We start from the raw sequence: 112,350 nt of genomic DNA, 5'->3' as shown, positions 1-112,350 counted from the left end.
GCGCCGGCACAAACGCAGGCGCTCCACTGGATGGTTTTCTCACCGCCGTGCACACGCTGGCCCGCATCCGCTCGCTGGCCATCCCGCCGGCCTATCAGGACGTCCGCATCGCCGCCGACCCGCGCGCCCATCTCCAGGCGATCGGCTATGACGAGGCCGGCCGCACCCAGCATCGCTACCATCCGGATTGGGAGAAGGTGCGCGAGCGCCGCAAGCTGAAGCGGCTTGCGCGCCTGATCGAGGCCCTACCGAAGCTGCGCGCCCGCATCGCGACGGATGCCAGGGCGCGGGTGCTGTCGCGCGACAAGGCGCTGGCCTGCGCCGCGGCGATCATCGATCGCTGCCATCTGCGCGTCGGCAACGAAACTTACGCCAAGGCAAACGGCAGTCACGGCACCTCGACGCTGCTCAAGCGCCACGTCACCCTGACGGGCACGCGGGTCGCGCTGCATTTCCGCGGCAAGAGCGGCAAGGACATATCCTGCGCCATCGACGATGCGCCGCTCGCCCGCGCGATCGCGCGGATCGTCACCCTGCCCGGCCGGCGTCTGCTACAATATCGGAACGAAGACGGCGCGGTCTCGCCGATCCACGCAGCCGATATCAATGCCTATCTCAAGCGCGCCTGCGGTCTGCCCGTCAGTAGCAAGGATCTGCGCATGCTCGCCGCTAACGCCGCCGCCGCCGAGCTTCTGCTCGCCGGCGAGGCGGTTGCGAGCGAAGCGGGGCGCAAGCGCCAGCTCGCCGATATCATGCGCTCGATCTCGGAGAAGCTGGTCAACACGCCTGCCGTCGTCCGCAAGAGCTATGTCCATGCGATCGTCATCGATGCCTATGCCAGCGGCCGCCTGCAGAAGAGCTATGCGAAGGCGCGCGCCAAGACCGGCTGCTCACGCATCGAGCGCGCGCTGGGGCTGCTGGCAGCCTGATGAAAAAATAAGGAACCGCCAACGGAACCGCGAGGCTCGATTCGACGTTCCGTCGCCGCTGAGTCTTCGCGGCGGAGGCGGACATGGACGAAGAGCGGATCACGCGGATCGCGCGGGCGATGTGCCGGGCGGCACGTCTCGACCCCGACAAGCCGGCCGGCAATGCCGGCCCCTACACGATGTCGATGCGGGAACCGGGTCACGCGACGCCGCAGCCCGCCTGGATGCTGTTCCGCCGGGAAGCGGCGCTGTTCGCGTCGCGGCATCGCGACGTCGCCGTCCGGCTCTGAGACATTTCGGAAGCGGCCACTCGCCTGCATGCGACGGTGGCTATCACGAGGCCCGGTACTCCCCGCGGAGGCCGGGCCTCTTATCGTCCGTGACGCGTCAGATCGACTTGAAGCTCGGATAATGGCCGCGATAGCTCTTTTCGAGGATCGCGACGCCGCCCCGTTCCTTAAGAACCCGCGCGACCGCAAGACCGAGCTCGCGCGCCTGCTCCGGCGCCGCGCTCTCGTCGGCCACGACGCGTTCCGTGCCTTCGATCGAGGTCACCTGCGCGTGCAGCGTCAAGCGGCCGTCCTGCCATGTGGCGCAGGCACCGACCGGCAGGCTGCATCCTGCCCCCAGCGCATGCATCATCTCGCGCTCGGCCTCGGCCTCGGCGCGGGCCTTGGGACATTCGATCGCCTTCAGCACCTCGATCACGGCGCTATCCTCGGCGCGGGCCTCAAGCCCCAGCGCACCCTGCCCGACCGCATAGGGGAACAGCGACGGGGCGAGCACCTCCGAAGAGGCCTCGTCCATACCGAGGCGGCGCAGGCCGGCATGGGCGAGGATGACGGCATCGAGCGCATCCTCCCCGCCGATCTTGGCGAGGCGCGGGCCGACATTGCCGCGAATCGGGACCACGGTGACATCCGGGCGCAGGTTCAGGATCTGCGCTCGGCGGCGGAGCGAACCCGTGCCGACGCGCGCACCCTGGCGCAGCGAGGCCATGGTCGCGCCGCAGAGCGCATCGCGCGGGTCCTCGCGCGGCGGCACCGAGGCCAGCACGAGCCCTTCATGCAAGGTGGTCGGCAGGTCCTTCAGCGAATGAACGACGAAATCGACCTCGCGCTTCACCAGTTGCTGCTCGTGCTCGATGGCGAAGACGCCGACCATGCCGAACTGATGGAACTCGGAGACGCGGTCGCGATCGGCAATCGTGGCGATCTGGCAGAGGGTGAATTCCGCCTGCGGGAATTTCTCCCGGATCAGGCCCATGACGTGGTTGGTCTGGGCCATCGCGAGCGGGCTGCGGCGCGTGCCGATCCTCAGATGCATGATCTCAAAACTTTCGGGTCCTGTCCGGCCGGGCCGGTTATTGCCGCGGTCTATAGCAAGGGCATGCCGGGCTGACGAGTGCGGCGCGAGCCCAAGCTGCGCTGGATCAATCGCGGGCGGCTGTCCGTCCGCCCTGCTGCCGTATCGTCGCCATCGCTTGCCCGAGCACCTCGAATACATGCGGGTCGCGCGACTGGGCGACGTTGAAGCGTATGAAATGACCGGCCGTCTGGGCGACGCTGAAGACATTGCCCGGCGCCAGCACCACGCCCTGCATGACCGCCAGGCGGGCGAGCTCCGCGGAATCGATTCCCTCAGGTAGTTGGCACCAGAGATAGAAGCCTCCGCGCGGCATCAGCCAGGGACGAATTCCCAGCATCTCAAGTCTTGCGGCGACCTCACGCCGCGCCTGGGCAAGGCGCCGATGCACCTCCTCCATATGCTTGCGGTAGCTGCCACCGGCGAGAACGCCCGCCAGCAATTCGGTCGAGACCGGGCTGGGACCGCCGAAATTGGTCGCGACCTGGAGGTCGACCAGCCCATCGACCCAATCCGCCCGCGCCGCGATGTAGCCGCAGCGCACGGCGGCCGAGAGCGTCTTCGAGAAGCTGCCGATCCGGATGACGCGCTCCAGCCCGTCGAGCGCCGCCAGCCGCGATGACGGCTCGGGCTCGAAATCGGCAAAGATGTCGTCCTCGACGATGGTCATATCGTTGGCCGCGGCCGTGCTGAGGACACGATAGGCGGCCTGCGGCGACAGGCCGGCGCCGGTCGGATTGTGCAATCCGGAATTGGTGAGGTAGAGGCGCGGGCGCTCGGCTGAGACGACCGCCTCGAAGGCCGCGATATCCGGTCCGGAGGGCGTATAGGGCACGCTCAGGACGCGCACCTGATGTGCCCTCAGCAGCGCCTGGAAATTGAAATAGCAGGGATCGTCGACGAGGACGGCATCGCCCGGCCGCAACAGGAAGCGACAAATCAGATCGAGCGCTTGCGTGCCCGAGCCGGTCAGCATGAGCTGCTCCGGCGAAACCGCGAGTCCGGCTTCGGCGAAGCGCCCGAGCAGAAGCCGCCGCAGGACCGAGGCCCCGCGCGTGCCGCCGTAATCGGTGAGGATCGCGCCCTCGGCGCGGGCCAGCGCGCGGAAACCGCGGCGGAGCGCCTCCTCCGGCATCCAGTCGGCCGGGAGCCAGCCGCAGCCCGGCTTCAGTGCGCCCGGCTCGGCATCGAGCGACTGGCGCGAGACCCAGAAGGGATCGACCACGAGCTCATGCGGGGAAGCGGCTTGCGTCAATGCCAAGGGCGGCAAGCCGCCGCCGGTCACATAGAAGCCCGAGCCTTGCCGCGCGCGGATCAAGCCTTCTGCCGCCAGCCGGTCATAGGCCTCGACGACGGTGGAGGGCGAGACCTTCATCGTCGCGGCGAAACGACGGATCGAGGGCAAGCGGTCGCCCGGCGCCAGCGTCCGCGCCGCTAATCTGCCGCGTATCGTCGCCATCACGGCTTCCGTGCGCGTCGGGACGGCTCCGCATTCATTAGGTGTATGGTCATCCATAGCCATACAGTTTGCCATGAATGTATCGGTCTGTCGCTGGCTTCGTCGAACGCCGCCGCCTAGAGCACGGCTTCCACGAAGGAGCAGGACGAATCGTATGTTCGGGAATTGGGGTGGCAAGGGCTGGGGCAGCGGGCTCATCGGCGTGCTGATCTTCAGCGGCTCCCTGCCGGCGACGCGCGTGGCCGTGGCCGGTTTCTCGCCGCTATTCCTGACCGGCGCGCGCGCCGCGATCGCGGCCCTGCTCGGCGCGGCCTGCCTCGTGCTGCTGCGCCAGCAATGGCCCAGCCGTTCGGACATCCGCCCCCTCGCGATCGTCGCCATTGGCGTCGTGCTCGGCTTTCCGCTGCTGACGGCGCTCGCGCTCCAGCATATCCCCTCCGCGCGTTCGATCGTCTTCATCGGCCTGTTGCCGCTCGCGACAGCGCTGTTCGGCGTATTGCGCGGCGGCGAGCGACCAAAGCTGGTGTTCTGGCTGTTCTCGGGCATCGGCAGCGCCACGGTCGCAGGCTTCGCGCTCGCCAACAGCGACAGCGGCTCGCTGACCGGCGACCTGCTGATGGTAGCCGCCGTCCTGCTCTGCGGCCTCGGCTATGCCGAGGGCGCAACGCTTTCGCGCCGGCTCGGCGGCTGGCAGGTCATCTCCTGGGCGCTCCTGCTGTCTCTGCCGGCGATGGCCGTGATCGCCCTGCTGTTCTCGCCCACGTCCTGGCAGGGCATCGGCGCGCCGGCCTGGGTCGGGCTTGCTTACGTCTCGGTCTTCAGCATGCTGGTCGGCTTCGTGTTCTGGTATCGCGGTCTCGCGCTCGGCGGCATCGCCAGCGTCGGCCAGCTCCAGCTCCTGCAACCGTTCTTTGGCCTGATTCTGGCGGGCTGGCTGCTGGGCGAGCCGATCGCCTGGCCGATGATCGCGGCGACCGCCGTGGTCGTGCTCTGCCTGGCCGGGGCGAAGCGCTTCGCCTGACCGCAGCCGATCCGCGCCTCAGGCCAAAGCTCTTGGATTCCGGATTGCCGAAGGCCATCTTATGGCTATCGGAGGTTGCGCCATGGCAAGCGGATGGGCTCCGGACGGAGCGGTTCAAGACCAGATCGACGGCTCGATCTCGGACGCGGTTCGGCTGGCGCGCTCGCGGCTGCCGAGCGGCCCCGGCGAGATTCATTGCCAGGACTGCGGGGACGAAATCCCTGAAGCTCGGCGGCTCGCCATGCCGGGCGCCCGTCTCTGCGTCGCCTGCCAATCCGGCCATGACCGCTCGGCGGCGCATTCCGGCTACAATCGCCGCGGCAGCAAGGACAGCCAGCTAAAGTAAGCGCGGCTGACGAAAACCAAGCCCCCTAACAGGGACGCTTTCAACGCACTGAAGCTGTGCCGATCTGGAGAAGGCGATCAATCTCAGGATCGTTGGCCGTCAGATAATCGATCAGCACGCCAGCATGCGGGACCCGCTGCCCTGCAGCCGCATAAGGAACCGCCTTCCGCACGAACGCATGCACCTGCCCGGTCCCTGCCCCCAGCGGGCTGGATTTCCGCATGTCCACGGCTTGGGCAGCCACCATCAGCTCCATGCCGAAGATCGAGCGACACAGCGTCGCTAGATCCGCCGTGCGGCGGGCCGCGAGGCCGGCCATGCTGGCGCGATCGAGATTGCCGTTGGAGTGACTGGAGCTCGCGAGCTCGCTGACGACCGGGGCGCCAAGCAGCCGCGCTTCAGAGGTGATCGACTTGTGGAACTGCGCGAGGCCGTTGAAGCCCGGCAGGCCGACGCCATCCTCCTCGATCAGGCCGACGCTCAAGCCCGACCAGAATGAATCGGCTTGCTTGGCCAGCCGCTCCGTGGAGCTCGTCACGACCGGCACCATGGCGAGCCGGGCGATATCGAGCGCCGTCGCCAACGCGACCATGTCGAAATTGGCGACGGAGACCAGTTGGCGCTGCTCGACCGCCACGATCGGGTTGTTCTGGCTCGCACTCAGCTCGATGGCGAGCTGCCTGCCCGCAAAGGCCAGGCTGTCGGCGGCGTTGCCGTGGATCAGCGGCAGCGAGCGGAAGCTCAGCGGGTCCTGGAGATGGCGCGGGCCGCCGGGCTGCATCAGGTAGCTGCCGGTGAGATAGGTCCGGATCGCACGGCCATGGCGCAGCACACCATCGAACGGGCGAGAATTGAGCGCGGCCTCCGAGACGATCGACGGATTGGCCGCGAAGCCCTCCATGCTGAACGCGCCGGCGAGCGTCGCGAAATCGAGCATGCGCGCAAGATCGTGGAAGGCGAGCGCCGCGGTGCCGATCGACAATGCGCTGGAGTTCAAGAGGGCCAGCGCCTCGCCGGCCGCGAAATCATGATCCTTGTAGAGCTCCAGCGCGAGATCGGCGATGGGCGACATGTCACTCTGGCCCATCGAGCCCCAGAGATGGACATCGATCCGGCGGTCCGTGTTCAGGGCCTCGACGAGCATTTCCGCCATAACCGGCCTGACGCCGAGATAGCCGGTCGCCATGCTGTTCAGCAGCACGACCATCATCGCCCGCACCGTCTCGTGGGAGGCGAGCGGGCCGTGCCCCATGTTATGGGTCAGCAGCAGGCGGCGGTTGAACTCGGGAATCCGATCTGGAGCGAGCATCGTGCCGGTCTTGGCCCCGACGCTGCTCGTGACGCCGTAGATCTTCTCGCCCTTGCGGACGACCTCGTCGACGACCTCGCGGGCGCGGCCGATGCACTCCATCGCCTCACGCGCCAGGGCAACCCTGACCCTGAACCGGGAGACCCGGACGATCCCTGCGGGGTCCAGGTTCCGGCCGGTGATCTCGACGATGTCCTGCATGATGGTCCATCCGGCAGCTTGGCGACAATCGGCGATCCGGAGCTTTAAGCATCGCGTCGCCGTGTCGACTTAAAAGGACAATAAGCTAGTTCATTGGATTAATATCGCATCTCCCGCTCGTCAATTGCCGGTTGTTGCGGTAGCCTGCTGCTTGCCGCAAATCGCATTGGGAGCCGCATGATCGTCCGCAGCGTTTCTTCGAAGCCGCTGGATTTCAAACGAACCGGCATTTCCCGCTATCACCAGCTCGCGACGCTGTTCCGCCGCCGGATCGAGGCGGGGCAATGGCAGGTCGGCGCTCAAATTCCGACCGTCGACGAGTTGGCCGTCGAATGCGGGGTGGCGCGGGCGACCATCCGCCAGGCGCTCGACCTGCTCGAAGATGAGCAGTTGATCGAGCGCTATCGTGCGCGCGGCACGTTCGTACGCCGCCGGCCGGCGGAGAATCTGTGGTGCGCAGTCGGCACCGACTGGTCTGGTCTGCTGCGCCCGAACTACGACGCGACGATCGAGATCCTTCATGACGAGCCGGATGTCGTACTTCACGCCTTCGAGGAGCAGATCGGCACGCTGGCCCCGGCCTACCGACATGTCCGGCGGCGTCACTGGCGGCATGGACAGCCCTTCCTCCTAGCCGATCTCCATATCGACGAGCGGCTGCGCGATCGCATCACCCAGCGCGACCTCGAATCGAAGACCGCCCTGCGCCTGATCTCGGAGGTCGAAGGCGTCGAGATCATCGATGCGCGCCAGACGCTGACGATCGGCACCGCGGATATCGAGACCAGCGAGGCGCTCGCGATTTCGCTGGATTCGCCGGTCGCCTTCGTCCACCGGCAGGCACTGGACCAGGACGGCACGCTGGTGCTCGACGCCAAGGGCATCTATCGCGGGGATGTCGTCAAATTCGACGTGAAGCTGCGATAGCGATCAGCTTCCCTTGAACTGCGGCGAACGCTTCTCCAGAAAGGCACGCATTCCCTCTTTTTGGTCCTGCGTGTCGAAAAGCTGGACGAAGGCCTTGCGCTCCAGCGCGAGCGCCGTCTCCAGCGGCACGTCCTGCCCGAGTTGCACGACCTCCTTGATCGCCTGGACGGCGAGCGGCGGCATCGCGGCCACGGTCCGGGCGATGGCCAGAGCGCGGTCGAGGGCGCTGCCATCAGGCACGATCTCCGAGAGCAAGCCGGCCTGGAAGACTTCGCTCGCGGTGAGCGGCTCGCCCGTCAGGGCCAACTTCATGGTGCGGTACTTGCCGATGGCCCGCAGCAGGCGCTGGGTGCCGCCGGCACCGGGCATAATGCCGACGCGGATTTCCGGCTGACCGAAGCGGGCGCCCTCGCCGGCGACGATCATGTCGCAGCACAGAGCCGTCTCGCAGCCACCGCCCAATGCATAGCCCTCGACCGCCGCGATCAGAATCTTCTGGCAGCGCCGCAGCACCGTGAACATCCGGTCGGTCGCGAGCGCCTGATGCTGGGCCGGGCTCATCAATTCCATCTCGGCGATATCCGTGCCGGCGATGAAATAGCCGCCCGCGCCGGTGAGGACGATGACGCGCACGTTGATGTCGGCCTCGAGCGCCAGGACCGCATCGGCGATGCGCGCCTTGATGTCGAGATTGAGCGCGTTGCGACGCTCCGGGCGGTTCAGCGTGATGACTGCGACACCATCGGAAGCGCGGTGGATTGCGACGGTGTCGGCCGTGCCCATCTAGCGGCCTCCGAAGACGGGCTTGCGCTTCTCGGCGAAGGCGCGCTGCGCCTCCCTGGTATCCTCGGAGGATGCCAGCGCCACGGTCTGCGACTGCTCGAAGCGATAGCCGTCGCGCAGTTCGAGACCCTCGGTGACGTTGAAGGAGCGCTTGGCGGCCTGGACGGCCGATGGGCTTTTCGCGGCAATCTCGCGCGCGATCTCCTGCGCCAGCACGAGCAGGCGCTCAGCCGGCACGCAATCCGAGGCGACGCCCATCCGGTAAAGCTCGGCGCCGCGCACCCGGCGCGCCGTATAGATCAGCATCCGCGCATCGGATTCCCGGAAGAAGCGCCTGACATGGCTGACGCCGCCGGCCAGCCCGACATCGACCTCGGTCATCGCGAAGAAGGCCTCCTCCGCCACGAGGATGATGTCGCAGCATAAGGCCAGCACGCAGCCGGCGCCGATCGCCGCACCATTGACTGCGGCGATGACCGGCTTGGAACATTCCATCACAGTGTCGAAGGAGGCGCGCACCAGGCGGTTATGGCGGGGATAGGCGCCCGGCTCCTGCGCCAGGCCGGGCCGCTCCTTCAGATCGGCGCCGGCCGAAAAGGTCTTTCCGGCGCCGGTCAGCACGATTGCCCGCACGTCGGCGCGGTCGCTCAGCATATCGAAGACGGTGACGATCTCCTCGCGGAACAGGCGGTTCTGCGCGTTGACCGGGGGGCGGTCGATCGTCACCGTCGCGACGAAATCGCTGACCTCGACCGTCAGGCATTCAAGAGCGTTGGCCATCTGAAACTCCGTATCGAACGCGGCTTCCGGCCGGCATCAGAGCCCGTAGAGCTTACGGGGATTGTCGACGAGAATCTGGCGCCGCAGCGTCTCATTCGGAACCCATTCGGCGAAGAGATCGAGCAGATGCCCGATATCGGGCACCCGCTCGGCGAGGCGCAGATGCGGCCAGTCCGAGCCCCAGATCACCCGTTCGGGGTTGGCGGCAATGAGCGCATCATGGAATGGCCGGGCATCGGCATAATCCGGAAAATCCTGCGAGCAGCGGCACAGGACAAGCTTGATCCAGAGCCAGCCCTCCCGGAGCGCATCGAGGATCGCCTTGAACGAGGGGTCGTCCAGTCCGCGCGCGATTTGCAAGCCGGCCATATGATCCAGCACGATCGGGGGGCCGCTGGCGCGATAGAGTGGCAGGTTCGCGACATGCCGGTCGATTCCGGCCCAGATTTCCGCGTGCCAGCCCCTCGCCCGCATGCCGGGAGCCATCGCCGCGAGATTGTCCGTGCCGACCGAACCGGGAAACGGGCCGATGCCGCCGGGCACCGTCATGTCATTGAAACGCAGGCCGCGAATGCCTGCCGCGTGCCAGGTGTCGAGATCGGCCTGCGGGACCTGTTCGCTCGCCGCGGCGATGCCACGCAAGCGCCCACCAGCTTGCGCCAAAGCATCGAGGATCGGCGATGGGTCCTCGCCATAGGCGCCGGGTTGAACGAGGACACCATGGGTCAGGCCGATCCGCTCCAGCATGTCGCGATGCGCCATGGCCGGAGCCAGCGGCGCGACGTAATGCATCGGATGCGAGACCGGGAAGCAATCGTAGGGGCCGAAGACATGGGCGTGGCAGTCGCAGGCGCCGGCCGGCAACGTCCAACGAGGGGCCCGATGCGATCTCGGGTCAACCGTCTCAGTCACGGCGCGTTTCCTCGGCGGCCGGCAAACGCGTCGGCCCGTCCTGCAACTTGGGGAGAGGCGGCGCCGCTCCATCCGGAAGCGGAATTCCGTGCGCGTTCAGCGTCATCGACACCATCGTGTAATAGCCGATCACGCCGGTCAGCTCGACGGCGCCGCGCGGCCCCCAGCGCTCGACGATCGCTTCATGCACGTCGTCGGGCACGGTTCCCGTCTGCACGAGCAGGCGGGCATATTCATAGATCTCCCGCTCCTCATCCGCGGCGAAGACCGGCGCCTGGCCCAGGCGGATAGCCTCGATGCAGTCCGCAGCAAGGCCAGCGACCTTCGCCGCTTCCGCATGGATGTGGAATTCCAACTGGCTGTTCCAGTGGCGGCCGACGACGATGATGGCGAGTTCGTTGAGCCTGGCCGGCAACAGCGTCGAATAGCGCAGGAACTCGCCGAGCCGAGACCAGCGCGTGGCGAGCTCCGGGCTGTGGATCACGGCGCGCAGCGGCCCAACCAATCGCCCGCGCGGGCCGGAGACGACCTCGTCATAGACCTTGCGCTGATCGGCGGTCATTTCATCGACGGCCGGAAGGTGGAGGCGCCCCATTCTCTGTTCCATCAGGCTTGCTCGGCCAGGCCGATATCGCGGAGGATCTCGTCGGTATGCTGCCCGAGTAAGGGCGGCGGACGATCGAACGAGAGCGGCTCGTTCTCGAAATTCAAGGGGCTCACGACCTGCGGAACCGTCCCGGCGAGCGGATGCGGCAAGTTGCGCAGCATGCCGCGATGCCTGACCTGCGGATCGTCGAACACTTCCGGCACCGTGTTGATCGGTGCGCAGGGCACGCCGACGCCATCGAGCGTGGCAATGAGCGCAGCGCGATCGAAGCGACCGAAGGCGGCGCGCAACAACGGATCGAGCAGGCCATGATTGGTCACCCGCGCTGGATTGGTGGCGAAGCGCGGATCGCGCGCCCATTGCGGCTCGCCCAGGGCCTCGCAGAGCTTGGCGAACTGGCCGTCATTGCCGACCGCCAGCACGATGAAGCCGTCTGCACAGGGGAAGACGTCCTGCGGCTGGATGTTGGGATGGCGGTTGCCGCCGCGCACCGGCGCGCGCCCGGAAACCAGCCAGTTCATCGCCTGGTTGGCCAGGAAGCCGGTCTGAACGTCCAGCATGGCGAGGTCGATATTGTCGCCCCGCCCGGTCTCGTTGCGCCGGACCAGCGCGGCGAGCACGCCGACCGCCGTGTACATGCCGGTCATGATATCGACGATGGGAACGCCGACCTTTTGCGGGCCGGCGCCCGGCATGCCCTCGCGCTCCCCGGTCACGCTCATCAGCCCGCCCATGGCCTGGATCGCGAAATCATAGGCCGCGGCCGATTTCCGCGGGCCGCTCTGGCCAAAGCCGGTCACCGAGGCGAAGATCAGCCGCGGATTGATCGCCTTCAGCGCCTCGTAGTCTAGCCCGTAGCGCTTGAGCGTGCCGACCTTGTAGTTCTCGACGACGATATCGCTCTTGGCCGCCAGCTTGCGGATGATATCCTGCCCTCTCGCGCTGGTGATATCGACGGTGATCGAGCGCTTGCCGCGGTTGACCGAGAGATAGTAGCCGGCTTCGCTGGTCGGATTGCTGGCCTCGTCCTTGAGGTAGGGCGGCCCCCAGGCGCGGGTGTCGTCACCGGCCTCCGGGCGCTCGACCTTGATCACATCGGCGCCGAGATCGGCCAGGATCTGGGTTGCCCATGGACCGGCCATGATCCGGCTGAGATCGAGGACACGGACATGGCTCAAGGGGCCCTGGCGCCGGATTTCAGCCATCGTCCCTGACCTCCGTGGCGATCGCCGACGGGCGCTGGCGGAAGGCATCATGCCATTGCGCAAGCCGCGGCTGGCTGGCCCGCCAATCGAGATCGGTGAAGCGGAAATCGAGATAGGACAGGCAGCAGCCGAGTGCGATCCCCGAAAGCTGCAACGGCCCCGGCGCGATCGGCCCGGCCTCGTTCTCGAAACGCGCCAGTGCGGCGGCGGCCTTGGTGGCGAAGCTCGACAGCCATTCAGCCGTCTGCTTCTCGGCCGGCTTGTTGCGCTCGTTACGCCAGAGGATCAGCACGTCGAGAAGTCCGGTCGCGAGCGCGTGCCTGCTGAGCTCGTTCCAGCGCCCAGGCCCCGATGCGGGAATGATGATCCCGCCGCCGGCGAGTGAATCGAGATATTCGCAGATCAGGCCGGAATCGATCAGCACCGATCCATCGGCCAGGATCAAGGTCGGGATCTTGCTCAGCGGATTGTCGGGCAGCAGGTCCGGGTTCGGTTTCGTCATCTGGACGACCGTGCGCCGCAGCGTCAATCGATCGGTGAGGCCCAGTTCATGGGCGGCGACCATCACCTTCCGCACGAAGGGGGACCGTGGCGACCAGTGAAGCGTCATATCGCCCATTTCAGTTTCTCCCGCACGACCGGCACAAATCTATTAGTTCAGTTTTATGGCCTATAACAACCTGCCGCGGACGTGTCGAGCGCCACGGCGTATTAGGTCGACGATGATCAGCACAGGTCCGCTGCTTCAAATCCTATCGCTGACGCGGCGACAGGCTTTCGAAGCCGAATGAAGGCCGGCTGTTGACGACCACATCAAACATCAATAGGCTAGTCTTATGTCCTTTTAAAAAAATCAACGGGAGGAAACGATGAAGGCATTCCATGCTGCTTTCGCAGTAGCGGCGATCGTGGCGTCGGCCGTGTCTGCACAGGCCGGCACGCTGGAAAAGGTCAAGGAACGCGGCGAGTTGATCTGCGGGACGAGCCCCGGCGTTCCCGGTTTCTCGCTGCCGAATGCGCAGGGACAATGGGGCGGGCTCGATGTCGATCTCTGCCGCGCCGTCGCCGCAACGGTCCTGGGCGATGCCACGAAGGTCAAATACATCTCGCTCAACCCGAAGGATCGCTTTGCGGTCGTGCAATCGGGCGAGGTCGACGTGCTTTCGCGCCAGACCACCTGGTCGCTCTCGCGCGACACGACGCTCGGCCTGTCCTTCTCGGCGATCACCTATTTCGACGGGCAGGCGCTGATGGTCAAAAAGTCGCTCGGGATCAAATCCGCGAAGGATCTGGGCGGCGCGACGGTCTGCGTGCAGGGCGGCACGACGACCGAACTGAACATCGCCGATTTCTTCCAGAAGAACGGGCTGAAATACGAGCCGGTGAGCTTCGCCTCGGGCGACGAGGCGATCAAGGCCTTCGAGACCGGCCGCTGCGACGTCTTCACCACCGATGCATCGGCGCTCTACGCCTATCGCCTGAAGGTCGCCAACGGACAGGATTTCGTGATCCTGCCGGAGCTCATCTCTAAGGAGCCACTCGGACCGGCGGTGCGCCGTGGCGACGAAGCCTGGGCCAATATCGTCCGCTGGACGCATTACGCGATGGTCAATGCCGAGGAGCTCGGCCTCACCTCGGCCAATGTCGACGAGCAAGCGAAATCGGCCAATCCCGAGATCAAGCGTTTCCTCGGCGTCGAGGGCAATCTCGGCGAGGGCCTCGGGCTGACCAAGGACTGGGCCTATCGGATCGTCAAGCAGGTCGGCAATTACGGCGAGAGCTACGAGAAATATCTCGGGCCGTCCTCCCCGCTGGGCATCCCGCGTGGCGCCAATAATCTATGGTCCAAGGGCGGCCTGCAATACGCCCCGCCAGTTCGGTAAGCGCTTCGACTGCCGGCTTCATCCAAGCCAGCGTTCCTGTCGGCCCAGAGATATATCGGCCGACAGCGATGCCCGGCGCCTCGGCGGCCTCGCCGTGAGAAGCCGGCAGACCGCAATGCTCGGCCTCAAAGACCTGCGGGGCCGCCGCGCGCTGCCTGCCCGCTCTTTGGTCCCGTCCGGCTCATGGCCTCATCGATTTCCGATTGAGTGATCTTGTCGATCTCGGCGATGAAGACGATGCGCGTGCCGGCCTGCGCCGGATCGTTTCGATCAAACGGCACCAATGTGGCCTTGCCGCCCGCGAGCTGGAAGAGATAGCGGCAACCCGGCTTCTCGATCGTCTCAAGAAGTCCTTTCGCACGAACGAGGCGCGACGAGAGCCGGCCGATCGCCTGCTGGAAGCCGGCGAGCGAGATCGGCTCCTCGGACGTCCAGTTGAAGCTCTCGAAACGATCGATGCTCGGCCTCTTCGGGCGGGCCGTCCGCTCGCGATACATCCCGACCTCGGGAAAGACGAGGTCGAGCGGGATAGCGCCACCCGTCGCCTCGATGAGGGCGGCCCTGCGATTGATCTGCGACAGGGCGCTGCGGCGCGCCTCGAAGGTCGGCTCATCGACGAGATCGCCCTTGCTGAGAGCGACGAGATCGGCAGCCCGCAACTGGCTCAGCAGCAGGGGATCGCCGAGTTCCGCCTCCGGCGATGCGGCATCGGCGACGCACAGCACCGTCTCCAATGGGGCCTCGCGCAAGATCACCGGATCCATCAGGTTGCGGATGATGTCCTCGGGATCGGCGACGCCGCTGGTCTCGATCACGATGGCTTCCGGCCGCGGCGTCCGCCTCAGGAGATTGGCGAGAGTCCGCAGCAGGTCGCCTTCCAGCGAGCAGCAGATGCAGCCATTGGCGAGGCTGACGACGCCATCCTCCGCGCCGGCGATCAGCTCCGCATCGATATTGATGGCGCCGAAATCATTGACGACGGCCGCGATGCGGCGGCCGTCTGCCTGCTGCAGGATATGATTGACCAGCGTCGTCTTGCCGGCCCCGAGAAAGCCCGTGACCAGCAGGATCGGAACCGGCATGGCCTCAAGCCGCCGCGCCGAACGGGCGGCGCACCGGCCGGCCCGGCCTGGCCGCGACATTCATGAGCCCATCGGTAATGACCGGCTCGCCGCTGACGACAAGGTGCTTCACGCCTTCTGCCGGACGGTTCATCGCCGAGAACTCGGCGCGATCGGTCAGCCTGTCCAGGTCGAAGATGACGACATCTGCATCTGCCCCCGCCTTGAGCCGGCCCTTCTCGCGCATCGCCGGGGTGCTCGCGGCCAGGATCTCGGCCGGGATCAGCGTGCATTTCGCGATGCCCTCGCGGAGCCCGATCGCCTGCCGCTCGCGCACCCAATGGCGCAGGAAGCGCGTGAAGGTGCCCGACGAGCGCGGATGCGAGGTCGCCTCGTCCGGCAGGGGCCAGGCATCTCCGGTATAAGTCGATCCGTCCGGCATCGACCAAGGCATGGCATCCGATGCGATCGCGCCGCCGGGATACATCACGGAGAGGTCGAGCATGTCGCGGTGACGGGCGTTGTTCTCGGTATCGAGCACATGCCAGAGAACGAGCTGCGAAGGATCCTCCGATTGCGCCGACAGCAGGTCCTCGCGGTCCTGGATCCGGCGCCCGCTCGTGACGAGCTGGATCTGCTGATAGCGCGTATCGTTGCGGCTTTCGAACTCCGGATCGCTGAAGAACGCGGCGGCGATCACGGTCGAGCCGGTGCCATAGGGATAGGCCTCGACGGTGATCGGCAGGCCCTGTTCCTGCGCCTTCTTGATCAGCCGGGCACAACGCTCGACATCGGTCTTGCTGGAGCTGTTGAAGTGGCAGATGTGCATATGCGCGCCGGTTGCGCCGGCATAGCCGATGAGGCGGATATAGGCCTCCGCGGCGCTCTTCGGATCGGTGTTCGCCATGTAGGCGATATGGGTGAAGGTCGGCACGCCGCGCTCGGCCGCGAGCTGGCACAATGCCGTCAGCTCCTGCACGCCCGCGCCAGGTGCATAGGCGTTCAGGATGCCGATGCCGATGCCGCCCTCGTCGAGCCCGGCCGCGATGCGGTCCAGGATGTTCTGCTGCTCGGCGGGCGAAGAGATGTTGTCCATCCAGCGTGGATCGCGCATGGCGCGCCCGAACGCTTCGAGCGACGATTCCTCGTTGATCCCGATCATCGCGCCGATCCGCGCGAAAGCCCAATTCGTCGCGGCGCCGTAATTCAGGATGCGGCCCTGCTCCGCCTGCCGGCGATACCAGGACGCGACGGGGAGCACCCCGGCTTCCAGGTCGAGCGTGGTGGTCACGCCGTCGAAAGCCTGCATCCGGTCGGCGGGAATCGACTGGCCATGGGCATGCAGGTCGATGAAGCCAGGCGCGACAATCAGCCCCCGCGCATCGATGACGCGCTCGGCTTGGCCGAGATCGGAGCCTATCGCGACGATCTTCCCGTCAACGATGGCGACATCGGCGATGCCGTCATGGCCGCTTTCAGGATCGACGACACGGCCGCCTATGATCAAGAGTCCGCCCATCTGCCCTCGCCTCTCGTTCCCGGGATCGTTTGCTCGGGCCGCAGCCATCGCTGCCCGATGTTGGCCGATCCGGAATTGCCGAAGCAAGAGCGCCGCCCGGCGATCCGCTTTGATCGATCATGCGGGCCAAGCATGCGCCAAACCTGTACGATGGAGTGGACAGCGCTGGCGCGCCGGGCGGCCTCGGCTCCAAACCGGGTACCCGCAAAGGACCGCTGGCTTGGCGGCCGGGAATCGCGTCTGCTGTCGACCTCGAGGACCGGAACCGCCGATCGATGACGCTCGCCTTGCTCAGACGCGCGCTTGAACCAAGGACGATCACGGTCCTTGCGGGCTCTCCCGAAACGGATGTGCTGGCGGCGCAGATCCGCGCGGGGTCCTATCGCGGCGAGCTCAATGTGCTTTCCGATGAGACGGCGTTTCGATCCCTGCCGCCCTGCGATCTCCTGATCGCGCCGTCTGCAGCCGCCAAGCAGGTCCTGGCGGCAGCCGGAAGCGGCAGCGCCGGGCTTCTCGTGCCAGACGGTTCCGCCGCCGATGCCGAGCGCCTGCGGATTGCAGCACGGACCGCCGGCATCCGATTGATCGGCCCATCATCGCTCGGCCTTGCTGCGCCGCGTCTCGGCCTGAACGCTACCGCCGTTCCGGTGCATCTGGCTGCGGGCTCGCTCGCCCTCGTTGCGCAATCCAATTCGGTCGCAGCCGGCATCCTGGCCTGGGCCGCGAGGCGCGGGATCGGATTTTCGGGCGCCCTCGTCCTCGGAGAAGGCACCGATGTCGATATCGCCGACTGCCTCGATCATTTCGGCGCCGATCCCGCGACGCGCGCCATTCTGCTTGCGATCGACGACGTCACTGACGCCTCGCGCTTTCTCTCGTCGGCGCGCGCTGCCGCAAGGCTCAAGCCGGTGCTGGTGCTGCGGCCGCCGCGCCTGGAACCGCCCTGGCCGGCCCTGACGCATTCCGCCCTGATCGTGACCAGCGACGCCGCGCATGACGCTGCCTTCCATCGTGCGGGCCTGTTGCGCGTGAGCGACCTCGACGAGCTCTTTGCAGCTGCCGAGACGTTGGGACGCGCCCGCGCCGCGGATGCCGGCCGGTTTGCCATCCTCAGCAATGGCGAGGGGCTGGCGGCGTTGGCCGCGGCGCGATTGCGCCAGGTTGGCGGCGCGGACCGGCAGTTCCATGAGCCGACGATCGTTCGGACGGCACAGGATTATCGTGAAGCTTCGGCTCGCCTGCTCGCCGAGCGCGATGTCGACGCCGTCCTGGCACTCAACGCACCGCTGGCGCCGGACGACCCCGCGGATTGCGCGCACGCTCTGGCCGAGGCACGCTCCGTATCTGCGGCGAACAAGCCGGTGCTGGCGGTCTGGGTCGGCGGCGGCGAGGAAACAGCGGCGATTTTCGCGGCAGCCGGCATCCCCTCTTTCGCAACCGAACGAGATGCGATCCTCGGCTTCCAGCACCTGACGCGCCATGCGCGATTGCTCAAGGAACTGATGGCGACGCCACCCGCGCTCGATGACAGCGCTCAGCCGGACATCGTGGCCGCCACGGCGCTCGTCGACCGGGCGATCGCTCAAGGTCGCAGTTGGCTGGAACCGGACGAGGTCGCGGAGCTGCTGGCCCTGTTTCGCATTCCAACGCTCGGCCTCGTCATCGCCGCCGATGCCGAGGCGGCTGTCGAAGCCGCCAAGGCGCAGTTCGCGGCCGGGCGCACCGTGGCCCTCAAGATCGTCTCCCCAGATGTCGCGCACAAGTCGGATGTCGGCGGCGTCGAGCTCGACCTCGCCAACGAACAGGCCGTCCGCAATGCCGCCGGTCGCATGGCCGAACGTCTGCGACAGGAACGACCCCAGGCACGGTTGACGGGTTTCATGGTGCAGCCGATGGCGCATCGCAACAAGGCGCGCGAGCTGATCGCCGGCTTCTCCGTCGATCCCTGCTTCGGTCCTGTCGTCGTTTTCGGCCGCGGCGGCACGGCGGCCGAGCTCATCGCCGACACGCATGTCGCCTTGCCGCCGCTCGATCTCGCCTCGGCCGAGAACCTGATCGCCCGGACGCGCGTCTCACGCATCCTCGCCGCCTATCGCGATGTTCCTGCGGCCGACCGACGCGCGATCGCAGCCGTCCTGGTGGCGCTCGGCAACATCGCTTCGGCGCTTCCGCAGATCCGCGCGATGGACCTCAATCCGATCCTCGCCGATGCGAGCGGCACTGTCGCCGTCGATGCCCGTGTCGTGCTGGAGCCGGACCCAGTGCGCCGCCGTCGTCCTGCGATCCGCCCCTATCCCGGCAATTGGACGTCACAGCTTGCGCTCGGCGAGCGGCACTTCCTCATACGTCCGATGAAACCGGAGGACGAGCTCCTGGTCGGCGCGATGCTCGGGCGGGTCACCGCCGAAGATCTGCGACTGCGGTTCTTCGCGCCGCTGAAATCGTTCAGCCACGCCTTTCTCGCCCGCCTGACCCAGCTCGACTACGCGCGGGAAATGGCCTTCATCGCCATCGAGGAGGGCAGCGGGGAAGCGGCCGGCGCCGTCCGCCTCCATGCCGACCCCGGCCATGTCGAGGCTGAATACGCGATCCTGCTGCGCTCCGACCTGAAGGGCATCGGCCTCGGCCGGGCGCTGATGGAGTTGATCATCGACTGGGCCAAGGCCGAAAATCTGCAGCGCGTCCATAGCCAGGTCCTGGCGGAGAACGCGCCGATGCTCGCGCTCTGTCGCGACCTGGGTTTCGAGATCCGGACCGATCCCGACGACATTTCCGTCAAATCCGTCGCGCTGGACCTGGGAGCCCTCGCAGGCAAGGCACGCGCTGGAGCTCGCCGCGCGCCACGAAGCCTCCGGCCGCGCCGAAGCAGCTGAACAGCCCGGTTTTGCGAAGAACCGCAGCCAACTCAATCTTGAGGGGAAATGGTGCCGCAAGAGGGATTCGAACCCCCGACCCCCTCATTACGAATGAGGTGCTCTACCAGCTGAGCTATTGCGGCAACGGGTGGCGCTGTACCAGCCGCCGTCGGGCTTGGCAAGCCAATCTCGACACCATGCACAATGCCTCCACACGGCATCGTGCGGCAGACATCAATCCTTGCGCAGCTTCTCCGTCTCGGGCTTCTCCTGACCGAGCGCGACGATGCCGCGGCGGATGGCGCGCGTGCGGGTGAAGTGCTTGTGCAAGGTCTCGCCGTCGCCATAGCGAATGGCGCGGGTGAGCAGGGCGAGGTCCTCGTTGAAGCGGCCGAGCATCTCCAGCACCGCCTCCTTGTTGTGCAGGAAGACGTCGCGCCACATCGTCGGGTCGGAAGCCGCGATGCGGGTGAAGTCGCGGAAGCCGCCGGCCGAGAACTTGATCACCTCGGACTGCGTCACCGCCTCCAGATCCTCGGCCGTGCCGACGATGTTGTAGGCGATGAGATGCGGCAGGTGGCTGGTGACGGCGAGCACGAGGTCATGATGCTGCGCGCTCATCACCTCGACCAGCGCACCCATCCCCTCCCAGAACTGGCGGGTTTTCGCGATGGCCGCAGCGTCCGTGCCTTCCGGCGGCGTCAGGATGCACCAGCGATTGAGGAAGAGGCTCGGAAAGCCGGCATCCGGGCCGGAATTCTCGGTACCCGCGACCGGGTGGGCCGGCACGAAGGCGACGCCCTCCGGCAGATGCGGCGAGACGGCCTCGACGACCGAGCCCTTGACCGAGCCGACATCGGAGACGATCGCACCGGGCTTCAACACGGACGCGATTTCGGCCGCGACCTCCCCGCAGGCGCCGACCGGCACGCAAAGGACGATGTGATCGGCATCGCGGGCCGCTTCCGCCGCCGTCTCAGTGACCGTATGACCGAGGCCGAGCTCGCGCGCCCGCTTGCGGACGGCTTCGTCGCGATCGGCCAGCACAATCGTGCCGGCGAGGTTCAGCTCCTTCGCCGCGCGCGCGATCGAAGAGCCGATCAGCCCGATGCCGATGATGGCGAGCCGGGCGAAGACCGGCTCGGAGCGGCGCGGTGCGAAGCTTTCCGCCATTTCACTCACGCCTTGAGGAAGTCGGCGAGCGCAGCGACAACGAGGCGGTTCGCCTCCTCGGAGCCGATCGTCATCCGCAGCGCATCCGGCAGGCCGTAGCCGCCGACGGCGCGCAGGATGAGGCCGCGCTGGGTCAGGAAGGCGTCGGCCTCCTTGGCGGTCTTGCCGGCCGTCTTCGTGAAATGGATCAGCACGAAATTGCCAACCGAGGGCGTGACGGTGAGCCCGAGCTTCTCCAGCTCGGCCGTCGTCCAGCCCAGCCACTTTTCGTTGTGCTCGAGGGCCGCGGCGACATGGGCCTCGTCGGCGACGGCGGCAGCACCAGCCTCGATCGCGGCGCCGTTGACGTTGAACGGGCCGCGGATGCGCTCGAGCGCATCGATGATATGGGCCGGCGCATACATCCAGCCGATGCGGAGATTGGCGAGGCCGTAGATCTTCGAGAAGGTCCGGGTCATCACGACATTCTCGCTCTCGGCGACGAGTTCGATGCCGGAAGCGTAGTCGTTGCGGCGGACATACTCGGCATAGGCGGCGTCGAGCACGAGCAGGACATGCGGCGGCAGGCCGGCCTGCAGGCGCTTGACCTCGTCGAAGGGCAGATAGGTGCCGGTCGGGTTGTTGGGATTGGCGAGGAAGACGATCTTCGTCTTCGGCGTCACCGCCGCGAGGATGCCGTCGACATCGGCCGTATAGTTCTTCTCGGGCACGACGACAGGTTTGCCACCCATGGCGAGAATGGCGATGCGGTAAACCAGGAAGCCGTACTCGCTGTAGATGCCCTCGTCGCCGGCGCCGAGATAGGCCTTGGTGACGAGCTCCAGCAGTTCATCCGAGCCGTTGCCGCAGATGATCCGCGCCGGATCGAGGCCATAGCGAGCAGCGATCGCCTGCTTGAGCTTGGTCGACGTGCCGTCGGGATAGAGCTCCAGCTTGGCGGCGAGACCTTCGAAAGCGGCGATCGCCTTCGGGCTCGGGCCGAGTGGGGTCTCGTTGGAGGAGAGCTTGTGCAGCTTCACGCCGGCAGGCGCGGCGGATTTGCCGGGGACGTAAGCCTCGATATCGAGGACGCCGGGGCGCGGGGTGGGGCGGATCGCCATGACGATTGACCTTGCAGCAGGGAGCGGGGCGAGCCCGTTCAGCGGGCGGATTTGACGGAGAAGCGGGCGGCGTGGCTGCCGATCTCGGCGAAGTCGCTGAGACCGGCCGGCACGAGGGCCTGCCGGATCGCGGCCTGATCGACCTCGCCGGAGGCCGCGACCAGCAGCGAGAGATGCGAGCCGTCGGCAGCCGAGGCCGAGACCTCGGCCAGATGCTCGGCAAGGCCGTGGCGCAAGCTTTCAGACCAGCGCTCGACGCGGGCGGCATAGAGCACGATCTCGCGCACGGCGGCGTCCGCCAGCGGCTTGGCGATGCAATAGACCGGCGTCCCCGCGGGGTGGTTCGGCCGCTCGACGAAGGGCAGCCGCGCGATGATCTTGGGCGCATCGGCCCCGATCAGGTCGCGCCACCAGATGCCGGCGCTGGCGCCCTGATCCATGCGGAAGATGCCGAGATCGCCCGCCGACTCGGCGACCGCGCGAATGACCGAGCGCGCATCCTCATGCGGGACATAAGGGACGGTGAAGCCGAAATGGAAACGGGCGGAATCGCGCATCGCCGCGTCGCCGCCGGAGATATCGGCATGGACCGAGTAGTTCGCCTGCACATAGGTGAAGGTCGCGATGATGATGCGCCAGACGCTCTCGACCGTGTCGAGCGGCAGCAGGCCCTTATGGCTGAGGGCAAGGCGCTTCATGATGTCGGCCTCGCGGCCGGGGCGGAAGGCGGAGCCGGAGGCCTGCGTCTTCTTGATCGAGATCAGCGTCTCGATGACCTGGGAGCGCTCCATCAGCAGCGCATGCATCGCACTGTCGATGCGGTCGATTTCACCGCGCAGATCGGCAAGGGAGGTGGGAGCGGCTTCGGTCATGGCAACGCGCTTTCCGGCAAGGCCACGCTCCTTAGCGCTCCCGCAACGCCTTGGCAAAGCCGGCTGCGCAGTCCCGCGTTGACAGGAACGCTTCGGCAGGTCATCGCTAGAGTTCGATTTTCCGAACGCCTGGACCGGCAAGACAAATCCTACTGCCGAAGCGGACGACATGAGCGATCTCTCCCCCAGCCTGGCCGATCCGCAGAAGGAGGCGAACGAGCCCTCCAGCCCGGCCGCGCGCTTCGGGCCCGATACGCCCTTGCTGATGGATTGCGGCGTCGTGCTGGACCATTGGCAGATCGCCTACCAGACCTACGGCGAACTCAATGCCGCCAAGTCCAACGCCATCCTCGTCTGCCATGCCCTGACCGGCGACCAATATGTGGCGAGCCGCAACCCGATCACCGGCAAGGGTGGCTGGTGGACGGCAATGATCGGGCCGGGCAAGCCGATCGACACCAACCGCTTCTTCGTGATCTGCGCCAATGTCATCGGCGGCTGCACCGGCACGACCGGGCCGGCCTCGACCAACCCGGCCACGGGCAAACCCTGGGGCCTGTCCTTCCCGGTCGTGACCATCCGCGACATGGTGCGGGCGCAGGCCGCGCTCGTCGACTCCTTGGGCATCGAGACGCTGTTCTGCGTCGCCGGCGGCTCGATGGGCGGCATGCAGGTGCTGCAATGGGCGGCGAGCTATCCGGCCCGCGTCTTCTCGGCGCTGCCGCTGGCGACCGGCGCCAAGCATTCCGCCCAGAACATCGCCTTCCACGAGGTCGGCCGGCAGGCGGTGATGGCCGATCCGGAATGGCGGCAGGGGCGCTATCTCGAAGAGGGCACGCGCCCGGCCAAGGGGCTGTCGGTCGCGCGGATGGGCGCGCATATCACCTATCTCTCGGAGCAGGCGCTGCACCGCAAGTTCGGCCGCAAGCTGCAGGATCGGGAAGCGCCGACCTTCTCCTTCGACGCGGATTTCCAGGTCGAGAGCTATCTGCGCCACCAGGGGCTGAGCTTCGTCGAGCGCTTCGACGCCAATTCCTATCTCTACGTCACCCGCGCGATGGATTATTTCGACCTCGCCGCCGATCATGACGGCGTGCTGGCGCGGGCCTTCACCGGCACGAAGACACGTTTCTGCGTGGCCTCCTTCACTTCTGACTGGCTGTTCCCGACGGCGGATTCGCGCGCCATCGTCCATGCGCTCAACGCAGCCGGTGCCTCGGTCTCCTTCGTCGAGCTGGAGAGCGACAAGGGCCACGACGCCTTCCTGCTGGAAGAGCCCAATCTTTTCGCCACCACGCGCGGCTTCATCTGCGCGGCGGCGCGGGCACGCGGACTTTAAACGATGGCCTTTAGCGACAACCAGACCAACCGCATCGACCTCATGCTCGTCGCCGAGATGGTGCAGCCGGGCACACGCGTGCTCGATGTCGGCTGCGGCGACGGCGCCCTGCTGGCGCTATTGGCCGAAAGCCGGCAAGTCGATGCGCGCGGGATCGAACTGTCGCGCGAGGGCGTGGCGGATTGCGTGGCCCGCGGGCTCTCCGTGATCCAGGGCGACGCCGATACCGACCTCGCCGACTACCCGGACGACTCGTTCGACTACGTCATCCTCTCCCAGACGATCCAGGCGACGCGCAACCCGCGCCTCGTGCTGGAACAGATGCTGCGCATCGGCCGGCACGCCATCGTCTCCTTCCCGAATTTCGGGCATTGGCGGATGCGAAGCCAAGTCTTCTTTCAGGGGCGGATGCCGGTCACGGACTCCCTGCCCTACGCCTGGTGGGATACTCCCAATATCCATTTCTGCACGATCCGCGATTTCGTCGCGCTCTGCGACCAGATCGGCGCCCGCAAGGAGCGTGCGGTCGCGCTCGACGCAGCCGGTGGCCGGGTCGGCGTCAATGCGCCCTGGTGGTTCTGGAACCTGTTCGGCGCGCAGGCGGTGTTCCTGCTGAAGCGCGGTTAGGGCACACCCAGCTCCAAAAACAAGAAAGGGCCGCTTGCGCGGCCCTTTCCTCATTTGTGTGTTCGACGAGCGTCAGTTCAGCGCGACGCCGGCCGGCCGCTTCTCCTTCACCGCCGGAACGGACCCCAGCATCAGCGAGCCCGGGCCTACGGTGATCGGCACGGTCTCGCCATCGACGATCTCGCCACCGAGGATCGCTTCCGCGAGGGGATCCTGCACCGACTTCTGGATCACGCGCTTCAGCGGGCGCGCGCCGTAAGCCGGGTCATAGCCCTTGTCGGCCAGCCACTCGCGCGCCTCCTTGGAGAGCTCGAGCGTGATCTTGCGATCGGTCAGCAGCTTCTGGAGCCGCGCCATCTGGATATCTACGATCGCGTCCATATCCTTCCGCCGCAGGCGATGGAACAGGATGATGTCGTCGATCCGGTTCAGGAACTCCGGCCGGAAAGCGTGGCGGACCACGCCCATGACCTCGTCGCGAACCGCGTCGCTGTCCTGCCCCTCGGGCTGGTTCACCAGGAACTCCGAACCAAGATTCGAGGTCATGATGATCAGCACGTTGCGGAAATCGACGGTGCGGCCCTGGCCATCTGTCAGGCGGCCGTCGTCGAGTACCTGCAACAGGACGTTGAACACGTCCGGATGCGCCTTCTCGACCTCGTCGAAGAGCACGACCTGATAGGGCCGGCGCCGCACCGCTTCCGTCAGCGCCCCGCCCTCCTCATAGCCGACATAGCCGGGAGGCGCGCCGATCAGCCGGGCAACCGAGTGCTTCTCCATGTATTCGGACATGTCGATGCGCACGAGCGCCGTGTCGTCGTCGAACAGGAACGAGGCCAGCGCCTTGGTCAATTCGGTCTTGCCGACGCCGGTGGGGCCCAGGAACATGAACGAGCCGATCGGACGGTTCGGGTCCTGCAGGCCGGCGCGGGCGCGACGGACCGCGGTCGAGACCGCCTCAACCGCTTCCTTCTGCCCGACGACGCGGGAGCCGAGAACCTCCTCCATGCGGAGCAGCTTCTCCTTCTCGCCTTCGAGCATCCGGTCGACCGGCACGCCGGTCCAGCGCGAGACGACGGCGGCGACGTGATCGGGCGTCACCGCCTCCTCGACCATGCCGGCGCTCTCGCCCTTCTCCTCGATCTCGGCCAGCTTCTTCTCAAGCTGCGGGATCTCGCCATAGGCGAGCTCGCCCGCCCGCTGGTACTCGCCCTTGCGCTGCGCCTGGGCGAGCTCGTTGCGGGCGTTGTCGAGCTTGGTCTTGATCTCCGCGGCCGCGCCCAGCTTGTCCTTCTCGGCCTTCCACTTGGCCGTGATCGTGTCGGAGCGCGACTCCAGATCAGCCAGTTCGGATTCGAGCCGCTTCAACCGCTCCTTCGAGCCCGCATCACTCTCCTTCTTGAGCGCCTCCTGCTCGATCTTCAGGCGGACGATCTCGCGGTCGATCGAATCCAGCTCCTCGGGCTTGGAATCGACCTGCATGCGCAGGCGCGCCGAGGCTTCGTCGACAAGGTCGATCGCCTTGTCGGGCAGGAAGCGGTCTGTGATGTAGCGGTTCGACAGGGTCGCGGCCGAGACCAGCGCCGAATCCGTGATGCGGACACGGTGATGCTGCTCGTATTTCTCCTTCAGGCCACGCAGAATCGAGATGGTGTCCTCGACCGTGGGCTCCTCGACGAAGACCGGCTGAAAGCGCCGCGCCAGCGCCGCGTCCTTCTCGACGTACTTGCGGTACTCGTCGAGCGTGGTCGCGCCGACGCAGTGCAATTCGCCGCGCGCCAGAGCAGGCTTCAGCAGGTTCGACGCATCCATCGCGCCGTCGGTCTTGCCGGCTCCGACGAGCGTGTGCATCTCGTCGATGAACAGGATGACGCCGCCATCCGAGGCCGAAACCTCGGTCAGCACGGCTTTCAGCCGCTCCTCGAACTCGCCGCGATATTTCGCGCCGGCGATGAGCGAGCCCATGTCGAGCGCGAGCAATTCCTTGTCCTTCAGGCTCTCGGGCACGTCGCCATTGACGATGCGCAGCGCCAAGCCCTCGGCGATGGCGGTCTTGCCGACGCCGGGCTCGCCGATCAGGACAGGATTGTTCTTGGTCCGGCGCGACAGCACCTGGATGGTGCGGCGGATCTCCTCGTCGCGACCGATGACGGGGTCGAGCTTGCCCTCGCGCGCCGCAGCGGTGAGGTCGCGGGCATATTTCTTCAGCGCGTCATAGGCCTGCTCGGCCGAAGCGGAATCGGCGGTGCGGCCCTTGCGGATCGCCTCGATCGCCGCGTTCAGCGCCTGCGGCGTCACGCCGGCCTTCGACAGCGCCTTGCCGGCCTCGGTGTCCTTCTCGACGGCGAGCGCGAGCAGCAGCCGCTCGACCGTGACGAACGAGTCGCCGGCCTTCTCGGCCGCCTTCTCGGCGGTGTCGAAGACGCGCGCCAGACCGGGGGTCAGGTTGAGTCCGCCCGAGCCGCCGGAGACCTTCGGGAGCTTCGCCAAGGCCTGGTCGACCAGTTGCAACGCAACGCGCGATTGGCCGCCGGCCCGGTCGATCAGACCGGCCGCCATGCCCTCGTTGTCGTCGAGCAGGGCCTTCAGAAGATGCTCGGGGGTGAACTGCTGGTTCCCCTCCCGCAAGGCGATCGTCTGCGCCGCCTGGAGGAAGCCCTTCGCCCGATCCGTATATTTCTCGATATTCATTCAGATATCTCCGCCCGCAAGCCGCGCCCCGTAGCGACGCAAACCTGCTGCCCTTTCATCAGGATGGGGCGCCGCGATGGGCCGCCCCTCGCCCACCAAGATAGTGTTGCTTTCACGCAACGGAAGGGGTCCATCGCAGAATTGACCTGACGCAAGCGGAAGGTGCAGATCGGACATGGCCGGGACCAAGCGACAGCAGGCGATTCGTCGGGCGTTGAGAGCGCTGGCACCGGGCATTCCGCTCTCCGACGCCGAGGCCGTGGTCACGCTGGCAGAGCGGCGCCACATGAAGGACCTGCCGCCGCCCACTGCGCTCTGGCTCGCACTCGGCAGCCATGTCCGCCACGTCCATACCGATTACGAACGCCTGCTGGGCGAGGGCTACGACCGCGATGCTGCCCGCTTCTTCGTCGCCGAGGAGACCGATGCCGTGCTCGCCGGCTGGGGCTGCCAGCGCTCGGTCAGCGATGGCGAAGATGCCGAGGAATGATCGAAACGGAGACAGAATTTGATCTGTCAGAACATCCGAAGGCGGATATGGTCCCCACCAACCTGAATGCATTATTCCTCCAGCCCTCATCCTGAGGAGCCGCGAAGGCGGCGTCTGAAGGATGTTCCAGGAGGTTCCGGAGACATCTGGAGCATCCTTCGAGACGCAGGCCGAGGCCTGCTCCTCAGGATGAGGGCTGGGGCCGCTGAAGATCTCGAACTGCCGGACCCGACCATGCGCATCGAAACGCTCTACCGCTATCCCGTGAAGGGGCTCTCGCCGGAACGGCTGAAGCTCGCAGCGCTCCCGGCCGGCGGCTATTTTCCGGGCGACCGGCTCTTCGCCATCGAGAACGGCCCCTCCGGCTTCGATACGGCCGAGCCCGTGCACCAGCCCAAGATCAAGTACCTGATGCTGATGCGCAACGAGTCGCTAGCCAGGCTCAAGACGCGCTACGACGATGCCAGCGGCGATCTCGTCATCCACGAGGGCGGGCGGGAGGTACTGCGCGCGCCGACAACCAACGACGAGGGCCACGCCGCGATCTCGCGCTTCTTCACGGGCTTCATGCCCGAGGAACTGCGCGGCGAGCCGAAGCTGCTGACGGCACCGCCGACCTATCGCTTCACCGATTCGCGCTCGGGTTTCGTCTCGATCATCAACCTGGCCAGCGTCGCCGATCTCGAAGAGCGGCTCGGGCGGCCGGTCGATCCCTTGCGCTTCCGCGGCAATCTGATGGTCAGCGGCCTCGCGCCCTGGGCGGAGAACGAGTTCGTCGACCGCGAGCTCACCGGCCCCGGTGGCCTGCGCCTGCAGGTGATCAAGCGGATCGAGCGCTGCGCCGCGACCAATGTCGATCCCGAGACAGGCGCGCGCGACATGCAGATCCCGAAGGCGCTGATGAAGAATTACGGCCATGTCGATTGCGGCATCTATTGCCGCGTCCTCGCCGAAGGTGTGCTGGTCGAAGGCGACAGCCTGGCGGTCGCGGAAGCGCCGGCCGAACTCGGCATCGCCTGAGCGATAGAGCCACAGAAAAAGGGCCCGAAAGGGCCCTTTTCCATATCAGATCGTCAATCCGGGAACGGCTTACTCGGCCGAACCATCGGTCTCCGAGCCCAGCGCATCCATCACCTCGCGCGGCGAACGGCGGCGGCGAGCGCGCTTGGGCGCCGCTTCAGCAGACTCCTCGGAGGGCGCGGCGGCCGCAGCCGGCTCGGCCGCGGGAGCCTCGACCGGCTCCGGCGCAGCGACGCGCACCGGGTTGGTCAGGAAGGACGGCAGCGCGGAGGCGACGTCATCGCCCGCATCGGACTCGACCTCGCGCTCACGGCGCGGGCGACGCTCGCGCTGGGGACGCTCGCTCCGCTCCGGACGCTCGAAACGGCGCTGTTCGCCCTGGGCCTGCTCGGGAGCGGCCTCGACGGCCCCACCCTCGCTGACCGGGATGTCGGAACGCGGAGCATCCGGGCGTGGCGCATAACCGCCGGGAGCGCCCTGGCCGCCTTCGGCATTGCGGTCGAAACGACGCTCGCCACGATCCTGACGATCGAAGCGGCGTTCGCCATTATTGTTGTTGCGGTCGTTGTTGAAACGCTCGCGGCGGTTGTTGCGGTCGAAACGCTGGCCGCCCTGCTGCTGGCCCTCGCCGCCCTCGCCCTCGGCACGCTGGCCGCCATGACCGTTATAGCCAATAGGGTTGCCGTAGCCGTTGGAACGCATATCCGGCTGGGGGCCGGTGCCGGGCTGGAAGGTCTGGCCCTCCTCGTCGCCCTCGTCCTCACCCTCGTCCGCGTCTTCGACGAAAGCGCGATTCGGCGGGAAGGAATGGCCGAACTGCTGAGCCATCTGCTCCTGCGCTGCGAGCAGGATGCGATAGTAGTGCTCGGCGTATTGGAAATAGCTCTCGGCAGCAACGGTGTCGCCCGAAGACTGGGCATCGCGCGCCAGCTGCAGATATTTCTCCGCGACATGCTGCGCCGTGCCGCGAACCTTTACGTCCGGCCCGTTGGATTCGTAGCTACGCTGCAACGGATTGGGAGATTTGCGGTTACCGTTATTGTTGCCGCCGCCGTTATTGTTGCGGCCGCGCATACGCCGGTTCTGACCTGGTCTCATTCGCGTCTGTCTCGCGCTTCTGTGTTCAAAGCAACCGTGGTGCCGTCATGCGCGTCGCGAAGCACAGCGGGTTGCGACGCTGTGTCGGGCTAAGGTGACCTGAAGGGGCGATACGCCGTTCCTGGTCTTCACGCGCTCTTTTCCAAAAAGGGGTTTCAACCCCATGAGCCGATCGGCGCCACGCGCCTTCGGGGCTCCATCCGGCTTATCAGTTGCATCGCCTCGGGAACACGCCCGCAAACGATGCCGAACTCGAGCAAATCCTGTAAGATCGGGAACTGCCCAGAGGCCCGGCTCTGACGCCACCAGCTTCGGCTGGATGCTGCATAGCTGCTTTTGGCTGCTTCTCCAAGCGAAATCGACCAAAAGCCTGTGCATTCTCAAGCGAGCGTGAAGATCAACGCTCGCTCATGCCCTCCAAGATCGTGACGACTACCCCGGAATTCAAGCCCTCCCGCCTGCATCAGCGCGGCCACGTCCGGCCCTTGCCCCGCCCCGATCTCCAGGACGATCACCCCGCCGGGCGCCAGCAGAGATGGCAGCGACGACGCGAATAGGCGGTAGGGACCAAGCCCGTCGGCGCCTCCGTCGAGCGCGAGCATCGGATCGTGCTCGCGGACCTCGACTGAGAGCGTCGCGATCTCGGCGGAGGGGATATAGGGAGGGTTGGAGACGATGAGGTCGAAACGGCTCGTGAGGCCCTCGGTCCAGCTACCCTGCCGGAATGTGGCGCGCTCCTCCAGGCCATTGAGCACGGCATTACCGGCCGCGGTCCGGCATGCCTCTTCCGACAGATCGATGCCAAGGCCCTGCGCTCTCGGCAATTCGCTGAGCAGTGCGAGCAGCAGGCAGCCAGTGCCGGTGCCGAGGTCGAGCAGGGCCAGCTCGTCCTCGCGACGGCCGGCGAATTGAGCGAGCGCGGCCTCGACGATCGTCTCGCTATCGGGACGAGGCTCAAGCGTCGCGGGGGACAGGCGGAAGGTCAGCCCCCAGAACTCGCGCTCGCCGAGAATGCGCCAGACAGGTTCTCCGGCACGCCGCCGGTGCAGAAAGCCCTCAAAGGTCGCGACCGTGGCCGCATCGAGTTCATGCTCGGGGTTCAGATCACGGGTGTCGAGCGCACCTTCAAGCAGAAGCCGCGCATCGAGCCCTGCCGTCTCGATGCCGGTCTCGCTCAGGGCCTGGACGGCAAGGCGCCGCGCCTCCCTCACGGTCGGCACGGCGCCCTCCCCTTTAACTCGACTGGATGGATAGCGGGCCTTACATGGTCCCGTTCATCTTCTTGTCCATGCACTGACGCATCTTGATGTTGATCGAGCGCTTGCTTTCGCGCGATCCGCCCAGCTCCATCCGGCATTGCTTGCGCGCCTGCGCCTGGGTCATCGAGCCATGCAGCGGCGCGGGTTGGCCGGCAGTCATCTTGCGAAAGACCTTGCTTTCCTGGGCCTGAGACGTCGCGGTCGTCGCCGTCATCATCAGTCCAGCCACCGCAAGAGCAGAAAACAGCTTCATCATGGGAGAGCCCCCCTTTCTCTGGTGTCGGTACGTCAGCAACGCCCAGGATACGATTTGGTTTCATCTCAAACGACGCCTTCCTCCGCGAGAAGCTTCGCCTGCTGCTCGGCGGTGAGCGCATCGATGATCTCGTCGAGGACGAGGCCTTGCATCATCTCGTCGAGCTTGTAGAGGGTCAGGTTGATGCGGTGGTCGGTGACGCGGCCTTGCGGGAAGTTGTAGGTGCGGATGCGCTCGGAGCGATCGCCCGAACCGACCTGCGAACGCCGGTCCGCAGAGCGCTCGGCATCGATGCGCAAGCGCTCCATGTCGAAGAGCTTTGCCCGCAGCAACTCGTAGGCGCGCGCCTTGTTCTTGTGCTGGGAGCGCTCATCCTGGACCAGCACGACGGTGTTGGTCGGGATATGGGTGAGGCGCACCGCCGATTCCGTCTTGTTGACGTGCTGGCCTCCCGCGCCGCCCGAGCGCAGGGTATCGGTGCGGATATCGGCTTCGTTGAGGATAATGTCGACATCGGTCGCGAGCGGCAATGTCGCCACCGTCGCGGCTGAGGTGTGGATGCGCCCGCTCGCCTCGGTATCCGGCACGCGCTGGACGCGGTGGACGCCGGATTCGAACTTGAGGCGAGCATAGACGCCGCGGCCATTGATCTCGGCGACGACCTCCTTGTAGCCGCCCATCGTCCCCTCGCTCTCGGAGAGGATATCGACGCTCCAGCCCTTCTGAGCGGCGTGGCGCTGATACATGCGCAGGAGATCGCCGGCGAAGAGCGAGGCCTCGTCGCCACCAGTCCCCGCCCGGATTTCGAGGATGACGCCGCGCTCGTCGGCAGCATCCTTCGGCAGCAGGGCGACGAGGATCTCGCGGGCCCGCGCCTCGATCTCGGCGCGGGCGGCATCGCGCTCCTCATAGGCGAGATCGCGGAACTCGGCATCAGTCGCAGGATCGGCGATCAGCGACTCGGCTTCTTCAAGCGAAACCTGCGCCTGACGCCAGGAGGCGATCGCCGCGACCACCGGATCGAGCTCCGCCAGCTCCTTCGCGAGCTCAACTGTGCGTGCCGCCTCGGTCGCGTGGTTGATCTCGTCGGTCGCGGCAGCATGGCGCGCCACGATGACGTCGAGACGATCCTGGGGAAGCTGGAGGGACATTCAGTAAACTCGTGAAACGACAGGGAAAAGCGGCAGCTGACGCGGAACGAGCGTCGCTAGACCGGGACCTTGAACTCGGTCGCGAAGGCGGCGAGCTGCGGGCGCAGGTTGGTCGCGCCTTCCGGCGATGCCAGCATCCAGTCCATGCGCTCGCGCAATTTGCCGGCGTCGAGCGCGCGCAGCATCGCCTTGACCGGCCCGATCGAGGCGGCCGACATCGAGAAGCCGCGATAGCCCAGGCCGATCAGCGCCATGGTCTCCAAGGGCTTGCCGCCCATCTCGCCGCAGACGGTGACGGGGCAGCCGGTCTCGGCGGCAGCCTCGACGATGCGCCTGAGCGCCCGGAGCGGGCCGACGCCGAGCGGATCGAAGCGATCGGCGACGCGCTTGTTCTCGCGATCAGCCGCGAAGAGGAACTGCATGAGATCGTTGGTGCCGATCGAGAGGAAATCGGCCTCGCGCGCGATCTCCGGCAATTCGAAGAGCAGCGAGGGCACCTCGACCATGACGCCGACGTGCAGGTCGCGCGGCGGCATCACGCCCTGCTTCTCCAGCATGGCCTGCTCGCGGCGGATGATCATGCGGGCGCGGCGGAACTCCTCGGTGGTCGCGACCATCGGCAGCATGATCTTCAGGTCGCGACCGGCACCGGCCCGCAACATCGCGCGCACCTGCGCCCGCAGCAGCCGCGGCTTATCGAGGCCGATGCGGATCGCGCGCCAGCCAAGCGCCGGGTTTTCCTCCTCGACGCGCTCCATATAGGGCAGCACCTTGTCGCCGCCGATATCGAGCGTGCGGAAGGTGACGGGCCGCTCGGCCGCCGCCTCCAGCACGGCGGCATAGAGCGCCTGCTGCTCGCCGGTCGTCGGCATGTGCTGCGCCACCATGAACTGCAATTCGGTGCGGAAGAGGCCGATGCCGGATGCCGCCGTCGCCTCGATATTCGGCATGTCGACGATGAGGCCCGCATTGATCTGCAAGGTGATATCGACCCCATCGCGGGTGATCGCCGGCAGCTCCTTGAGCTTCTGGTACTGCTTCTGCTTGCGGGCGCGCAGGCGCGCCTTGTCCTTGTAGGCGTTCTCGACATCGGGCTGCGGGCGGATCTGCACCTCGCCGGCCTGGCCGTCGACGATGATGGCGTCGCCCGCCTCGACCAGGGCGGTCGCGTTGAGTACCTCGCCGACAGCGGGGATGCCGAGCGCGCGCGCAACGATGGCGATATGGCTGGTCGGCCCGCCCTCCTCCAGCACGAGGCCGCGCAGATGGGCACGATCATAGTCCAAAAGCGCCGCCGGCCCCATCGAGCGCGCGACGAGGATGGCGTTCTCCGGCAGATTCTCGCGGGCGACGCCATTGGCCTTGCCGACCAGCGTGCGCAACAGACGGTTGGCCAGATCGTCGAGATCATGCAGCCGCTCGCGCAAATAGGGATCGGTCTGGCGCAGCATCTTGGCGCGGGTGTCGGACTGGACGCGCTCGACCGCCGCCTCGGCGGTCAGGCCGGTCATCACGACCTCGCGCATGCGACGCAGCCAGCCCTGATCATGGGCGAACATGCGGAAGGTCTCGAGCACGTCGCGGTGCTCGCCGGTATGGGCGACGTCGCCGCGCTCGACCAGTTCGTCGATCGAGGCGCGCATCTCGCCGATCGCCGCCTCGAGCCGGCCGACCTCGGCAGCCGGGTTCTCGGCGATGAGGTTGGTGATCGCGACGCGCGGCTCGTGCAGCACGGCATGGCCGAGGCCGACACCGTCCGCCAGCGCTACGCCGACGCCATGGATCGGCCGGTCGAGGCCGATCGAGGCGCCAGGCGCCGCCAGCGACTTGAGGCCGCCGGCCGCGATCATCTCCGCCATCAGCATGGCGGTGGTCTGGAGGCTTTCGATCTCCTCTTCGGAGTAGAGCCGCGAGGCGCGGTTCTGGATGACGAGCACGCCCATCACCGCGCCGCCGCGCAGGATCGGCACGCCGAGGAAGGAGCGGTAGATCTCTTCGCCGGTTTCCGGGCGGTAGGAGAAGGAGGGATGCGCCTGCGCGTCCGACAGCGCCAGCGGCTCGGCCTCGCTCGCGATCAGGCCGACGAGGCCTTCGCCCGCGCGCATCGTGGTGAGGTGAACCGCCTCACGGTTGAGGCCTTCGGTAGCGTACAACTCAAGGGACCCGTCCTCGCGCAGGACGTAGACGGAGCAGACCTCGGCGACGAGATTGCCGGCGATCAGGACGACGAGGCGATCCAGCCGCTCTTGCGGGCTGATCGATGCCGCCATGACCTCGCGGAGACGGCGCAACAGAACGCCCGGTCCTCCGAGAGCGCCTCGCATCGATCTCAGCCCTCCGCCCGCCTCCTCAGCCATCGACGATACGATGCCTGTCCAGACCTGAGTCGCCCACTCCGGTCCTGCTGCCTTCTAGCGACCAAAGACCTTATTCGGCAAGGGCCGCGAAAGGGGCAGACAGCATGACCCCAAGTTTTCGGCCGTTTTTGGCGTCGCAACCTAAGTCTCAGGGACGCACCAGGGTGAGATGAGAGGCTCCGACAGCACCGTGCTTGCGCCGGGATCCTGCCGACATCTTGCGTACACCGGATTCCGGCACAGCCGATGACGCGGCCGATGCCTCGCCCCGACTTGCCCGTCGCGCCGTGGCACGCGGCTCCTTCCGCGTTTCCCCCGCGACCGGCGCCTCGGCGGTTACGCTTTCTCCCGACAGTGCCAGCAGATATTGGCGCGTCCACCAGTCGATATCGGTCGAGGCGATGGTTGCATAAAGCTTCTCGAAGCGCCGGATGCGCTCGGTCTTCGGCATGGCGAGCGCAGTGCGGATCGCTTCCGCCACCTCGTGGGAATCGAAGGGATTCACGATCAGCGCCTCGCCCATCTGCTGGGCGGCCCCAGCGAAGCGCGAGAGCACGAGCACGCCGGGATCGGCAGGATCCTGCGCCGCGACATATTCCTTGGCGACGAGGTTCATGCCGTCTCGCATCGGCGTGACCAACCCGACCTGGGCACGGCGGTAGAAGCCGGCCAGGGCCTTGCGCGAATAGGCCTTCTTGACCACGCGGATCGGCGTCCAGTCGAATTCGCCGAGCTGGGCGTTGAGGCGGCCGGCGACCTCGTCGGACTGGCGGTCAAGCTCGGCATATTCGGGCACGTCGCTGCGCGAAGGCGGCGCGATCTGCAGCAGGCTGACGCGCCCGCGATCCTCGGGGTGGTTGCGCAGGAACTCGCCGAATGCCTCCAGGCGCTGCACGATGCCCTTGGAGTAGTCGAGCCGGTCGACACCGATCACGAGCTTGCGCTCGCCGAGCGATTCCTGAGTGGCCCGCAGCGGCGTAGCTGCCTTGCGGACGGAAGCGGCAGCCAGCTTGCGGAAGCCCTCGACATCAATGCCGATCGGGAAAGCCTGGACCGAAGTTTCGCGGGTGCCGAGCCTGACGCGCCTTCCATCCGAGCGGGCACCGCAAAGCGAGACCAGCCCGCCGACCAGATTGCGAGCGTCCACTTCCGTCTGCATGCCGACGAGATCGTAAGCGGCCATGGTGCGGATCAGCGTCGCGCTGAAGGGCAAGGCACCGATCACCTCCGCCGCCGGCCAGGGAATGTGATGGAAATAGCCGATGCGATTGGTGATGCCGCGCCGGCGCAATTCAGCGGCCAGCGGGATCAGGTGGTAGTCGTGAATCCAGATAAGGTCGTCGGGCCTGATCAACCCGGCGAGCGCCCGGGCGAAGCGGCGATTGACGCCGAGATAGCCCATATAGTCGCTGCGCTGGAACTCGGTCAGGCCTAGCCGATAATGCATCAGCGGCCAGAGCGCCCGGTTCGAGAAGCCGAGATAGTAGCTCTGGCGCTCGGCCTCGCTGAGATCGGTCACGGCATAGGTGACATTGCCGTGCTCGACCTGCCGAACCTGCGCCGGGGCGCCTTCGCTCACGGCCCCGCTCCAGCCGAACCACAGCCCGCCCCGTTGCTCCAGCGCCTCGCGCAAGGCAACCGCCAGCCCACCCGCCATCACCTTTTCATGACGATCGGGAATCGTGACGCGGTTGGAAACGATGACAAGACGCATAAGCTTTGCATTCTCCGGCAGGGGCCGCCCGCATTTCGCCATCGGCGGCAGGAACAGAACGCTTCCGAAAGCGTAATGTTTCCGTGGTGCGGACGCGGTCACATGGCAGCGCTGTGGCAACCGTGCGGTGAAATCGCGACCTCCATGGTAGGCTTTCGACAGATCGAGGCAACCCCTCGAACCCACATTTCGACAAGGCCACGGCCGAGCGATAAGACAGAAAAGGATATCCTGCGCCGCTTGGCCGCTCTTCTGCCGCCTTCTCTGCCCAGATACGAGACGATGACGAGTTTGACCGAACCCGATATTGCCGAAAGGCCCGACGAGATCGCTTCCCTGGACCGCGAAATCGCTCTTTTTCTCGATTTCGACGGAACCCTGGTGGAGATCGCCCCCTCGCCAGAGGACGTCCAACTCGACCGGCGGGTGGTGCCGGCGCTGACGGCGCTGCGCGCGCAGCTCGGCGGCGCGCTGGCGCTGGTTTCAGGGCGCCCCATCGCCTTCCTCGACGAGATTCTGGCACCGCACCGCTTCGACATCGCCGGACTGCATGGCGCGCAGATTCGCGTCGATGACGAGATCCGCTCGCAGGCCGACACCCATGCGGGTATGCACGAGGCGCTGCGCGATCTCGTACGCTTCGCCAACAGCCATGTCGGCATCATCGTCGAGGACAAGCGCATCTCGATCGCGCTGCACTGGCGACTGGCCCCCTCGCTGGAGAGCGAGGCGCTGGCGCTGATGCGCGACATCGCCAAGCGAATGGGCCCGGGCATGCGCCTCCAGGAGGGCAAGTCCGTCGCGGAACTCGTCCCGGCCGGCGCCAGCAAGGGCAACGCCATCGCCTGGCTGATGGCGACCCCGACCTATGGCGGCCGCCAGCCGGTCTTCATCGGCGACGACATCACCGACGAGGACGGGTTCGAGGCGGTCAACGCGATGGGCGGCGTCTCCGTCCGCATCGGCGCAGACCGCGAGAGCCACGCCACCTGCCGGCTGTCCTCGCCAACAGTGCTCCGGCACATCCTTCTCGAAGCCGCCGAAAGCGGCCATCTTTCCGCTGCCAGCTTCAAGCAGGACTGACCAACCATGACCGTTACGACTTCGGCCGCGGGGCATCACTCCGCCTCGCTCGACCTTGGCGTCATCGGCAATTGCTCGATCGCCGCTCTCATCGACCGCCGCGCCCGCATCGTCTGGGGTTGCTTCCCGCGATTCGACCGCGACCCGGTCTTCTGCTCTCTGATCGACAATGAGGCCGAGGACGGCGATGCCGAACCCGGCAAGGGCTTCTTCGGCATCGAGCTCGTCGGCATGACGCGCTGCGAGCAGGGCTATCTCGACAACACCGCGATCCTCTCCTCGGTGCTCTCCGACGACCAGGGCAACGCGATCGAGATCCTCGATTTCGCCCCGCGCTTCGTACGCTACGAGCGCTTCTTCCGGCCGCCGCAGCTGGTGCGCCGCGTCCGCCGCGTCTCAGGCCGGCCGCGCATCCGCGTGCTGGTCAAGCCCAGCCTCGGCATCGGCGAGGAGCCCGATGAAATCACGCGCGGCTCGAATCATGTCCGCTTCGTCGGCGCCGACCAGACGATCCGGCTGACCACCAATGCGCCGCTCTCCTATGTCGTCGAGGGCACGCCCTTCGCCGTGGACCAGGCCTATTCCTTCTTCATCGGCTCCGACGAGGCGCTGCGCGCCGAGATCGAGACGACCTCGCGCGAGTTCCTCGACAAGACCACCGATTACTGGCGCGACTGGGTGCGTTCGCTCTCGATCCCCTTCGAGTACCAGAAGGAGGTGATCCGGGCGGCGATCACGCTGAAGCTCTGCTCCTTCGAGGAAACGGGCGCGATCGTCGCAGCCCTGACGACCTCGATCCCCGAGGCGCCGGGCACCCAGCGCAACTGGGACTACCGCTATTGCTGGCTGCGCGACGCCTATTTCGTCGTACACGCGCTGAACCGGCTCGGCACGACGCGGACGATGGAGGACTATCTCGGCTTCATCACCAATATCGTCGACACCTTCTCCGAGAGCGGGGCGGAGCACCTGCCGCCGCTCTATCCGATCACGCGCGGCGGCACGCTCACCGAGTTCGAAGCCAGCAACCTGTCAGGCTATCGCGGGCACCGGCCGGTGCGCTTCGGCAATGGCGCGGCTGTGCAGATCCAGAACGACGGCTATGGTGCGGTCGTGCTGGCGGCGACGCATTCCTTCTTCGACCGGCGCCTGATCCAGCCGGGCAAGGAAACGCTGTTCGGGCAGCTCGAACGCATGGGCGAGATCGCCATCGCCGTGTTCGACAAGCCCGATGCCGGCCCGTGGGAGCTGCGCGAGAAGGAGGCAGTGCATGCCTTCTCCAGCGTGATGTGCTGGGCTGCTTGTGACCGGCTCGCGCGCATCGCCGGCACGCTCGGGCGCGCCGACCGCAAGGAATTCTGGAAAGGCGAGGCCAAGCGCCTGAAGACGACCATCGCCAAACGGATATGGAACGAAGCCAAGGGTCATTTCGTCTCGACCTTCGGCGGCGAGGACCTCGACGCCACCCTGCTGCTGCTGGCCGAACTCGGCTTCGTCAAGGCCGACGATGCCCGCTTCGTCGCCACCGTCGAGGCGATCGGCCGCGACCTCAAGCGCGGCGACCTGCTGCTGCGCTACGCCACGCAAGACGATTTCGGCTACATGCATACCGGCTTCCTGATCTGCGCCTTTTGGTATGTCGATGCGCTGAACGCGATCGGACGCAGCGAGGAGGCGAAGGAGCTGTTCGGGCGCATCCTGCAGCGCCGCAACAGCTTCGGCCTGCTCTCGGAGGATGCCGACCTCAAGACCGGCGAGCTCTGGGGCAATTTCCCGCAGACCTATTCGCATGTGGGCCTGATCAACTGCGCGATGCGCCTGAGCCGCGACTGGGAAGAGGCGTTCTGATCGCCTCTGCCGGTAAGCGCCGCTCAGCGCGGCGCGCCGAAGCGGAATGCGACCGGGATCACCCCGTAGACCATCGCGAGCACCATGGGCGGCACGGCCAGCGCCGTGACGCCGAAAATGGGCCAGCCCGCAGTGAAGGGCGACAGCACGGCCAGCACGAGATTGATCGCGGCATAGGCCCCGATGATCGCGACCATCAGGAACCGCAGGCGCGAGGCAAGGCGCGACAGGAATGAAAGAGCCATTGGGCATCTCCATGTAACGAAACGTATCGTTTCTATTTGTTGATCTAAACGGCCCGTTTCGTTATGTCAAGAAGCGGAGCGATAGGCTGACGGGATCTGACGGAATGGAGACGAAACCGAAGCGCCGCGCCTCGATCGGCGCCCGCCGCAGCCCGGAGACAGAGGCTGCGGTGAAGGCGGCCGCGCGCGAGTTGCTCGCCGAGAAAGGCTATGCCGGGTTCTCGATCGAAGAGGTCGCCCGACGCGCCGGAGCGGGCAAACCGACGATCTACCGCTGGTGGCCGAACAAGGCCGAGCTCTTCATCGCGATCTACGGAGGCGAGAAGGATGCGGCCATTCCCGTGCCGGATGAAGGCTCGCTCAGCGCCGACCTGCTGCGCTACACGAGGAATCTCTGGCGCTTCTGGCGCGAGGATGCGGCGGGGCGCGTCTTCCGCGGGCTGATCGCCGAAGCGCAGACGAGCGAGAGCGCGCTCGCCGCGCTGCGCTTCAAGTTCATGCCGGAACGGCTGGCGTCACCGCGCCGGATGTTCGTGCGCGCTGCCGAGCGCGGCGAGTTTTCGCCCGAGGAGATCGATGACCGCCTCGAACTCTGGGTCGGATTCAACTGGCTGCATGTGCTGACCGACCGACTGAGCGAGGACGAGCCTTCGCTCAGCCGCAAGATCGACCTGCTCTGCCGCTGAAGCCCGTCACTCCACCTTCGCGGCGGCGCGCATCACCGCGAGCGCCAGAACCTGCGCAGCCGGGACGATGCTGTCGACCTCCAGGAACTCGTCCGGCGTATGGGCCATGCCGCCGATCGGGCCGACGCTGCACAAGGTCGGGGTGCCCTGCGCGGCCGTAAAGCCGGAATCGGCGCAGCCGCCGGTGAATTCCGCGGTGACGCCGATGCCGAAAGCGGAAGCCGCTTCGCGATAGGTGTCGTAGAGCGCAGCCGATTCCGAGGAGCGCTCCAGCGGCAGGAACTCGCCCTTGATCGAGAGCACGGCACTGGTGCCGGCGACCTCGGGGGCCTCGATGATCGCCTTGATCTTGCCGACCATCTCGTCACGCTGGGCGGCGGTGACATAGCGCAGGTCGATCTCGCACCAGGCGCTGGGCGCAATGGTGTTGACCGTCTGGCCGCCGCCGATCAGGCCGACATTGACAGTGATGCCCTTCTCCAGATCGGTGAGGCCCTGGAGCTTGGGGATCTTGTGGCCGAGATCGACGATCGCCGAGGCGCCCTTCTCGTAATTCGCGCCGGAATGGGCCGGCTTGCCGATGAACTCGGCGCGCATGAAGACCCCGCCCTTGCGGCCGCTGGTAACGGACTGCTTCTGGTCCTTCGCGAAATCGGTGCCGGCCGGCAGGCGGCTGGGCTCGGCATTGAAGACGCAGCGCGACTCGCGCGCGGCAGCCTCGATGACGGGACGCGAGGACGGCGAGCCGATCTCCTCATCGCTGGTCGTCAGCATCAGGAGCGGCGCGGCCAGGCCGCCGCATTCGGCGAAAGCTGCCGCGACGAAGGCCGAGATCGTCACGCCCGCCTTCATGTCGGCGACGCCCGGGCCATAGGCGCGCGTGCCCTTGATGGTGAAGGGGCGGCGCGTCGGCTCGCCTTGCGGGAAAACGGTGTCGCGATGGCCGAGCAGCATGACCGGGCGCTGGTCGTTGGCGGTGGGATTCGGCAACCGCGCCCTGACCGCGTCACCGAAGCGGCTATCGGGCACGGTCTCGACATCGAGCCCATTCGCCCGATGAAAGCGCGCGACGACATCGCCGGCCCGGTCGACGCCGGCCTTGTCGTAGGAGCCCGAGTCGGTGTCGACCAGTTCGCGCAGCAGCGCGACCATGCCCTCCTTGCGGCTTGCCAGCCACTCGGTGACCTTCTTCTCCTCGGGAGTCAGGGCGCTCATCAGCTCACTCGCATTCGTTCCGGATGGGACAATGCCCGCGAGCTTATCGCCATTGCCGCAAGCGGCAATGGCGCGAGGCGGCGGCCGTGCCATTCATGCCGCGCATGGCCTCGACGCCATATCGCTGCGGCCTGCAACTCAGGCGATGCCGGCCCACCAGGCGAGGACATAGACGAGCGTGCCAGCAGCCATCGGCACGAGCGGATTGACCTTCGAGCGATAGGTTACGAGCGCGGTCGCCGCCGTGATCATATACCCGACGAGGCCGGCATCGGCGGCCAGCGTCGCGACCACGCCGCTCGCCAGCATCAGGCCGAGCGCGATCGGCACCAGCGCCAGCGTGACGATCCGAACCACGCGACTGCCGCCGTAGCGCTGCAGGCCGCGGCTGGAGGCGAGCGCCAACAGGCAGGAGGGCAGCAGAAGCGCGGTCGTCGCCACCAAAAGCCCGGCGGTACCGGCGACATGCCAGCCGACGATGCTGCCGAGCATGATATTGGGGCCGGGCGCCGTCTGCGCGATGGCGAAGAGGCGGGCGAAGGTCGGCGCATCCATCCAGCCGAGGATATCGACGACCTGACGATGGATTTCCGGAACCACGGCATTGGCGCCGCCGATCGCCATGAGCGAGATCGTGCCGAAGGTGACGACCAACTGGAAGAAGACGCCGCGCTCCATCAGACCCGCCGCGCTCCCAGCGTCGCCGCGACCAGGCCGAGCGGCACGAGAACCAGCAGGGTCGGCAGCATCGGGAGCCTGAGCAGGCCGACCGCAACGAAGGCCGCGGCAGCCATGACCCAGGCCCAGCGGGCGAGACCTGCCTTGGTCAGGAGCCGTAGCGCCGTGCCGAGGATGAGCCCGGCGGCGCTGGCGGCGGCGCCGGTCAAGGCGACCTGCGCCAGCGGGTGGCCGGAGACGGCGTCATAGCCATTGGCGAGCGCGACCAGGCACAGCAGAGGCATCGCCATCAACGCGAAGACGCAGGTCAGCGCGCCGATTCCGCCGCGGAAGCGATCGCCCAGCATCACCGCGGCATTGACGGTGTTGGCGCCGGGCAACGCCTGGCAGATGCCCATCAATTCGGCGTAGCCGCGATCGTCGAGCCAATTGCGCTCGGCGACGATGATGTGGCGCGCCACCGGCCCGACGCCGCCGAAACCCATCAGGCCGATCTTGAGGAAGCCGGTGAACAGGTCCGGCAGGCTCGGCCGGGGGGCTTCCGATGCAGTTTCGAGCGTCGACATCCGAGCGTGCTAGCGCCGCGCTTCCATCGCCATGCGCAGCGCGAAGCCGGCGAGCACGGTCCCCATCAGCCAGCGCTGGACCAGCGACCAGAAGGGCCGCGTCTTCAGGAAGAACGCGATGCTGCCGGCCACAGTCGCGATCAGGGCGTTGACGCTGCCGCTGATCGCGATTTGGACGAAGCCGAGCACGATCGACTGGCCCAGCACATTGCCGGCGGCCGGATCGATGAACTGGGGCAGGAGCGCGAGATAGAGCATCGCGATCTTCGGATTGAGCAGGCTGGTCAGGAAGCCCATGGCGAAGAGCTTGCGCGGCCCATCATGGGGGAGATCGCGGACATGGAAGGGCGAGCGCCCGCCCGGCCGCACCGCCTGCCAGGCGAGCCAAAGCAGATAGGCCGCGCCTCCGAGCCGGAGCGCGTCATAGGCATAGGGCACGGCGAAGAGCAGCGCCGTGATGCCGAAGGCGGCGCAGAACATGTAGACGAAGAAGCCGAGGATGACGCCGCCGAGCGAGATCAGGCCGGCGCCCCTGCCCTGCGCGATCGAGCGCGAGATCAGGTAGATCATGTTGGGGCCCGGCGTCAGCACCATGCCGAGCGCGATCAGCGAGAAGGTAATGAGAGTCGTCGTCTCGGGCATGCGAAGCGCTCCGGCGGAACTCAGCGCTTGGACCATGGATCGCGAGAACCGGCAATCGGCTGCGCCATGGGAGCGGCCATGCAAGCCCCGCCATGCGGAGAGCCCTGCCCCGCCGCGCGGGAACCCGCCGGTTTGCCGGCGGTTGTCGCCTGCAAACACGGCGGGGAAAACATGACGCTGTTCAGCCGGCTGCTCTACACCATCATCTCCTTCGCACTGCTCGGCGCCTCGATCGTTCTGATCGGCGTCGCGGTCTGGCGGACCTCGCAGGGCTTCTGGACCGGCGAGGGCGCGCTCGACACGATGCTCGACGCGATCGGCCTCGTGATCATCGCGGTCGCCGTTGCCGATGTCGGGAAGTTCCTGTTCGAGGAGGAGGTCATCGCCGACCGCGAGATGCGCCGCCCGGCGGAGGCGCGGGGCTCGCTGACCAAGTTCATGTCGATCATGATCGTGGCGCTCTCGCTGGAATCGCTGGTGCTGATCGCCAAAACCTCGCGCGAGACGATGGGGGATGTCGTCTATCCCGGCCTGCTGATGCTGCTCGCCGTGCTGGCGCTAGTCGGGCTCGGCCTGTTCCAGAAGCTCAGCCAGAACGCGACGGCTGCGGTGCCGCCCGATCGGGATGAGGGGGAGGACGAAACCGATGATCGACCGGTCGCGATCGGCAAGTCGCCCGCACGTCCCAGACGTCACCCGACTGCGCCAGCCGCTGATCCTGCCTAGCGCGGCTCGTCGACCAGGAAGAGGTCGGTATCGTCAGGCTTCGCGCCCGCTGCCGTGAGCATGGCGTGGATCTGGCCACGATGATGGGTCTGGTGGTTGAAGAAGTGCGCGATCACGAAGCCCCGCGGCCTACCCATTTCGCGGCCGGCTGCGCCGGAATACCAGATCAGCGTTCCGCGCAGCCAATCGGCCGTGACCTTGTCCGCCCAATCGAGAATGAACTGGTCGCGCTGGCGCCGGCGCGCACAGAACTGCGCCCAGCCCTCGAAATAAACAGCCGAGTCACGTCCGCCCACGGAAGGCTTCTCGCTGCCGGCAAGACGGCTGAGCCAGGTCTCGTCGCCCCAGAGGACATGGTTGAAGGTGCCGTGGATCGACTTGAAGAAGGCGCCGCGATCGAGCTTGCGCGCCTCGTCGGTCAAGCCGTCCGCTGCCGCCATCAGGCTGCGGTTCTGCCAGGCATTGTAACGGGCCATGGTCTGGACGAAAGCGGGATCGACCATGGCGGCCTCCTCTCAGGCAGTCGGTTTGCCGCATATTCGCTGACGCGGACCTTCGGTTCTTTACGCGAACCGGTATCCACTTCGCTCGAAAATGCTCTTGGTCAGATGACGTTGGCCTCCTTGAGCGGCCGGCCCGCAACGATGCGCTCGTGGCCGAGATCGGCAAGATCGAGCGAGCGATAGCAGCCATGCGCGATATGCTCGGCAAGTCCGCGCCCGACCGCCGGCGATTGCTGCAGGCCATGGCCCGAGAAGCCGTTGGCCAGATAGAGGTTCGGCAGGCCGACGGCCGGGCCGATAATGGCGTTGTGGTCGAGCCCGCACATGTCGTAGGGGCCGGCCCAGGCGCGGCCGGGCTTGATCTGCTCGAAAGCCGGGATGCGGGTGGCGAGCGAGGGCCAGACCACCTCCTCGAAGAAGCCCCAGTCGACATCCTCGGCGGCGGGATCGGTTTCGATCCATTCGACATCCTGCTCGGGTGTCACGGGCGAGCAGCTCCCGATGAAGAGCTGGCCTTCCGCCGTGCGCTTGCCCTCCTGCCGGCACCAGGCGCCGGTCGTGTCGATCAGGAGCGGGCAGCCATCGACTTCGCCCTTGCAGGTGAAGGTGAAGACATAGCGCTTCATCGACTTCACCGGAATCGTGATGCCCGCCGTCGCGGCGAGCTTCGCGCCATGGGTGCCGCTGGCATTGACCACCGCGCCGCAGGCGATGCGGCTGCCATCGGCAAGCTCGACGGCGGTGACCTGCCCTCCGTCGGTGACATAGCCGGCAACTTCGCCCTGCCGGTATTCGACGCCGAGGCTGCGCGCCTTCTTGCGGAAGGCCTGGAGCAGCGCCCAGCCATCGAACCAACCCTCGCCGCTGACGCCGAAGGTGCCGCAGACGAGATCCTCGGTGTTGAGCCAGGGGAAGCGCTGCTTCAGCGTGGCGGGATCATAAAGGGCGATATCGGCGCCTTCGGCAGCCTGCAGCTTCTGGTTGGCTTCGAGGATCGGCGCGCCGGCTTCGCTGGCGAGATAGAGATAGCCGCCCTCGTGCAGGTCGATTGCGGGAATCTCGCCGTCGACGGCGAGATGCGTCCCGATATTGCGCAGGAAATCGACGCCGAAGAGCGAGATGCGGATATTCACCGCGCTGGAGAATTGCTGGCGGATCGAGGCCGCCGAGAGCGCGGAAGCAGAGAAGCGGTAGGTCGGGTCCTTCTCGATCACCACAACCTTGCCGGCGAAGCCGGGATCGGCGGCGAGATGATAGGCGACGGAGGAGCCGATCGCGGCGCCACCGCAGATCACGACATCGGCGCTTTCGGAGACGGGCGGCATGGCAGGCCTCGCGCAGCCGGCCTCGCTGGGAAAAGCCGGGTTGGTGAATTTCGCGCATGAATGAACGAGCGCGAGACGCTTGTCGAGAGGCGCCTCAACTCGATGGCGCGCATTCCCCGAGCAGCCAGTCGCGGAAGGCGATCACGGTCGGCAGGTTGGCCTTCTCCTCGGGATAGACCAGATAATAGCCGTCACGGCCCGTGATCGGCCGATCGATCGGGATGACCAGCGAACCCGAGCGCAGTTCTTCCTCGACCAGGAAGCGCGGCACGATAGCGAGCCCCAGGCCAGCCACGGCCGCCTGCGCGATCATGGCGAACTGCTCGAAGCGCGGCCCCATCAAGGCCCGCTCCGGCGCCAATCCCTGTTGCTCCAGCCAGTTCGCCCAGGCGCGCGGCCGGGTCGATTGCTGGAGCAGCGGCGCGCGCAGCATATCGGCCGCCTCCGTGATGCCGACGCGCGCCAGCAGCGAGGGCGCGGCCACCGGCACCACCTCCTCGCCCATCAGGCGATGGAGCCTTGCACCCGGCCAGTTCTCCGCGCCGAAATGCACGGCGGCATCGACCTGCTCGCGGGCGAAATCGAAGGGCACAAGCCGCGTGGTGAAATTGATGGTGATGCCGGGATGCGCCTCGGTGAAGCGCGGCAGGCGCGGGATCAGCCAGCGCGTGCCGAAGGTCGGCAAGGTCGCGAGGTTGAGTACGCCAGCCGCGCCGCGAAAAGCCATAGCAGAAACGGTCGCGGCGGCGAGACGAGACAGGCCGTCGCGGATGTCGTTGGCATAGGCCGCTCCCGCCGCCGTCAGGCTGACGCGCTTCTTAACGCGCTCGAACAGGCTGACGCCGAGCACTTTCTCGAGATGTGCGACCTGCCGGCTGACAGCGCCCTGCGTCAGGTTCAATTCTTCCGCGGCGCGCGTGAAGCTGCCATGCCGGGCCGCGGCCTCGAAGGCGGCGAGCGCGGAGAGCGAGGGCACCGAGAGGCGGCCGGGAACGAGCGCGTCATCCATGATAAATTCTCATCAAGTGGTGAGAACATATCGGTTGCCGTCACACCATGAAAGAGGGCATTGTTCCGGCCTCAAGCGCGGCGGCCTCCGGTTCCCGCGCTTTTATGTCATGCGCCCTAGGGCATGCGCCCTTTGGCTCCCGCTCGCGACCGCTGGAAGACAAAGATGGCCACATCCCTGCCGAAAGACACGCTCGCCCTGCTCAAGCGCCTCGGCGTTTCCGAGAGCGCTTATGCCGATGCCGGCCTCTCGGCCGGCTCGCCGATCACCGGCGAGACCGTCGTGACCCTGCGCGAGACCTCGCCGGCCGAGGCAGAGGCCGCGATCGGCCGGGCCCAGTCCGCCTATCTGGCCTGGCGCAAGGTGCCGGCGCCGCGCCGCGGCGAGTTCGTCCGCCTGCTCGGCGAGGAGCTGCGCGCCGCCAAGACCGATCTCGGCCTGCTGGTGACGCTCGAAGCCGGCAAGGTCACCTCCGAGGGCCTCGGCGAGGTCCAGGAGATGATCGACATCTGCGACTTCGCCGTCGGCCTGTCGCGCCAGCTCTACGGCCTGACCATCGCCACGGAGCGCCCGAACCATCGCATGATGGAGACTTGGCATCCGATCGGCGTCGTGGGCGTGATCTCGGCCTTCAACTTCCCGGTCGCGGTCTGGTGCTGGAATGCGGCGCTTGCCTTCGTCTGCGGCGACAGCGTCGTCTGGAAGCCCTCCGAGAAGACCCCGCTGACCGCGCTCGCAGTGCAGGCCATCGTCGAGAAGACGATGAAGCGCTTTGGTGCGGAAGCTCCGATCGGCCTCTCCGAAGTCTTGATCGGCGGCCGCGAGCTCGGCGACATCCTGGTTCAGGATCATCGCGTTCCGGTCGTCTCCGCCACCGGCTCGACCCGCATGGGCAAGGAAGTCGGCCAGAAGCTCGCTGCGCGCTTCGCCCGCGCCATCTTGGAGCTCGGCGGCAACAACGCCGCGATCGTCGCTCCCTCGGCCGATCTCGACATCGCGCTGCGCGGCATCGCCTTTGCGGCGATGGGCACAGCCGGCCAGCGTTGCACCACGCTGCGCCGCCTGATCGTGCATGAAAGCGTCTATGACGCGCTCGTGCCGAAGCTCGCCAAGGTCTATGCTAGCGTGAAGATCGGCGATCCCCGCGAGGCCGGCGTGCTGGTCGGCCCGCTGGTCGACGAGGCCGCCTATCAGGGCATGCAGAAGGCGCTCTCCGAGGCCAAGGCCGAGGGCGGCAAGGTCCATGGCGGCGAGAAGGTCGATGTCGGAGCTGGCGGCTTCTATGTCCGCCCGGCGCTGGTCGAGATGCCCAAGCAGTGCGGCCCGGTCGAGCGCGAGACCTTCGCCCCGATCCTCTATGTGATGAAGTACAAGTCCATCGACGAGGCAATCGCGATCCAGAACGCGGTCGGCGCCGGCCTGTCCTCCTCGATCTTCACGCTGAACATGCGCGAGGCCGAGCTCTTCGTCTCCGACGAGGGCTCCGATTGCGGCATCGCCAACGTCAATATCGGCCCCTCGGGCGCCGAGATCGGCGGCGCGTTCGGCGGCGAGAAGGAGACGGGCGGCGGCCGCGAGGCCGGCTCGGACGCCTGGAAGGCCTATATGCGCCGCGCCACCAACACGCTGAACTACGGCACCACGCTGCCGCTGGCGCAGGGCGTCAGCTTCGACGTGGATGCGTGATCGGTAGGATCTAACAACATCCGCGTCGTCATCCCGGCCGGAGCGAAGCGCAGAGCCAGGATCCATGCCTGAACCGTTCAGGAATGGATCCCGGGTCTCCCTCCGGGCACGCGGGATGACATCGCAACAAGTTCAAGGGAGACGAACACCATGGCCGGCAGCCACAAGCTCGCGAAGTTCACCTGGGACGATGCCTATCTGCTCGACGAGCAGCTGAACGAGGACGAGCGGCTGATCCGCGACACGGCCCGCGCCTATGCGCAGGAGAAGCTCGCCCCGCGCATCCATGACGCCTATCTCGACGAGAAGACCGACCGCTTGATCTTCAACGAAATGGGCGAGCTCGGCCTGCTCGGCGTCACCGTCCCCGAGGAGTACGGCTGCGCCGGCGCCAATTACGTCTCCTACGGGCTTGTCGCCCGCGAGGTCGAGCGCATCGATTCCGGCTACCGCTCGATGATGTCGGTGCAGTCCTCGCTCGTGATGTTCCCGATCTATGCCTATGGCAGCGAAGAGCAGCGCAAGAAGTACCTGCCCAAGCTCGGCTCGGGTGAATGGGTCGGCTGCTTCGGCCTGACGGAACCCGATGCCGGCTCCGATCCGGGCGGCATGAAGACCCGCGCCGAGAAGGTCGCCGACGGCTACAAGCTGACGGGCTCCAAGATGTGGATCTCGAACTCGCCGATCGCCGACGTCTTCGTCGTCTGGGCCAAATCGGCAGCGCATGACAACCAGATCCGCGGCTTCATCCTCGAAAAGGGCATGAAGAGCCTGTCAGCCCCGAAGATCGGCGGCAAGCTTTCGCTCCGCGCCTCGATCACCGGCGAGGTCGTCATGGATGGCGTCATCGTTCCCGAAGAGAACCTGCTACCGAACGTCTCGGGCCTCTCCGGCCCGTTCGGCTGCCTCAACCGCGCCCGCTACGGCATCTCCTGGGGCGTCATGGGCGCCGCCGAGGATTGCTTTCACCGCGCCCGCCAGTACGGGCTCGACCGCAAGCAGTTCAACAAGCCGCTGGCCCAGACGCAGCTCTACCAGAAGAAGCTCGCGGACATGCTGACCGAGATCACGCTCGGCCTGCAGGGCTCGCTGCGCGTCGGGCGCTTGCTCGACGACGGCAAGATGGCCCCGGAGATGATCTCGCTGGTCAAGCGCAACAATTGCGGCAAGGCGCTCGACATCGCCCGCCAGGCCCGCGACATGCATGGCGGCAACGGCATCCAGATCGAGTATCAGGTGATGCGCCACGCCGCGAACCTCGAGACGGTGAACACCTATGAGGGCACGCATGACGTCCACGCGCTGATCCTCGGCCGCGCCATCACCGGCCTGCAGGCGTTCTTCTGAGCCCTACCACCCCCCTCCGCGTCATCCCGGGCGAGCGCAGGTCGACCCGGGATCCATGCCGGAACATCGCCGATTGGCGGTCAGGCATGGATCCCGGCTCTCCGCTTCGCTCCGGCCGGGATGACGGCGCGGATCGAACCTGATGACTTCGACCTCTCCCCTCGCCGGCCTGCGCGTCCTCGAACTGGCGCGCATTCTCGCAGGTCCCTGGATCGGCCAGCTCCTGGCCGATCTCGGCGCCGATGTCGTCAAGGTCGAGGCGCCCGAGGGCGACGACACCCGCAAATGGGGGCCGCCCTTCGTCGAGGGCACCGGTAACGAGCATCTCTCCGCCGCCTATTTCCACGCCGCCAATCGCGGCAAGCGCTCGATCACCGCCGATTTCCGCACACCCGAGGGACAGGCGCTGGTCCGGCGTCTCGCGGCTCATGCCGACGTCGTGATCGAGAACTTCAAGGTCGGCGGCCTCTCGAAATACGGGCTCGACGCCGCCTCTCTACGCAAGGATTTCCCGCGACTCGTCTATTGCTCGGTCACAGGCTTCGGGCAGGACGGTCCCTATGCGCCGCGTGCCGGCTACGATTTCCTGGTGCAGGGCATGGGCGGGGCGATGTCGATCACCGGCGAGCCCGCGGGCGCGCCGATGAAGGCGGGCTATGCCGTCGCCGACATCTATACCGGGCTCTACGCCACAGTCGGCATCCTCTCGGCTTTGCGCCAGCGCGATGCGACCGGAGAGGGCGCGACGCTCGACCTCGCCTTGCTCGACTCGCAGGTCGCCGTGCTCGGCAACCAGGCGATGAACTATCTCGTCGGCGGCAACCCGCCGCCCCGGCTCGGCAACGCTCATCCGAACATCGTTCCCTATGACGTGTTCCCGGTCGCGGACGGCCATATCATCATCGCGACCGGCAATGACGGGCAATGGCGCAAGCTCTGCGAGGTGCTGGGCGAGCCGGCGCTGGCCGACCATCCCGATTACGTCGACAACAAATCGCGGGTGAAGAACCGCGTCGCCCTAACCGCGAAGCTGCACCTGCTTTGCCAACGCTATGCCAAGGCCGATCTGCTCGCCGGGCTGGAGAAGGTCGGCGTGCCCGCCGGCCCGATCAACGATATCGGCGAGGTCTTCGCCGACCCGCAGATCGTGGCGCGCGGCGTCAAGGTCGACCTGCCGAGCGCTGCTGCCAAGGCCGGGCATATTCCGACCGTCGCCTCGCCGATCGTCATGAACGGCGTGCGGCAGGTGGCGGGACGTCCGAGCCCGAGGCTCGGCGAACATGCCGACGACATTTTGAACGACCCGGCCTGGGGAGGGCCGCAGCATGGCTAATCGCACTGGCGGGCAGATCCTCGTCGACCAGCTTCTGATCCACGGCGCCACCGACGCCTTCTGCGTGCCGGGCGAGAGCTATCTTGCCGTGCTCGACGCGCTGCACGACGCCTCGATGAAGGTCACCATCTGCCGCGCCGAAGGCGGCGCCTGCATGATGGCGGAGGCCGCCGGCAAGCTCACCGGCAAGCCCGGCATCTGCTTCGTGACGCGCGGTCCCGGCGCGACCAACGCTTCGCCCGGCATCCATATCGCCGACCAGGACTCGACCCCGCTGATCCTCTTCGTCGGCCAGATCGACGGCAGCATGCGCGAGCGCGAGGCCTTCCAGGAGCTCGATTATCGCGCCGTCTTCGGCACGATGACCAAATGGGCGACCGAAATCGACGATGCCGCGCGCATCCCTGAGATCATCAGCCGCGCCTTCCATGTCGCGACCTCCGGCCGCCCCGGACCGGTCGTGATCGCGCTGCCCGAGGACGTGCTCACCGACCTCGCGGATGTCGCCGACGCCGAGCCCTACAACGTCACCGAGCAGCACCCTGCCCCGGCGCAGATGGCTGATCTCGCCAAGCGCTTCGCCGCGGCGAAGTCGCCGGTCGCGATCCTTGGCGGCTCGCGCTGGAGCCCGGAGGCGATCGCCGATTTCCAGGCCTTTGCCGAGCGTTTCGACCTGCCTGTCGCGGTCTCGTTCCGCCGGCAGATGCTGTTTCCGGCCGATCATCCGAACTTCGCCGGCGATCTCGGCATCGGCCCGAACCCGAAGCTGCTTGCCCGCATCAAGGAGAGCGATCTCGTCCTGCTGGTCGGCGGGCGCCTCTCGGAGATGCCGAGCCAGTCCTACACCCTGTTCGGCATCCCCAATCCCGGCCGGCCGCTTGTCCATGTCCATGCCGATCCGGAAGAGCTTGGCCGGGTCTATCGCCCGACGCTCGCGATCAACGCCTCTCCCGCCGGCTTCTGCGCCGCGCTGGCCACGATCGAGCCGCCGAAGGCTCCGGCCTGGAAGGGTGCTGGCGCTGCCGCCCATGAAGCCTATATCGCCTGGAGCGAACAGCCTGCGCCCGTGCCCGGCGAATTCCATCCCGGCGAGATGGTGCGCTGGCTGCGCAGCCAGCTCCCCGACGACGCGATCCTATGCAACGGCGCGGGCAATTACGCGACCTGGGTGCACCGCTTCCACCGCTTCAACAGGTTCGCGACGCAGCTCGCCCCGACCTGCGGCTCGATGGGCTATGGCGTCCCGGCCGCGATCGGCGCCAAGCGGCTCTTTCCAGAGCGTACCGTCATCGCCTTCGCGGGCGACGGCTGCTTCCTGATGAACGGCCAGGATTTCGCGACGGCCGTGCAATACGACCTGCCGGTGATCGTCGTCGTCGTCGATAACGGCATGTACGGCACAATCCGCATGCATCAGGAGCGCGAATATCCCGGCCGCGTCTCGGCGACGACGCTGAAGAACCCGGATTTCGCGGCCTACGCAAAGGCCTTCGGCGGTCATGGCGAGCGGGTCGAGAAGACCGAGGAATTCGCGCCGGCCTTCGAGCGCGCGATGAAGAGCGGCAAGCCCGCGATCATCCACTGCCTCCTCGACCCCGAGGCGATCACTCCGGCGAAGTCGCTCTCGACGATCCGCGCCGAGGCTTTTGCGGCGCAGAAGAAGGCCTAAGATCGGCCGAACCACATCCGCTGCATCAGGCTGTCCCGGAGGACGAACTGGTGCAGCAGGGCCGCGCCCGCATGAATGAAGGCGAGCGCGGCCATGATGTCGAACAGCGTCGCGTGCGCCCGGAGCATCGCGTCATAGGTGGCTTGGTCCGGACCGATCGGATGCGGCACTGAAAACAGCCCGAAGAACAGCGTCGGGATCTGGATCGGCGCGGCAGCCGCCATGAGGAAGCCGGTGACCGGCAGCGCCAGCAGGCAGAGATAGAGCCCGCCCTGCACCGCCGCGGCTACGATGTGCTGCCAACGCGACATCGGGACCGGCGCGGGCGCTGGCAGCAGGCGCCGAACGGCGAGGCGTAACAGGACCAGCCCGGCGAGCGTCAGACCGAAGGACTTGTGCCACTGGTAGAGCGCGAAGCGGGAGAGCAGGTCGCGCGACTCGTCGCCCATCAGGCGGGACAGCCCGTATTGCAGCAGGATCAGCACCACCGTCGCCCAATGCAGCAGGATGAGAAGCGGATGCCAGTTGCGAGGTCGCATCGCGGCTGTCCTAGCGCGAAACCACGCCCTTGATGTCGAGTTCGACCTGATCGTCGACGATATTGACCTCGCGGCCGATCCCGAAGGCCGCACGGGAGAAGCTCGCATTGGCGTGGAAGGGGAGATTGCCGCCAGCGCGCAACCCGGCCGGGTCGCTTTCGGCCACGGCGTTGACGGTGACGGGCTGCGTTGCCCCGCGAATGGTGAGCTGGCCACTGATCGAGAGGCTGCGCTCGCCGGTGCGTGCCACCTGCTGAGAGACGAAGCTGGCAACCGGATAATGCGCGACGTCGAGCATCGTCTGGCCCTTGATGAAGCCGTCGACGAGATCGGCGCCAGTACGCAGCGACGCGGCCTGGATCGTCATCCTAATCCGGCTGCGCTCGGGCCGGTCGAAATCGAGTGCGAAGGTGCCGTCGACAGCGCCGAAACGGCCGCTCGCCGTCTGGATGCCGAAATGGCGGGCTATGAAGGCGACCTCCCCGCCGCCCTTCGACAGGGACCAGTTTTCCTGGGCAAGGGCGGCAGTGGAGATCGGCCCTAGCAGGGCCGCAGCAAGCAGCGCACGCATCATCATGGCATGGCTCCTCGGCAGCCGGATCACCCTTATCCTAGGCCGAGATGCCCCGTAGCCGGCAGGGGGAGACACGCAGTTGTGAGAAAGCCGGCTCAGCGCGCGAAAGATTCTTAACCGCTTTCGTGAACCCGGATCGAACCTTTCGCGACCACTCGTCGTTGATACGGCGACGCGATGGAGGCAGGGCGATGATGCGGGCAGGAATGATGCGATGGGCCGTGGCCGCAGTGTTCGCCTGCGCGGCAGCGCCCAGCGCCCATGCGGCCGGTTTCTTCGACGATCTCGCCCGCGCCTTCTTTGGCGGCGGGCCGCGGCTGCGTGCTTCCCCGATCTACGAATATGACGACGAGCCGCGTGTCAGGGCGCCGCGTGCCCGGGCGCCTGAGGTTTCCTCGAAGCCGAAGCCGCCCGTCGTCCAGCTCGATCCCCAGACCGACAAGCAATGGTACCTGAAGGACCCGACGCTGCGGCGCGGCGACATCGTCGTCACCGCCGGCGGCGTGCTTGTCTATCAGGGTCGCGATGCCGATGCGGCGCGCCCGGCCGATTTCGTCGCGCTCGGCGGCAACGATTCCAAGGGCTGGAAGCAGCAATTGCAGACGGCTGCGGCCGGTGGGCGCGCGCGCTTCAACAACCTCAGCACGCCCCCCAAGACTGCTGTGACGGCCGAGGCCGTAGAATAGGTCTCAGCGCGGCTTCACGCCATCGAAAGTCGAGCGGATCGCCCGCGCCAGCGCGATCGTCGCCCAGCCCTGGAAGATCAGCTCGATCGCCAGGAAGGTGCCGAGCACCCATAGGCTGGACCCCGGCCATTGCGCGAGGATCATGCCGCCGAGCAGCAGCGACAGTGCGCCGGAGAAGGCGATCCAGCCCCAGGCCGGCAATTCCCGGTTCTGAAAAGCGACGACGAGACGCAGCACGCCGGTCGCAACCAGCGCCGCACCCGCCAGCAATGTCAGCGAAGCCGTGGCGAGCAGCGGATTGGCGAAGGTCATCAGGCCGATCGCGACATAGAGCAGGCCGATGAGGATGTGCAGCACGCGGCTCTTCCAGCCCTGATGCCTGAAGGCATCGACCAGCACGACGATGCCGCCGACCAGAATCATGGCGCCGAACCAGATCGCGCTGGCGAGGCTGAGCATTGTCACGGCTCCAAGGCCAAGGATGCCGAGAATGACGAGGGCGATGCCCGCCGCCAGCAACCAACCGGAATTGCGCCGAAGCGGGACGAGATGCGTGGCGAGCGAAGAACCCGGGCGGGAAGAGGATTCTGCGGGCGTGGTCATGGCCGACTCCGGTTGGTCGGGCCGCGATAGCCAAGCGGCCTCGTCAGGACATGCAACCATCAGAAGCCCGAGCGAGGAGGACGTCAATGATCTGCCGCAAAGCGGCAGATCAGGTCACGAACCCACGCTGCCGGACATCCGTTCAGCCGAGCTTGGCGGCGACGAGCTTGCGCAGGCCGCGCAGGTCCTTGACGAAGCCGCGGATGCCCTCGGCGAGCTTCTCGGTCGCCATCGCGTCCTCGTTCATGGCGAAGCGGAAGGCCTTCTCGTCGAAGCCGAGCTTCCTGCTGACGCCCCCTTCCATCTGCGGCGAGGAGGCCGGCGAGAGGCGGCGCGGCAGATCGCCGGTCGCGCCGGCAAGCTCGTCGAGCAGGCCCGGCCCGATGGTCAGGCGGTCGCAGCCGGCCAGCGCCTCGATCTCGCCGGTATTGCGGAAGGACGCACCCATCACGACCGTCTTGATGCCGAAGGCCTTGTAATAGGCGTAGATGCTCTTGACGGAGACGACGCCCGGATCGGTCTCGGCAGTGTAGGGGCCGCCGCCGGCCTTGACGTGCCAGTCGAGGATGCGGCCGACGAAGGGCGAGATCAGGAAGGCATTGGCCTCGGCCGCCGCGACCGCCTGCGGCAAAGCGAAGAGCAAAGTCAGGTTGCAGTCGATGCCCTCGCTCTGCAGCACCTTGGCGGCCTGCAGGCCCTCCCAGGTCGAGGCGACCTTGATGAGGATGCGATCCTTCTCGACGCCGCGTTCCTTGTAGGCGGCGATCACGGCGCGCGCCTTCTCGATGGTCGCCTTGGTATCGAAGGAGAGATCGGCATCGACCTCGGTCGAGACCCGGCCGGGGACGATCTTGGTCAATTCCGTGCCGAAGCTCACCGCAAGACGGTCGCAGACGGCATGGACCGCCTTCTCGCCGCTGCCCTGCTTCTTGCCCCAACCGATCGCCTCGTCGACGAGATGGGCATAGGCCGGCGTCTCCACCGCCTTGAGGATCAGGGTCGGGTTGGTGGTGCAGTCGACGGGCTTCAGGCGACGCACCGCCTCGATGTCGCCGGTATCGGCGACGACGGTGGTCATCTGGCGGAGCTGGTCGAGCTTGGAGGCGGTCATCGGTCTATCCTCGGCAATTCTTCTTGTCGTAACGCATCACTGTGGCGCCTGTTCGCTGCGATTGCGAGAGCGATGAAGCAATTCTGCCATGCGCCTCCGTTCCCGTCATGGCCGGCTTGGTGCCGGCCATCCACGTCTCTACCGGCCGGCGCTCGCGTTCAAGACGTGGATGCTCGCCACAAGGGCGAGCATGACGGTGATGGAAAAGCGGGCTGCAGCCGCCCTCAGCTCTTCACCGCGCCCGAGGTCAGGCCACCGACCATGTTCTTGCGGAACAGATAGTAGATCAGAGCCGGTGGGATGGCGTAGAGCAGGCCTGCCGCCATCAGCAGGTTCCAGGGCGCGTCGTCGGCCGAGAGGAAGAGGCCGAGGCCCACCGCCAGCGGCACCGCCTTCTCCGAGGAGAGCAGCAGGAAGGCGTAGAGATACTCGTTCCAGGCCAGCAGCAGCGCATAGATGCCGATCACCACCATCGAGGGCTTCATCAGCGGCAGATAGACCAGCCGGAAGAGCTGGATCGAGGTGGCGCCGTCCATCACGGCGGCCTCATCGAGCTCCTTGGGGAGTTTGTCGGAGGCCTGTTTCAGCACCCAGATCGCATAGGGCGAAGCCAGCGCGACCATCGCCAGGATCAGCGAGGCCTGCGTGTTGAGCAGCCCATAGGAGCCCATCGCCTTGTACATGGGGATGGCGAGGAAGGCGGCCGGGATCAGGTAGGTCGCGAGCGCGAGGTTCATGATCGTGCGCCCGCCCTTCACCTTGAGCCGCGCGATGGCGAAGGCCGCGAAGGTCGCGACGAAGAGCGTGATCAGCCCCGTCGCCACCGCGATGAGGAAGCTGTTGAACATCTGCCGCCAGAAATTGTGCAGGTAGTAGTGCTGCTGGGCGAAAACGATCTGGAAGTTCTGCAGCGTCGGCTGGTCGGGCCAGAGCTTGCCGGCCAGCATCGATTCCTGGTTGGAGATCGAGAGCACGAAGAGGTGGTAGATCGGCAGCAGCGTCCAGACCAGGACGGGGATTGCGACCAGCAGCAGCTTGCCTTCGTCGAGGAACTTCTTCATGCGTCCGGCCCCTTCGACAGGCGCTTCACCATCACGAAGACCATCGGCAGGATCAGCGGCATGGCGACGATGATCGAGGCAATGCCGAGGTCGAGATTGTTGTTGCGCATGTAGCGGATGCCGAGCGTCGCCAGCACATGGTTGAGATCGCCCGGCCCGCCGCCGGTGAGCAGGTAGACGCTGTTGAAGTCGCCCAATGTCCAGATCATCGAGAGCATGGTCGAGGTGACGTAGAGCGTCGCCAGCGAGGGCCAGGTGATGAAGCGGAACTGTTGCCAGCGATTGGCGCCGTCGACGCTGGCGGCCTCGTAGAGATCCGCCGCGATGGCGAGCCGGCCGGTGATCAGGATCAGCGTCCAGAACGGCAGCGACTTCCAGATATGGACGAAGATCGAGGACATGAAGGCGAGCGTCGGGTCGGTGAGCCAGCCCGGCCCTTCCATGATGCCGAACCACTGGAAGAGCTGCTGGTTCAGCATGCCGTTCTCGGGGTTCAGCATCACCCGGAAGGACAGGATGGTCGGGATCGAGGGCACGGCCCAGGGCAGGATGAACAGCACCAGGACGATGCGGATCCAGGGCCGCTGCTGCACGAAGAAGCCCGAGAGCCCGAGCGCGATCAGGAATTTCAGGTTCACCGCCACGAACAGGAAGACGATCGTGTTGACGACGGTGCGGATGAAGATCGGGTCGGCGAAGAGCGCCCGGTAGGAATTCCAGTTGAGGCCGAGCCAGAGGCCATAGGCGACGGGATAGACCACCATGACGGCGAAGACGAGCACATAGGGGGCCAGCATGATGGCGCCCCACATCGCGCGGTCGCGCGTGAAGGCCGATGCATCCTCGCGTGGCGCCGCAAGCGGCGCGGTCATGGCGGCTGTGCTCATGGACTCTCCGGTTTTGTGAGAGGTTCTTGTCACCCTGTGAAAGATACGCCGCGGCAATCCTTGCCGCGGCGGGTCATCGATGCAAGCGCAATGAAGGCGCGTGTCAGCCTGCGATCTGCTTGATGCGGGCGATCATCTCGTCCACCGCCTGCTCGGCCGGGATCTTGTCCTGGACGACGCGGTTCACGGCCTTGGCCCAGACATTCTCGGCGTTCACGGTCGTGAAGTTGTAGTTGTAGACGAACTGGAACGGCACAGTGCCATCCTTGTACTGCTTGTAGACGACCGCGCGGTGCGGGTCCTTGCCGTCGGACCAGAACGGCGCGTCGATCGCCTTGAGCGTCGTCGGCACCCAGCGGCCGGCCGAGCCCTCGACGAAGGGCCGCAGGTTCTCGTCCTTCATGAAGAAGGCCATGAACTCCTTGGCGCGCTTCTTGTTCTTGGCGTCGGCGAAGATCACCGCCGTCTTGACCGCGGCGAGGTTGGTCATCTTGCTGCCGTCGGCCTTGAGCGGGAATTCGGCCGTGCGGATGTTGTCCTCGTAGTTCTTCTTGGCCTGCGCCCGCTGCTCGGCGGTGAGCGCCGGATTGTTCATGTCGTCCATGTGCTTGCCGGCGATCGAGATCGTGGCGTTATGCGTCATCACCGTCGTGCGGTTATGGAAGGCGACGTTGTTGTCGGGGTCGAGCCAGTTCACCGACGAGGGCGGCGTGCAGCCGCGCTGGAAGATGTTGGCATAGGACTTCACCGCCTCGACCATCGCCTTCTTGTTCTCGGGCTGGTCGAGCACGATCTTGCCGTTCTCGTCGACGACCTTGGCGTTATAGGCGTTGGCGAAGGTCAGGAACGAGTAGAAGGTATCGGAGGCGGCGATGCCCATCGGGTGGCCGATGCCATAGATGCGCTTGCCCTTGGCACGCAGCGAACCCTGCACCTTGTCGCACCAGAAGTCCCAGTAGCCGTTCCAGGTCTTCGGGATGTCGGCTTCCTTGAAGCCGGCCTCCTCCAGCATGTCCTTCCAGTAGGTGATGTGCATCATCTGCTGCTCTACCGGGAAGGCATAGTATGACTTTTTGCCGGCCTTGCCGTTCATCAGGAAGGTGGTCGAGAGCGCCATCGGCTGGATGTCGCCCTTGAGCGGCTCGAGCACGTCCGAGACGTCTTCGAGCTTGCCGTCATAGGCCCATTTGCCTGTCGTGCGGAAATCATAGGTGGTGCAGAAGCCGACATCCGGCGGCGTGCCGGCATCGACGGCGCCGACCGATTTCGTGACGCAATCTTCGGTCGCATAGAGCGAGAGCTCGACCTTGACGCCCGTCGCCTTCTGGAATTTGTCGACGACTGCAAGCAGCGCGTCGTCCTCGCCCTTGTAGAAGCCCTTGGTGAACCAGGCCGTCAGTGTCTCCTGCGCCATGGCGCCGCCGGACCATCCCGCAACCATCGCCGCGACAGCCGTACCCAAGGCGAAATGCCGAACCAGCTTCATCAGATATCCTCCCCATCTAAACCGTTTTAAAGCGACCTTATGATCGTCTTGCCGCGACCCTAGTCGAAAAGCCCCGCCCGAAACAAGCCGCCCGAGTCCCGTTAAATAGTATTTCTAATTCTAGGATGTGCAACTGGGCCGCGGCATGGAAACCCGGGATCGTTTCATGGAACTGTCATGTGACGGGACTACCGGCAGCGCCATCTCGCACATGCGATCAAGAGATGGAGCTCCGATATGCAGCGCAAGGCCCTGAGCGCCTTCATCATCGCCGCCGGCCTGGCGGCTGCGCCGCAGGCCTTCGCCGTCGAGGGCAAGCTGGTGCTCTATACCAGCCAGCCCAATACCGATGCCCAGCAGACGATCGATGCTTTCAAGGCGAAATACCCGAAGGTCGACGTCTCCTTCGTGCGCGACGGCACGCCGCGTGTGATGGCCAAGCTGAAGGCCGAGTTCGAGGCCGGCGCCCCGCAGGCCGACGTGCTGCTGATCGCCGATGCCGTGACCATGGAAGGCCTCAAGAAGGATGGCCGCCTGCTCGCCCATGACAAGGCCGATCTCGCAGCCTATCCGGCCGGCATCCACGATCCCCAGAAGATGTGGTTCGCGACCAAGCTGATCACCACCGGCATCGTCTACAACACCAAGGCCGCGATGAAGCCCGCGAGCTGGGCCGATCTCACCAAGCCTGAAGCCAAGAACCAATTGGCCATGCCGAGCCCGCTGAACTCAGGCGCCGCGCTGATCCACACGATCACACTCACCAGCAATCTCGGGGATGGCTGGGGCTTCTACGAGAAGCTCAAGGAGAACGGCACGCTCGCCGCCGGCGCCAATGGCGACATCCTGCGCCAGGTCGCGACCGGCGAAAAGCTCTACGGCATGATCGTCGATTTCATGCCGATCCGCGAGAAGGCCAAGGGCGCGCCGGTCGAGTTCGTGTTCCCGAGCGAGGGCGTTTCCGCGGTCAGCGAGCCGGTCGCGATCCTCAAGACCACCAAGAATCCGGAAGCCGCCAAGGCCTTCATCGACTTCCTGCTCTCCAAGGAGGGCCAGGAGCTCGCGCTGAAGCAGGGCTATGTCGCCGCCCATCCGGACGTCGCCCTGCCGGCCGGCTATCCCGCCCGCAGCGCGATCAAGCTGATGGCCTTCGACGCCGCCAAGGCGCTGACTGAGGAAACCGCCGCTCGCAAGCGCTTCGGTTCGATCTTCGAGTGACGACGCTTTCGTCGCTGCAGCGGCCAGCACAATGACGCTGGCCCTTGCCCGAAACAGTCGGCGGGAGCCCGCGATTGCGGCCCCGCCGGTTTCGCGTTTGCGCCTGCCCGAAGGCTGGGGGCTACCGGCGCTCGTCGTCGCTGCCGCGCTGCTGCTCGGCGGCCTGCCCTTCTTCCGGCTGGTCGCAGCCGCCTTCGCGCCCGGCTGGCAATTCGCGCCGGGCGATGCCTTCGCCGAAATGACGAGCCGCGCGGCGGTGACCGCAACCTGGCACACGCTGGAAACAGCGAGCCTCTCGGCACTCGGCGCGCTCTTCGTCGGCGGCATCGTCGCTTTGGCGCTCGGCGTCACCGATGTCAGCGGCAAGCGCCCCCTCGCCTTCGCCTTCGTCTTCTCGATGATGATCGCGCCGCAGGTGGCGGCGTTGGCTTTCCTCAGCCTGCTCGCGCCGAACTCGCCGATCCTCTCGCTGATCGGACTTGCGCCGCCCCCCGGCACCCCGAACCCGCTGCTCGGGCGCGGCGGCATCATCCTCGTCATGGCGCTGCACCATGCACCGCTCGTCGCGATCACGCTCTGGACCGGCCTGCGCAGCATCCCGCAGTCGCTGGTCGAAGCCGCGCAGATGGAGGGCGCCGCGCCCGCGACCATCACTGCCCGGATCGTCATTCCCGTGCTGCGGCCGCAGATCATCGCCGCAGGCCTGATCGCCTTCGTCGCGGGCGTCGGCAATTTCGGCATTCCGGCCCTGCTAGGCCTGCCCCTGAACTACCTGACGCTGCCGACGCTGATCTATCGCCGGCTGTCGAGCTTCGGCCCGTCGAGCCTCGGCGAGACGGCGGCACTGGCCGTGCTGGTCGGCGCGGTCGCGGCGCTCGGCATCGTCGCGGCCGCGCTCGCCGCCCGCAACCAGCGCGGCAAGGTCGAGATCGAGCGCCCGCTCGAGCCTTATTGGCTGCTCGGCCCTGCCCGCCCCTTCGTCGCCGCTGGCCTGTGGCTGCTGCTCACCCTGAAGCTCGGGCTGCCGCTGCTGGCCCTGCTCAGCGAAGCGCTGACGCCAGCGCTCGGCGTGCCGCTCTCCTGGCAGACCCTGACCTTCGACAAGTTCAGCGAAGTGCTGCTCCGCCAAGCCGTCACGATACGCGCTTTCCGCAACTCGCTCATGTTCGCCGGCTGCGCCGCGCTGATCCTCGCCATCCTTGCGATCGTCTTCGCCTATGCGCTGGAGCGGCGGCTTGGCAAGATCAGGCGCACCGTCGAACTGATGATCGAATTGCCCTATGCATTGCCGGGCATCGTGCTGGCCATTGCCAGCATCCTGATCTTCTTGAAGCCGTTGCCGCTTATCGGCATCAGCATCTACGGCACGCCCTTCATCATCCTCTTCGCCTATCTCGCGCGCTTCCTGCCGCTGGCGCTGAAGGCGCCGGTCGCGGCGATGGCGCAGATCGAGGCGCATCACGAGGATGCCGCAAAGCTCGACGGCGCCAGCCTCATGCAGATGCTGCGCTTCGTCGTCGCGCCGATCCTGGCGCCGGCCGCGGCGGTCTCGGCGCTGATGGTCTTCCTCGTCGCCTTCAACGAACTGACGGTTTCGGCCCTGCTCTGGTCCTCGGGCACGGAGACGTTGGGCGTGGTGCTGTTCAGCCTCAAGGAAGCCGGTCTCGCCGGCGAGGCAGCGGCGGTCGCGATCAGCGCCTGCGCCGTCATTCTGATCGTGATGCTGGGGCTCGACCTGATCGGCCGCAACCGGCAGCACAATATCCTGCCCTGGCGCATCTGAAGAATTGCCGCGCCAGGCACGCCGCGCGGCGGTTGTCACGGTTGACGTGACGGAAAATTAAACTTGCGGGCGCCCTAGATGGAGCATGGGTGCCCATCAGACATTACAGGCCAGGCCGGAGCCCGTACCGGACGACCGCAAGATCCTCGTGATCGAGGACTCGCGGACCTTCTCGCTCGCGCTGCGGCAGATGCTCCAGGCGGAGACCGGGCTGCCCGTCACAACCTGCGCCTCATTGAAGGAGGTCAGCGACCTCATCGTCGCTGCGCCCGGCGCCTATGCGATCGCCGTCGTCGACCTCAACCTGCCGGATGCCCCGCGCGGCGAGGCGCTCGACTGGACCGTGACGCACGGCATCCCTTCCGTCGTCTTCACCGCGACCTTCGATCTCGCCACGCGCGGGCGGATCATGGAGCGCGAGGTCATCGACTATGTCCTGAAGGACAACGAGTTCGCGCTTCCCAACATCGTCGGCACGGTCAAGCGGGCGCTGAACAACCGCAATACCCGCATCCTCGTCGTCGACGATACCCGGACCACCCGCAAGGTGCTGGCGCGCATGCTGTCGATCCAGCAATATGCCGTGGTCGAGGCCGGATCCGGGCAGGAGGCGCTCGCGATCCTGGAGAGCAATCCCGACATCCAGCTCGTCGTCAGCGACTATTACATGCCCGACATGGATGGATTCGAGCTGGCGCGGCGCATCCGCCGGCATCATCCGGCCGTGCGCGTCCTCGGCATCTCGTCCTCGACCGACCGGCAGACCTCCGCCGGCTTCCTCAAGGCCGGCGCGCATGATTTCGTCTCGCGCCCCTTCGTGCTGGAAGAGCTGCAATGCCGCATCGCCTCCAATGTCGAGGTGCTCGAGCAACTCAAGCAGTTGCAGGACCTCGCGGCGCGCGACTTCCTGACCGGCCTGTTCAACCGCCGCCATTTCTTCGCACGCGGGCGGCAGCTCGTCGGCGAGGCTCGCGAGATGGGCCTGCCGGTTTCGATCGCCATTCTCGACATCGATCACTTCAAGCGGCTCAACGATCGCCATGGGCATGACGGCGGCGACAGGGCGCTGACGGCCGTCGCGCGGACGCTCGGCAGCATGGCGGAGCGCGGCTTCAACCTGCTGGCCCGTATCGGCGGCGAGGAATTCGCCATCATTTTCCCGGGCGCCGATCTTGCCGAAGCCGAGCGCCTGTGCGGCGACATCCGTGCGGCCATCGCCAACACGCCGCTCGTCATAAACGGGGAAACCCTGCCGCTCACGGTCTCGATCGGCGTCGCCGCGCTCGCGCCCGACACCATGCTCGAAACCTGCCTCGGCCAGGCGGACGAGGCGCTCTACGTCGCCAAGCAGGACGGACGCGACCGGGTCCGCACCGCCGCGGCCTGAGCTTATTCGGCCGCGATCCGCGGCTCCGGCCTGTGCTCGCCCATCAGCAAGGCACGCGAGGCTTTCGCTTCCCGCACGACGAAATCGACGATGGCACGCACCCGCGCCACGTCCTTCAGGTCGGCATGGACGAGCAGCCAGAAGGAGCGGGTGATCGAGACCGTCTCGGGCAGGACGGGCACGAGCCGCTTCTCGCCCTCCGCCATGAAGTGATGGATCACGCCGATGCCGGCGCCTGCCGTCACGGCGTTCATCTGGGCGATGACGCTCGAGCTCTGGACATGGGCGCGCAGGCCCTTGGCGACCTCATCGAGATAGTCGAGCTCCGGGGAGAAGATCAGGTCGTCGATATAGCCGATGATGCGATGCTCGAAGAGATCCTCAGGTTTGGTCACCGGCGGCATCGCGGCCAGATATTCCGGCGTGGCGTAGAGGCCGAGGCGGTAGTCGGAGAGCTTGCGGGCGACGACCTTACCCTCCTTGGGCGGGGCGAGCGTGATCGCGACATCGGCCTCGCGCTTCGACAGCGAGAGCAGGCGCGGCATGGCGATAAGCTGGATTTCGAGACCCGGATAGGACTTCGCGAACAACGCCAGCCGCGGCGCCAGGAACGAGGTACCGAAACCGTCGGGCGCGCCGATCCTGACCGTGCCGGAAAGCGCCATGTCGGCGCCGCCGATATCGCTCTGGATCGCCAGCGCCTCTGTCTCCATGCTCTCGGCCTTAGCGAGCAGGCGCTCGCCATGGGCGGTCAGCGTATAGCCCTGTGGGCGGCGCTCGAAGAGCTTGGCCTTCAGCGCCTCCTCAAGCGAGGTGATGCGGCGCGAGACGGTGGCGTGATCAGCGCCGAGGCGGCGCGCGGCGGCGGTGAGCCGGCCCGAGCGCGCCACGGCCAGAAAGAAACGGAGATCATCCCAGTCGAAGCGCTCCAAGGCTCTCTCCCATATTTGTGTTTTCGCACGACTGGCGTTTCACTCTCGCTATAGCCGTGCGCAAACGAGAATGGTAGGGAGGATGCAGGGTCACCACACCATCAGTTCGTAGGGAGGGCGCGATGCGTCAGGTCGGACATTTCATCGGCGGCAAGCATGTCGCGGGCACTTCGGGCCGGACGGCTGACATCTACCAGCCGATGGACGGCACGATCATCGGCAAGGTCGCCCTCGCCTCGACGGCCGAACTCGACGCCGCCGTGCAGAACGCCGCAGAGGCACAGCCGAAATGGGCCGCGACCAATCCGCAGCGCCGCGCCCGCGTGCTGATGAAGTTCCTCGACCTGATCGCGCAGAACAACGACGAGCTCGCCGAACTCCTCGCCCGCGAGCACGGCAAGACCATTCCCGACGCCAAGGGCGACATCCAGCGCGGCGTCGAGGTGATCGAGTATTCGCTCGGCGTTCCCGGCCTGATGAAGGGCGAGTACACCGACGGCGCCGGCCCCGGCATCGACATCTATTCAATGCGCCAGCCGCTCGGCGTCTGCGCCGGCATCACGCCGTTCAACTTCCCGGCGATGATCCCGCTCTGGAAGCTGGGCCCTGCGATCGCCTGCGGCAACGCCTTCATCCTGAAGCCTTCCGAGCGCGATCCGGGCGTGCCGATGCGCCTGGCCGAGCTTTTCATCGAGGCCGGCGGCCCTCCCGGCATCCTCAACGTCGTCAACGGCGACAAGGAGTCGGTCGACGCCATCCTCGACCATCCCGAGATCAAGGCGGTCGGCTTCGTCGGCTCGACCCCGATCGCCGAGTACATCTACAGCCGCGGCTGCGCGAACGGTAAGCGCGTTCAGTGCTTCGGCGGCGCCAAGAACCACATGATCATCATGCCCGACGCCGACATGGACCAGACGGTCGATGCGCTGATCGGCGCCGGCTACGGCTCGGCCGGCGAGCGCTGCATGGCGATCTCGGTCGCCGTCCCCGTCGGCAAGGGCACCGCCGACGAGCTGGTCAAGCGCCTGATCCCGCGCGTCGAGAGCCTCAAGATCGGCCCCTCGACCGACGTCAACGCCGATTACGGCCCTGTCGTCACCAAGGCCGCGATGGAGAAGATCAAGCAATACGTCGATATCGGCGTCCAGGAAGGTGCGAAGCTCCTGGTCGACGGCCGCGACTTCAAGATGCAGGGCTACGAGAACGGCTTCTATGTCGGCGGCTGCCTGTTCGACAACGTCACCAAGGACATGCGCATCTACAAGGAAGAGATCTTCGGGCCGGTGCTCTCAGTGCTGCGCGCCGACACCTATGAAGAGGCGCTGAAGCTCACCAACGACCACGAATACGGCAACGGCACCGCGATCTTCACCCGCGACGGCGACGCGGCGCGCGACTTCGCCTCGAAGGTCCAGGTCGGCATGGTCGGCATCAACCTGCCGATCCCGGTTCCGCTGGCCTATTACACCTTCGGCGGCTGGAAGCGCTCCTCCTTCGGCGACCTCAACCAGCACGGCCCGGACTCGATCCGCTTCTACACCAAGACCAAGACGGTGACGGCGCGCTGGCCGAGCGGTATCAAGGACGGTGCGAGCTTCGTCATCCCGACGATGAACTGAGGCGCCACCGACGGAGGAGGCCATGGAGCGACCGCTGCGGATCATCGCATCGTCGCTCGTCCTCCTCTGTGGCTTGGCTGCGCCGGCCTTCGCGCAAGACGTCCCACCCTCGGCCTCTTTCGACGACGCCCTCTGCGAAACGGGCGTCGTCGAGCACCTGACGCTCGACGGCGCCCAACGCAGCCATTGCCGCCAGCTCTGGCAAAGCCGGATCGAGGAAACCCGCCGGCGCAGCAAGGCGCATGTCGCGCGTATCATCGAGGAGAACCGCCTGCGGCGGGAGCTTGAGGCCAGCCTGCCGCCGCCCCCGCCTCCGCCCGTGACCGTCGAGACCTTCCTCGGCAGCGATCTCGCCTATGGCGACGTGGTGGTGACCCATAAGGGGCCGCGCGTCTTCGTCGGCAAGGCCGGGGAGCCCGCGAGGCCTGAGGATTTCGTAGCCCTCGACTCGGCCCGGTCCCCGCATCGCGGCCACGCGAAGTCCTATGACGGGGCCTATCCGCAGCCCCTACGCCCTCAGGCCGCAACGCAGCCGCCCACCGCCCTCAAGCCCCAGGAGCGCAAGCCTTGAGCCCGTTTTCCCTGACCGAGGACCAGATCGCCATCCGCGACATGGCGCAGGACTTCGCTGCCGAGACGCTGGCGCCCCATGCCGCACGCTGGGACGAGGAAAAGCATTTCCCGGTCGAGGAAATGCGCGCCGCCGCGGCGCTGGGCATGGGCGGCATCTATATCCGCGACGATGTCGGCGGCTCCGGCCTGACCCGGCTCGACGCGGCCTTGATCTTCGAGGCGCTCTCGACCGGCTGCCCGACAGTCGCGGCCTATATCTCGATCCACAACATGTGCGCCTGGATGATCGACCGCTACGGCTCGGACGAGCAGCGCCAGCGCTTCCTGCCGAAGCTCTGCACCATGGAGCATCTGGCGAGCTATTGCCTGACCGAGCCCGGTGCCGGCTCGGACGCCGCCGCGCTCAAGACCAAGGCCGTGCTGGACGGCGACCACTATGTCCTCGACGGACAGAAGCAGTTCATCTCCGGCGCCGGGGTCTCCGACATATATGTCGTGATGGCGCGCACCGGCGAAGCCGGTCCCGGTGGCATCTCGACCATCGTGGTCGAGAAGGACACGCCCGGCCTCTCCTTCGGCGCCAACGAGAAGAAGATGGGCTGGAATGCCCAGCCGACGCGGGCGGTGATCTTCGAGAACTGCCGCGTGCCGGTGGCCAACCGCCTCGGCCCGGAAGGCATCGGTTTCAAGATCGCCATGGCGGGGCTCGACGGCGGGCGGCTGAATATCGGCGCCTGCTCGCTTGGCGGTGCGCAGGGCGCGCTCGACCGGTCCCTCGCCTACGCCAAGGAACGCAAAGCGTTCGGCTCGGCCATTGCCGATTTCCAGGCCCTGCAGTTCAAGCTCGCCGACATGGCGACGGAGCTGGAAGCGGCCCGCAGCCTGCTCTGGCGCGCGGCGGCAGCGCTCGACGCCAAGACACCGGACGCGACCAAGCTCTGCGCCATGGCGAAGCGGATCGCCACCGATACCGGCTTCGAGGTCGCCAACCATGCCCTGCAGATCCATGGCGGCTACGGCTATCTCGCCGATTACGGCATCGAGAAGATCGTCCGGGACCTCCGCGTCCACCAGATCCTCGAGGGGACCAACGAGGTGATGCGGATGATCGTGGCGCGCGGGCTGGTGGGCCGGTCCAAGGGGAACTGACCGCCGAAGGCGGTCATCCCGGACGCCGAAGGCGATCCGGGATCGCGAGACGAGAACGTGCCTTTTCCTGATGACGATCCCGGGTCCGCTCTGCGAGCGGCCCGGGACGACACCGACAACGACGACAAGAACGACGAGAGGATACGACCATGACCAACATCGCCTTCATCGGCCTCGGCAATATGGGCGGCCCGATGGCCGGGAACCTCGTCAAGGCCGGGCATAGTGTCAAAGCCTTCGATCTCGTGCAGGCTTCGAAGGATGCAGCCGCCGAGATGGGCGTCGGCATCGCCGCCTCAGCGAAAGAGGCGGTGGCCGATGCGGAAGTCGTGGTGACGATGCTGCCAGCCGGCAAGCATGTGCTTGGCGTCTGGTCCGATATCCTGCCAGCGGTAAAGCCGGGCACGCTCCTGATCGATTCCTCGACCATCGATGTCGAGAGCGCCCGCAAGGCCCATGCGCTTGCGGGCGAGCGCGGCTGCCTCTCGCTTGATGCCCCGGTTTCGGGCGGCACCGGCGGGGCGAAAGGTGCGACGTTGACCTTCATGGTCGGCGGCACCGAGGATGCCTTCGACAAGGGCGAGCCGGTCCTCGCCAAGATGGGCCGCAAGATCGTGCATTGCGGCGGCGCCGGCAACGGACAGGCCGCCAAGATCTGCAACAACATGATCCTGGGCATCTCGATGATCGGCGTTTCCGAGGCCTTCGTGCTAGGCGAGAAGCTCGGCCTGTCGCATCAGGCGCTGTTCGACGTCGCCTCGACCTCGTCGGGCCAATGCTGGTCGCTGACCACCTACTGCCCGGTGCCGGGCCCGGTGCCGACCTCGCCCGCCAATAACGAGTACAAGCCGGGCTTCGCATCGGCGCTGATGCTGAAGGACCTGAAGCTTTCGCAGGAAGCGGCGCAGGCGGCGGGCGCCTCGACCCCGCTCGGCGCGGCGGCCGCGCAGCTCTTCGGGCTGCACAATGCCTGGGGCGAAGGCGGCACGGATTTCTCCGGCATCATCCGCCTTCTGCGCGGACGCGGGGAGGCGTGAGACGCGCTTGCGCGGCAAGGCGTCGCGGGTCTAGACCCAAGGCATGAACGACGCCCTGCCTCGCCGCGAACGCTCCTCCCTCACCGGCTTTGCGATCAACCGGCTCGACCGGCGCGAAGACCTGCGCAACAAGCCCGACGCGGTGACGGCCTTGCGCCACCGCTCGGACACGCGGATCGCGGTCGTCGCCGGCGAAACGCCGATCCTGAAGCGCCTCGACGGCGAGGCGCTGACCGTCTGGTTCAGCCATGGCGAGACCGAGATGCTCGGCCCGGCCGCGGAAGAGATCTTCATGGGGCTGGCCGAAGACGGCACGCCCCGCTTCGGCCGCCTGCTCGACAAGGCCCTGGTCGAGCCGCTGAAAGAGCGGGCCGAACTGTTCGTCACGGACCTGCGCTCGGTCGCGCTGAAGCGCATCGTGCCGGAGGACGAGGTCGGGCCGCTCGGCGAGGCCAAGGCGGTGCTCGACTGGCATGCGCGTCATCGCTTCTGTGCGCAATGCGGCGGGCAGACGGTCGCCGGCGCTTCGGGCTGGCGGCGCGAATGCACGTCTTGCGGCGCGCTGCATTTCCCGCGCACTGACCCGGTCGTGATCATGCTGGTGACGCGCGGCGATGCCTGCCTGCTGGCGCGCCAGGCCCGGTTCGCGCCGGGCATGTATTCCTGCATCGCCGGCTTCGTCGAGCCGGGCGAAACGATCGAGGATGCGGTCCGGCGCGAAAGCTGGGAAGAGGCCGGCTTGAGGGTCGGCAATGTCCGCTATCTCGCCTCGCAGCCCTGGCCCTTCCCCTCCTCGATCATGATGGGCTGCATCGCCGAGGCGCTCGGCGACGAGATCACGCTCGACATGACCGAACTGGAGGAAGGCCGCTGGTTCCCGCGCGAGGAGGTGCTGCAGATGCTGGAAGGCAAGCATCCCGATGGCCTCGCCTGCCCGCAGCATATCGCCATCGCCAACACGCTGGTGCGCGCCTGGGCGCTCGAAGGCGAACGGATTTAGGTCCCCGGGCCTGCCGAAAGCAGGCCCGGGAGGCTTGCGATGAAATGATCGCAGCTTCCGGCGACAGCCTACGCGGCTACTCGGCAGGCTCCTCGATCGTCGAACGGAAGTCGTTGGCGGGATAAACGCCCATGATCTTCATCTCCTTGGAGAAATAGGAGAGTTCGTCGAGCGCGCGCCGCAGCGCCGGATCGTCGGGATGGCCCTCGACATCGGCATAGAACATCGTCGCCGAGAAGTGGCCGTCGACCATGTAGCTTTCCAGCTTGGTCATGTTGATGCCATTCGTCGCGAAGCCGCCCATCGCCTTGTAGAGCGCGGCCGGGATGTTGCGGACGCGGAACATCAGCGTCGTCACCGTCCGGCCCGCGCCCTGACGGGCATATTCCGGATATTTCGAGAGCACGACGAAGCGCGTGGTGTTGTGCTTCTCGTCCTCGATATCCTCCATCAGGATATTGAGGCCGTAGACATCAGCCGCGATGCGCGGGGCGATGGCGGCGCGCGTCGGATCGCCGGCCTCCGCGACCTGGCGCGCGGATCCTGCCGTGTCGGCCGCGACCTCGGCCTTGAGGCCGAGCTTGCGGATGATCTTGCGGCACTGGCCGAGCGCATGGATGTGGCTCTGCACGGTCTTGACCGTCGCCAGCGTCGCGCCTTCCACGCCCATCAGGTGAAAGCGGATCGGCAGGAAATGCTCGCCGATGATGTGCAGCCCCGAGCGCGGCAGCAGGTGGTGGATATCGGCGACGCGGCCGGCGATCGAATTGTCGATCGGGATCATGCCGTAGCGGGCCGTGCCGTCGCTGACGGCCGAAAGCGCATCCTCGAAGGTGGCGCAGGGCAGAAGCTCGCAGTCCGGAAACACCTGAAGGGCCGCCTGCGAGGAGAAGGCTCCGGGCTCACCCTGATAAGACACGACGAAGGACATGGGACGACTTCAGGCTCCTGGGCTTCTTGTTATGACGCGGCTTGGCCGATCCGGCCTCAGCGGGATGTCAGGACCGCGCGGGCGCGGTCGAGATCGGGCGGCGTGTCGACGCCGCGCGGCACATGGTCGATGACCATGACGTCGATGCGCATGCCGGCCTCCAATGCACGGAGCTGCTCCAGCTTCTCGCGCAATTCCAGCGGCGATTGCGGCAGGCTGACGAAACGGTCGAGCGCGGCGCGGCGGTAGGCATAGAGGCCGACATGATGATAGAGCGGCCCCTCGCCATACGGCGCCGTGGCACGCGTGAAATAAAGGGCGCGCATATGGCCCGGCGCGATCTCGCTGCCGACGAGCTTCACGACGCTCGGCGCCGTCTTCTCTTCTTCATCATCGATCACGCCCGCGAGCGTCGCGATATCCACAGCCGGATCGGCGAGCGGCTTCACCGCAGCGGCAATGGCGGAAGGGGCCAAGGTCGGAAAATCCCCCTGGACGTTGACGATGATGTCGTAGTGCCTGTCAGGGTCGAGGATATCCGCGGCTTCCTTGATCCGATCCGAGCCGGTCTGGTGGCTGGCGCTGGTCATCACCGCCTTGCCGCCGGCGGCCTCGATCGCAGCCGCGATTTCCGGCGTATCGGTCGCGACAGCGACGTCTCCGGCCCCGGATTGGACCGCGCGGCGCCAGACATGAACGATCATCGGCTCGCCGTGGATGTCGGCGAGCGGCTTGCCGGGCAGGCGCGTGGCCTGCATGCGGGCGGGGATCAGGATCAGCGGACGGGCCATTTTTGGGGCGTGCTCGGCTCGGGCGGCAAAAAGTCTCAAACGGTGCGTGCTTATACGAGTTGCAATGAAGCGCGCAAAGCGGTTAAGCAACGGCGGAAGCTGGAGCCTTTCAAGACTCCGGCCAAGCGCTATCTCGTCTCCCGCGCCTTGGGCTGCGGAGGGCACCAGGGTTCGGATACGATGAACATCGAAGCCAACAAGATCGCCGGCGCGGTTCTCTCCACGCTGCTCGTGGTGATGGGCCTCAACATGACGGCCGGCATCGTCTTCGCGCCGAAGAAGCCGGCGGTGACGGGCTTCGACCTGCCGAGCGAGGAGCCCGCGCATGGCGGCGGCGCAGCCGCCGCAGTCGCAGCCGAGGATCCGATCGCGGTTCGCCTCGCCAAGGCCGATCCGGCCAAGGGCGAGAAGGCCACCGCCGCCTGCAAGGCCTGCCACACCTTCGAGAAGGGCGGCCCCAACAAGGTCGGCCCGCATCTCTTCGGCGTCTATGGCCGCAGCGAAGGTTCTGTCGAAGGCTTCGGCTATTCCGCGGCGATGAAGGGCCGCAATGACAAGACCTGGGATGCCGACGGGCTCGACCACTTCCTGAAGAACCCCAAGGCCTATGTGCCGGGCACCGCGATGGCCTTTGCCGGCATCGCCAAGCCCGAGACCCGCGCCGACGTCGTCGCCTACCTGAACTCGCTCTCGGATTCGCCGCAGCCGCTGCCGAAGCCCTGATCCTCGCCGACTGCGACCATTCGCTCCAAAAAGCCGGGCTTTCGCCCGGCTTTTTGTTTGGCCGCGCCTTGCTCCCGCCTTCGGCTTGCCGGCACAATCCCGTCCCTTCCAGCCATTGCCGTAACCTTCCGCGCAGGCGACACAGGACAACGGCGAATCAGATGGAGACGTGAAACAATGGCGATGCGCATCACACGCCGCAGGTTGCTGGAAGCCGCAGGTGCCGCGACAGTCGCAGGCGCGCTGCCCGCACTTCCCGGCACGGCGCGGGCGCAGGATGCCGAATCGCACGGGCTCTCGACCTTCGGCGAACTTGCCCTGCCCGCGGACTTCCCGCACTTCGCTTATGTGAACCCGAAGGCGCCGAAAGGCGGCTCCATCACCGTCCAGATCAAGCGGGCGGGCGGCAACCAGAGCTTCGACACCTTCAACACGCTCAACACCTTCGTCCTCCAGGGTGATGGCGCGGCCGGCATGGATGCCTGTTTCGACAGCCTGATGGCCGGCTCCGGCGACGAGCCCGGCTCGCTCTACGGCCTGCTGGCGAAGAGCGTCGCTGTTTCCGCGGACAAGCTGACCTACCGCTTCCGCTTGCGGCCCGAAGCGAAATTCCATGACGGCTCTCGCATCACGGCCCGCGACGCCGCCTTCTCGATGAACATCCTGAAGGCGAAGGGTCATCCCTCCTATCGCCTGCTGCTCAACGAACTCGTCTCGTCGGAAGCCGAGGGCGACGACATCCTCGTCGTGAAGCTCTCGCCAAAGCGCGGGCGCGACCTGCATCTCGTCGTCGCCGGCCTGCCGGTCTTTTCCGAGAAGTACTGGTCGACGCGGGATTTCGGGGCCTCGACACTGGAACCGCCGCTCGGCTCGGGCGCCTACAAGGTCGGGCGCTTCGAGCAGGGCCGCTTCATCGAATTCGACCGGGTTCCGGACTACTGGGCCAAGGACCTGCCGGTGAATATCGGCACGAATAATTTCGACCGGGTGCGCTGGGAATATTTCCGCGACCGGCAGGTGGCGTTCGAAGCCTTCAAGGCCGGCGCCATCACCTTCCAGGAGGAATTCACCTCGCGCATCTGGGCGACGGGCTACGATTTCCCTGCGGTGAACGAGGGCAAGGTCAAGAAGGAGAGCCTGCCGAAGACCGAGCCAGTCGGCTCGCAGGGCTGGATTTACAATCTCCGGCGCGAGAAATTCGCCGATCCGCGCATCCGCGAGGCGCTGGGCCTGGCCTTCGATTTCGAATGGACGCGCAAGACCATCATGTTCGGCTCCTTCGAGCGCATGACCTCTTATTTCGAGAACTCGGACTCCAAGGCGGTCGGCAAGCCCACGGCCGAAGAGCTCAAGCTGCTCGAGCCCTGGCGCGGCAAGGTGCCGGACGAGGTCTTCGGCGAGCCCTTCCTGCCGCCGGTCTCGGACGGCTCGGGCAGCGACCGCGCCCTGCTGCGCAAGGCCGACGAGATGCTGCGCGCCGCCGGCTGCAAGCGCGACGGCAACGTGCTGAAGCTGCCGAATGGCCAGCCTTTCGAGATCGAGTTCCTCGATTCCAGCCCGGCCCTGCAGCCGCATACCCAGCCCTTCCAGGCCAATCTCAAGCGGCTCGGCATCAACGCGACATCGCGCCTCGTCGACCCAGCACAGTACCAGCGCCGCCTCGACGAGTTCGATTTCGACATCATCAGCCGGGCGCTCTCGGGCGGTGCGATCCCGAGCGACTCGCTCCGCATCGTCTATGGCTCGGAGGCCGCGAAGACCAAGGGCTCGCGCAATGCCGCAGGGATCAGCGACCCGGCCATCGACGCGATGATCGAGACCATCGGCCAGGCCAAGACCTATGCCGAGTGCATCGTCGCCGCCAAATGCCTTGACCGCCTGCTCCGGGCCGGGCGCTACTGGATTCCGATGTGGTGGAACGACGAGGAATGGCTGGCCTATTGGGACATGTACGACCGGCCGGCGACCAAGCCGAAATACTCCTCCGGCGCGCCGGGCATCTGGTGGTACGACGCCGAGAAGGCCAAGCGGATCGGAAAGGCGTGACCCGGGCATGCTGAGCTATATCGCCCGGCGCCTCGCGCTGATGGTGCCGACCCTGTTCGGCATCCTGCTCGTTTCCTTCGTCATCGTGCAGTTCGCGCCGGGCGGGCCGGTCGAGCGCGTGATCTCGCAGCTCCAGAACCCCAATAGCGGCGCGTCCGACCGCGTCGGCGGCGGCCAGGGCGGCGATGCCGGAGCGCAAAGCGACGGCTCGGCCTATCGTGGTGCGCAGGGGCTCGACCCCGCCTTCATCAAGGAGCTGGAAAAGCAGTTCGGTTTCGACAAGCCGGCGCATGAGCGCTTCCTGAAGATGCTCGGCGATTACGCCCGCTTCGACTTCGGCCGCTCCTATTTCCGCGACGCGCCGGTTCTTCAACTCATCAAGGAGAAGCTGCCGGTCTCGATCACGCTCGGCCTGTGGATGACGCTGATCTCCTATGCGATCTCGATCCCGCTCGGCATCCGCAAGGCGATGAAGGAGGGCTCGCGCTTCGATACCTGGACGAGCGCGGTGGTCATCGTCGGCTATGCCATCCCGAGCTTCCTGTTCGCGATCCTGCTGATCGTGCTCTTCGCCGGTGGCTCGTTCTGGCAGATCTTCCCGCTACGCGGCCTGACCTCCGACAACTGGGCCGAGCTCAGCCTCTTCGGGAAAGCCAAGGACTATCTCTGGCATATCGCGCTGCCGGTGCTCGCCATGGCGCTCGGCGCCTTCGCCACCTCGACGCTGCTGACCAAGAACTCCTTCCTCGACGAGATCCGCAAGCAATACGTGCTGACGGCCCGAATGAAGGGCCTGAGCGAACGGCGCGTGCTCTACGGCCATGTCTTCCGCAACGCGATGTTGATCGTCATCGCCGGTTTCCCCGGCGCCTTCGTCCACGCGCTCTTCGCGGGCTCGCTGCTGATCGAGACGATCTTTTCGCTCGACGGGCTTGGCCTCCTCTCCTTCGAGGCGATCGTCAACCGCGACTACCCCGTGGTCTTCGCCAATCTCTACATCTTCTCGCTGATCGGCCTCGTCGTGCACCTGATCACCGACCTGACCTATAGCTGGGTCGATCCCCGCATCGATTTCGAGAGCCGGGAGGCGTGAGCATGAGCGACACGCTGATCGACGTTCCCCCGCCGGCCCTGCGCAGCGATATCCCGCTCGCGCCGGCCGAGGCCAAGCAAGGCTGGCTCAAGCTCTCGCCGATCAACCGGCGCCGGCTCAACAACTTCAAGGCCAACAAGCGCGGCTGGTGGTCGCTCTGGCTCTTCCTCGCGCTGTTCGTGCTCTCGCTCTTCGCCGAGTTCATCGCCAACGACCGGCCGCTCGTCGTGCGCTACAAGGACGAGTGGCTGTTCCCGGTCGCGGTGAACTACCCGGAAGAGAAGTTCGGCGGCTTCCTCGCCACCACCGATTATCGCGACCCGGTCATCGCCAAGGAGATCGCCGCCAACGGCTTCGCGATCTGGCCGCCGATCCGCTACTCCTACCGCACGCATAATCTCGACCTGCCGGTGCCGGCCCCTGCCCCGCCGACCTGGATGCTCAAGGATGAGCAGTGCAAGACGATCGCAGAGCGCACCGGCGGATCGACCTGCCGCGATCTCGAATGGAACTGGCTCGGCACCGACGACCAGGGCCGCGACGTGGTCGCGCGCCTGATCTACGGCTTCCGCATCTCCGTGCTGTTCGGGCTGATCCTTTGCGCCTTTTCCTCGGTGATCGGCATCGCGGCCGGCGCCATCCAGGGCTATTTCGGCGGCTGGACCGACCTGATCTTCCAGCGGCTGATCGAGATCTGGACCTCGATCCCCGCGCTCTATCTGTTGATCATCGTCGCGGCGATCATCACGCCCGGCTTCTTCGTACTGCTCGGCATCCTCCTGCTGTTCTCCTGGGTCGCGCTGGTCGGTGTCGTCCGCGCCGAGTTCCTGCGGGCGCGCAATTTCGAATATGTCCGGGCGGCCCGCGCGCTCGGCCTCTCCAACCGCACGATCATGATCCGGCATCTGCTGCCCAACGCGATGGTCGCGACGCTGACCTTCCTGCCCTTCATCCTGAACGGCTCGATCACCACGCTGACCTCGCTCGATTTCCTTGGCTTCGGCCTGCCCCCGGGCTCGCCCTCGCTCGGCGAGTTGCTGGCGCAGGGGAAGTCGAACCTTCAGGCGCCCTGGCTCGGCCTCTCCGGCTTCATCGTGATCGCCCTGATGCTGTCGCTGCTGATCTTCATCGGCGAGGCCGTGCGCGACGCCTTCGACCCGCGGAAGACCTTCGCATGAGCGCGCCGCTGCTTTCCGTCGAAGACCTCTCGGTTGCCTTTCGCCAGGGCGGGCGAGAGACGCTCGCCGTCGACCATGTTTCCTTCTCGATCGCCAAGGGCGAGACGCTGGCGCTGGTCGGCGAATCCGGCTCGGGCAAGTCGGTCTCGGCCCTGTCGATCCTGAAGCTCTTGAACTATCCGGCGGCGCATCACCCCTCCGGCAAGATCCTGTTCAACGGGCAGGACCTGATCGCGGCCGACGAGGACGCGATGCGAAAGGTGCGCGGCAACGACATCACCATGGTGTTCCAGGAGCCGATGACCTCGCTCAACCCGCTCCATACGATCGAGCGGCAGATCGGCGAGATCCTCGAACTGCACAAGGGCCTGCGCGGCGAGAAGGCGCGCGCGCGCACGCTGGAGCTGCTCGACCTTGTCGGCATCCATGATGCCGCGAGCCGGCTCGACGCCTATCCGCACCAGCTCTCGGGCGGGCAGCGCCAGCGCGTGATGATCGCGATGGCGCTCGCCAACGAGCCGGAACTGCTGGTCGCCGACGAGCCGACCACGGCGCTCGACGTCACCGTGCAGGCGCAGATCCTCAAGCTGCTGAAGGAGCTGCAAGGCCGGCTCGGCATGGCCATGCTGTTCATCACCCATGACCTCGGCATAGTCCGGCGCATCGCCGACCGGGTCTGCGTCATGCTGAAGGGCAAGGTCGTCGAGCATGGTCCCGTGGCCGAGATTTTCGCCAACCCGCAGCACGAGTATACCAAGCGCCTGCTTGCAGCGGAGCCGAAGGGCCGCCCCTCCCCCGTGCCGAGCGACGCGGCAACGCTGCTGGAGGCGGGACCGGTCAAGGTCTGGTTCCCGATCAAATCCGGCTTGCTGCGCCGCGTCAGCGGTCATGTGAAGGCCGTGGACGGCATCTCGGTGAAGGTACGCGAGGGCGAGACACTCGGCGTCGTCGGCGAGTCCGGCTCGGGCAAGACGACGCTCGGCCTCGCCATCCTCAGGCTGATCTCCTCGGAGGGGCCGATCGTCTTCCTCGGCGACCGGATCGACGGCTTGTCCAGCAAGCAGGTCCGGCCGAAGCGCAAGGATTTGCAGGTCGTCTTCCAGGACCCTTATGGTTCGCTCTCGCCGCGCATGTCGGTGGCCGAGATCGTGGCCGAGGGGCTTGCCATCCAGCAGCCGAACCTGACCTATCAGCAACGTCGCGAGATCGTGGCGCAGGCGCTCGCCGATGTGGGCCTCGATCCGGCGGCGATGGATCGCTACCCGCACGAGTTCTCGGGCGGCCAGCGCCAGCGCATTGCGATCGCGCGCGCCATGGCGCTCGATCCGAAATTCGTGGTGCTGGACGAGCCGACCTCGGCACTCGACATGTCCGTGCAGGCGCAGATCGTCGAATTGCTGCGCGGGCTGCAAAGCAAGCGTAAGCTCGGCTATCTCTTCATCAGCCACGACCTCAAGGTCGTCAGGGCGCTGTCGCATCGGGTGATCGTGATGCAGAACGGCAAGGTGGTCGAGGAAGGCCCGGCGGAGACGATCTTCGCCCAGCCGCGGGAGGCCTATACGCAGGCGCTGCTGGCGGCCGCCCTCAATCTCGATACCGCCAGTTCCACTGCTGTGAGGGACTGAACATGGCGCGCGCGCTGCTCATCGTTCTGGACTCGGTCGGCTGCGGCGGAGCAGCCGATGCAGCCGCCTATGGCGATGCCGGCTCCGACACGCTCGGCCATATCGCGGAAGCGTGCGCCGATGGACGCGGCGACCGCGCAGGCCTGCGCAGCGGACCATTGGAACTGCCGAACCTGGTACGGCTAGGCCTTGCCCATGCCTGCGAGATTTCGACCGGCCGGCCGCTCGCCGGCGCCAAGAAGCCGGCCCAGCCGGAGGGGCGTTGGGGCTATGGCGTCGAGGTGAGCCAAGGCAAGGACACGCCGTCCGGTCATTGGGAGATCGCCGGTTGCCCGGTGCCGTTCCAGTGGGGCTATTTCACCGATCTCGAGAACGCCTTCCCGCCCGAGCTCGTCGCCGGCATCGTCAAGGAAGGCGCCCTGCCCGGCATCCTCGGCAACAAGCATGCCTCGGGCACCGTGATCATCGACGAACTCGGGCCGGAGCATATCCGGACGGGCAAGCCGATCTGCTACACTTCGGTCGATTCCGTGCTGCAGATCGCGGCGCATGAGGAGCATTTCGGACTGGACCGGCTCTATGCCCTCTGCAAGATCGTGCGCGGCCTCGTCGATCCCCTCAGGATCGGCCGCGTGATCGCGCGACCCTTCGTGGGCTCTCCGGAGGAAGGCTTCACCCGCACCGCCAACCGCAAGGATTTCGCGATACCACCACCGGACGAGACGATCCTCGACCGGCTGATCGCGCAAGGACGCTCGGTCGTGACTGTCGGCAAGATCGGCGACATCTTCGCCCATCGCGCGACGGGCACCGAGATCAAGCCCTTCGGCAATGCCGCGATGCTCGATGCGGCGCTGGAGGCCTGGGATGGCCTGCCGGATGGCGGGTTCTGCTTCGTCAACCTCGTCGATTTCGACACCGAATTCGGCCACCGGCGCGACATTCCCGGCTATGCTGCGGCGCTGGAGGCTTTCGACCGCCGCCTGCCGCATATCGAGGCCGCGCTGAGGCCGGGCGACATCGCCGTCGTCACCGCCGACCACGGCAATGACCCGAGCTGGCCCGGCACCGACCACACGCGCGAGCATGTGCCGATCCTTGCCTTCGGTCCCGGTATCGGGACCGAGCCGCTCGGGCGCCGCAGCAGCTTCGCCGATATTGCGGCGAGCCTCGGCACCTTCCTCGGCATCGGGCCGGTCGGTCCCGGTCGCTCCTGGTAGGGTTCAGGCGGCAGCAACCCGGCCGCAGAAGCTCGCCACGTCCTGACGAATCTCCTGCGCCTGCTGGGCAAGCGCGCTGGCGGCATCCTGCAATTGCTGGGCGGCGCCATGGGTCTGGCGGGTCATGACCTCGAAGCCGCCGGCGACATCGGCGCTGCGTTGCGCACCCTCGAAGGACAAACGGACCTGATGGGCGATCTCGGCGGTGGCGCGGCTCTGTTCGTCGACGGAGAGCGCGATCGCATTGGCGACACTCTCGACCTCGCCGATCGCGTCGACGATATCGCGGATCGCCTTGAGCGAGCGCTGCGAGGCCTGCTGCATCGTGCCGATCTGGTGCGAGACCTCGTCCGTCGCCTTGGCGGTCTGGGCCGAGAGCGTCTTGACCTCGCTGGCGACGACGGCGAAGCCGCGGCCCATCTCGCCGGCGCGGGCCGCCTCGATCGTCGCATTGAGCGCCAGCATGCTGGTCTGGGCGGCGATGCCCCGGATGATCTCGACGACAGCGCCGACATTCTCGCTGCTCTGCGCGAGATGCTCGATCTCGGCGCTGGCGCGTCGGGCGAGCTCTGCCGCCACCTTCGAGCCATCGGCCGACTGGCTGGCATTGCGGCCGATCTCGCCGATGGAAGCTACAAGCTCGGTGCTGGCAGCCGAGAGGTGGTCGATGCTGTCCATCGTGCCCGCGGCCGAATCGGAGACCATCGCGGTCTGGCCCCGTACACGGTCTGAAGTTTCCGTCAGCGCACCGGCTTCGGTCTTCATCGCTGCGGCGGAGTTGTCGAGCACGGCCATGGCCTGCTCCATCTGGGCGCGGAATCCAGCGACGACATCGCGCAGCATCTCGGCGCGGCGCCCGAGCTCCTCGGCGAGGTTGCGCTCCTTTTCGCCGGCGACACGCTCACGCTCGGCAACTTCCTGCGCCCGCGCGAGGCTCTGCTCGTTCACCGCGAACATGCGCTGCAGCACCACGGCGAAGACCGCAAGGAAAGACGTCTCGATGATGACGATCACCGCATGGAGCAACACGCGCCACAGATTGCCGCCCTGGTAGAAGACCGCCGCCGGCAGCACATATTGCAGAACCAGATGATGCGCGGCCGTGAGCACGGCGCCCATCAGGATCGGCCGCCAGTCGCAGAAGCCGGCCAGCAGAGCCAGCACCGCGAAATAGTACATGTGGATGTCCGGCTGCCAGGCATGGCCGGCAAAGCTGAACACCAGAATCGAGACCTGCCCGATCAGGACGGCCGCGATGACGAGTTGGGTCACGATGGCCGGGCCGGCCAGACGGTAGGACAATACGGCCGCGAGGGCGGCCATCGCAGCCATGAGAACCGGAACGAAGCCAGAGCTCTCATTGGCCCAGAAGGCAAGCGCAAGCAGCGGCACATGGAGCAGCCCAAGCGCAAGCAGAGCCTGCGCGACCCTGTTGCGGACCGCCGACAGGGACCAGATCATGACAGTTTTTCCGTTTGGCCGGGGATGTCGAGGCATCCGGCCAGGCCTGCGAGGACAAGGGAGAACCACGCTCCTTGGGGCAATGACGGTGCCTGTCCGCCCGGCGTCGGCGCCACCACGACGATGGCGGAGAAGCGGCCACTGCGCAGGACGCGATGGCCGGCGGCGAAGCTGCGAGCGATCGCCTCGGCGCCATCGGTCCAGGGCGGGAAGACGATGGCGACCGGCACGCTGCCGTCGGCCGCCCGCGGCAGGCTCACGAGCGCCCCGAGGCTGACCAGCAGACACACCAGCCCGACGACGAAGCCACCGGCAGGCGACAACCGCTCGACGCGAGCTGCACCCGTTTCCGCAGGAGATGTCGAAGGCATTGGCGGGAAATGTCTCGAAGCGACGGCGACGTGAAGGCGAAGCAAACCCGCCGGCGTAAAATTTTACTTAAGCCGTTCACCTGGGTTGAAGGGTGATCGTTCGTCCGGACGGGTGTTTACCTTTCATCAACGGGGGAGTTTTACAACTTTTAGTTGTATTCATTTTCAAGGAACGGCCATGATGCCTGCCCTGCCCCGCTACTTCCGAGACCAGCGCGCAACGACCGCCATCGAGTTCGCCTTCGTCGCGCCGGTCCTGCTGCTGCTTCTTGTCGGCATCATGGGCTACGGCTACGTCTTCGGCATCTACCACAGCATCCAGCAGATCGCTGCCGAAGCGGCCCGCTCGTCCGTATCGGGCTTGAGCGACACCGAGCGATCCCAGATCGCCCGCGATTTCGTCGCGGCCCATGCCGGCTCCTACGCGTTCATCGATCCGGAGAAGGTCAGGGTTCGCACCGGCAAGACCGGCCCGCAATTACAGAGTTTCGAGGTCGCGGTCGCCTATGACATGAGCGGCTCGGTCTATGACAATCTCAGCCGGCTGGTTTCGCTTCCGCAACCGATGATTGAGCGCAGGGCCATCGTCCAGCGCGGCGGATACTGAGCGCTTTTTTGAGGATCTCATGCCAGCGGAGGCATCCATGCTCGGGCTCAGGAACTTCGCGGGCGACCAGAAGGGTGGCACCGCGATCCTCTTCGCGATCTCCGCGACCATGCTGTTCGGCTTCGGGGCGATGGCTGTCGACGTCGGCAATTTCTTCTACGAGAAGCGCAGGCTGCAGACCGCCAACGACCTCGCCGCCCTCGCGGCGGCGAGCGACCTGCCGCGGGCGCTCGCCGCCGCCCAGTCCAGCGCAACACTGAACGGCTTTTCCGGCGGCACGATCCAGGCGTTGCAGACCGGCATCTATACCCCCGACCCGAAGCGGACACCGGAGGCCCGCTTCGTGCCGAGCCCAGCCACGACCGCGAACGCCGTCAGGATCAATATGCAGACCACCGCACCGCTGCTGCTCGGGCGGGTCCTGACGTCATCGGCAAGCGCCCTGCAGACGCAAGGGTCGGCTCCCGGCTCCGCTGGAGGCGTATCGACCCTGGCCAGCACCAGCGGCGACCTGCCGATCGATTCCAGCGCCATTGCCGTTCAAGATGCCCAGGCCTCGTTCGCTGTCGGCTCGCGCCTGCTCAAGCTGGATGGCGGGCTGCTCAACAGCCTGCTCGGCGGATTGCTGGGCGGCAACGTCTCGCTCTCCGTCATGGATTACGATGCGCTGATCAAGGCCCGCGTCGACCTGTTCGATTTCGCGAAGCGCCTCGCCATCCGCCTCAACCTGACGGCAGCGACTTATGACGATGTCCTCAAGGCCGATGCCCGTCTCGGCGACGTGCTGGCGGCCGTGGTCGACGCCTCGCGCGACAACGACGCCCGCAGCAGCACCGCGACCGCGGCGCTCGGCCGGATCGCCACCACATCCGTGAGCAACCTGCCGGTCAATCTCGCCTCCCTCATCTCTTTCGGGCCTGCAGGCGAGAAGCCGCTCTCGGGCCCCAAACCGCTTGCGGCTTCGCTCTCGGCGCTCGACATCGTCTCGGCGGTCGCCCAGATCGCCAACGTCAATCGCCAGATCGATGTCGGCCTCAACCTCAATCTGCCCGGCATCGCCGCCGCCTCGTTGAAGCTCGGCATCGGCGAGCGGCCGGTCGGCACCAGCCTGATGCGCGTCGGCCGCACGGCCACCAGCGTCCATACCGCTCAGACGCGGCTCCTGCTCACTGTCGACCTCGTCGGTACGGGCGCGGCCTCGCTGGTCCGGGTGCCTGTTTATCTCGAACTCGCCGCCGCGACGGCCCGGCTCAACGGCATCCAATGCGCGCCAGGCGACGTCTCGACGTCGCGCGTCACGCTCGGCCTGACGCCGGCCCTGGTCGACGCCTGGATCGGGCAAGTCTCGATGGCGGAGTTCAACAATTTCAGCACGGCGCCGAATCCGCCTGCCGCGACGCTTCTGAACGTCGCCGGGCTCGCCAAGGTCAGCGGCCGCGCCCATGTGACGATGACCAATCTTTCGGAAGCCACGATCAGCTTCAGCTATCCGGAGATCCAGCGCGGCGACAAGAAGACCACCTCGACCCAGAATTTCGTCGCGACGCTGCTCGGCAGGCTCGTCGGCGACCTGGAGCTGCGAGTGGAAGCCCTGGGGCTCGGCCTTGGGCTGCCCGGACTGGACGGGCTGGTCAGCGGCATCATCGCCGGCGCCGCGACGCCGCTCGACCAGATCCTGAACGGTGTGCTCGGCACGCTCGGCATCGGGCTCGGCCAGGCGGATAGCTGGGTCACCGGCGTGCGCTGCGGCGGGGCCGTGCTGGTGCGGTAAACGATGCCGGGACATCAATGCTGGAGACCACGCCGTCATGCTCGCCCTTGTGGCGAGCATCCACGTCTTGAACGCCACCTTCGACCGGCAAAGACGTGGATGGTCGGGACAAGCCCGACCATGACGATGGAGCATTGGCCCGAAAAGTGGAACGCGGCTTTCGGGCCGATGCCTAACTCTGCAGCCGCTGCTTGATCCGCTTGATCAGGCCGTCCCGGACATCGCGATAGGCGTCGAGCTTCTGCTCGCGCGAGCCCTGGAACACGGTGGGATCGACGGTGGGCCAGTATTCCACCTCGGCCGCGTGGGTCCGCGTCAGGTCCAGGGCCTTGTGATGGGCCTCCGGCGAGAGCGTGATGATCAGATCGAAATTGAGCCCTTCCCACTCTTCCAGCTCTTCGACCGATTTCGGCTTGTGGCGGCTGAGATCGATGCCGATCTCGTCCAGCACCGTCTGCACGAAGCCATCGACCTCGCCCTTCCGGGCGCCCGCCGACTGGACATAGATCGACCTGCCGAAGAAATGCTTGGCCAGGGCCTCGGCCATCGGCGAGCGCACGGCATTCATCGCGCACATGAAGAGCACGCTTTGTACCTTGCGCGGCGGCTCCAAGCGCGTCAGCCCTTCCAGTGCAGGGCGTAGATCAGCGTGAAGAGCCGGCGGGCCGTATCGAAATCGACCTCGACCTTGTTGGCCAGCCGCTCGGCCAGGATACCGGCGGCCTCGTCGTGCAGGCCGCGCCGGCCCATGTCGATCGCCTCGATCTGTGCCGGTGTCGAGGTCCGGATCGCCGCGTAATAGCTGTCGCAGACCAGCTCGTAGTCCTTGATGATGCGCCGGAACGGGCTGAGCGAGAGATGATGTGTCACGACAGGCGCGCCGTCCGCCGCCTTGATCTCGAAAACGAGACGCCGCTCGACCATGGCGAGATGGGCGAGATATGGCCCGCCATCATGCTCGGGAATGACGAAGCTGTTGCGCTCGATCAGGTCGTAGATCGCGACGGCGCGCTCGTGCTCCTGGTCGGGCGTGCCGCGGCCGAGGGAATTCTCGTCGAGGGTCAGGCCGACCAGACGCTGGTTGGTGGCAGTCGAGACGTCGGACATCGCTCCTCCGGCCATGGCGCCGCCTGCCCGGCGACGCTCAGAGATTGAGCCTGATCGTCACGGATCGGCCGTGCGCCTGCAAGCCCTCCGCTTCCGCCAATTGCGTCGCGGCGGAGGCGAGGACGCGCAGGCCCTCGGGGCCGCATTTCAGAAGCGAGGTCCGCTTCATGAAATCGCCGACACCGAGGCCGGATGAGAACCGAGCCGAGCGCGCCGTCGGCAGGACGTGGTTGGGGCCGCCGACATAATCGCCGATCGCCTCCGGCGTATGGCCCCCGAGGAAGATCGCCCCGGCATTGCGGATCAGCCCGGCGAGCCGCTCCGGATCGGCCGTCATGATCTCGAGATGCTCGGGCGCGAGCCGATCGACCAGCGGCACGGCGGCATCGAGATCGGCGACGAGCAGGATCGCGCCGAATTCCTGCCAGCTCTGGCCGGCGATCTCCGCCCGCGGCAGCGTCGCGAGCTGGGCCGCGACCGCCTTCTCGACCTCTGCGGCGAGCGCGGCATCGTCGGTCATCAGGATCGACTGGGCGGAGACGTCATGCTCGGCCTGGGCCAGCAGGTCGGCGGCGATCCAGTCGGGATTGGCGCTGCGGTCGGCGATCACCAGCACCTCGGAGGGACCGGCGATCATGTCGATACCGACCTGGCCGAAGACGCGGCGCTTGGCGGCGGCGACATAGGCATTGCCGGGGCCGACGATCTTTGCGACCGGCGCGATCGCGGCCGTGCCATAGGCGAGAGCGGCGACGGCCTGCGCGCCGCCGATCCGGTAGACCTCGTCGACGCCGGCGAGCCGGGCTGCAGCTAGCACGAGCGGATTGGTCTCGCCGCGTGGCGTCGGCGCGACCATGACGATGCGCGGCACGCCGGCGACCTTGGCGGGGATGGCATTCATCAGCACCGAGGACGGGTAGCTCGCCGTGCCGCCGGGAACATAGAGCCCGACCGCCTCGATCGCGCTCCAGCGCCAGCCGGCGCCGACACCGGCCGCATCCTCGACCCAGGAATCGGCCGGCTTCTGGCGGCGGTGATAGGCCTCGATGCGCTCGCGCGCCGTCTCCAGCGCCGCCAGCAATTCCGGCGAGCAGGCGGCGACGGCCGCGCCGATCTCGGCCTCGGACACGCGCAGGGTCTCAGGCGTCAAGTCGAGCGCGTCGAAGCGGGAGGTGTAGTCGATCAGCGCCGCATCGCCCTTCGCGCGGACATCGGCGATGATGTCGGCTGCAATGCGATCGACCTCCTCGGAAACCTCGCGCTTGGCGGAAAGCAGGGCCGCGAAGCCTGCGGCGAAGCCGGCATCCCTGTCGTCGAGCCTGATCGGCATCGCTTGTCCTTGGGTATCGTCGAGAAAGCTGTTCGGAGGCTCAGGCGCCGCCGGGATGGCCGGGCGTCGCCACAGCTTCCCAGACAGGGCCGAGATCCTTCATCTGCGCCTCGACGCATTCGACCGAGAGGCGGATCGCCGCCCCCTCCGAGAAATGCAAGATGACGTCGCCCGCCGGCTCCTCGCCCTGATCGAATGTGACGGCAAGCAGGTTCAGGACCTTGTCGGGGTCGCTCTTATTGAGCTTGGCGCTGCGCACGGACTGGACGCGGTCGAAATGTAGCGCCGTCAGGCGGCGCCGGCGCTGACCATGCTGCGCGCCTTCCCAGTCGAAGCGGCGCAGCGCGAGCGCGAAACGCTGCTCGCGCGGTAGATAGACGAGATCGGCCGCCTTCAGCACCGCATCCTGAAGATGGGCTGAGACAACCGCGAGATCATCCGCATCGAGTGCGATGAGCTTCAGGGGATCGGCGGCATCGTCTGACATGGTTTTGTTCTGACGAGCCGCCTCGAGAAAATCAACAGTCCCGCAGCCAAGAGCCGCGAATCAGCTGCTGATACGTTCCACCAGCGCGCCGCAGCGGCCGAGCTTGGCTTCCAGCGCCTCGAAGCCGCGGTCGAGATGGTAGACGCGGTTGATCGTGGTGTCGCCCTCGGCAGCGAGACCGCCGATCACCAGCGAGACCGAGGCGCGCAGATCGGTCGCCATCACCGGCGCGCCGGTCAGCTTCTCGACGCCCTCGACATGGGCGACATCGCCGTCCAGCCGGATCTTCGCACCGAGGCGGGCGAGCTCCTGCACATGCATGAAGCGGTTCTCGAAGATGGTTTCGCGGATGCGCGAGGTACCCTTCGCCCGGGTCATCAGCGCCATGAACTGCGCCTGCAGGTCGGTCGGGAAGCCCGGGAAAGGGTCGGTATCGACATCGACCGCCTCGATACCGCGGCCGTTGCGGCGCACGCGGATGCCTTCATTGGTCGAGTCGATCTCGACGCCGGCCCTGGTCAGCACGTCGAGCGCCGATTGCAGCAGCTCCGGCCGCGCCCCTTCCAGCATCACGTCGCCGCCGGTCATCGCGACAGCCATGGCATAGGTGCCGGCCTCGATACGATCGGGCAGCACGGCATGATGCGCGCCGCCGAGACGCGCGACGCCGGTCACCACGATGCGCGGCGTGCCGGCGCCCTCGATCTTGGCGCCCATCTTGACGAGGCAGGCGGCGAGGTCGGTGACCTCCGGCTCGCAGGCCGCGTTCTCGATCACGGTGGTGCCCTGGGCGAGCACGGCAGCCATCAGCGCGGTATGGGTGCCACCGACCGTGACCTTCGGGAAGACGATCTCCCCGCCCTTGAGGCCCTTGGGCGCCCGCGCCAGCGCATAGCCGTTCTCGATGGTGATCTCGGCACCGAGCTTCTCCAGCGCCATGAGCAGGAGGTCGACCGGGCGCGTGCCGATGGCGCAGCCGCCGGGCAATGAGACCTTGGCCTCGCCCATGCGGGCCAGGATCGGCGCGATCACCCAGAAGCTCGCCCGCATGGTCGAAACCAGCTCATAGGGCGCGCATGTGTCGACGATCTGGCGCGCCGTCAGCGAGATGGTCTGGCCGGTTTCGGCCGACTGCCCGATGCGCTTGCCGGCTACGGTGCGGTCGACGCCCTGGTTGGACAGGATGCGCGAGAGCGCGGTCACGTCCGAGAGACGCGGGACGTTGGTCAAGGTCAACGTCTCGTCGGTGAGCAGGCTGGCGATCATCAGCGGCAAGGCGGCGTTCTTCGCGCCGGAAATCGGAATGGCGCCATTGAGGCGCTGGCCGCCGGTGATGCGGATCTTGTCCATCGTCGGGTCCTGCTCGGCCGGCCGGGCACAAAGCCGGCGGCGCATGGGGAATGAGGAAATTCAGGTCCGGGAGGTGTCGGCCTGAGAGGGCGGCTCCGGCTCACGCGTTTGCGCCTCGTCCGAGCGACGAGCACGAGCCTGCGCCTTGCGGCGCTTCAGGTTCTCGCGGAGCGCAGCGGCAAGGCGCGCCTGCTTCTCGTCTTCGGCTGTCTGGCGGGTCACGGCATCAGCTCTGGATGGGTGTTTGAACGCGGGAACGCGGCGAATTCGCGGCGGTATCGTTAGACTCGCAGACGCCGGCGGACAAGCGCCGCGGTGGCCCGCGCCACCTGCCCCAGGATGGGCCGGCATCGTGCCAGAGCGAGCCAGTGCGGATCCTGTTTCCGGGCCCGGAAACGATCCTTCCCCCGCAGGTCGCAACATCGACGGTTTGTTTCACAGGTCGAGCCATCGCGCGAAATTTTCGTTCAACGCCCGGAGGTGCGGCTCTTGCCTTGCCCCGGGCCATGGGCAGCGACGAACGCCCCGCATGACGCATGGTAAAGCAAAAATCCTTAATGCTATTAACCATTTCCACGAGAACTCGTTTACACTTCGTTAAGCTCGTTTAGGCTGCCGGCATCAAGGAGTTTGTGGGGTAGCGTCATGTTGCAGTCCTTGAAGACCAGAGCCGGGAGCCTCGCGCCGACCTTGCTGGAGAGCTGCGAGGTCATCGATGCGATCCGCTACAAGGCGGGCTTCCTGCCGGAGGTGGAGATCGCCTATGAGCCGGAGATCAAGACGCTCTGGGTCACGATCCGGCCGGAGCTGAAGCCCGTCTTCACGCTGCAGCTGCTCGACAGCCTGGTGAAGATCCAGAGCGCGATCGTCGCGTTGTGGGGCGCGCCGGACCAGTATCATCGGGCGCCGGTGCGCTTCCTCGCCTTCCGCGGCGCCGGGCCGTTCTTCACGCTCGGCGGCGATCTCGATTTCTATCTGGACTGCCTGGCCAAGAACGACCGCGCATCGCTGACGGAATACGCCCGGCTCTCGGCGGAAGGCGCGATCTGGAACTCAGGCGGCCTCAACGGGCTCGTGGTCACGCTCTCGACGATCCATGCCAAGGCGATCGGCGGCGGCATTGATGCGCCGCGCTCGTGCAACGTCATGATCGCCGAGGAACAGGCCTCGTTCGTCTACCCGGAGATCAAGTTCAACCACTTCCCGATCACGGCCGTCGCGATCCTGTCGCGGCGCATGGGTCAGCGCGCAGCCGAGCAGATGCTGCTCTCGGGCGAGGAGATGAGTGCGCAGGAATTCATGGCGGCCGGCGGCCTCGAAGCCGTTGTACCGACCGGCACGGGCGAAGACTGGATCCGCAAGTATTGCGCCGACTCCCTGCCGATCCATGCCGCGAAGACCGCCCTGTTCTCGGCCTTCAACCGCCGCCATGGCGATCTGCGGGAAGAACTCGGCCATCTCGGCCAGATCTGGACGGATTGCATGCTCCGCCTCAGCCCGAGCGCTATCTCGAAGCTGCAGCGCATCGCCCAGACGCAGGACCGGATGCTGGCGCGCGTCTACCAGCGCCATCTGGCCCCGGTTTGACGCAAAAGGCCGGAGGCGGCACTCCGCCCTCCGGCAGCCTTTGCGACCTGTGCCAAGCAACGCTCCCGGAAAACCACACGAAGCATTTACCTCTGCTCCCGTACAACCCCCTGGCATGATGCGCGACGTGCGGATTGCGCGCATCGCGCCGCGTGGGGCGGCAAAGGCAGGAGTAGATGGCAGGCGCGTTCAAGCGACTGATGGCGGCTGGCGGGCGCGAGCAGGGCGAAACCATCGACCTGACCGGCTATACGCTGCTGGTCAGTTCGCTGTTCTCGTCGCCGGCCTCGATCATCCCCGGCGGCATCGCCGGCATCCTGACACCGTTCCTGTGCTGGGTCTCGACCGGCATGGACATCTTCATGAGCCTCACCATCCTGGTGACGCTCATCGTGATCCTGCGCATCGTGACGGTGATCGCCTACCGGCGGCGCAACCACGCGCAAGATACCTACGCGCAGACCCGCCGTTGGGACCGCGACTATTTCCTGGGCGCAACCATCTTCAGCGCCGTGCTCGGCTACAGCTGCTATGTCGCGCTGGTGCAGACGGACGACGCCGCCGCGCATATCACCTCGGTCGCCTCGACCATCGCGCTGGCCTCGGGCTATGTCGCACGTAATGCCGGACGGCCGAAATTCGTCGCGGTGCAGCTCCTGATGTTCTGCATCCCGATGGCGATCGGTCTGATCGCCGCGCAAAATCCCTATTACCGCTATATCGGCTATTTCGCCTTCCTCTACGTGGCGGCCAATATCGCGATCACCAACTCGCTGCACCGCAATCTGCTCGCGCTCAGCGACGCCAACAAGCAGTCGAAGGCGCTCGCCTCCGCGCTGCACTCGCAGAACCTGACGCTGGACGCCGCGCTCAATACGATGATCGACGGGCTGGCGATGTTCGACCGCAGCCTCAAGCTTGCGGTGAGCAATGCGCCCCACAGCACGCTCTACGGCCTGCCTGAGACCCTCGCCCTGCCCGGTACACCGCTGACGGCGATCGCACGCTTCCTGGTCGAGAGACAGGTGATCAGCCAGGAGCAGCTGCGCGACATCCGCACGGCGCTGACGGAGGTACAGACAACGCAGCAGGCCACAAGCCGCGAGGTGGTAACGCGCGGCGGGCTCGTGCTGGTCGTGACGCTCGCGCCCGCCGCCGAGGGCGGCATCCTGATGCTCACGGAGGACGCGACCCAGCGCAAGGCCACCGAGGCGCGCATCGAGCAGATGGCGCGCTTCGACGAATTGACGGGGCTGGCGAACCGCTTCGAATACACCACCCAGATCACGGAAACCTTCGCCAAGCTGGAACGGACGGGCGAGGGCTTCGCGCTGCTCTATCTCGATCTCGACGGCTTCAAGCAGGTCAATGACAGCCTCGGGCACGATATCGGCGACCATGTGCTGATGGAGACCGCTAGCCGCCTGCGCAGCGCGATCCGCAGCAATGATCTGCTTGCCCGCTTCGGCGGCGACGAATTCCTGCTGATCCTGCCGTCCGCCGACCATGTCGTGGTCACCGCGATCGCCCAGCGCATGATCGACGTGATGACGCGGGCCTTCGACGTCGAAGGCAAGACCGTCTATGTGACCGCCAGCATCGGCATCGCGATCGCGCCCCTAGACGGCGCCAATCCGGCCGACCTGCTGCGCCATGCCGATACCGCCCTGTACAAGGCGAAATCCGCCGGCCGGAACACGCTGATGTTCTTCAACCCGGCCATGGCCGAGGAGATGACGGAGCGGCACGAGATCGAAATCGATCTGCGCAAGGCCTGCACCGACGGCACGCTCGAGCTCTATTATCAGCCGATCATCGACCTGAAGACCCAGGAGATCGTGTCGCGCGAGGCGCTGATGCGCTGGCGCCATCCCACCCGCGGCATGGTGCCGCCGAGCGTCTTCATCCCGATCGCCGAGCAATCCGGCCTGATCGCCAGCATGGGCGACTGGGCGATCCGCCAGGCCTGCCGCGATGCCGCTGGCTGGGAGCCCGGCATCAGCGTCTCCGTCAACGTCTCGCCGCTGCAGTTCCGCGAACCGCGCCGGATCGTCGAGACGGTCAAGGCAGCGCTCCTCGCCTCGCACCTCGAATCGCGCCGGCTGATGCTCGAGGTCACGGAATCGCTGCTGATCGAAGACGAAAAGCTGGCGCTTTCGGTCCTCGACGAATTGCGGGCGCTGGGCGTCACCTTCGCGCTCGACGATTTCGGCACCGGCTACTCGTCACTCGCCTATCTCTCGACCTACCCGTTCGCGCAGGTGAAGATCGATCAGAGTTTCGCGCGCGAAGTTCATACCAACGAGGCCTCCAAGGCCGTCATCGAGGCCGTCTGCCAATTGGCGCGCCGTCTCCAGATGAGCGTCGTCGTCGAAGGCATCGAGACGGAGCAGCAGCGCATCGCCGTCCAACTCCTCGGCGCTCATCGTGCCCAGGGCTTCCTGTTCGGCCGCCCGGAGGCGCTGGCCGCCATCAAGGGCCGGAACGGCGGCAATCGCAGCGTCGCCTGAGGCCATAGAGGCCGCTCTTTTTCCAAAAGCCGCGCGCAGCGGCCTTGATTCCGCCCGCCGGGCAACGCATCAGCGATGAAGAAGACGGGCGAAACGGGATATCCGGTGAGCGACGGCACGGCCAAGGCGGCGAGACCAGCCGCGTTGACACCCGACATCTGCGTCATCGGCGCGGGTGGCAACGGCGTCGCGCTGGCCATCGCCGCGGCGAGTTTCGGCGTTCCGGTCGTCCTGATCGAGCGCGACGCCATCGGCGGAAATCGCGGGCCTCTCGCCACACATGCGCTCATCGCGATCGCTGACCGGGCACAGGCAATGCGCGGCGCGGGGCGGCTAGGCCTGGCAGTAGCGGAACCGCTGCCGAACCCGGCGCAGATCCATGACCATATCCAGCGTGCCCTGGCCGCCGAACGGGCCAACCACTCGGCCGAGCGCCTGACTGCGCTGGGCATCATCGTCATGCGGGGCGAGGCCCGCTTCACCAGCCGCAGCACGGTCACCGTCGACGGACGCCCGATCAAGGCGCGCCGATTCGTGATCGCCACCGGTGCACGCGTCGCTCCGCCTGCGATCGCCGGGCTCGATACGGTCCCCCTCCTTCACGAGTCCGATCTGGCCAGCCTCACCCGATTGCCCGAGCGACCGATCGTCATCGGCGGCGAGGGCGTCGCCTTGGCCCAGGCCCTGCGCCGGCTTGGCCCTGCCGCGTCGCTCATCGCGCCGGAGGGGCTGCTGGCGGGCCATGACGACGAGGCGGCTACGATCCTGCGCCGCCGTCTGCTGCGCGAAGGGCTGGAGCTTCACGAAGACAGCACGCCGCTGCGGGCGGAGCGCGCCCGGTCGGGGCTGCGTCTCGTCCTCGCGACGCCTTCGGGCGAAACGACCATCGAGGGCTCGCATCTCATCATCTGCGGCCCGCAGCGGCCCGCGATCGAGGCTCTCGACCTCGATTTCGCCGGCATCCGCCATGACGCTTCCGGCATCGCCGTCGACCGCAGCCTGCGGACGAGCAATCGCCGCGTCTATGCGCTGGGAGCCTGTGCCGGCGGGGCCGCTGCCGCTCCGCCCGATCGTGCCGGCGACGACCATATCGGGCTGCTGTTGCGCAGCATCCTGTTCCGCCAACCGGTCAGGATCGATCCCGCGAGCGAGCCGCGCGTCGTCTGGAGTCGGCCGCAGATCGCCTCGGTCGGCCTGACGGAGGCGGAAGCCCGCAAGACAGCCGGGAAGCTGCGGATGTTGCGCTGGCCCTTCACCGAGAACGCCGCCGCGCAGGCCGCCGGCGCGACCGAGGGCTTCGTCAAGGCCATCGTCGACCGCAAAGGCCGCATCCTCGGCGTCACCATCGCCGGCGAGAATGCAGACGAACTGATCGCGCCGTGGTGCATCGCGATGCGGGCCGGGCTCGGTGTGGGCGCCGTCGCCGGCATGCCGCTGCCGACGTTCGCTCGCTCGGATGCCTCGCGCCGCGCCGCGCTCTCTTTCCAGGCGACACTGACCACAAGGCCGGGCTTGCGTCGCCTCATCGGCTTTTTGCGGCGTTTCGGCTAAGATCACCGATGATGCATGCGCCCAAGCAAGCCCTCTCGGTCAGCCAGCCGCGCGGCCTTACGCGCCTCGGCCTCTCGGCGAAGCTTCTGCTCGTCACCGTGCTTTTCGTCATGCTGGCGGAGGTGCTGATCTATCTGCCGTCCATCGCGAATTTCCGACGCAACTGGCTGCATGACCGGATCGCCGCCGCCCAGGTCGCAGCGCTGGTGCTGGAGGGGGCCCCGGAGGACGGACTGCCCGAAGGCAGCGAAAACCGCTTGCTGATGGGCGTCGGTGCCCGCTCGATCGCGGCGCGCGTCGGCGGGGCGCGGCGCCTGCTCAGCCTCGACTCGATGCCGCCACCGGAGGTCTCCCGCTCGGTCGACCTGCGCAATCTCGACTGGCTGACCGCGATCCACGAAGCCCTCTCGGTGCTCGTCGCGCCCGCGACCATGCCGATCCGCGTGGTCGGCGAAGCCGTGGGGGGCGCCGATTTCGTCGAGATCGTCATCGACGAGGCGCCATTGCACCGGGCGATGCTGAAATTCTCCTGGAGCCTGCTGCTGATCTCGCTGCTGATCACCGGCCTGACCGCGCTTGCGGTCTATATCGCACTCAATGCCTTGATCATCGGGCCGATCCGGCATCTGGCCGCGAATGTCATGGAGTTCGAGGCCGACCCAGAGAACCCTCAGCGCATCATCGAGCCTTCGCTGCGGGCCGACGAGGTCGGAGAAGCGGAACGTGCGCTTGCCCGTATGCAAGCGACGCTCGCCGATGAGCTGCGCACCAAGAAACATCTTGCCGAGCTCGGCCTGGCCGTCTCGAAGATCAACCACGACCTGCGCAACATGCTGGCGGCGGCGCAGCTCATGTCCGACCAGCTCATCGAGACCCGCGACGCCAAGATCCGCCGCTTCGCGCCGCGCCTGATCGCGACGCTTGGGCGCGCCATCGATTTCTGCCAGGCTACCCTCGCCTATGGCCGCGCCGCCGAGGCGACGCCCGCGATCCGCGACGTCGCGCTGCGCCAGCTCGTCGCCGAGCAAGCGGAGATGCTGGGCCTCGGCGAGGGCAAGCAACCGCGCTTCGAGAACCGGATTCCATCCGAGCTTTCGGCTCCTTGCGACCCCGACCAGATGGCGCGCGTGCTGACGAACCTGATGCGCAATGCGATCCAGGCGCTGACGCGCGCCGGAGCGGAAGCCGGCGACCTGCCGGTACTGACGGTGACGGGCGGGCCGGAGAACGGTTCGGTGGCGTTGCGCATCATCGACAATGGCCCCGGCGTGCCGGAGCGGGCGCGGGCCAACCTGTTCCAGGCCTTCCGCGGCTCGGTGACGCCCGGCGGAACCGGGCTTGGCCTCGCGGTCGCGGCCGAGCTTGTGCGGCTCCATGGCGGCTCGATCGTTCTCGAAACGTCCGAAGTCGGCGCTGTCTTCGCGGTCAAGTTGCCGGCGCGGCGCGCCAACGGGCACTGAGGGGCGGACTGCTCGCTACTGGCTCGCCCAGATCACGCGCGCCATGAAGGCGATCTCGGCGAGGGTCAGCACGCGGTCCGCATGTTCCGGGTTGAGCGAGGCCAACTCCACCGTCTTGGCGGTTTGGCGCTTGAGCTGCTTGGCCAGCACCTCGCCCTCCACCGTCTTGACCACGACCCGGTCGCCGCGCCGGACCGTCGCGGTCGGCGAGACGATGATGGTGTCGCCGTCGCGATAGAGCGGCAGCATCGAATCGCCCGATATCTCCAGCGCATAGGCCTTGTCGTCGGCGACGCCGGGAAAGGCGACCTCCTCCCAGCCCGTGCCGGCCGGAAAGCCGCCATCGTCGAAGAAGCCGCCCGAGCCCGCCTGGGCGAAGCCGATCAGCGGAATCGTGCGTGCCGGGGCCGGCTCGCGCCGCAGCACCACGCTCATGAACTCGTCGAAGGAGGCGCCGGTCGCGACCAGGATCTTGGAGATCGATTCGGTCGAGGGCCAGCGCTCGCGCCCATCCGGAGCGACGCGCTTTGAGCGGTTGAAAGTGGTGGCGTCGAGCCCGGCCTTGCGCGCCAGCCCCGAGGCGGTGAAGCCGTAGCGCTGGGCGAGCGTATCGATCGCCCCCCAGATCTGGTCATGTGACAGCATCGCGCAGGCCTCGCTTCGCTCTTGCCGTGGGGCGGGGATTGAAGATAGGAAATATCCCCTATCTCATAAGATTTCAATCCGAATCTCGCCACCATCGGACAATGGCTTGCGGAATCCTCCTGCCAGCGTTTAAGCGAGTGGCCGACATGCGTGCGCGAGATTTCCAGTGCCCCTGATCTACAAGATATGCCCGGCCGCGCTCTGGTCCGAAGCCGAGGCCAAGGGCCGTTTCGACGGCGCCGCGATCGACCTTGCCGACGGCTACATCCATTTCTCGACGGGCACCCAGGTCGCGGAGACCGCGGCGAAACATTTCGCCGGGCAGGACGGGCTCCTGCTCATCGCGATCGACGATCAGTGCCTCGGCCCGGCCTTGCGCTACGAGCCTTCGCGCGGCGGCGCCCTGTTCCCGCATCTCTATGCCCCGCTCGATCCGAAGGCGGCGCGCTGGATCGTCCCCATGCCGCTGAAGACCGACGGCAGCCACGCCCTACCGGAGGAACTCGCATGATCGGCGGCCTGTTCAACCTCGCGCGCCCGCTGATCCACCGCATGGATGCGGAGACGGCGCACCGCCTGAGCGTCACGGCGCTGGCCACGGCGCCGGCGCTCAAGCCGGGCGCTGACGATCCCGTGCTCGCCACCGAGGCGTTCGGGCTGTCCTTCCCCAATCCGGTCGGCCTGGCAGCCGGCTTCGACAAGAATGCCGAGGCGGTCGACGGTGCACTGGGGCTCGGCTTCGGCTTCGTCGAGGTCGGCGGCGTGACGCCGCTGCCGCAGCCCGGTAATCCGCGCCCGCGCGTCTTCCGTCTGCTGGAGGACGAGGCCGTCATCAACCGCTACGGCCTCAACAGCGAAGGCATGGAGGCCGTGGCCAGGCGGCTCGAGGCCCGCCGGGGCCGAAACGGACTCGTCGGCGTCAATCTCGGCGCCAACAAGGAATCGGCCGACCGCGCCGCCGATTACGCGACGCTGGCGCGCCGGCTCGCCCCCCTCGCCGATTTCCTGACGATCAATGTCTCCTCGCCCAACACCCCCGGTCTGCGCGACCTGCAGGCGGAAAGCGCGCTCGACGATCTCGTGGCGCGCACGCTCGCGGCGCGGGACGAGGTCGCGGCCGGCGGCAAGCGCACGCCGATCCTGATCAAGATCGCTCCGGACCTGACCCTGCCCGAGCTCGACGGCATGATCGCGGTCGCCCGCAAGCGCCAGATCGACGGGCTGATCGTCTCGAACACCACGATCGCGCGCCCGGACAGCCTGCGCAGCGCCAGTAGGGCTGAGACCGGCGGGCTTTCCGGCAAGCCGCTCTTCACCGCCTCGACCCGCATTCTGGCCGAGGCCTTCCTGCGCGTCGAAGGGCAATTTCCGCTGGTTGGCGTCGGGGGCGTCGATTCGGTCGAAACGGCCTTCGCCAAGATCCGCGCCGGCGCGACGCTGGTGCAGTTCTATTCGGCGATGGTGTTCAAGGGGCCGGGCCTGGCGAAGGAGGTCAAGACCGGCCTCGCCACGCGGGCGCGCCGCGCCGGCCTCACGCGCCTCACAGCCCTGATCGGACGCGATGCCGCCGCGATCGCGCGCGGCGAAGGGCTGTAAGCCTTATTTCCGCGCCGCGAAGAGCCGCATCAGCAGCCAGAGCGGCACGACGATCAGCGCGCCGGCGATGACCCATTGGCCGACCTCGCGCACCGCGCCGAAGCCGAGCCCGGTGATCGAGCGCAGGAAGCGCGCGGCGGCCTCGTAGAGGCCCTGCGGGGACAGGCCGAGGAAGGCCATCCCCGCGCCGACCAGAAGCGAGATGAAGATCAGGCGGACAAGGACGCTGAGGGGCGAGCCGCCGAGAAACCGTTCCATGGAAGCAATCGCCATCCTGTTGCGCCCCAAGCCATTCCAGGGCGCTTCCGCGCTGTCTTAACCTGAAACAGGCCGCGCTTGAACGGGGACTGAACGGGTGGCGTCAAGCCGTCGCGCTGGCGCCCGCCGTTGCCCAGGCGGTGCCGGCGATCTTCGAGGCGGCGATCACGGCCTGCGTGCGGCTGTCGACGTCGAGCTTGGTCAGGATCGCAGAGACATGCGCTTTCACCGTCGCCTCGGAGACGCCGAGCTCATAGGCGATCTGCTTGTTGAGGAGGCCTTCCGACAGCATCATCAGCACGCGCACCTGCTGCGGCGTCAGCGTCGACATGCGGCGGACCATGTCGGCGATCTCGGCATCGACCGGGGCGGAGAGATCGACGCCGGGCGGCGTCCAGACGCCACCGTCGAGCACGGCACGGATCGCCTCACCCATCTGGGCGACATCGGCGGTCTTGGGCAGGAAGCCGAGCGCGCCGAACTCGATGCAGCGGCGAATCACCGCCGGATCGTCATTGGCGGAGACGACGATGACCGGAATTTCGGGATGGTCGGCGCGCAGGAAGAGCAGGCCGGAGAAGCCCTGCACGCCCGGCATGGTCAGATCGAGCAGGACGAGATCGGCATCGCCGCCGCTGGCCAGAGCCTCGGTCAAAGCCTCGAGCGAGCCGACTTCGTTGACCTCGGCCCCGCCGAGCGCGCTCGACACGGCCTGACGCAGCGCGCCGCGAAACAGCGGATGATCGTCCGCGATGACGATCCGCGTCGAAGGCTGCTTGCTCATCGCCCCACTCCTTAAAGCCTGCACCGCCCCCGCCCGAAGCCGGTTACCCGCCCCCGGAGCCGATGCATTCGTCCGACCCGGACATTTTGCCTCAGGCCGGACACGCATCACAAGCACTGCAAGCGCAAGGCTGCAACCCATTCCGGTTCAACCATTGGTCGGCAACAGGGCTTCGAGCACCTCGATATGATCGGCCTCACTAGGCGGCTTGTCCCAGCGGATGCGATTGATCCGGGGAAAACGCATGGCGAGGCCGGATTTGTGCCGTGTCGAGCGCTGCAAGCCTTCGAAGGCGACTTCAAAGACGAGGCCGGATTGCGCGTCATGCGTGACCTCGCGCACCGGGCCAAAGCGATTCAGCGTGTTCTTGCGGACATATTTGTCGATCTCGATCAGTTCCTCATCGGTGAAGCCGAAATAGGCCTTGCCGACCGGCACAAGCTCCTCGCCGCCATCCTCGCCCACGCGCCAGACGCCGAAGGTGTAGTCGGAATAGAAGGAGGAGCGCTTGCCGTGGCCGCGCTGGGCATACATCAGCACGCAGTCGACGAGCCGGGCATCGCGCTTCCATTTCCACCAATAGCCTTTGGGGCGGCCCGGCAAGTAAGGCGAATCGCGGCGCTTGATCATGCAGCCCTCGACCGCCTCCGCATCGGCGCCCGCCCCTGCCCCGGCCGGATCGGCGCGGGCCTCCGTCAGCTCCTCCCAGGAGGCGAAGGAGATCACCGGCGAGAGATCGAAGCGGATGCTGGCCAGACGCGAGAGGAAGGCCTCCAGCCGCTGGCGCCGCTCTTCCAGAGCCAAGTGCCGGATATCCTCCTCGCCATCGACGAGCAGGTCATAGACGCGGATATGGGCGGGGAATTCGCCGAGCATCTTGGCGGTAACGGTCTTGCGGTTGAGCCTCTGCTGCAGGGTGTTGAAGCTCTGGATCGTGCTCTCGCGCATCACCAGCAACTCGCCGTCGAGCGCACCGTCCTGCGTCAGTTCCTCGACGAGGTCAGGGAAGGCTGCGGCGATATCCTCGCCGGTGCGGGAATAAAGCCGCGTCACGCGCGTGCCATCGGCCTTGCGACCGCTGACCAACTGGACGCGGATGCCGTCCCATTTCCACTCCGCTGAGAATTCGGCCGGGTCGAGCTTGTCGAAATCGCCGTCCTCGATCGGATGCGAGAGCATGACCGGGCGGAACGGTGCGGGATCGCGAGCCTCGGGCCGGGCGCCTCTGCCCTCCAGCCAGGCGAAGAGCTCGACATAGGGTGGCTCCAGCCCATGCCAGACCTGCTCGACCTCGTCGGGCGGTACCCCACCGAGGCTCGCTGCGGCCGTCTTGGCGAGGCGGGCGGAGACGCCGATGCGCAGCGCGCCCGTGATGAGCTTGAGCAGGGCCCAGCGCCCGGTCTCATCGAGCGCATCGAGCCAGCCCGCGACGAGGCGCGGCAGATCGGTCTTGCCAGCCTCGCGCAGGCTCTCGACCACCTCCGGCAGATGCGGCACCGCATTGGCGCCGTGCCGGGCCGGCCACATCAGCGCGACCGTCTCCGAGAGATCGCCGACATAGTCATAGGACAGCGCGAAGAGCACCGGGTCGGTGCGCTCGGCGATCAGCGAGCGGATCAGCCCGGCCTTGGCGTTGCGGAATGTGAGACCGCCCGTCATCGCCGCCAGCGCATAGCCGCGATCGGGATCGGGCGTGGTGCGCAGGTAGTCCGCGATCAGCGCGATCTTGGCGTTGCGGCGCGGCTCATAGGCGAGGCGATCGAGAAGCCAGGCGAAGCGGTTCATGCTGTCGCCCCAGCGTCACACCCGGCTGATTCGTGTCTGTTGCAGCGCATCGTTCAGTTACCGTTCATGAAGCAAACCTTAACGGCAGCGAAGTAGCCAGGAGAGAGACGCCGATGCGTGCCGCGATGCGGTTCCTTGCCTTGCCTGTCATCGCTGCCACGCTGACGGTCGGAGCCCCCGCGCAAGCGGCGAGCTTCTCCTGCCGCGAGACGCCGATCGTGCGCGCGAACACGACGCTGGCTCCCCTCTCGGCCAAGGTTGCGCAGGGCCAGACCCTGACGATCCTCGCCATCGGCTCCTCCTCGACAGAGGGCATCGGCGCCAGCGCCAAGGACAAGACCTATCCGGCCCGCCTGCAGGCGCTGCTCGGCAAGGCATGGCCCAAGTCCAAGGTCGAGATCGTCAATGCCGGCATCGGCGGCGAGACCGCCCCGCAGACGCTTGCCCGCATGAAGGCCGCGCTGAGCGCGCGCCCCTACGACCTCGTAATCTGGCAGGTCGGCACCAATGACGCCGTCAAGGGCGGCGATCTCGACGCCTTCAAGGCGATGGTCGGCGAGGGCATCGCGCTGGTGCGAGATGCCGGCCCGGCGCTCGCCATTCTCGACCCGCAATATTTCCCCTCCGTGCGCGATCCGCAGCGTTATGGCGAATACGTCGAAGCGGTCGGCGAGGTTTCCCGTCGCGAGGCCGTGCCGGTCTTCGGCCGCTACGACGCGATGCGCGAATGGCACCGCAGTGATGCCGAGGCCTTCAAGGCCGCGCTCTGGACCGACGGCTTCCATATGAGCGACGCAGGCTATGACTGCCTCGCCCGCGACATGGCCAATGCCATGGTCGGCATGGCTGCCCCGTCGCACCCGGTCGTCGCGGCTTCGCGCTGATCGACTTTCAGACAGCCACTGCATCAGCCGCCCCCTCGGCGGGATCGGCCTCGCCCTCGTCGCCATAGCCGACGAGATGCAGCGGCTTGGCCTTGAGGCCAGCCGTGCCGCACCAATGGACGAGCGCATCGGCCTCGCCATGGGTGACCCAGATCTCGCCCGCCTGAACCTCGCGGATCGTCGCGAGCAGGTCGTCCCAATCGGCATGGTCGGAGATGACGAGCGGCAGTTCGACGCCTTTCTGGCGGGCTCGCGCCCTGATCCGCATCCAGCCCGAGGCGAAGGCAGTGACCGGGTCCGGAAAGCGGCGCGCCCACAGATCCTGCGTCGCACTCGGCGGGCAGATGACGATCTCGCCGCCCAGCGTTTTGCGATCGCTTTCGGAAACCAGCCTGATCCCGCCGAGAGGGATGCCCTCGGCTTCGTAGAAGGCGGCGACCTTCTCGACGGCACCGTGGATATAGATCGGCCGCTCGTATCCGGCCTCGCGGATCAGGGCCATGACGCGTTGCGCCTTACCCAGCGAATAGGCGCCGACGATATGCGTCCGCTCCGGGAAGAGCCTGACCGATTCCAAGAGTTTGGCCACCTCCCCCGCCGCCGGCGGATGGCGGAAGACCGGCAGGCCGAAGGTCGCCTCGGTGATGAAGATATCGCAGGGCACCGGCTCGAAACCGGCGCAGGTCGGGTCGCGCTCGCGCTTGTAGTCGCCGGAGGCGACGATTCGCAGGCCCCGGCTCTCGACCGCGATCTGAGCCGAGCCCAGGACATGGCCGGCCGGCACGAAGGTAAAATCGACTTCGCCGATGCGGATCGCTTCGCGGGGCACCGCAACCTGCTGCGAGCCCGCAAAACCCTCGCCATAGCGCAAGGCCATGATCGCCAGCGTCTCCCGCGTCGCCAGCACGGCGCCATGGCCGGCACGGGCATGGTCGGAATGGCCATGGGTGATCAGCGCCCGCGCCACCGGGCGGACCGGGTCGATATGGATGTCGGCGGGCGGGCAATAGAGCCCGGCCGGCGTCGGCAGCAGCAATTCGGAAGGGCGCCAGCGGGCGCTTTGTCTGGCCAGCGTCACACTCCTGGGCTAGATCGGTCGGTATGACCGATACAGGCTCGACCACGCATTTCGCCTCGTCCGGCGACCCCGTGCTCGACCGCCGCTATGGCTGGGCCGAGGCTGCGCTTAAGGACGGGGACGCGCAAGCGGCCGTCGACATCCTCGACCAGACCCTGTCGCAGGCCTATCACTTCACAGCGGCCTGGCATCTCTATGGACTGGCGCAGGAGGCGCTCGGCCACAAGGAGGACGCCGCCACCGCCTGGCGGCAATGCCTCGATCTCGACCCCAATGACCATTTCGGGGCCCGGCTCGACCTCGCGCGCATCGGCGCGATGTCGGCCGAGCAGGCGACCTCCGAAAATTTCTCCGGCGCGCTGTTCGACGCCTATGCCGATCGTTTCGACAGCCATCTCACGCAAACCCTGCACTACCACGCGCCCGACCTGCTCAAGGCGGCGCTCGTCCGCTGCTGCAGCAACGCCGGCCGGCCCTTCCGGTTCGACGTCGTCTACGATCTCGGCTGCGGCACCGGGCTGATGGGTGAAGCGATCCACGAGCAGAGTGGCTTCATCGCCGGCTGCGATCTCTCGCCGCGCATGATCGAGCGGGCTCGGACCAAGCTCGCGCCGGACGGCACGCCGCTCTACGACAAGCTCGCCGTCGCGGGGCTGACAGCCTTCCTGACCAGCCGGCCGGACGCCTCGGCCGATCTCGTCGTCGCGGCCGATGTCTTCGTCTATCTCGGCGAACTCGCCCCCTGCTTCGCTCAGAGCGCGCGGGTGCTCGAACCGGACGGGCTGCTCGCCTTCACGGTGCAGAGCCATGACGGCGACGGCGTCGTGGTGGGCGATGACAGGCGGTTCGCGCATGCGGAAGGCTGGCTCAAGGAGCGGCTCGTGGAAGCCGGGCTCACCCCCGTACTCGTCGAGCCCGCCAGCACGCGGCAGGATCGCGGCGCGCCCGTGCCGGGGCTGCTGGTGGTGGCGGAGAAGCGTTAAGGAAGAGTCCGTTTTAGGTCGTTTGCGGACATGTTACGCTCAGCCGCAACCGGAAATTAGAGCTTTCCCCGGACAATGAAAAGAGTTCAGCCGGAGTACAGCGATGCTGCCGTGGGTGGTGTGCCTAATTTGGACGGTTCTAGTCAGCGTTGCTTACGTGACTTTCTTCCCGAGTTTTAGCCCGTTATGGCCGATGATGCTGATGTTTGGCGTCGGAGTTCCGATGTTCATCTATCTTGAGAAAATAGAAAAAAGGACCGACTAATGCAAACTCTGCGGAGATCGCGCTGACTGCCTTGAGGGCTTGGGACCGGCGCAACGTCCGCAACGGGGCCGTGAGCAGACATTACGGCACTCCGCAGGATTCGGCACTCGACTTTACCAGCGGCTGTAATCACAAGCCCCTTTATTCCCCTTTCGTTCTCCCGCGCCGCACCCTATCTTCGGCCGCCATGGCCGCCCCCTCTCCGCTCCCTCCTACCTTCGAGGCCTGGTTCGCCGGGCGCGGATGGAGCGTGCGGCCGCATCAGCTCGCCTTGCTGGAGGAAGCCCGCGCCGGACGCTCGACCCTGCTGGTCGCGCCGACCGGTGCCGGCAAGACGCTCGCCGGCTTCCTGCCCTCGCTGGTCGAGCTGGCCGAGCGGAAGGGCCGGCATGACGGTTTGCACACGCTCTATATCTCGCCGCTGAAGGCGCTCGCCGTCGACATCGCCCGCAATCTCGAAGCGCCCGTGCGCGAGATGGGTCTGCCGATCACCATCGAGACGCGCACAGGCGATACCTCCGCCGCCAAGCGCGTACGCCAGATCCAGCGCCCGCCGGATATCCTGCTGACGACGCCGGAACAGCTCGCGCTGCTGGTCTCGCATCGCGACGCCGCGCCGTTCTTCTCATCCTTGCGCCGCATCGTGCTCGACGAGTTGCATGCGCTGGTCACCTCCAAGCGTGGCGACCTGCTGGCGCTCGATCTCGCGCGGCTGAAGGCGCTGGCGCCACAGGTCTCGGCCGTAGGCCTCTCGGCGACGGTGCGCGAGCCCGCCGATCTCCAGCGCTATCTCGGTGGCGCTGAGACACCAGCCGGGCTCGTCACGGTCGCGGGCGGCGCCAAACCGCGCATCGGCATCCTCGACACGGAACGCAACCTGCCGATCGCCGGGCACACCACGCTGCATGCGATGGTCGAGGTCTATCAGGCCATCCGCACGCACAAATTGACCCTCGTCTTCGTCAACACGCGGATGCAGGCGGAATTCGCCTTCCAGGCGCTGTGGAACCTCAACGACGACAACCTGCCGATCGCGCTGCATCACGGCTCGCTCGACGCCCAGCAGCGCCGCAAGGTCGAGGCGGCGATGGCGGACGGGCGGCTCAAGGCCGTGGTCTGCACCGCGACGCTCGATCTCGGCATCGACTGGGGCGATGTCGATCTCGTCGTCAATCTCGGCGCGCCCAAGGGCGCGAGTCGCCTGATCCAGCGCATCGGCCGCTCCAACCACCGCATGGATGAACCTTCCGAGGCGCTATTGGTGCCGTCCAACCGCTTCGAATTGCTGGAATGCCGCGCCGCGCTGGAAGCCGTGCATGAAGCGGCGCAGGACACGCCGCCGCCACGCATCGGCGCGCTTGACGTGCTCGCCCAGCATGTCCTCGGTGTCGCCTGCTCGGATGGGTTCGAGGCCAATGCGCTCTACGAGGAGGTCCGCACGGCCTCGCCTTACGCCGAACTCACCCGCGAGGATTTCGACGCCGTCGTGAATTTCGTCGCGACCGGCGGCTATGCGTTGAAGAGCTATGAGCGCTTCGCCAAGCTGAGGGAGGACAAGGCCGGCCTCTGGCGCGCCAGCAACGCGCGCGTGATCCAGCAATACCGCATGAATGTCGGCACGATCGTCGAGGCGACGATGCTGAAGGTCCGGCTCGGCCGGGCGCGCGCCGGAAAGCCGGGTCAGCCCGGCATGATCATGCGCGGCGGGCGTGTGCTCGGCGAGATCGAGGAATATTTCGCCGAGACCATGGTGTCGGGCGACACTTTCGTCTTCGCCGGCGAGGTGCTGCGCTTCGAGGGCATCGTCGAAAACGAGGCGGTCTGCTCGCGTGCGGCAGCCGGAACCGACCCGAAAATCCCCTCCTATGACGGCGGCAAGTTCCCGCTCTCGACCTTCCTCGCGGCCCGCGTGCGCGCCATCCTGGCCTCGCCCAGCCTCTGGCGCACGCTGCCGGAGGAGGTCTCGGCCTGGCTGCATGCGCAGACGCGGGTCTCGCGCCTGCCCCAGCCGGGCGAATTGCTGGTCGAGACCTTTCCGCGCGGCGGGCGCTTCTATCTCGTCGCCTATCCGTTCGAGGGCCGGCTCGCCCACCAGACGCTCGGCATGCTGCTGACGCGCCGGCTGGAGCGCGCCCGGATGCGCCCGCTTGGCTTCGTCTGCAACGATTACGGCATGGCCTGCTGGACGCTCGGCGACATGACCGCAGCGATCGCGCGCGGCGCGCTCGATCTCGACGAACTGTTTTCACAGGACATGCTCGGCGACGACCTGGAGGACTGGATGGCGGAATCGGCGCTGATGAAGCGCACCTTCCGCTCCTGCGCCATCATCGGCGGCCTGATCGAGCGCCGCTTCCCCGGCCAGGAGAAAAGCGGGCGGCAGGTGACGATCTCGACAGATCTCGTCTACGACGTGCTGCGCCGGCACGAGCCCGACCATATCCTGCTCAAGGCGGCTCGCGCCGATGCGGCGACAGGCCTGCTCGACATTCGCCGGCTTGGTGAGATGCTGACACGGATCAGCGGCCGAATCGTGCACCAGCCGCTCGACCATGTCTCGCCGCTCGGTGTCTCGGTGATGCTCGAGATCGGGCGCGAGGCGGTTTATGGCGAGGCGGCGGACGAGATCCTGGCGGAAGCAGAGGCGATGCTGACGGAAGAGGCGATGGCGTGACGGCTGCAGCGGCAGTTCCAGCGAAGACGAGCGAGGCCTTCATGCTGGGCCGGCTCGCGCTCGTGCCCGATCTCTCGGGCGCGCTCTGGCTGCCGGAGGAGCGCACGCTCGTCGTCGCGGACCTGCATCTGGAGAAAGGTTCGGCCTATGCGGCGCGCGGCGTAATGCTGCCGCCCTATGATTCGACCGCGACGATCGCCGCACTCGCCGCCGCGATCCAGCGCCATCAGCCCGCCCGCGTGATCGCGCTCGGCGACAGCTTCCATGACCGCGATGCCGAAAATCGCCTCGCGCCGGAGATGCGCGCCGCGCTTGCCGCCCTGCAGCAGGGGCGTGACTGGCTCTGGATCACGGGGAACCACGATCCGGCGATCAGCCGCGCCATGGGCGGCGAGAGTACGGCGGAGATCGTGCTCGCCGGCGTGACGCTGCGCCATGAGCCAACCGACTCCGAGGGCGGATACGAGATCGCTGGGCATCTGCATCCCGCCGCGAAGGTCAGGATGCGCGGACGGGCGATCCGGCGGCGCTGTTTCGCGGTGTCGGCACGGCGCTGCGTGATGCCGGCGATGGGCGCCTATGCCGGTGGCCTCAACCTGCGCGACGCCGCTTTCCGGCCGCTCTTTCACGCAGGCTTGAGCGCGCATCTCCTCGGCGACGGCCGGCTCTTCCGGATCGATCCACGGTTATTGCTGCCGGATTGATCGAGCGGGTTGCGTCCGTCACAAGGTTGTGGCATCAGGGCGCCGCTTCGGAACGACGCCAGCGCCCGCAACCGCCTCAGAGCAACCGCGAACGCCCCGGCCGCCGGACCTGCTGCGGTAGCTCAGTGGTAGAGCACTCCATTGGTAATGGAGAGGTCGAGAGTTCAATCCTCTCTCGCAGCACCAGCCTCCCTCATAAGATAAGCGACTGGCTCCAACAGTCTTCACTGACGGCATCACTCCTTTGCCAGCCGGTCGCATTCCGCTGCGCCGGGCTGCCCCCTAGGGTGGATCGTTACTGACGGAGCCTGTCATGCCCAAGCGCATCATCACCTCGGACCGCGTCCACAAGGGGCGTCTGCCCTTCGCCCAGGCGACCGTCGCCGGCGGCTTTATGTTCGTCTGCTGCGTCGGGACCGACAAGGACGGCAAGCTCGCGATCGGCGATCCCCGCGCGCAGACCCAGCAATGCATCGACAATATCAAGGCGCTGCTCGAAAAGGCCGGCGGCAGCCTCGACGATGTCGTGAAATGCACGGTCTATGTCACCGACCGCGCCTATTGGGAGCCGATGAACGAGGTCTATTTCGCCAACTTCGCCGAGGCGACGCCGCATCGCGTCTCCTGCATCGTCAACGGGCTGGGCTCGCCGAACTGCCTCGTCGAGATCGATGCCACCGCCTATCTCGGCGACGAGGCCTGATCGGCCTCCGGTGCCAGCCGCATCGCGCCGGCATAGCCGCGCGGCGCGATGCGCAGTGCCATCAACCCCGCCAGCACGGCGCAGGCCAGATGCATCAGCCAGCCGGCGGTGAAGCTGCCGCCGGCATCGCGCAGCAGCGCAACGATCCAGGGCGGAATGGCGGAGATCAGGAAGCCGCCGCCCTGCATCAGAGCCGAGAGGGCGCCGGCATTGGCGGGATTGTCGATATGGTCGAGCGCCACGATCATGAAGAGCGCGAAGCCGGCGCCCAAACCGACGCCGATCGCCACGGCCCAAGCGGTCGGTGCGGCGAGCGGCCACCAGGCGAGGCCGGCAAAGCCTACGACCTGGCAGGCGAGCGCGAACCAGATCCAGAAGCGGCGATCGGGATTGCGGGCCGCCAGCGCGGGAATGCCGAGCGCCGCCACGGCCTGGCTCGCCGCCATCACCGCCAGGAGGCCGCCGCTCTGCGCCCCCGACCAGCCCATCGCCTGATAGGCGGGCGCGAGCCAGGCGACGACGGAGGCATAGCCACCATTCACCAGCCCGAAGCAGATCATCAGGAGCCAACTGCGCGGGCGACGCAGCAAGGCCAGCGCCGGCAAGCCGCCGCCCTGCCCCGATCGGCCCGATGGCAGCGCCACCGCCGAGATCAAGGCCGCCAAGGCTGCCGGCAGGGCGATCCAGCCCAAACCGAGATGCCAACTTCCGGTCTGTTGAGCGATCAGCGGCGAGAGCTGCGCGCCCAAGGCACCGCCGCCCATCAACATTGCCGAATAAAGCCCCATCACCAGCGCGACCCGATCGGGGAACTTGGCCTTGACGATGCCGGGGAAGACCGACTGCACCACTGCGACGCCGAGCCCACAGAAAGCCGCCGTCGCGATCAGCGCCTCGCCGCTCGTCGTGACCAGCCGCAGGGCCGCCGCCGCACAGAGGATGCAGAGTGCGCCGACGACGGCCGCTCGCGCGCCGAGCGCGCGCTGGAGCCACGGACCGGCGAAGGCGCAAAGCCCCATCAGCAGCATCGGCACCAGCGTGAACAGCGAGAGGCTGCCAAAACCCAAGCCCGTCGCGGCCCGGATCTCCGCCGCGAGCGGGCCGATGCCGGTCAGGAAAGGGCGCAGGTTCAGGCCGACCAGCACCACGGCCGCGAGCAGCAGCGCGCGGGACGCGCCGGATCGTACAGGGATCATGACTTTAGGCCGGCTCGGCCTGGCGCCGTTTCCATTCCGCATAGAGATCGGGGACGGTTTCGAGACGGACAGGCCTATAGCTGATCTTTCGACTGCTCGGCGAAGGGTTTCGCCAGATCGGCATAGATCGCCGCCGTCGACAGGCCGAAGGGTGCGCCGTCATCGTTGGAATAGGCGTAATAGACCTCGCTGACGCCTGAGAGCCGCATCGCCGCCATGCACATCGGGCAGGGATGGCCGCTGGCATAGACCGCACAGCCGGTGAGGCTCGGCGAGCCGAGCTTGCGGCTCGCCGCGCGCAAAGCCGTCATCTCGGCATGGGCGGTCGGGTCGTTGGTCGCCATAATCTCGTTGACGCCGGTCGCGACGACCTCGCCGGCCCGGACGACCACGGCCCCGAAAGGCCGGCCGCCTTTCTCCATATTGGCCTGGGCGAGCTCGATCGCCTCGCAGAGAAAGCGTTGGGTCTGGCTCATGCTCCCTCCCCCGCTCAGCGACCGCCGGCGGCGAGCAGGATCTGCTGCATCTTCGTCTGGCCACGGCTGCGGGCATGCTGGAGCGGGGTGACGCCGTCGCGATCAGCCAGATTCACATCGGCGCCAGCCGCGAGCAGGTCCTTGACGATCTGCTGATGCTTCTCGCCGCCGTCGCTGAGGATGATCGCCTCCAGCAGGCCGGTCCAGCCGAGATTGTTGATGTGGTCGATCTTGACGCCGGCCGCGATCAGGGTGCGGACCGTCTCGACATGGCCGCGCTCGCAGGCCGGGATCAACGCCGTGCCGCCATAGCGATTGGTGCTCTTCAGATCGGCGCCATGTTCAAGCGTCAGCTTGAGAATGGCGAGGTGGCCGCGCGCGCCGGCATAAAGGTACGGGCTGTCGTTCATCCCATCCTTGGCGTTGACGTCCGCTCCGGCCTCGATCAGGGCGCGGGCGGCGGCGACGCGGTTCTCATGTGTCGCGACCAGGAGGGCGGTCTGGGCGCGGCTATCACGCCCGTCGACGGCAACGCCCTCGGCGAGAAGGCGCTTGATCGCGGCGACATCATCCTTGGCCGCAGCGGCATGCAATCTGGTCTCGGTCATGGCTTGTCCAAAGGCTGTCTGCGGGCTGAAGGCCAGCAGGAGAAGAACGAAGGCGAGGATCGGCGAAAAGCGGGTCAATTCCGTCTCCCTGCGTGGCGCGGGCGGCATCGGCCGGCGCGGCGGCGTCCCCGTCGACTGGCGAGCAAGCTCGCCCCGGTCTCTGAATAGAGCGCGGGGCGTCCATCTGAAAATTAAATATCTGGATATCATCCAGTGGCTTTGCGAATATACAGCGCATCCTCGCTTCAGATATGCGGCCACCGGCTCCGATGCTCGACCCCCGCCTGCTCCGCTCCTTCGTCGCCATTGCCGATACCGGCAGCTTCACCCAGGCGGCCGAGCGGCTCAACATGACGCAATCGACGATCAGCCAGCAGCTCGCTCGGCTGGAGGAGGCGGTCGGGCGCGGATTGATCGACCGCGTCGCCCGTCCGGTCCGCGCCACGGCCTCCGGCGAGCGCCTGCTCGGCTATGCCCGACGCATCCTGACGCTGCAGCAGGAGGCAGAAACGATGCTGGGCGATTCCGCCGGCACCGCCTCGATCCGCATCGGCGTGCCCGAGGATATCGTGACCGGCAACATGGCGCAGGTCTTCGCCGACTTCACCCGGCATCACCGGGAAATCCGGCTCGATGTCGTGGCAGGCCTCAGCCGCGAATTGATGCGGCGCTACCGGGCCGGCGAGTTCGACATCGTGATCGTCAAGGAGCCCTCCGCCAGCTCCGACCACCGCGCGAGCTATCCCGAGGCGATGGCCTGGTTCGAGAGCGCGGACGCGCCCGAGAGCTGGCCGGAGCCGCTGCCGCTGGTCACCTTCCCGCCCGGCGGCCTCTATCGCGACGCGATGTTCGAGCGGATCGAGCGCGAGCGGCAGCGCTGGTACATCGCGCTGTCGAGCAGCAGCCTCTACAATGTGGTCGTCGCGGTGGAGGCCGGGCTCGGGCTCTCGCTCCTCCCGATCGGCACCACAATTGGGCGCAGGGTCAGGCTCTATGCCCCCTTCGGCACGGAGCCGGCGATGGTCGTCTCGATCTATTCCTGGGAGAAAGGCGGCGTCATCGGGGAGCTGGTCTCAGCAATGAGCGCGGTGTTGGCCCAGCGCTACAGCATTCCCGTACAGAACTGAGCCGCGTCACGCGCGACGGGCCGGGATCAGGATCGCACCGGAAGCGGCGATCACAAGGCAAAGACCCAGCCAATCGGTCGAGGTCGGCCGCTCGCCGAGCAGCAGCACCGAGCCGAGCATGCCGACAGCCGGCACCATCAGCGTGCCCAGGCTGGCGATGCCCGCCGGCAGGCGCGCCACCACCGTGAACCAGAGGAAATAGGCGAGCGCCTGGGCGCCGATGATGTGAAAGCTCAGCGCCGCCAGCACGCGTGGCGACAAGAGTTTCGGCACCGGCAGGCCTTCGAAGACGAGCATGCCGAGGCCGGCGACGAGGCCGCCGATCAGCAATTGCCAGGCGGCGATCGTCAGCGCCGGAGCCGAGACCGGCCAGTGCTTGGTGACGATCGTACCCAGCGCCCAGCTCACGGCGGCACAGAGCGCCAGCGTCAGGCCGAAGGAAAGCTGCCCGGCCAGGATCAGCGGCAGGCCGAGGCAGACGAGGCCGGCAATGCCGAGCGCGAGCCCCGCAAGGCGCCGGCCGTCGAAAGCCTCCCCCAGCACGAAGCGGGCGAGCAATGTCGCCCAGATCGGCATGGTGAAGGTCAGGATCGCGGCGCGCGAGGTCGGTGCGGCGAGCTGCGCGAAGGCGAGCAGCGCGTTGAAGGCGGCGATCGAGAGGAAGCCGGCGACGACCAGCCTCGGCCACTGTGCACGCGGCACCGCGAGCGGGACGCCCCGCGCCAGCGCGCTCGCGACGAGCACCAGTCCGGCGAAGCTCATGCCGGCAGCGCGCAAGGTCCAGGGTGCGATCTCGGTCAGCGAGATCCGCACCGCCGGCCAGTTGAAGCCCCAGAGCAGCCCGAGCAGGGGAACGAGCAGCAGCGCCCT

103 protein-coding genes, 2 tRNA genes and 1 pseudogene (1 of these 106 running past the window's edge) are annotated in these 112,350 nt (G+C 66.7%); 49 read left to right on the top strand and 57 right to left on the bottom strand.

The annotated features are described in order from the left end of the window. Both Q0Q36_RS04290 and Q0Q36_RS04285 read left to right on the top strand, forming a co-directional pair. A partial coding sequence (locus Q0Q36_RS04290; protein ID WP_293795792.1) for a DNA topoisomerase IB occupies positions 1-929 on the top strand: 929 nt, incomplete at its 5' end. Positions 930-1,012: 83 nt separating this feature from the next. Further along, positions 1,013-1,219, top strand: coding sequence for a hypothetical protein (locus Q0Q36_RS04285; RefSeq protein WP_293795789.1), 207 nt, complete (start codon positions 1,013-1,015; stop codon positions 1,217-1,219). Between the two features lie 97 nt (positions 1,220-1,316). Here the strand turns inward: Q0Q36_RS04285 and hemC are convergent, their stop codons facing one another. Together hemC and Q0Q36_RS04275 are read right to left on the bottom strand one after the other, a co-directional pair. Further along, on the bottom strand, positions 1,317-2,255 hold the full coding sequence (gene hemC / locus Q0Q36_RS04280; RefSeq protein ID WP_293795788.1) for a hydroxymethylbilane synthase: 939 nt from the start codon (positions 2,253-2,255) through the stop codon (positions 1,317-1,319). A gap of 106 nt (positions 2,256-2,361) precedes the next feature. Next, a complete protein-coding gene (locus Q0Q36_RS04275) occupies positions 2,362-3,753 on the bottom strand; it encodes a PLP-dependent aminotransferase family protein (protein ID WP_293795786.1) in 1,392 nt (463 codons plus the stop codon). Between the two features lie 154 nt (positions 3,754-3,907). Between Q0Q36_RS04275 and Q0Q36_RS04270 the strand changes: the two genes are divergently transcribed. Both Q0Q36_RS04270 and Q0Q36_RS04265 read left to right on the top strand, forming a co-directional pair. Then, entirely contained in the window at positions 3,908-4,774 is an 867-nt protein-coding gene (locus Q0Q36_RS04270) for a DMT family transporter (RefSeq protein WP_293795785.1), read from the top strand. 82 nt (positions 4,775-4,856) lie between these two features. Beyond that, positions 4,857-5,120 carry a DksA/TraR family C4-type zinc finger protein gene (locus tag Q0Q36_RS04265; protein WP_293795783.1) on the top strand — a complete coding sequence of 88 codons (264 nt, stop codon included), beginning with the start codon at positions 4,857-4,859 and terminating at the stop codon, positions 5,118-5,120. Positions 5,121-5,160: 40 nt separating this feature from the next. Here the strand turns inward: Q0Q36_RS04265 and Q0Q36_RS04260 are convergent, their stop codons facing one another. Further along, positions 5,161-6,630, bottom strand: a complete 1,470-nt coding sequence (locus Q0Q36_RS04260; protein WP_293795782.1) for an aromatic amino acid ammonia-lyase — start codon at positions 6,628-6,630, stop codon at positions 5,161-5,163. Between the two features lie 177 nt (positions 6,631-6,807). Here Q0Q36_RS04260 and Q0Q36_RS04255 point away from each other — a divergent pair, with 177 nt between their 5' ends. Further along, a complete protein-coding gene (locus Q0Q36_RS04255; protein WP_293795781.1) occupies positions 6,808-7,557 on the top strand; it encodes a GntR family transcriptional regulator in 750 nt (249 codons plus the stop codon). A 3-nt stretch (positions 7,558-7,560) separates the two neighbouring features. Here the strand turns inward: Q0Q36_RS04255 and Q0Q36_RS04250 are convergent, their stop codons facing one another. The 6 genes from Q0Q36_RS04250 to Q0Q36_RS04225 are packed head-to-tail and all read right to left on the bottom strand — an operon-like array spanning position 7,561 to position 12,463. After that, positions 7,561-8,340, bottom strand: coding sequence for an enoyl-CoA hydratase-related protein (locus Q0Q36_RS04250; RefSeq protein ID WP_293795780.1), 780 nt, complete (start codon positions 8,338-8,340; stop codon positions 7,561-7,563). Next, on the bottom strand, positions 8,341-9,120 hold the full coding sequence (locus tag Q0Q36_RS04245) for an enoyl-CoA hydratase/isomerase family protein (RefSeq protein WP_293795779.1): 780 nt from the start codon (positions 9,118-9,120) through the stop codon (positions 8,341-8,343). 36 nt (positions 9,121-9,156) lie between these two features. Continuing rightward, positions 9,157-10,032: an amidohydrolase gene (locus Q0Q36_RS04240; protein ID WP_293795778.1), complete on the bottom strand. Its 876-nt coding sequence runs from the start codon at positions 10,030-10,032 to the stop codon at positions 9,157-9,159. Next, complete coding sequence (locus tag Q0Q36_RS04235) at positions 10,025-10,594, bottom strand: carboxymuconolactone decarboxylase family protein (protein WP_293795777.1); 570 nt, start codon at positions 10,592-10,594, stop codon at positions 10,025-10,027. Before Q0Q36_RS04235 ends, Q0Q36_RS04240 begins: the two co-directional genes overlap by 8 nt. A gap of 44 nt (positions 10,595-10,638) precedes the next feature. After that, the gene (locus Q0Q36_RS04230; RefSeq protein ID WP_293795776.1) at positions 10,639-11,844 is read right to left on the bottom strand and encodes a CaiB/BaiF CoA-transferase family protein; all 1,206 of its coding nucleotides are present in this window, start codon (positions 11,842-11,844) and stop codon (positions 10,639-10,641) included. Next, positions 11,837-12,463, bottom strand: a complete 627-nt coding sequence (locus Q0Q36_RS04225; protein ID WP_293795775.1) for a glutathione S-transferase family protein — start codon at positions 12,461-12,463, stop codon at positions 11,837-11,839. The genes Q0Q36_RS04230 and Q0Q36_RS04225 overlap by 8 nt, the downstream gene beginning before the upstream one ends. 250 nt (positions 12,464-12,713) lie before the next feature. Here Q0Q36_RS04225 and Q0Q36_RS04220 point away from each other — a divergent pair, with 250 nt between their 5' ends. Continuing rightward, positions 12,714-13,727, top strand: coding sequence for an amino acid ABC transporter substrate-binding protein (locus Q0Q36_RS04220; protein WP_293795773.1), 1,014 nt, complete (start codon positions 12,714-12,716; stop codon positions 13,725-13,727). 125 nt (positions 13,728-13,852) lie between these two features. Here the strand turns inward: Q0Q36_RS04220 and Q0Q36_RS04215 are convergent, their stop codons facing one another. After that, a complete protein-coding gene (locus Q0Q36_RS04215) occupies positions 13,853-14,809 on the bottom strand; it encodes a GTP-binding protein (protein ID WP_293795771.1) in 957 nt (318 codons plus the stop codon). Between the two features lie 4 nt (positions 14,810-14,813). Beyond that, positions 14,814-16,307 (bottom strand): amidohydrolase family protein, encoded by a 1,494-nt coding sequence (locus tag Q0Q36_RS04210; protein ID WP_293795769.1) that lies wholly within the window; start codon positions 16,305-16,307, stop codon positions 14,814-14,816. 275 nt (positions 16,308-16,582) lie between these two features. Here Q0Q36_RS04210 and Q0Q36_RS04205 point away from each other — a divergent pair, with 275 nt between their 5' ends. Next, positions 16,583-19,180 (top strand): GNAT family N-acetyltransferase, encoded by a 2,598-nt coding sequence (locus Q0Q36_RS04205; protein ID WP_293795767.1) that lies wholly within the window; start codon positions 16,583-16,585, stop codon positions 19,178-19,180. Between the two features lie 49 nt (positions 19,181-19,229). Here the strand turns inward: Q0Q36_RS04205 and Q0Q36_RS04200 are convergent. The 4 genes from Q0Q36_RS04200 to Q0Q36_RS04185 form a co-directional block, all read right to left on the bottom strand. Then, a tRNA-Thr gene (locus Q0Q36_RS04200) sits at positions 19,230-19,305 on the bottom strand. A 91-nt stretch (positions 19,306-19,396) separates the two neighbouring features. Further along, the gene (locus Q0Q36_RS04195; RefSeq protein ID WP_293795765.1) at positions 19,397-20,335 is read right to left on the bottom strand and encodes a prephenate/arogenate dehydrogenase family protein; all 939 of its coding nucleotides are present in this window, start codon (positions 20,333-20,335) and stop codon (positions 19,397-19,399) included. A 5-nt stretch (positions 20,336-20,340) separates the two neighbouring features. Continuing rightward, positions 20,341-21,441 carry a histidinol-phosphate transaminase gene (gene hisC, locus Q0Q36_RS04190; protein WP_293795803.1) on the bottom strand — a complete coding sequence of 367 codons (1,101 nt, stop codon included), beginning with the start codon at positions 21,439-21,441 and terminating at the stop codon, positions 20,341-20,343. A 32-nt stretch (positions 21,442-21,473) separates the two neighbouring features. Continuing rightward, positions 21,474-22,307, bottom strand: coding sequence for a chorismate mutase (locus tag Q0Q36_RS04185; protein ID WP_293795763.1), 834 nt, complete (start codon positions 22,305-22,307; stop codon positions 21,474-21,476). A gap of 169 nt (positions 22,308-22,476) precedes the next feature. Here Q0Q36_RS04185 and Q0Q36_RS04180 point away from each other — a divergent pair, with 169 nt between their 5' ends. Next, positions 22,477-23,646, top strand: a complete 1,170-nt coding sequence (locus Q0Q36_RS04180; RefSeq protein WP_293795762.1) for a homoserine O-acetyltransferase — start codon at positions 22,477-22,479, stop codon at positions 23,644-23,646. A 3-nt stretch (positions 23,647-23,649) separates the two neighbouring features. Next, positions 23,650-24,273: a methionine biosynthesis protein MetW gene (gene metW / locus Q0Q36_RS04175; protein WP_293795761.1), complete on the top strand. Its 624-nt coding sequence runs from the start codon at positions 23,650-23,652 to the stop codon at positions 24,271-24,273. 72 nt (positions 24,274-24,345) lie between these two features. On the opposite strand, the gene clpB is transcribed toward metW, so the two are convergent. Beyond that, positions 24,346-26,964: an ATP-dependent chaperone ClpB gene (gene clpB / locus Q0Q36_RS04170; protein ID WP_293795760.1), complete on the bottom strand. Its 2,619-nt coding sequence runs from the start codon at positions 26,962-26,964 to the stop codon at positions 24,346-24,348. Positions 26,965-27,139: 175 nt separating this feature from the next. Here clpB and Q0Q36_RS04165 point away from each other — a divergent pair, with 175 nt between their 5' ends. Together Q0Q36_RS04165 and Q0Q36_RS04160 are read left to right on the top strand one after the other, a co-directional pair. Further along, positions 27,140-27,454, top strand: a complete 315-nt coding sequence (locus Q0Q36_RS04165; RefSeq protein ID WP_293795758.1) for a DUF2293 domain-containing protein — start codon at positions 27,140-27,142, stop codon at positions 27,452-27,454. Between the two features lie 234 nt (positions 27,455-27,688). Next, on the top strand, positions 27,689-28,474 hold the full coding sequence (locus Q0Q36_RS04160; protein WP_293795756.1) for an MOSC domain-containing protein: 786 nt from the start codon (positions 27,689-27,691) through the stop codon (positions 28,472-28,474). A gap of 69 nt (positions 28,475-28,543) precedes the next feature. On the opposite strand, the gene Q0Q36_RS04155 is transcribed toward Q0Q36_RS04160, so the two are convergent. The 6 genes from Q0Q36_RS04155 to Q0Q36_RS04130 form a co-directional block, all read right to left on the bottom strand. Beyond that, positions 28,544-29,548, bottom strand: a complete 1,005-nt coding sequence (locus Q0Q36_RS04155; protein ID WP_293795755.1) for a DUF4167 domain-containing protein — start codon at positions 29,546-29,548, stop codon at positions 28,544-28,546. Positions 29,549-29,952: 404 nt separating this feature from the next. Beyond that, entirely contained in the window at positions 29,953-30,792 is an 840-nt protein-coding gene (gene prmC, locus Q0Q36_RS04150) for a peptide chain release factor N(5)-glutamine methyltransferase (RefSeq protein WP_293795753.1), read from the bottom strand. 40 nt (positions 30,793-30,832) lie between these two features. Then, positions 30,833-31,087, bottom strand: a complete 255-nt coding sequence (locus Q0Q36_RS04145; RefSeq protein ID WP_293795751.1) for a hypothetical protein — start codon at positions 31,085-31,087, stop codon at positions 30,833-30,835. Positions 31,088-31,152: 65 nt separating this feature from the next. Continuing rightward, a complete protein-coding gene (gene prfA / locus Q0Q36_RS04140; protein WP_293795749.1) occupies positions 31,153-32,238 on the bottom strand; it encodes a peptide chain release factor 1 in 1,086 nt (361 codons plus the stop codon). Between the two features lie 56 nt (positions 32,239-32,294). Beyond that, the gene (gene ptsP / locus Q0Q36_RS04135) at positions 32,295-34,562 is read right to left on the bottom strand and encodes a phosphoenolpyruvate--protein phosphotransferase (protein WP_293795747.1); all 2,268 of its coding nucleotides are present in this window, start codon (positions 34,560-34,562) and stop codon (positions 32,295-32,297) included. Positions 34,563-34,743: 181 nt separating this feature from the next. Next, positions 34,744-36,309, bottom strand: coding sequence for a trehalose-6-phosphate synthase (locus Q0Q36_RS04130; protein ID WP_293795745.1), 1,566 nt, complete (start codon positions 36,307-36,309; stop codon positions 34,744-34,746). Positions 36,310-36,591: 282 nt separating this feature from the next. Between Q0Q36_RS04130 and otsB the strand changes: the two genes are divergently transcribed. Then, positions 36,592-37,392, top strand: a complete 801-nt coding sequence (gene otsB, locus Q0Q36_RS04125; protein ID WP_293795743.1) for a trehalose-phosphatase — start codon at positions 36,592-36,594, stop codon at positions 37,390-37,392. A gap of 6 nt (positions 37,393-37,398) precedes the next feature. Beyond that, the gene (locus tag Q0Q36_RS04120; RefSeq protein ID WP_293795741.1) at positions 37,399-39,240 is read left to right on the top strand and encodes a glycoside hydrolase family 15 protein; all 1,842 of its coding nucleotides are present in this window, start codon (positions 37,399-37,401) and stop codon (positions 39,238-39,240) included. 23 nt (positions 39,241-39,263) lie between these two features. On the opposite strand, the gene Q0Q36_RS04115 is transcribed toward Q0Q36_RS04120, so the two are convergent. Beyond that, positions 39,264-39,485, bottom strand: coding sequence for a hypothetical protein (locus Q0Q36_RS04115; protein WP_293795739.1), 222 nt, complete (start codon positions 39,483-39,485; stop codon positions 39,264-39,266). Between the two features lie 104 nt (positions 39,486-39,589). Here Q0Q36_RS04115 and Q0Q36_RS04110 point away from each other — a divergent pair, with 104 nt between their 5' ends. Next, a complete protein-coding gene (locus tag Q0Q36_RS04110; protein WP_293795738.1) occupies positions 39,590-40,171 on the top strand; it encodes a TetR/AcrR family transcriptional regulator in 582 nt (193 codons plus the stop codon). A 6-nt stretch (positions 40,172-40,177) separates the two neighbouring features. Here Q0Q36_RS04110 and Q0Q36_RS04105 read toward each other — a convergent pair whose 3' ends face one another. The 4 genes from Q0Q36_RS04105 to Q0Q36_RS04090 form a co-directional block, all read right to left on the bottom strand. Next, positions 40,178-41,386 (bottom strand): M20 family metallopeptidase, encoded by a 1,209-nt coding sequence (locus Q0Q36_RS04105; RefSeq protein WP_293795737.1) that lies wholly within the window; start codon positions 41,384-41,386, stop codon positions 40,178-40,180. Between the two features lie 138 nt (positions 41,387-41,524). Further along, on the bottom strand, positions 41,525-42,064 hold the full coding sequence (locus Q0Q36_RS04100) for a chromate transporter (RefSeq protein WP_293795735.1): 540 nt from the start codon (positions 42,062-42,064) through the stop codon (positions 41,525-41,527). Then, positions 42,064-42,630 (bottom strand): chromate transporter, encoded by a 567-nt coding sequence (locus Q0Q36_RS04095; protein WP_293795733.1) that lies wholly within the window; start codon positions 42,628-42,630, stop codon positions 42,064-42,066. Before Q0Q36_RS04095 ends, Q0Q36_RS04100 begins: the two co-directional genes overlap by 1 nt. Positions 42,631-42,639: 9 nt before the next feature. After that, entirely contained in the window at positions 42,640-43,272 is a 633-nt protein-coding gene (locus tag Q0Q36_RS04090) for a LysE family translocator (protein WP_293795732.1), read from the bottom strand. Positions 43,273-43,443: 171 nt separating this feature from the next. On the opposite strand from Q0Q36_RS04090, the gene Q0Q36_RS04085 reads away from it, so the two are divergent. Beyond that, positions 43,444-43,998 carry a GNAT family acetyltransferase gene (locus Q0Q36_RS04085; protein ID WP_293795730.1) on the top strand — a complete coding sequence of 185 codons (555 nt, stop codon included), beginning with the start codon at positions 43,444-43,446 and terminating at the stop codon, positions 43,996-43,998. On the opposite strand, the gene Q0Q36_RS04080 is transcribed toward Q0Q36_RS04085, so the two are convergent. From Q0Q36_RS04080 to Q0Q36_RS04070, 3 genes are all read right to left on the bottom strand, one after another. Then, a complete protein-coding gene (locus tag Q0Q36_RS04080; RefSeq protein ID WP_293795729.1) occupies positions 43,995-44,501 on the bottom strand; it encodes a DinB family protein in 507 nt (168 codons plus the stop codon). The two genes, Q0Q36_RS04085 and Q0Q36_RS04080, sit on opposite strands and share 4 nt — an antisense overlap. A 101-nt stretch (positions 44,502-44,602) precedes the next feature. Further along, complete coding sequence (locus Q0Q36_RS04075; protein WP_293795728.1) at positions 44,603-45,826, bottom strand: FAD-binding oxidoreductase; 1,224 nt, start codon at positions 45,824-45,826, stop codon at positions 44,603-44,605. A 94-nt stretch (positions 45,827-45,920) separates the two neighbouring features. Further along, complete coding sequence (locus Q0Q36_RS04070) at positions 45,921-46,835, bottom strand: LysR family transcriptional regulator (protein WP_293795727.1); 915 nt, start codon at positions 46,833-46,835, stop codon at positions 45,921-45,923. Positions 46,836-47,000: 165 nt separating this feature from the next. Between Q0Q36_RS04070 and Q0Q36_RS04065 the strand changes: the two genes are divergently transcribed. The 4 genes from Q0Q36_RS04065 (at position 47,001) to Q0Q36_RS04050 (ending at position 52,870) form a co-directional block, all read left to right on the top strand. Next, positions 47,001-48,521 carry an aldehyde dehydrogenase family protein gene (locus Q0Q36_RS04065; protein ID WP_293795725.1) on the top strand — a complete coding sequence of 507 codons (1,521 nt, stop codon included), beginning with the start codon at positions 47,001-47,003 and terminating at the stop codon, positions 48,519-48,521. A 150-nt stretch (positions 48,522-48,671) separates the two neighbouring features. Next, the gene (locus tag Q0Q36_RS04060) at positions 48,672-49,868 is read left to right on the top strand and encodes an acyl-CoA dehydrogenase (protein WP_293795724.1); all 1,197 of its coding nucleotides are present in this window, start codon (positions 48,672-48,674) and stop codon (positions 49,866-49,868) included. 142 nt (positions 49,869-50,010) lie between these two features. Beyond that, positions 50,011-51,201, top strand: coding sequence for a CaiB/BaiF CoA-transferase family protein (locus tag Q0Q36_RS04055; protein WP_293795723.1), 1,191 nt, complete (start codon positions 50,011-50,013; stop codon positions 51,199-51,201). Then, complete coding sequence (locus Q0Q36_RS04050) at positions 51,194-52,870, top strand: thiamine pyrophosphate-binding protein (protein ID WP_293795722.1); 1,677 nt, start codon at positions 51,194-51,196, stop codon at positions 52,868-52,870. Before Q0Q36_RS04055 ends, Q0Q36_RS04050 begins: the two co-directional genes overlap by 8 nt. Here the strand turns inward: Q0Q36_RS04050 and Q0Q36_RS04045 are convergent. Together Q0Q36_RS04045 and Q0Q36_RS04040 are read right to left on the bottom strand one after the other, a co-directional pair. Then, the gene (locus Q0Q36_RS04045; RefSeq protein WP_293795720.1) at positions 52,867-53,409 is read right to left on the bottom strand and encodes a cytochrome b; all 543 of its coding nucleotides are present in this window, start codon (positions 53,407-53,409) and stop codon (positions 52,867-52,869) included. The two genes, Q0Q36_RS04050 and Q0Q36_RS04045, sit on opposite strands and share 4 nt — an antisense overlap. Before the next feature lie 10 nt (positions 53,410-53,419). Then, complete coding sequence (locus Q0Q36_RS04040; RefSeq protein ID WP_293795719.1) at positions 53,420-53,986, bottom strand: YceI family protein; 567 nt, start codon at positions 53,984-53,986, stop codon at positions 53,420-53,422. Between the two features lie 218 nt (positions 53,987-54,204). Here Q0Q36_RS04040 and Q0Q36_RS04035 point away from each other — a divergent pair, with 218 nt between their 5' ends. After that, positions 54,205-54,669 (top strand): hypothetical protein, encoded by a 465-nt coding sequence (locus Q0Q36_RS04035; RefSeq protein ID WP_293795717.1) that lies wholly within the window; start codon positions 54,205-54,207, stop codon positions 54,667-54,669. A 3-nt stretch (positions 54,670-54,672) separates the two neighbouring features. Here Q0Q36_RS04035 and Q0Q36_RS04030 read toward each other — a convergent pair whose 3' ends face one another. The 5 genes from Q0Q36_RS04030 to Q0Q36_RS04010 all read right to left on the bottom strand — a co-directional run bounded on the left by Q0Q36_RS04030 (position 54,673) and on the right by Q0Q36_RS04010 (position 59,817). Further along, entirely contained in the window at positions 54,673-55,272 is a 600-nt protein-coding gene (locus Q0Q36_RS04030) for an HdeD family acid-resistance protein (RefSeq protein ID WP_293795716.1), read from the bottom strand. A 142-nt stretch (positions 55,273-55,414) separates the two neighbouring features. Then, complete coding sequence (tal, locus tag Q0Q36_RS04025; protein WP_293795714.1) at positions 55,415-56,383, bottom strand: transaldolase; 969 nt, start codon at positions 56,381-56,383, stop codon at positions 55,415-55,417. Positions 56,384-56,607: 224 nt separating this feature from the next. Continuing rightward, entirely contained in the window at positions 56,608-57,444 is an 837-nt protein-coding gene (locus Q0Q36_RS04020; RefSeq protein ID WP_293795712.1) for a carbohydrate ABC transporter permease, read from the bottom strand. After that, positions 57,441-58,316, bottom strand: coding sequence for a carbohydrate ABC transporter permease (locus Q0Q36_RS04015; RefSeq protein ID WP_367187154.1), 876 nt, complete (start codon positions 58,314-58,316; stop codon positions 57,441-57,443). The genes Q0Q36_RS04020 and Q0Q36_RS04015 overlap by 4 nt, the downstream gene beginning before the upstream one ends. A 118-nt stretch (positions 58,317-58,434) precedes the next feature. Next, a complete protein-coding gene (locus tag Q0Q36_RS04010; protein WP_265058121.1) occupies positions 58,435-59,817 on the bottom strand; it encodes an ABC transporter substrate-binding protein in 1,383 nt (460 codons plus the stop codon). Positions 59,818-60,054: 237 nt separating this feature from the next. On the opposite strand from Q0Q36_RS04010, the gene Q0Q36_RS04005 reads away from it, so the two are divergent. The 3 genes from Q0Q36_RS04005 to Q0Q36_RS03995 all read left to right on the top strand — a co-directional run bounded on the left by Q0Q36_RS04005 (position 60,055) and on the right by Q0Q36_RS03995 (position 64,205). Then, the gene (locus tag Q0Q36_RS04005) at positions 60,055-61,035 is read left to right on the top strand and encodes an ABC transporter substrate-binding protein (protein ID WP_293795706.1); all 981 of its coding nucleotides are present in this window, start codon (positions 60,055-60,057) and stop codon (positions 61,033-61,035) included. 97 nt (positions 61,036-61,132) lie between these two features. Then, positions 61,133-62,818 (top strand): iron ABC transporter permease, encoded by a 1,686-nt coding sequence (locus Q0Q36_RS04000; protein ID WP_293795705.1) that lies wholly within the window; start codon positions 61,133-61,135, stop codon positions 62,816-62,818. Positions 62,819-62,903: 85 nt separating this feature from the next. Beyond that, entirely contained in the window at positions 62,904-64,205 is a 1,302-nt protein-coding gene (locus Q0Q36_RS03995; protein WP_293795703.1) for a diguanylate cyclase, read from the top strand. A 2-nt stretch (positions 64,206-64,207) separates the two neighbouring features. Here the strand turns inward: Q0Q36_RS03995 and Q0Q36_RS03990 are convergent, their stop codons facing one another. Continuing rightward, entirely contained in the window at positions 64,208-65,137 is a 930-nt protein-coding gene (locus tag Q0Q36_RS03990; RefSeq protein WP_293795702.1) for a LysR family transcriptional regulator, read from the bottom strand. A 122-nt stretch (positions 65,138-65,259) separates the two neighbouring features. Between Q0Q36_RS03990 and Q0Q36_RS03985 the strand changes: the two genes are divergently transcribed. The 5 genes from Q0Q36_RS03985 (at position 65,260) to nudC (ending at position 70,515) form a co-directional block, all read left to right on the top strand. Beyond that, a complete protein-coding gene (locus Q0Q36_RS03985) occupies positions 65,260-66,756 on the top strand; it encodes a CoA-acylating methylmalonate-semialdehyde dehydrogenase (RefSeq protein ID WP_293795701.1) in 1,497 nt (498 codons plus the stop codon). Positions 66,757-66,778: 22 nt separating this feature from the next. After that, positions 66,779-67,327 carry a hypothetical protein gene (locus tag Q0Q36_RS03980; RefSeq protein ID WP_293795699.1) on the top strand — a complete coding sequence of 183 codons (549 nt, stop codon included), beginning with the start codon at positions 66,779-66,781 and terminating at the stop codon, positions 67,325-67,327. Continuing rightward, positions 67,324-68,478: an isobutyryl-CoA dehydrogenase gene (locus tag Q0Q36_RS03975; RefSeq protein ID WP_293795698.1), complete on the top strand. Its 1,155-nt coding sequence runs from the start codon at positions 67,324-67,326 to the stop codon at positions 68,476-68,478. Before Q0Q36_RS03980 ends, Q0Q36_RS03975 begins: the two co-directional genes overlap by 4 nt. Positions 68,479-68,627: 149 nt before the next feature. After that, positions 68,628-69,515 (top strand): 3-hydroxyisobutyrate dehydrogenase, encoded by an 888-nt coding sequence (mmsB, locus tag Q0Q36_RS03970; protein ID WP_293795696.1) that lies wholly within the window; start codon positions 68,628-68,630, stop codon positions 69,513-69,515. Between the two features lie 43 nt (positions 69,516-69,558). Further along, entirely contained in the window at positions 69,559-70,515 is a 957-nt protein-coding gene (gene nudC / locus Q0Q36_RS03965; RefSeq protein WP_293795694.1) for an NAD(+) diphosphatase, read from the top strand. Positions 70,516-70,591: 76 nt separating this feature from the next. Here nudC and Q0Q36_RS03960 read toward each other — a convergent pair whose 3' ends face one another. Continuing rightward, positions 70,592-71,446, bottom strand: a complete 855-nt coding sequence (locus tag Q0Q36_RS03960; RefSeq protein ID WP_293795691.1) for a prephenate dehydratase — start codon at positions 71,444-71,446, stop codon at positions 70,592-70,594. A gap of 56 nt (positions 71,447-71,502) precedes the next feature. Further along, positions 71,503-72,237 (bottom strand): 3-deoxy-manno-octulosonate cytidylyltransferase, encoded by a 735-nt coding sequence (locus Q0Q36_RS03955; RefSeq protein ID WP_293795689.1) that lies wholly within the window; start codon positions 72,235-72,237, stop codon positions 71,503-71,505. Between the two features lie 180 nt (positions 72,238-72,417). On the opposite strand from Q0Q36_RS03955, the gene Q0Q36_RS03950 reads away from it, so the two are divergent. The 6 genes from Q0Q36_RS03950 (at position 72,418) to Q0Q36_RS03925 (ending at position 80,122) form a co-directional block, all read left to right on the top strand. Next, the gene (locus Q0Q36_RS03950) at positions 72,418-72,960 is read left to right on the top strand and encodes a cytochrome c family protein (RefSeq protein ID WP_265058108.1); all 543 of its coding nucleotides are present in this window, start codon (positions 72,418-72,420) and stop codon (positions 72,958-72,960) included. A 177-nt stretch (positions 72,961-73,137) separates the two neighbouring features. Beyond that, positions 73,138-75,006, top strand: a complete 1,869-nt coding sequence (locus tag Q0Q36_RS03945; RefSeq protein ID WP_293795688.1) for an extracellular solute-binding protein — start codon at positions 73,138-73,140, stop codon at positions 75,004-75,006. 7 nt (positions 75,007-75,013) lie between these two features. Next, the gene (locus Q0Q36_RS03940; protein ID WP_293795687.1) at positions 75,014-76,099 is read left to right on the top strand and encodes a microcin C ABC transporter permease YejB; all 1,086 of its coding nucleotides are present in this window, start codon (positions 75,014-75,016) and stop codon (positions 76,097-76,099) included. A 2-nt stretch (positions 76,100-76,101) separates the two neighbouring features. Further along, positions 76,102-77,277, top strand: a complete 1,176-nt coding sequence (locus Q0Q36_RS03935) for an ABC transporter permease (RefSeq protein ID WP_293795685.1) — start codon at positions 76,102-76,104, stop codon at positions 77,275-77,277. Beyond that, positions 77,274-78,902: an ABC transporter ATP-binding protein gene (locus Q0Q36_RS03930; protein ID WP_293795684.1), complete on the top strand. Its 1,629-nt coding sequence runs from the start codon at positions 77,274-77,276 to the stop codon at positions 78,900-78,902. The genes Q0Q36_RS03935 and Q0Q36_RS03930 overlap by 4 nt, the downstream gene beginning before the upstream one ends. 2 nt (positions 78,903-78,904) lie before the next feature. Continuing rightward, a complete protein-coding gene (locus Q0Q36_RS03925; protein ID WP_293795682.1) occupies positions 78,905-80,122 on the top strand; it encodes a phosphopentomutase in 1,218 nt (405 codons plus the stop codon). Between the two features lie 3 nt (positions 80,123-80,125). Here Q0Q36_RS03925 and Q0Q36_RS03920 read toward each other — a convergent pair whose 3' ends face one another. Beyond that, positions 80,126-81,583, bottom strand: coding sequence for a methyl-accepting chemotaxis protein (locus Q0Q36_RS03920; protein ID WP_293795681.1), 1,458 nt, complete (start codon positions 81,581-81,583; stop codon positions 80,126-80,128). Continuing rightward, positions 81,580-81,954 (bottom strand): hypothetical protein, encoded by a 375-nt coding sequence (locus tag Q0Q36_RS03915; protein WP_293795679.1) that lies wholly within the window; start codon positions 81,952-81,954, stop codon positions 81,580-81,582. The genes Q0Q36_RS03920 and Q0Q36_RS03915 overlap by 4 nt, the downstream gene beginning before the upstream one ends. 178 nt (positions 81,955-82,132) lie before the next feature. Here Q0Q36_RS03915 and Q0Q36_RS03910 point away from each other — a divergent pair, with 178 nt between their 5' ends. Beyond that, positions 82,133-82,561 carry a TadE/TadG family type IV pilus assembly protein gene (locus tag Q0Q36_RS03910; RefSeq protein WP_293795677.1) on the top strand — a complete coding sequence of 143 codons (429 nt, stop codon included), beginning with the start codon at positions 82,133-82,135 and terminating at the stop codon, positions 82,559-82,561. Positions 82,562-82,598: 37 nt separating this feature from the next. Next, positions 82,599-84,332, top strand: a complete 1,734-nt coding sequence (locus tag Q0Q36_RS03905; protein WP_293795675.1) for a pilus assembly protein TadG-related protein — start codon at positions 82,599-82,601, stop codon at positions 84,330-84,332. A gap of 172 nt (positions 84,333-84,504) precedes the next feature. On the opposite strand, the gene Q0Q36_RS03900 is transcribed toward Q0Q36_RS03905, so the two are convergent. Genes Q0Q36_RS03900 through Q0Q36_RS03875 form a run of 6 tightly spaced genes read right to left on the bottom strand, consistent with a single transcriptional unit; the run spans position 84,505 to position 88,828 of the window. Further along, positions 84,505-84,909, bottom strand: a complete 405-nt coding sequence (locus Q0Q36_RS03900; protein WP_293795801.1) for a low molecular weight phosphatase family protein — start codon at positions 84,907-84,909, stop codon at positions 84,505-84,507. Between the two features lie 41 nt (positions 84,910-84,950). Continuing rightward, on the bottom strand, positions 84,951-85,439 hold the full coding sequence (locus tag Q0Q36_RS03895) for a UPF0262 family protein (RefSeq protein WP_293795673.1): 489 nt from the start codon (positions 85,437-85,439) through the stop codon (positions 84,951-84,953). Between the two features lie 37 nt (positions 85,440-85,476). Further along, complete coding sequence (hisD, locus tag Q0Q36_RS03890) at positions 85,477-86,769, bottom strand: histidinol dehydrogenase (RefSeq protein WP_293795671.1); 1,293 nt, start codon at positions 86,767-86,769, stop codon at positions 85,477-85,479. A gap of 40 nt (positions 86,770-86,809) precedes the next feature. Further along, positions 86,810-87,256: a DUF2948 family protein gene (locus tag Q0Q36_RS03885; RefSeq protein ID WP_293795669.1), complete on the bottom strand. Its 447-nt coding sequence runs from the start codon at positions 87,254-87,256 to the stop codon at positions 86,810-86,812. 60 nt (positions 87,257-87,316) lie between these two features. Continuing rightward, on the bottom strand, positions 87,317-88,606 hold the full coding sequence (gene murA / locus Q0Q36_RS03880; protein ID WP_293795666.1) for a UDP-N-acetylglucosamine 1-carboxyvinyltransferase: 1,290 nt from the start codon (positions 88,604-88,606) through the stop codon (positions 87,317-87,319). 60 nt (positions 88,607-88,666) lie between these two features. Continuing rightward, entirely contained in the window at positions 88,667-88,828 is a 162-nt protein-coding gene (locus Q0Q36_RS03875) for a hypothetical protein (RefSeq protein WP_265058095.1), read from the bottom strand. 423 nt (positions 88,829-89,251) lie between these two features. Here Q0Q36_RS03875 and Q0Q36_RS03870 point away from each other — a divergent pair, with 423 nt between their 5' ends. The 4 genes from Q0Q36_RS03870 to Q0Q36_RS03855 all read left to right on the top strand — a co-directional run bounded on the left by Q0Q36_RS03870 (position 89,252) and on the right by Q0Q36_RS03855 (position 95,714). Next, complete coding sequence (locus Q0Q36_RS03870) at positions 89,252-90,193, top strand: enoyl-CoA hydratase-related protein (protein WP_293795664.1); 942 nt, start codon at positions 89,252-89,254, stop codon at positions 90,191-90,193. A 176-nt stretch (positions 90,194-90,369) separates the two neighbouring features. After that, entirely contained in the window at positions 90,370-92,703 is a 2,334-nt protein-coding gene (locus Q0Q36_RS03865) for an EAL domain-containing protein (protein ID WP_293795661.1), read from the top strand. Positions 92,704-92,808: 105 nt separating this feature from the next. Further along, positions 92,809-94,254: an FAD-dependent oxidoreductase gene (locus Q0Q36_RS03860; protein WP_293795659.1), complete on the top strand. Its 1,446-nt coding sequence runs from the start codon at positions 92,809-92,811 to the stop codon at positions 94,252-94,254. An 8-nt stretch (positions 94,255-94,262) separates the two neighbouring features. Continuing rightward, the gene (locus tag Q0Q36_RS03855; protein ID WP_293795658.1) at positions 94,263-95,714 is read left to right on the top strand and encodes a HAMP domain-containing sensor histidine kinase; all 1,452 of its coding nucleotides are present in this window, start codon (positions 94,263-94,265) and stop codon (positions 95,712-95,714) included. 15 nt (positions 95,715-95,729) lie between these two features. Here Q0Q36_RS03855 and Q0Q36_RS03850 read toward each other — a convergent pair whose 3' ends face one another. After that, entirely contained in the window at positions 95,730-96,359 is a 630-nt protein-coding gene (locus tag Q0Q36_RS03850) for a helix-turn-helix transcriptional regulator (protein ID WP_293795657.1), read from the bottom strand. A gap of 166 nt (positions 96,360-96,525) precedes the next feature. On the opposite strand from Q0Q36_RS03850, the gene Q0Q36_RS03845 reads away from it, so the two are divergent. After that, on the top strand, positions 96,526-96,870 hold the full coding sequence (locus Q0Q36_RS03845) for a DUF952 domain-containing protein (protein WP_293795655.1): 345 nt from the start codon (positions 96,526-96,528) through the stop codon (positions 96,868-96,870). Continuing rightward, positions 96,867-97,955 carry a quinone-dependent dihydroorotate dehydrogenase gene (locus Q0Q36_RS03840; protein ID WP_293795654.1) on the top strand — a complete coding sequence of 363 codons (1,089 nt, stop codon included), beginning with the start codon at positions 96,867-96,869 and terminating at the stop codon, positions 97,953-97,955. The genes Q0Q36_RS03845 and Q0Q36_RS03840 overlap by 4 nt, the downstream gene beginning before the upstream one ends. Positions 97,956-97,958: 3 nt before the next feature. Here Q0Q36_RS03840 and Q0Q36_RS03835 read toward each other — a convergent pair whose 3' ends face one another. The 3 genes from Q0Q36_RS03835 to Q0Q36_RS03825 form a co-directional block, all read right to left on the bottom strand. Then, entirely contained in the window at positions 97,959-98,213 is a 255-nt protein-coding gene (locus Q0Q36_RS03835) for a DUF6460 domain-containing protein (protein WP_265058087.1), read from the bottom strand. Between the two features lie 103 nt (positions 98,214-98,316). Next, positions 98,317-98,997 (bottom strand): response regulator transcription factor, encoded by a 681-nt coding sequence (locus Q0Q36_RS03830; RefSeq protein ID WP_293795651.1) that lies wholly within the window; start codon positions 98,995-98,997, stop codon positions 98,317-98,319. Positions 98,998-99,144: 147 nt separating this feature from the next. Beyond that, positions 99,145-100,782, bottom strand: a complete 1,638-nt coding sequence (locus Q0Q36_RS03825; RefSeq protein ID WP_293795649.1) for a cisplatin damage response ATP-dependent DNA ligase — start codon at positions 100,780-100,782, stop codon at positions 99,145-99,147. A 113-nt stretch (positions 100,783-100,895) separates the two neighbouring features. On the opposite strand from Q0Q36_RS03825, the gene Q0Q36_RS03820 reads away from it, so the two are divergent. Further along, the gene (locus Q0Q36_RS03820) at positions 100,896-101,666 is read left to right on the top strand and encodes an SGNH/GDSL hydrolase family protein (RefSeq protein ID WP_293795647.1); all 771 of its coding nucleotides are present in this window, start codon (positions 100,896-100,898) and stop codon (positions 101,664-101,666) included. 7 nt (positions 101,667-101,673) lie between these two features. Here the strand turns inward: Q0Q36_RS03820 and Q0Q36_RS03815 are convergent, their stop codons facing one another. Then, complete coding sequence (locus tag Q0Q36_RS03815) at positions 101,674-102,744, bottom strand: ligase-associated DNA damage response exonuclease (protein ID WP_293795646.1); 1,071 nt, start codon at positions 102,742-102,744, stop codon at positions 101,674-101,676. A gap of 23 nt (positions 102,745-102,767) precedes the next feature. Between Q0Q36_RS03815 and Q0Q36_RS03810 the strand changes: the two genes are divergently transcribed. The 5 genes from Q0Q36_RS03810 (at position 102,768) to Q0Q36_RS03790 (ending at position 108,073) form a co-directional block, all read left to right on the top strand. Then, complete coding sequence (locus tag Q0Q36_RS03810) at positions 102,768-103,727, top strand: methyltransferase domain-containing protein (RefSeq protein ID WP_293795644.1); 960 nt, start codon at positions 102,768-102,770, stop codon at positions 103,725-103,727. Between the two features lie 452 nt (positions 103,728-104,179). After that, positions 104,180-106,666 (top strand): ligase-associated DNA damage response DEXH box helicase, encoded by a 2,487-nt coding sequence (locus Q0Q36_RS03805; RefSeq protein WP_293795643.1) that lies wholly within the window; start codon positions 104,180-104,182, stop codon positions 106,664-106,666. A gap of 41 nt (positions 106,667-106,707) precedes the next feature. Then, positions 106,708-107,370: a ligase-associated DNA damage response endonuclease PdeM gene (gene pdeM, locus Q0Q36_RS03800; protein ID WP_293795799.1), complete on the top strand. Its 663-nt coding sequence runs from the start codon at positions 106,708-106,710 to the stop codon at positions 107,368-107,370. 111 nt (positions 107,371-107,481) lie between these two features. Further along, positions 107,482-107,556: transfer RNA gene (locus Q0Q36_RS03795), tRNA-Thr, on the top strand. Between the two features lie 127 nt (positions 107,557-107,683). Continuing rightward, complete coding sequence (locus tag Q0Q36_RS03790; RefSeq protein WP_293795642.1) at positions 107,684-108,073, top strand: RidA family protein; 390 nt, start codon at positions 107,684-107,686, stop codon at positions 108,071-108,073. Here Q0Q36_RS03790 and Q0Q36_RS03785 read toward each other — a convergent pair. The 3 genes and pseudogenes from Q0Q36_RS03785 to Q0Q36_RS03775 form a co-directional block, all read right to left on the bottom strand. Next, entirely contained in the window at positions 108,052-109,269 is a 1,218-nt protein-coding gene (locus tag Q0Q36_RS03785) for a cyanate transporter (protein WP_293795641.1), read from the bottom strand. The two genes, Q0Q36_RS03790 and Q0Q36_RS03785, sit on opposite strands and share 22 nt — an antisense overlap. Positions 109,270-109,273: 4 nt before the next feature. Continuing rightward, positions 109,274-109,745 (bottom strand): annotated as a pseudogene (locus Q0Q36_RS03780) (nucleoside deaminase). Between the two features lie 14 nt (positions 109,746-109,759). Beyond that, positions 109,760-110,353 (bottom strand): ankyrin repeat domain-containing protein, encoded by a 594-nt coding sequence (locus tag Q0Q36_RS03775; protein ID WP_293795798.1) that lies wholly within the window; start codon positions 110,351-110,353, stop codon positions 109,760-109,762. Positions 110,354-110,622: 269 nt separating this feature from the next. Here Q0Q36_RS03775 and Q0Q36_RS03770 point away from each other — a divergent pair, with 269 nt between their 5' ends. Then, the gene (locus tag Q0Q36_RS03770; RefSeq protein ID WP_293795639.1) at positions 110,623-111,480 is read left to right on the top strand and encodes a LysR family transcriptional regulator; all 858 of its coding nucleotides are present in this window, start codon (positions 110,623-110,625) and stop codon (positions 111,478-111,480) included. Between the two features lie 6 nt (positions 111,481-111,486). Here the strand turns inward: Q0Q36_RS03770 and Q0Q36_RS03765 are convergent, their stop codons facing one another. Further along, positions 111,487-112,350, bottom strand: partial view of a DMT family transporter gene (locus tag Q0Q36_RS03765; protein ID WP_293795637.1) — the 3' portion only. The gene runs 57 nt beyond the window's last position; 864 of the gene's 921 nt are visible here — the last part of the coding sequence; the start codon falls outside the window, past its right edge; the stop codon is at positions 111,487-111,489.

Origin of the sequence: uncultured Allobosea sp., assembly GCF_945957345.1 — a bacterium.
Lineage (GTDB): Bacteria > Pseudomonadota > Alphaproteobacteria > Rhizobiales > Beijerinckiaceae > Allobosea.
This window is presented reverse-complemented; position numbering and strand designations above follow the sequence as displayed.

Excerpts from the sequence above, each read along its gene's own strand:
- Q0Q36_RS04285 (WP_293795789.1), top strand. The coding sequence starts at position 1,013 with ATGGACGAAGAGCGGATCACGCGGATCGCGCGGGCGATGTGCCGGGCG.
- hemC (WP_293795788.1), bottom strand. The coding sequence starts at position 2,255 with ATGCATCTGAGGATCGGCACGCGCCGCAGCCCGCTCGCGATGGCCCAG.
- Q0Q36_RS04275 (WP_293795786.1), bottom strand. The coding sequence starts at position 3,753 with ATGGCGACGATACGCGGCAGATTAGCGGCGCGGACGCTGGCGCCGGGC.
- Q0Q36_RS04270 (WP_293795785.1), top strand. The coding sequence starts at position 3,908 with ATGTTCGGGAATTGGGGTGGCAAGGGCTGGGGCAGCGGGCTCATCGGC.
- Q0Q36_RS04265 (WP_293795783.1), top strand. The coding sequence starts at position 4,857 with ATGGCAAGCGGATGGGCTCCGGACGGAGCGGTTCAAGACCAGATCGAC.
- Q0Q36_RS04260 (WP_293795782.1), bottom strand. The coding sequence starts at position 6,630 with ATGCAGGACATCGTCGAGATCACCGGCCGGAACCTGGACCCCGCAGGG.
- Q0Q36_RS04255 (WP_293795781.1), top strand. The coding sequence starts at position 6,808 with ATGATCGTCCGCAGCGTTTCTTCGAAGCCGCTGGATTTCAAACGAACC.
- Q0Q36_RS04250 (WP_293795780.1), bottom strand. The coding sequence starts at position 8,340 with ATGGGCACGGCCGACACCGTCGCAATCCACCGCGCTTCCGATGGTGTC.
- Q0Q36_RS04245 (WP_293795779.1), bottom strand. The coding sequence starts at position 9,120 with ATGGCCAACGCTCTTGAATGCCTGACGGTCGAGGTCAGCGATTTCGTC.
- Q0Q36_RS04235 (WP_293795777.1), bottom strand. The coding sequence starts at position 10,594 with ATGACCGCCGATCAGCGCAAGGTCTATGACGAGGTCGTCTCCGGCCCG.
- Q0Q36_RS04230 (WP_293795776.1), bottom strand. The coding sequence starts at position 11,844 with ATGGCTGAAATCCGGCGCCAGGGCCCCTTGAGCCATGTCCGTGTCCTC.
- Q0Q36_RS04225 (WP_293795775.1), bottom strand. The coding sequence starts at position 12,463 with ATGGGCGATATGACGCTTCACTGGTCGCCACGGTCCCCCTTCGTGCGG.
- Q0Q36_RS04220 (WP_293795773.1), top strand. The coding sequence starts at position 12,714 with ATGAAGGCATTCCATGCTGCTTTCGCAGTAGCGGCGATCGTGGCGTCG.
- Q0Q36_RS04215 (WP_293795771.1), bottom strand. The coding sequence starts at position 14,809 with ATGCCGGTTCCGATCCTGCTGGTCACGGGCTTTCTCGGGGCCGGCAAG.
- Q0Q36_RS04210 (WP_293795769.1), bottom strand. The coding sequence starts at position 16,307 with ATGGGCGGACTCTTGATCATAGGCGGCCGTGTCGTCGATCCTGAAAGC.
- Q0Q36_RS04205 (WP_293795767.1), top strand. The coding sequence starts at position 16,583 with ATGACGCTCGCCTTGCTCAGACGCGCGCTTGAACCAAGGACGATCACG.
- Q0Q36_RS04195 (WP_293795765.1), bottom strand. The coding sequence starts at position 20,335 with ATGGCGGAAAGCTTCGCACCGCGCCGCTCCGAGCCGGTCTTCGCCCGG.
- Q0Q36_RS04185 (WP_293795763.1), bottom strand. The coding sequence starts at position 22,307 with ATGACCGAAGCCGCTCCCACCTCCCTTGCCGATCTGCGCGGTGAAATC.
- Q0Q36_RS04180 (WP_293795762.1), top strand. The coding sequence starts at position 22,477 with ATGAGCGATCTCTCCCCCAGCCTGGCCGATCCGCAGAAGGAGGCGAAC.
- metW (WP_293795761.1), top strand. The coding sequence starts at position 23,650 with ATGGCCTTTAGCGACAACCAGACCAACCGCATCGACCTCATGCTCGTC.
- clpB (WP_293795760.1), bottom strand. The coding sequence starts at position 26,964 with ATGAATATCGAGAAATATACGGATCGGGCGAAGGGCTTCCTCCAGGCG.
- Q0Q36_RS04165 (WP_293795758.1), top strand. The coding sequence starts at position 27,140 with ATGGCCGGGACCAAGCGACAGCAGGCGATTCGTCGGGCGTTGAGAGCG.
- Q0Q36_RS04160 (WP_293795756.1), top strand. The coding sequence starts at position 27,689 with ATGCGCATCGAAACGCTCTACCGCTATCCCGTGAAGGGGCTCTCGCCG.
- Q0Q36_RS04155 (WP_293795755.1), bottom strand. The coding sequence starts at position 29,548 with ATGCGCGGCCGCAACAATAACGGCGGCGGCAACAATAACGGTAACCGC.
- Q0Q36_RS04145 (WP_293795751.1), bottom strand. The coding sequence starts at position 31,087 with ATGATGAAGCTGTTTTCTGCTCTTGCGGTGGCTGGACTGATGATGACG.
- prfA (WP_293795749.1), bottom strand. The coding sequence starts at position 32,238 with ATGTCCCTCCAGCTTCCCCAGGATCGTCTCGACGTCATCGTGGCGCGC.
- ptsP (WP_293795747.1), bottom strand. The coding sequence starts at position 34,562 with ATGCGAGGCGCTCTCGGAGGACCGGGCGTTCTGTTGCGCCGTCTCCGC.
- Q0Q36_RS04130 (WP_293795745.1), bottom strand. The coding sequence starts at position 36,309 with ATGCGTCTTGTCATCGTTTCCAACCGCGTCACGATTCCCGATCGTCAT.
- otsB (WP_293795743.1), top strand. The coding sequence starts at position 36,592 with ATGACGAGTTTGACCGAACCCGATATTGCCGAAAGGCCCGACGAGATC.
- Q0Q36_RS04120 (WP_293795741.1), top strand. The coding sequence starts at position 37,399 with ATGACCGTTACGACTTCGGCCGCGGGGCATCACTCCGCCTCGCTCGAC.
- Q0Q36_RS04115 (WP_293795739.1), bottom strand. The coding sequence starts at position 39,485 with ATGGCTCTTTCATTCCTGTCGCGCCTTGCCTCGCGCCTGCGGTTCCTG.
- Q0Q36_RS04110 (WP_293795738.1), top strand. The coding sequence starts at position 39,590 with ATGGAGACGAAACCGAAGCGCCGCGCCTCGATCGGCGCCCGCCGCAGC.
- Q0Q36_RS04105 (WP_293795737.1), bottom strand. The coding sequence starts at position 41,386 with ATGAGCGCCCTGACTCCCGAGGAGAAGAAGGTCACCGAGTGGCTGGCA.
- Q0Q36_RS04100 (WP_293795735.1), bottom strand. The coding sequence starts at position 42,064 with ATGGAGCGCGGCGTCTTCTTCCAGTTGGTCGTCACCTTCGGCACGATC.
- Q0Q36_RS04095 (WP_293795733.1), bottom strand. The coding sequence starts at position 42,630 with ATGTCGACGCTCGAAACTGCATCGGAAGCCCCCCGGCCGAGCCTGCCG.
- Q0Q36_RS04090 (WP_293795732.1), bottom strand. The coding sequence starts at position 43,272 with ATGCCCGAGACGACGACTCTCATTACCTTCTCGCTGATCGCGCTCGGC.
- Q0Q36_RS04085 (WP_293795730.1), top strand. The coding sequence starts at position 43,444 with ATGACGCTGTTCAGCCGGCTGCTCTACACCATCATCTCCTTCGCACTG.
- Q0Q36_RS04080 (WP_293795729.1), bottom strand. The coding sequence starts at position 44,501 with ATGGTCGATCCCGCTTTCGTCCAGACCATGGCCCGTTACAATGCCTGG.
- Q0Q36_RS04075 (WP_293795728.1), bottom strand. The coding sequence starts at position 45,826 with ATGCCGCCCGTCTCCGAAAGCGCCGATGTCGTGATCTGCGGTGGCGCC.
- Q0Q36_RS04070 (WP_293795727.1), bottom strand. The coding sequence starts at position 46,835 with ATGGATGACGCGCTCGTTCCCGGCCGCCTCTCGGTGCCCTCGCTCTCC.
- Q0Q36_RS04065 (WP_293795725.1), top strand. The coding sequence starts at position 47,001 with ATGGCCACATCCCTGCCGAAAGACACGCTCGCCCTGCTCAAGCGCCTC.
- Q0Q36_RS04060 (WP_293795724.1), top strand. The coding sequence starts at position 48,672 with ATGGCCGGCAGCCACAAGCTCGCGAAGTTCACCTGGGACGATGCCTAT.
- Q0Q36_RS04055 (WP_293795723.1), top strand. The coding sequence starts at position 50,011 with ATGACTTCGACCTCTCCCCTCGCCGGCCTGCGCGTCCTCGAACTGGCG.
- Q0Q36_RS04050 (WP_293795722.1), top strand. The coding sequence starts at position 51,194 with ATGGCTAATCGCACTGGCGGGCAGATCCTCGTCGACCAGCTTCTGATC.
- Q0Q36_RS04045 (WP_293795720.1), bottom strand. The coding sequence starts at position 53,409 with ATGCGACCTCGCAACTGGCATCCGCTTCTCATCCTGCTGCATTGGGCG.
- Q0Q36_RS04040 (WP_293795719.1), bottom strand. The coding sequence starts at position 53,986 with ATGATGATGCGTGCGCTGCTTGCTGCGGCCCTGCTAGGGCCGATCTCC.
- Q0Q36_RS04030 (WP_293795716.1), bottom strand. The coding sequence starts at position 55,272 with ATGACCACGCCCGCAGAATCCTCTTCCCGCCCGGGTTCTTCGCTCGCC.
- tal (WP_293795714.1), bottom strand. The coding sequence starts at position 56,383 with ATGACCGCCTCCAAGCTCGACCAGCTCCGCCAGATGACCACCGTCGTC.
- Q0Q36_RS04020 (WP_293795712.1), bottom strand. The coding sequence starts at position 57,444 with ATGAAGAAGTTCCTCGACGAAGGCAAGCTGCTGCTGGTCGCAATCCCC.
- Q0Q36_RS04015 (WP_367187154.1), bottom strand. The coding sequence starts at position 58,316 with ATGACCGCGCCGCTTGCGGCGCCACGCGAGGATGCATCGGCCTTCACG.
- Q0Q36_RS04010 (WP_265058121.1), bottom strand. The coding sequence starts at position 59,817 with ATGAAGCTGGTTCGGCATTTCGCCTTGGGTACGGCTGTCGCGGCGATG.
- Q0Q36_RS04005 (WP_293795706.1), top strand. The coding sequence starts at position 60,055 with ATGCAGCGCAAGGCCCTGAGCGCCTTCATCATCGCCGCCGGCCTGGCG.
- Q0Q36_RS03995 (WP_293795703.1), top strand. The coding sequence starts at position 62,904 with ATGGGTGCCCATCAGACATTACAGGCCAGGCCGGAGCCCGTACCGGAC.
- Q0Q36_RS03985 (WP_293795701.1), top strand. The coding sequence starts at position 65,260 with ATGCGTCAGGTCGGACATTTCATCGGCGGCAAGCATGTCGCGGGCACT.
- Q0Q36_RS03980 (WP_293795699.1), top strand. The coding sequence starts at position 66,779 with ATGGAGCGACCGCTGCGGATCATCGCATCGTCGCTCGTCCTCCTCTGT.
- mmsB (WP_293795696.1), top strand. The coding sequence starts at position 68,628 with ATGACCAACATCGCCTTCATCGGCCTCGGCAATATGGGCGGCCCGATG.
- nudC (WP_293795694.1), top strand. The coding sequence starts at position 69,559 with ATGAACGACGCCCTGCCTCGCCGCGAACGCTCCTCCCTCACCGGCTTT.
- Q0Q36_RS03960 (WP_293795691.1), bottom strand. The coding sequence starts at position 71,446 with ATGTCCTTCGTCGTGTCTTATCAGGGTGAGCCCGGAGCCTTCTCCTCG.
- Q0Q36_RS03955 (WP_293795689.1), bottom strand. The coding sequence starts at position 72,237 with ATGGCCCGTCCGCTGATCCTGATCCCCGCCCGCATGCAGGCCACGCGC.
- Q0Q36_RS03950 (WP_265058108.1), top strand. The coding sequence starts at position 72,418 with ATGAACATCGAAGCCAACAAGATCGCCGGCGCGGTTCTCTCCACGCTG.
- Q0Q36_RS03945 (WP_293795688.1), top strand. The coding sequence starts at position 73,138 with ATGGCGATGCGCATCACACGCCGCAGGTTGCTGGAAGCCGCAGGTGCC.
- Q0Q36_RS03940 (WP_293795687.1), top strand. The coding sequence starts at position 75,014 with ATGCTGAGCTATATCGCCCGGCGCCTCGCGCTGATGGTGCCGACCCTG.
- Q0Q36_RS03935 (WP_293795685.1), top strand. The coding sequence starts at position 76,102 with ATGAGCGACACGCTGATCGACGTTCCCCCGCCGGCCCTGCGCAGCGAT.
- Q0Q36_RS03930 (WP_293795684.1), top strand. The coding sequence starts at position 77,274 with ATGAGCGCGCCGCTGCTTTCCGTCGAAGACCTCTCGGTTGCCTTTCGC.
- Q0Q36_RS03925 (WP_293795682.1), top strand. The coding sequence starts at position 78,905 with ATGGCGCGCGCGCTGCTCATCGTTCTGGACTCGGTCGGCTGCGGCGGA.
- Q0Q36_RS03920 (WP_293795681.1), bottom strand. The coding sequence starts at position 81,583 with ATGATCTGGTCCCTGTCGGCGGTCCGCAACAGGGTCGCGCAGGCTCTG.
- Q0Q36_RS03915 (WP_293795679.1), bottom strand. The coding sequence starts at position 81,954 with ATGCCTTCGACATCTCCTGCGGAAACGGGTGCAGCTCGCGTCGAGCGG.
- Q0Q36_RS03910 (WP_293795677.1), top strand. The coding sequence starts at position 82,133 with ATGATGCCTGCCCTGCCCCGCTACTTCCGAGACCAGCGCGCAACGACC.
- Q0Q36_RS03905 (WP_293795675.1), top strand. The coding sequence starts at position 82,599 with ATGCTCGGGCTCAGGAACTTCGCGGGCGACCAGAAGGGTGGCACCGCG.
- Q0Q36_RS03900 (WP_293795801.1), bottom strand. The coding sequence starts at position 84,909 with ATGTGCGCGATGAATGCCGTGCGCTCGCCGATGGCCGAGGCCCTGGCC.
- Q0Q36_RS03895 (WP_293795673.1), bottom strand. The coding sequence starts at position 85,439 with ATGTCCGACGTCTCGACTGCCACCAACCAGCGTCTGGTCGGCCTGACC.
- hisD (WP_293795671.1), bottom strand. The coding sequence starts at position 86,769 with ATGCCGATCAGGCTCGACGACAGGGATGCCGGCTTCGCCGCAGGCTTC.
- Q0Q36_RS03885 (WP_293795669.1), bottom strand. The coding sequence starts at position 87,256 with ATGTCAGACGATGCCGCCGATCCCCTGAAGCTCATCGCACTCGATGCG.
- murA (WP_293795666.1), bottom strand. The coding sequence starts at position 88,606 with ATGGACAAGATCCGCATCACCGGCGGCCAGCGCCTCAATGGCGCCATT.
- Q0Q36_RS03870 (WP_293795664.1), top strand. The coding sequence starts at position 89,252 with ATGTTGCAGTCCTTGAAGACCAGAGCCGGGAGCCTCGCGCCGACCTTG.
- Q0Q36_RS03865 (WP_293795661.1), top strand. The coding sequence starts at position 90,370 with ATGGCAGGCGCGTTCAAGCGACTGATGGCGGCTGGCGGGCGCGAGCAG.
- Q0Q36_RS03855 (WP_293795658.1), top strand. The coding sequence starts at position 94,263 with ATGATGCATGCGCCCAAGCAAGCCCTCTCGGTCAGCCAGCCGCGCGGC.
- Q0Q36_RS03850 (WP_293795657.1), bottom strand. The coding sequence starts at position 96,359 with ATGCTGTCACATGACCAGATCTGGGGGGCGATCGATACGCTCGCCCAG.
- Q0Q36_RS03840 (WP_293795654.1), top strand. The coding sequence starts at position 96,867 with ATGATCGGCGGCCTGTTCAACCTCGCGCGCCCGCTGATCCACCGCATG.
- Q0Q36_RS03835 (WP_265058087.1), bottom strand. The coding sequence starts at position 98,213 with ATGGAACGGTTTCTCGGCGGCTCGCCCCTCAGCGTCCTTGTCCGCCTG.
- Q0Q36_RS03830 (WP_293795651.1), bottom strand. The coding sequence starts at position 98,997 with ATGAGCAAGCAGCCTTCGACGCGGATCGTCATCGCGGACGATCATCCG.
- Q0Q36_RS03825 (WP_293795649.1), bottom strand. The coding sequence starts at position 100,782 with ATGAACCGCTTCGCCTGGCTTCTCGATCGCCTCGCCTATGAGCCGCGC.
- Q0Q36_RS03820 (WP_293795647.1), top strand. The coding sequence starts at position 100,896 with ATGCGTGCCGCGATGCGGTTCCTTGCCTTGCCTGTCATCGCTGCCACG.
- Q0Q36_RS03810 (WP_293795644.1), top strand. The coding sequence starts at position 102,768 with ATGACCGATACAGGCTCGACCACGCATTTCGCCTCGTCCGGCGACCCC.
- Q0Q36_RS03805 (WP_293795643.1), top strand. The coding sequence starts at position 104,180 with ATGGCCGCCCCCTCTCCGCTCCCTCCTACCTTCGAGGCCTGGTTCGCC.
- pdeM (WP_293795799.1), top strand. The coding sequence starts at position 106,708 with ATGCTGGGCCGGCTCGCGCTCGTGCCCGATCTCTCGGGCGCGCTCTGG.
- Q0Q36_RS03790 (WP_293795642.1), top strand. The coding sequence starts at position 107,684 with ATGCCCAAGCGCATCATCACCTCGGACCGCGTCCACAAGGGGCGTCTG.
- Q0Q36_RS03785 (WP_293795641.1), bottom strand. The coding sequence starts at position 109,269 with ATGATCCCTGTACGATCCGGCGCGTCCCGCGCGCTGCTGCTCGCGGCC.
- Q0Q36_RS03775 (WP_293795798.1), bottom strand. The coding sequence starts at position 110,353 with ATGACCGAGACCAGATTGCATGCCGCTGCGGCCAAGGATGATGTCGCC.
- Q0Q36_RS03770 (WP_293795639.1), top strand. The coding sequence starts at position 110,623 with ATGCTCGACCCCCGCCTGCTCCGCTCCTTCGTCGCCATTGCCGATACC.